The 115,343-nt window shown below is 65.0% G+C and carries 90 protein-coding genes and 1 pseudogene (1 of these 91 cut by a window edge); 66 read left to right on the forward strand and 25 right to left on the reverse strand.

Annotated elements, in window-relative coordinates:
• On the reverse strand, positions 1 to 1,155 hold the 5' portion of the coding sequence (locus DSM100688_RS00875) for an ROK family transcriptional regulator (protein ID WP_152357291.1). It extends 57 nt beyond the left edge of the window; 1,155 of the gene's 1,212 nt are visible here — the first part of the coding sequence; it begins with the start codon at positions 1,153 to 1,155; the stop codon falls past the left edge of the window.
• Between the two features lie 197 nt (positions 1,156 to 1,352).
• On the opposite strand from DSM100688_RS00875, the gene DSM100688_RS00880 reads away from it, so the two are divergent.
• From DSM100688_RS00880 to DSM100688_RS00905, 6 genes are all read left to right on the forward strand, one after another.
• Positions 1,353 to 2,084, forward strand: coding sequence for a copper homeostasis protein CutC (locus DSM100688_RS00880; RefSeq protein ID WP_152357292.1), 732 nt, complete (start codon positions 1,353 to 1,355; stop codon positions 2,082 to 2,084).
• Positions 2,085 to 2,348: 264 nt separating this feature from the next.
• Positions 2,349 to 3,668, forward strand: coding sequence for an ABC transporter substrate-binding protein (locus DSM100688_RS00885; protein WP_152357293.1), 1,320 nt, complete (start codon positions 2,349 to 2,351; stop codon positions 3,666 to 3,668).
• A gap of 133 nt (positions 3,669 to 3,801) precedes the next feature.
• Positions 3,802 to 4,773, forward strand: coding sequence for a carbohydrate ABC transporter permease (locus DSM100688_RS00890; RefSeq protein WP_152357294.1), 972 nt, complete (start codon positions 3,802 to 3,804; stop codon positions 4,771 to 4,773).
• Complete coding sequence (locus DSM100688_RS00895) at positions 4,770 to 5,720, forward strand: carbohydrate ABC transporter permease (protein WP_152357295.1); 951 nt, start codon at positions 4,770 to 4,772, stop codon at positions 5,718 to 5,720. Before DSM100688_RS00890 ends, DSM100688_RS00895 begins: the two co-directional genes overlap by 4 nt.
• 117 nt (positions 5,721 to 5,837) lie before the next feature.
• Positions 5,838 to 8,090 (forward strand): 1,3-beta-galactosyl-N-acetylhexosamine phosphorylase, encoded by a 2,253-nt coding sequence (gene gnpA, locus DSM100688_RS00900; protein ID WP_152357296.1) that lies wholly within the window; start codon positions 5,838 to 5,840, stop codon positions 8,088 to 8,090.
• Positions 8,091 to 8,229: 139 nt separating this feature from the next.
• Positions 8,230 to 9,162 carry an ROK family protein gene (locus DSM100688_RS00905; RefSeq protein WP_152357297.1) on the forward strand — a complete coding sequence of 311 codons (933 nt, stop codon included), beginning with the start codon at positions 8,230 to 8,232 and terminating at the stop codon, positions 9,160 to 9,162.
• Positions 9,163 to 9,345: 183 nt separating this feature from the next.
• On the opposite strand, the gene DSM100688_RS00910 is transcribed toward DSM100688_RS00905, so the two are convergent.
• Complete coding sequence (locus tag DSM100688_RS00910) at positions 9,346 to 10,491, reverse strand: ROK family transcriptional regulator (RefSeq protein WP_240811826.1); 1,146 nt, start codon at positions 10,489 to 10,491, stop codon at positions 9,346 to 9,348.
• A 301-nt stretch (positions 10,492 to 10,792) separates the two neighbouring features.
• Here DSM100688_RS00910 and nagB point away from each other — a divergent pair, with 301 nt between their 5' ends.
• Positions 10,793 to 11,605 (forward strand): glucosamine-6-phosphate deaminase, encoded by an 813-nt coding sequence (nagB, locus tag DSM100688_RS00915; protein ID WP_152357298.1) that lies wholly within the window; start codon positions 10,793 to 10,795, stop codon positions 11,603 to 11,605.
• Positions 11,606 to 11,759: 154 nt separating this feature from the next.
• Positions 11,760 to 13,019, forward strand: coding sequence for an N-acetylglucosamine-6-phosphate deacetylase (locus DSM100688_RS00920; protein WP_152357299.1), 1,260 nt, complete (start codon positions 11,760 to 11,762; stop codon positions 13,017 to 13,019).
• Positions 13,020 to 13,079: 60 nt separating this feature from the next.
• Here the strand turns inward: DSM100688_RS00920 and DSM100688_RS00925 are convergent, their stop codons facing one another.
• Positions 13,080 to 15,848, reverse strand: a complete 2,769-nt coding sequence (locus DSM100688_RS00925) for a transglutaminase domain-containing protein (protein WP_152357300.1) — start codon at positions 15,846 to 15,848, stop codon at positions 13,080 to 13,082.
• A gap of 212 nt (positions 15,849 to 16,060) precedes the next feature.
• On the opposite strand from DSM100688_RS00925, the gene DSM100688_RS00930 reads away from it, so the two are divergent.
• A complete protein-coding gene (locus DSM100688_RS00930; RefSeq protein WP_152357301.1) occupies positions 16,061 to 17,479 on the forward strand; it encodes an ATP-binding protein in 1,419 nt (472 codons plus the stop codon).
• 66 nt (positions 17,480 to 17,545) lie between these two features.
• On the opposite strand, the gene DSM100688_RS00935 is transcribed toward DSM100688_RS00930, so the two are convergent.
• Together DSM100688_RS00935 and DSM100688_RS00940 are read right to left on the reverse strand one after the other, a co-directional pair.
• A complete protein-coding gene (locus DSM100688_RS00935) occupies positions 17,546 to 18,478 on the reverse strand; it encodes a serine hydrolase domain-containing protein (protein ID WP_152357302.1) in 933 nt (310 codons plus the stop codon).
• Positions 18,479 to 18,568: 90 nt separating this feature from the next.
• The gene (locus DSM100688_RS00940; protein ID WP_163146758.1) at positions 18,569 to 20,203 is read right to left on the reverse strand and encodes a carboxylesterase/lipase family protein; all 1,635 of its coding nucleotides are present in this window, start codon (positions 20,201 to 20,203) and stop codon (positions 18,569 to 18,571) included.
• 300 nt (positions 20,204 to 20,503) lie between these two features.
• Between DSM100688_RS00940 and DSM100688_RS00945 the strand changes: the two genes are divergently transcribed.
• The 6 genes from DSM100688_RS00945 to DSM100688_RS00970 all read left to right on the forward strand — a co-directional run bounded on the left by DSM100688_RS00945 (position 20,504) and on the right by DSM100688_RS00970 (position 26,842).
• Positions 20,504 to 21,451, forward strand: a complete 948-nt coding sequence (locus DSM100688_RS00945) for an ABC transporter permease (RefSeq protein ID WP_033496598.1) — start codon at positions 20,504 to 20,506, stop codon at positions 21,449 to 21,451.
• A 12-nt stretch (positions 21,452 to 21,463) separates the two neighbouring features.
• Positions 21,464 to 22,366, forward strand: a complete 903-nt coding sequence (locus tag DSM100688_RS00950) for a carbohydrate ABC transporter permease (RefSeq protein WP_033496600.1) — start codon at positions 21,464 to 21,466, stop codon at positions 22,364 to 22,366.
• Between the two features lie 34 nt (positions 22,367 to 22,400).
• A complete protein-coding gene (locus DSM100688_RS00955) occupies positions 22,401 to 24,032 on the forward strand; it encodes a type 2 periplasmic-binding domain-containing protein (protein ID WP_152357304.1) in 1,632 nt (543 codons plus the stop codon).
• An 84-nt stretch (positions 24,033 to 24,116) separates the two neighbouring features.
• The gene (locus tag DSM100688_RS00960) at positions 24,117 to 25,463 is read left to right on the forward strand and encodes a glycoside hydrolase family 30 protein (protein WP_152357305.1); all 1,347 of its coding nucleotides are present in this window, start codon (positions 24,117 to 24,119) and stop codon (positions 25,461 to 25,463) included.
• Positions 25,460 to 26,077 carry a DUF624 domain-containing protein gene (locus DSM100688_RS00965; protein WP_152357306.1) on the forward strand — a complete coding sequence of 206 codons (618 nt, stop codon included), beginning with the start codon at positions 25,460 to 25,462 and terminating at the stop codon, positions 26,075 to 26,077. The genes DSM100688_RS00960 and DSM100688_RS00965 overlap by 4 nt, the downstream gene beginning before the upstream one ends.
• A gap of 57 nt (positions 26,078 to 26,134) precedes the next feature.
• Positions 26,135 to 26,842 (forward strand): TetR/AcrR family transcriptional regulator, encoded by a 708-nt coding sequence (locus DSM100688_RS00970; protein ID WP_152357307.1) that lies wholly within the window; start codon positions 26,135 to 26,137, stop codon positions 26,840 to 26,842.
• 91 nt (positions 26,843 to 26,933) lie between these two features.
• Here DSM100688_RS00970 and DSM100688_RS00975 read toward each other — a convergent pair whose 3' ends face one another.
• Complete coding sequence (locus DSM100688_RS00975; RefSeq protein ID WP_152357308.1) at positions 26,934 to 27,455, reverse strand: NUDIX hydrolase; 522 nt, start codon at positions 27,453 to 27,455, stop codon at positions 26,934 to 26,936.
• A 62-nt stretch (positions 27,456 to 27,517) separates the two neighbouring features.
• Positions 27,518 to 29,119, reverse strand: a complete 1,602-nt coding sequence (locus DSM100688_RS00980; protein ID WP_152357309.1) for an aminopeptidase P family protein — start codon at positions 29,117 to 29,119, stop codon at positions 27,518 to 27,520.
• 153 nt (positions 29,120 to 29,272) lie between these two features.
• Between DSM100688_RS00980 and DSM100688_RS00985 the strand changes: the two genes are divergently transcribed.
• Positions 29,273 to 30,922 (forward strand): bifunctional folylpolyglutamate synthase/dihydrofolate synthase, encoded by a 1,650-nt coding sequence (locus DSM100688_RS00985; protein WP_152357310.1) that lies wholly within the window; start codon positions 29,273 to 29,275, stop codon positions 30,920 to 30,922.
• Between the two features lie 39 nt (positions 30,923 to 30,961).
• Positions 30,962 to 34,669 (forward strand): chromosome segregation protein SMC, encoded by a 3,708-nt coding sequence (gene smc / locus DSM100688_RS00990; protein WP_152357311.1) that lies wholly within the window; start codon positions 30,962 to 30,964, stop codon positions 34,667 to 34,669.
• Between the two features lie 235 nt (positions 34,670 to 34,904).
• Here the strand turns inward: smc and DSM100688_RS00995 are convergent, their stop codons facing one another.
• The 3 genes from DSM100688_RS00995 to DSM100688_RS01005 form a co-directional block, all read right to left on the reverse strand.
• Positions 34,905 to 36,545 carry a peptide ABC transporter substrate-binding protein gene (locus DSM100688_RS00995; RefSeq protein WP_152357312.1) on the reverse strand — a complete coding sequence of 547 codons (1,641 nt, stop codon included), beginning with the start codon at positions 36,543 to 36,545 and terminating at the stop codon, positions 34,905 to 34,907.
• A gap of 175 nt (positions 36,546 to 36,720) precedes the next feature.
• Positions 36,721 to 37,719 carry a lipid II:glycine glycyltransferase FemX gene (locus tag DSM100688_RS01000; RefSeq protein ID WP_152357313.1) on the reverse strand — a complete coding sequence of 333 codons (999 nt, stop codon included), beginning with the start codon at positions 37,717 to 37,719 and terminating at the stop codon, positions 36,721 to 36,723.
• A 53-nt stretch (positions 37,720 to 37,772) separates the two neighbouring features.
• Entirely contained in the window at positions 37,773 to 39,359 is a 1,587-nt protein-coding gene (locus DSM100688_RS01005) for a UDP-N-acetylmuramoyl-L-alanyl-D-glutamate--2,6-diaminopimelate ligase (RefSeq protein ID WP_152357314.1), read from the reverse strand.
• A gap of 156 nt (positions 39,360 to 39,515) precedes the next feature.
• Here DSM100688_RS01005 and DSM100688_RS01010 point away from each other — a divergent pair, with 156 nt between their 5' ends.
• Both DSM100688_RS01010 and DSM100688_RS01015 read left to right on the forward strand, forming a co-directional pair.
• The gene (locus DSM100688_RS01010; protein WP_239519294.1) at positions 39,516 to 40,199 is read left to right on the forward strand and encodes a sigma-70 family RNA polymerase sigma factor; all 684 of its coding nucleotides are present in this window, start codon (positions 39,516 to 39,518) and stop codon (positions 40,197 to 40,199) included.
• Entirely contained in the window at positions 40,196 to 40,552 is a 357-nt protein-coding gene (locus DSM100688_RS01015) for a hypothetical protein (protein WP_152357315.1), read from the forward strand. Before DSM100688_RS01010 ends, DSM100688_RS01015 begins: the two co-directional genes overlap by 4 nt.
• Before the next feature lie 412 nt (positions 40,553 to 40,964).
• On the opposite strand, the gene DSM100688_RS12295 is transcribed toward DSM100688_RS01015, so the two are convergent.
• Together DSM100688_RS12295 and DSM100688_RS01020 are read right to left on the reverse strand one after the other, a co-directional pair.
• On the reverse strand, positions 40,965 to 41,039 hold the full coding sequence (locus tag DSM100688_RS12295; RefSeq protein ID WP_003817083.1) for a 50S ribosomal protein bL37: 75 nt from the start codon (positions 41,037 to 41,039) through the stop codon (positions 40,965 to 40,967).
• A gap of 98 nt (positions 41,040 to 41,137) precedes the next feature.
• Positions 41,138 to 42,088: an aldose 1-epimerase family protein gene (locus DSM100688_RS01020; RefSeq protein WP_152357316.1), complete on the reverse strand. Its 951-nt coding sequence runs from the start codon at positions 42,086 to 42,088 to the stop codon at positions 41,138 to 41,140.
• A 274-nt stretch (positions 42,089 to 42,362) separates the two neighbouring features.
• Here DSM100688_RS01020 and DSM100688_RS01025 point away from each other — a divergent pair, with 274 nt between their 5' ends.
• Entirely contained in the window at positions 42,363 to 43,388 is a 1,026-nt protein-coding gene (locus tag DSM100688_RS01025; RefSeq protein ID WP_275575898.1) for a 4-hydroxy-3-methylbut-2-enyl diphosphate reductase, read from the forward strand.
• Positions 43,389 to 43,611: 223 nt separating this feature from the next.
• Here the strand turns inward: DSM100688_RS01025 and ybaK are convergent, their stop codons facing one another.
• The 3 genes from ybaK to DSM100688_RS01040 form a co-directional block, all read right to left on the reverse strand.
• Entirely contained in the window at positions 43,612 to 44,121 is a 510-nt protein-coding gene (gene ybaK, locus DSM100688_RS01030) for a Cys-tRNA(Pro) deacylase (protein WP_152357318.1), read from the reverse strand.
• Between the two features lie 221 nt (positions 44,122 to 44,342).
• Positions 44,343 to 45,401, reverse strand: a complete 1,059-nt coding sequence (gap, locus tag DSM100688_RS01035) for a type I glyceraldehyde-3-phosphate dehydrogenase (protein WP_152357319.1) — start codon at positions 45,399 to 45,401, stop codon at positions 44,343 to 44,345.
• A gap of 146 nt (positions 45,402 to 45,547) precedes the next feature.
• Complete coding sequence (locus DSM100688_RS01040) at positions 45,548 to 46,288, reverse strand: thiamine diphosphokinase (RefSeq protein ID WP_152357320.1); 741 nt, start codon at positions 46,286 to 46,288, stop codon at positions 45,548 to 45,550.
• A gap of 204 nt (positions 46,289 to 46,492) precedes the next feature.
• Between DSM100688_RS01040 and DSM100688_RS01045 the strand changes: the two are divergent.
• The 21 genes and pseudogenes from DSM100688_RS01045 (at position 46,493) to DSM100688_RS01150 (ending at position 69,547) form a co-directional block, all read left to right on the forward strand.
• A pseudogene (locus DSM100688_RS01045) lies at positions 46,493 to 48,093 on the forward strand (spermidine synthase).
• Positions 48,094 to 48,401: 308 nt separating this feature from the next.
• On the forward strand, positions 48,402 to 49,103 hold the full coding sequence (infC, locus tag DSM100688_RS01050; protein WP_152357321.1) for a translation initiation factor IF-3: 702 nt from the start codon (positions 48,402 to 48,404) through the stop codon (positions 49,101 to 49,103).
• An 18-nt stretch (positions 49,104 to 49,121) separates the two neighbouring features.
• The gene (gene rpmI / locus DSM100688_RS01055; protein WP_152357322.1) at positions 49,122 to 49,316 is read left to right on the forward strand and encodes a 50S ribosomal protein L35; all 195 of its coding nucleotides are present in this window, start codon (positions 49,122 to 49,124) and stop codon (positions 49,314 to 49,316) included.
• 51 nt (positions 49,317 to 49,367) lie between these two features.
• The gene (gene rplT / locus DSM100688_RS01060) at positions 49,368 to 49,751 is read left to right on the forward strand and encodes a 50S ribosomal protein L20 (RefSeq protein WP_152357323.1); all 384 of its coding nucleotides are present in this window, start codon (positions 49,368 to 49,370) and stop codon (positions 49,749 to 49,751) included.
• A gap of 384 nt (positions 49,752 to 50,135) precedes the next feature.
• A complete protein-coding gene (gene xerD, locus DSM100688_RS01065) occupies positions 50,136 to 51,113 on the forward strand; it encodes a site-specific tyrosine recombinase XerD (protein WP_152357324.1) in 978 nt (325 codons plus the stop codon).
• A gap of 164 nt (positions 51,114 to 51,277) precedes the next feature.
• The gene (locus DSM100688_RS01070; protein ID WP_152357628.1) at positions 51,278 to 52,117 is read left to right on the forward strand and encodes a ParA family protein; all 840 of its coding nucleotides are present in this window, start codon (positions 51,278 to 51,280) and stop codon (positions 52,115 to 52,117) included.
• Between the two features lie 5 nt (positions 52,118 to 52,122).
• Complete coding sequence (locus DSM100688_RS01075) at positions 52,123 to 52,998, forward strand: segregation and condensation protein A (RefSeq protein WP_152357325.1); 876 nt, start codon at positions 52,123 to 52,125, stop codon at positions 52,996 to 52,998.
• Positions 52,999 to 53,012: 14 nt separating this feature from the next.
• The gene (scpB, locus tag DSM100688_RS01080) at positions 53,013 to 53,660 is read left to right on the forward strand and encodes an SMC-Scp complex subunit ScpB (protein ID WP_152357629.1); all 648 of its coding nucleotides are present in this window, start codon (positions 53,013 to 53,015) and stop codon (positions 53,658 to 53,660) included.
• Positions 53,661 to 53,959: 299 nt separating this feature from the next.
• Entirely contained in the window at positions 53,960 to 54,484 is a 525-nt protein-coding gene (locus tag DSM100688_RS11855; RefSeq protein ID WP_204316609.1) for a hypothetical protein, read from the forward strand.
• Between the two features lie 5 nt (positions 54,485 to 54,489).
• Positions 54,490 to 55,962, forward strand: coding sequence for a polysaccharide biosynthesis tyrosine autokinase (locus DSM100688_RS01090; RefSeq protein WP_152357326.1), 1,473 nt, complete (start codon positions 54,490 to 54,492; stop codon positions 55,960 to 55,962).
• Positions 55,959 to 57,155: a glycosyltransferase family 4 protein gene (locus DSM100688_RS01095; RefSeq protein WP_239519269.1), complete on the forward strand. Its 1,197-nt coding sequence runs from the start codon at positions 55,959 to 55,961 to the stop codon at positions 57,153 to 57,155. Before DSM100688_RS01090 ends, DSM100688_RS01095 begins: the two co-directional genes overlap by 4 nt.
• Entirely contained in the window at positions 57,152 to 58,924 is a 1,773-nt protein-coding gene (locus tag DSM100688_RS01105) for a glycosyltransferase (protein WP_239519270.1), read from the forward strand. Before DSM100688_RS01095 ends, DSM100688_RS01105 begins: the two co-directional genes overlap by 4 nt.
• Positions 58,917 to 60,167, forward strand: coding sequence for a hypothetical protein (locus DSM100688_RS01110; protein ID WP_152357327.1), 1,251 nt, complete (start codon positions 58,917 to 58,919; stop codon positions 60,165 to 60,167). Before DSM100688_RS01105 ends, DSM100688_RS01110 begins: the two co-directional genes overlap by 8 nt.
• A complete protein-coding gene (locus DSM100688_RS01115) occupies positions 60,164 to 61,384 on the forward strand; it encodes a glycosyltransferase family 4 protein (RefSeq protein ID WP_152357328.1) in 1,221 nt (406 codons plus the stop codon). The genes DSM100688_RS01110 and DSM100688_RS01115 overlap by 4 nt, the downstream gene beginning before the upstream one ends.
• Positions 61,381 to 62,427, forward strand: a complete 1,047-nt coding sequence (locus DSM100688_RS01120; protein WP_152357329.1) for a glycosyltransferase family 2 protein — start codon at positions 61,381 to 61,383, stop codon at positions 62,425 to 62,427. Before DSM100688_RS01115 ends, DSM100688_RS01120 begins: the two co-directional genes overlap by 4 nt.
• Positions 62,424 to 63,440 carry a glycosyltransferase family 2 protein gene (locus tag DSM100688_RS01125; RefSeq protein WP_152357330.1) on the forward strand — a complete coding sequence of 339 codons (1,017 nt, stop codon included), beginning with the start codon at positions 62,424 to 62,426 and terminating at the stop codon, positions 63,438 to 63,440. The genes DSM100688_RS01120 and DSM100688_RS01125 overlap by 4 nt, the downstream gene beginning before the upstream one ends.
• 92 nt (positions 63,441 to 63,532) lie before the next feature.
• On the forward strand, positions 63,533 to 64,540 hold the full coding sequence (locus DSM100688_RS01130; protein WP_152357331.1) for a DUF6625 family protein: 1,008 nt from the start codon (positions 63,533 to 63,535) through the stop codon (positions 64,538 to 64,540).
• A complete protein-coding gene (locus DSM100688_RS01135; RefSeq protein ID WP_163146759.1) occupies positions 64,530 to 65,681 on the forward strand; it encodes a glycosyltransferase in 1,152 nt (383 codons plus the stop codon). Before DSM100688_RS01130 ends, DSM100688_RS01135 begins: the two co-directional genes overlap by 11 nt.
• Positions 65,678 to 66,811 (forward strand): glycosyltransferase, encoded by a 1,134-nt coding sequence (locus DSM100688_RS01140; protein WP_152357333.1) that lies wholly within the window; start codon positions 65,678 to 65,680, stop codon positions 66,809 to 66,811. The genes DSM100688_RS01135 and DSM100688_RS01140 overlap by 4 nt, the downstream gene beginning before the upstream one ends.
• Positions 66,808 to 68,355: an oligosaccharide flippase family protein gene (locus DSM100688_RS01145; protein WP_152357334.1), complete on the forward strand. Its 1,548-nt coding sequence runs from the start codon at positions 66,808 to 66,810 to the stop codon at positions 68,353 to 68,355. Before DSM100688_RS01140 ends, DSM100688_RS01145 begins: the two co-directional genes overlap by 4 nt.
• Before the next feature lie 70 nt (positions 68,356 to 68,425).
• Positions 68,426 to 69,547 (forward strand): glycosyltransferase, encoded by a 1,122-nt coding sequence (locus tag DSM100688_RS01150; RefSeq protein WP_163146760.1) that lies wholly within the window; start codon positions 68,426 to 68,428, stop codon positions 69,545 to 69,547.
• 13 nt (positions 69,548 to 69,560) lie between these two features.
• Here DSM100688_RS01150 and DSM100688_RS01155 read toward each other — a convergent pair whose 3' ends face one another.
• Both DSM100688_RS01155 and DSM100688_RS01160 read right to left on the reverse strand, forming a co-directional pair.
• Entirely contained in the window at positions 69,561 to 70,607 is a 1,047-nt protein-coding gene (locus DSM100688_RS01155; RefSeq protein WP_163146761.1) for a glycosyltransferase family 2 protein, read from the reverse strand.
• A gap of 107 nt (positions 70,608 to 70,714) precedes the next feature.
• Complete coding sequence (locus DSM100688_RS01160) at positions 70,715 to 71,884, reverse strand: HipA domain-containing protein (protein ID WP_204316611.1); 1,170 nt, start codon at positions 71,882 to 71,884, stop codon at positions 70,715 to 70,717.
• Positions 71,885 to 72,025: 141 nt separating this feature from the next.
• On the opposite strand from DSM100688_RS01160, the gene DSM100688_RS01165 reads away from it, so the two are divergent.
• The 7 genes from DSM100688_RS01165 (at position 72,026) to DSM100688_RS01195 (ending at position 80,698) form a co-directional block, all read left to right on the forward strand.
• The gene (locus tag DSM100688_RS01165; protein WP_163146762.1) at positions 72,026 to 72,865 is read left to right on the forward strand and encodes an NUDIX hydrolase; all 840 of its coding nucleotides are present in this window, start codon (positions 72,026 to 72,028) and stop codon (positions 72,863 to 72,865) included.
• Between the two features lie 146 nt (positions 72,866 to 73,011).
• Complete coding sequence (locus DSM100688_RS01170) at positions 73,012 to 74,379, forward strand: MFS transporter (RefSeq protein WP_152357337.1); 1,368 nt, start codon at positions 73,012 to 73,014, stop codon at positions 74,377 to 74,379.
• A 401-nt stretch (positions 74,380 to 74,780) separates the two neighbouring features.
• The gene (gene typA, locus DSM100688_RS01175; RefSeq protein ID WP_152357338.1) at positions 74,781 to 76,709 is read left to right on the forward strand and encodes a translational GTPase TypA; all 1,929 of its coding nucleotides are present in this window, start codon (positions 74,781 to 74,783) and stop codon (positions 76,707 to 76,709) included.
• A gap of 5 nt (positions 76,710 to 76,714) precedes the next feature.
• On the forward strand, positions 76,715 to 77,899 hold the full coding sequence (locus DSM100688_RS01180; RefSeq protein ID WP_152357339.1) for an acyltransferase family protein: 1,185 nt from the start codon (positions 76,715 to 76,717) through the stop codon (positions 77,897 to 77,899).
• A 96-nt stretch (positions 77,900 to 77,995) separates the two neighbouring features.
• Positions 77,996 to 78,574: an alcohol dehydrogenase gene (locus DSM100688_RS01185; RefSeq protein WP_152357340.1), complete on the forward strand. Its 579-nt coding sequence runs from the start codon at positions 77,996 to 77,998 to the stop codon at positions 78,572 to 78,574.
• Between the two features lie 4 nt (positions 78,575 to 78,578).
• Positions 78,579 to 79,616: a prephenate dehydratase gene (locus DSM100688_RS01190; protein ID WP_152357341.1), complete on the forward strand. Its 1,038-nt coding sequence runs from the start codon at positions 78,579 to 78,581 to the stop codon at positions 79,614 to 79,616.
• The gene (locus DSM100688_RS01195) at positions 79,610 to 80,698 is read left to right on the forward strand and encodes a prephenate dehydrogenase (RefSeq protein WP_240811828.1); all 1,089 of its coding nucleotides are present in this window, start codon (positions 79,610 to 79,612) and stop codon (positions 80,696 to 80,698) included. The genes DSM100688_RS01190 and DSM100688_RS01195 overlap by 7 nt, the downstream gene beginning before the upstream one ends.
• A 49-nt stretch (positions 80,699 to 80,747) precedes the next feature.
• On the opposite strand, the gene DSM100688_RS01200 is transcribed toward DSM100688_RS01195, so the two are convergent.
• The 3 genes from DSM100688_RS01200 to DSM100688_RS01210 all read right to left on the reverse strand — a co-directional run bounded on the left by DSM100688_RS01200 (position 80,748) and on the right by DSM100688_RS01210 (position 85,074).
• Positions 80,748 to 80,999, reverse strand: coding sequence for a DUF6725 family protein (locus DSM100688_RS01200; RefSeq protein WP_152357343.1), 252 nt, complete (start codon positions 80,997 to 80,999; stop codon positions 80,748 to 80,750).
• Positions 81,000 to 81,310: 311 nt separating this feature from the next.
• The gene (locus DSM100688_RS01205; protein WP_152357344.1) at positions 81,311 to 84,253 is read right to left on the reverse strand and encodes an ABC transporter permease; all 2,943 of its coding nucleotides are present in this window, start codon (positions 84,251 to 84,253) and stop codon (positions 81,311 to 81,313) included.
• Positions 84,250 to 85,074, reverse strand: a complete 825-nt coding sequence (locus tag DSM100688_RS01210) for an ABC transporter ATP-binding protein (RefSeq protein ID WP_152357345.1) — start codon at positions 85,072 to 85,074, stop codon at positions 84,250 to 84,252. Before DSM100688_RS01210 ends, DSM100688_RS01205 begins: the two co-directional genes overlap by 4 nt.
• An 88-nt stretch (positions 85,075 to 85,162) precedes the next feature.
• On the opposite strand from DSM100688_RS01210, the gene DSM100688_RS01215 reads away from it, so the two are divergent.
• From DSM100688_RS01215 to DSM100688_RS01275, 13 genes are all read left to right on the forward strand, one after another.
• Positions 85,163 to 86,143 (forward strand): tyrosine recombinase XerC, encoded by a 981-nt coding sequence (locus DSM100688_RS01215; protein ID WP_152357632.1) that lies wholly within the window; start codon positions 85,163 to 85,165, stop codon positions 86,141 to 86,143.
• Between the two features lie 492 nt (positions 86,144 to 86,635).
• Positions 86,636 to 88,285, forward strand: a complete 1,650-nt coding sequence (locus DSM100688_RS01220; protein WP_152357346.1) for a peptide ABC transporter substrate-binding protein — start codon at positions 86,636 to 86,638, stop codon at positions 88,283 to 88,285.
• Positions 88,286 to 88,571: 286 nt separating this feature from the next.
• The gene (locus DSM100688_RS01225; RefSeq protein WP_152357347.1) at positions 88,572 to 89,498 is read left to right on the forward strand and encodes an ABC transporter permease; all 927 of its coding nucleotides are present in this window, start codon (positions 88,572 to 88,574) and stop codon (positions 89,496 to 89,498) included.
• A gap of 20 nt (positions 89,499 to 89,518) precedes the next feature.
• The gene (locus DSM100688_RS01230; protein WP_152357348.1) at positions 89,519 to 90,490 is read left to right on the forward strand and encodes an ABC transporter permease; all 972 of its coding nucleotides are present in this window, start codon (positions 89,519 to 89,521) and stop codon (positions 90,488 to 90,490) included.
• 18 nt (positions 90,491 to 90,508) lie between these two features.
• Positions 90,509 to 92,521, forward strand: coding sequence for a dipeptide ABC transporter ATP-binding protein (locus DSM100688_RS01235; protein WP_152357349.1), 2,013 nt, complete (start codon positions 90,509 to 90,511; stop codon positions 92,519 to 92,521).
• A gap of 77 nt (positions 92,522 to 92,598) precedes the next feature.
• Entirely contained in the window at positions 92,599 to 93,459 is an 861-nt protein-coding gene (locus tag DSM100688_RS01240) for an exodeoxyribonuclease III (RefSeq protein WP_152357350.1), read from the forward strand.
• A gap of 99 nt (positions 93,460 to 93,558) precedes the next feature.
• The gene (locus DSM100688_RS01245) at positions 93,559 to 94,395 is read left to right on the forward strand and encodes a DUF3710 domain-containing protein (protein ID WP_152357351.1); all 837 of its coding nucleotides are present in this window, start codon (positions 93,559 to 93,561) and stop codon (positions 94,393 to 94,395) included.
• 33 nt (positions 94,396 to 94,428) lie between these two features.
• Positions 94,429 to 95,133 carry a DUF3159 domain-containing protein gene (locus DSM100688_RS01250; RefSeq protein ID WP_152357352.1) on the forward strand — a complete coding sequence of 235 codons (705 nt, stop codon included), beginning with the start codon at positions 94,429 to 94,431 and terminating at the stop codon, positions 95,131 to 95,133.
• 77 nt (positions 95,134 to 95,210) lie between these two features.
• On the forward strand, positions 95,211 to 96,488 hold the full coding sequence (locus DSM100688_RS01255) for a class I SAM-dependent RNA methyltransferase (protein ID WP_152357353.1): 1,278 nt from the start codon (positions 95,211 to 95,213) through the stop codon (positions 96,486 to 96,488).
• Between the two features lie 30 nt (positions 96,489 to 96,518).
• Positions 96,519 to 97,172, forward strand: a complete 654-nt coding sequence (locus DSM100688_RS01260) for a type 1 periplasmic-binding domain-containing protein (RefSeq protein WP_152357354.1) — start codon at positions 96,519 to 96,521, stop codon at positions 97,170 to 97,172.
• 105 nt (positions 97,173 to 97,277) lie between these two features.
• Positions 97,278 to 99,758 (forward strand): cation-translocating P-type ATPase, encoded by a 2,481-nt coding sequence (locus DSM100688_RS01265; RefSeq protein WP_152357355.1) that lies wholly within the window; start codon positions 97,278 to 97,280, stop codon positions 99,756 to 99,758.
• A 74-nt stretch (positions 99,759 to 99,832) separates the two neighbouring features.
• On the forward strand, positions 99,833 to 102,538 hold the full coding sequence (gene acnA / locus DSM100688_RS01270; RefSeq protein ID WP_152357356.1) for an aconitate hydratase AcnA: 2,706 nt from the start codon (positions 99,833 to 99,835) through the stop codon (positions 102,536 to 102,538).
• 160 nt (positions 102,539 to 102,698) lie between these two features.
• Entirely contained in the window at positions 102,699 to 104,819 is a 2,121-nt protein-coding gene (locus DSM100688_RS01275) for a GmrSD restriction endonuclease domain-containing protein (RefSeq protein WP_152357357.1), read from the forward strand.
• 111 nt (positions 104,820 to 104,930) lie between these two features.
• Here the strand turns inward: DSM100688_RS01275 and DSM100688_RS01280 are convergent, their stop codons facing one another.
• From DSM100688_RS01280 to DSM100688_RS01290, 3 genes are all read right to left on the reverse strand, one after another.
• A complete protein-coding gene (locus DSM100688_RS01280) occupies positions 104,931 to 105,860 on the reverse strand; it encodes a DUF559 domain-containing protein (protein WP_152357358.1) in 930 nt (309 codons plus the stop codon).
• Positions 105,861 to 106,086: 226 nt separating this feature from the next.
• On the reverse strand, positions 106,087 to 106,800 hold the full coding sequence (locus DSM100688_RS01285; protein ID WP_420837469.1) for a response regulator transcription factor: 714 nt from the start codon (positions 106,798 to 106,800) through the stop codon (positions 106,087 to 106,089).
• A 58-nt stretch (positions 106,801 to 106,858) separates the two neighbouring features.
• Complete coding sequence (locus DSM100688_RS01290) at positions 106,859 to 108,181, reverse strand: sensor histidine kinase (protein ID WP_152357633.1); 1,323 nt, start codon at positions 108,179 to 108,181, stop codon at positions 106,859 to 106,861.
• Between the two features lie 258 nt (positions 108,182 to 108,439).
• Between DSM100688_RS01290 and DSM100688_RS01295 the strand changes: the two genes are divergently transcribed.
• From DSM100688_RS01295 to DSM100688_RS01305, 3 genes are all read left to right on the forward strand, one after another.
• Positions 108,440 to 108,991, forward strand: coding sequence for an Ltp family lipoprotein (locus DSM100688_RS01295; protein WP_152357360.1), 552 nt, complete (start codon positions 108,440 to 108,442; stop codon positions 108,989 to 108,991).
• A gap of 221 nt (positions 108,992 to 109,212) precedes the next feature.
• Complete coding sequence (locus DSM100688_RS01300; RefSeq protein ID WP_152357361.1) at positions 109,213 to 110,055, forward strand: Bax inhibitor-1/YccA family protein; 843 nt, start codon at positions 109,213 to 109,215, stop codon at positions 110,053 to 110,055.
• 130 nt (positions 110,056 to 110,185) lie between these two features.
• Positions 110,186 to 111,106, forward strand: coding sequence for a DMT family transporter (locus DSM100688_RS01305; protein ID WP_152357634.1), 921 nt, complete (start codon positions 110,186 to 110,188; stop codon positions 111,104 to 111,106).
• On the opposite strand, the gene DSM100688_RS01310 is transcribed toward DSM100688_RS01305, so the two are convergent.
• Positions 111,063 to 111,803: a GTP pyrophosphokinase gene (locus DSM100688_RS01310; protein ID WP_163146765.1), complete on the reverse strand. Its 741-nt coding sequence runs from the start codon at positions 111,801 to 111,803 to the stop codon at positions 111,063 to 111,065. The genes DSM100688_RS01305 and DSM100688_RS01310 overlap by 44 nt on opposite strands.
• A 97-nt stretch (positions 111,804 to 111,900) precedes the next feature.
• Here DSM100688_RS01310 and miaB point away from each other — a divergent pair, with 97 nt between their 5' ends.
• On the forward strand, positions 111,901 to 113,364 hold the full coding sequence (gene miaB, locus DSM100688_RS01315; protein ID WP_163146766.1) for a tRNA (N6-isopentenyl adenosine(37)-C2)-methylthiotransferase MiaB: 1,464 nt from the start codon (positions 111,901 to 111,903) through the stop codon (positions 113,362 to 113,364).
• 80 nt (positions 113,365 to 113,444) lie between these two features.
• Positions 113,445 to 114,428 carry a tRNA (adenosine(37)-N6)-dimethylallyltransferase MiaA gene (miaA, locus tag DSM100688_RS01320; RefSeq protein WP_152357363.1) on the forward strand — a complete coding sequence of 328 codons (984 nt, stop codon included), beginning with the start codon at positions 113,445 to 113,447 and terminating at the stop codon, positions 114,426 to 114,428.
• 69 nt (positions 114,429 to 114,497) lie between these two features.
• On the opposite strand, the gene DSM100688_RS01325 is transcribed toward miaA, so the two are convergent.
• Positions 114,498 to 115,286 carry a Fic family protein gene (locus tag DSM100688_RS01325; protein ID WP_152357364.1) on the reverse strand — a complete coding sequence of 263 codons (789 nt, stop codon included), beginning with the start codon at positions 115,284 to 115,286 and terminating at the stop codon, positions 114,498 to 114,500.
• Between the last annotated feature and the right edge of the window lie 57 nt (positions 115,287 to 115,343).

A 115,343-nucleotide genomic window follows, 5' to 3' on the forward strand; every position in this document is an offset into this window, starting at 1 on the left:
CGCCGCGCCGTTGAGCGCCGCGTCCGCGGGGAGTGATGACAGACTGATGGTCGTGGCCGTGTTGAGTTCGGGGATGGTGTGCGCGTCGACGACGTGGCGCACCTCCTCGAGAAGCATGGGGCCGGCTTCGGCGACGATGTCGCCGATGACGATATGCTGCGGGTTGAAGGCGTTGAATACGGTGACGCAGCCGAAGCCGACGGTGCGCGCGACCTGGCGCACGAGTCGTTCGGCGCGCGCGTTGCCGTCCTTGGCCATGGCGAACAGCCGGCGGCTGGCTTCGGTGTGGGACAGTTCGGTGGCGTCGGGGATGAGGTCACCCTCCTCGAGGATCATCTCGTGGATGGCGGGGGTGGAGCAGTACCGTTCGAGGCAGCCCACGTTGCCGCAGTCGCAGGGCTTGCCGTGGATGTCGATGCTGATGTGGCCGATTTCGGCGGCGGCGCCCTGCGCGCCGTTGATGAGCGCGCCGTGGTCGATCACGCCGAGGCCGACGCCTTCGCCGACGAGGTAGTAGGCGAGGCAGTCGGTGGTCACGTTGGGATCGAACAGGTACTGGGCCAGTGCTCCGGCGCGGGCGTCCTGTTCGACGAACAGCGGCAGAGGGGAGTCGTCGGCGAACTCGCGCAGGAAGTTGACCTTGCGCCAGCCCTGCATCGAGGAGACGACCGCGGTGCGGCCGACGTCGCGCAGGTACGGGCCGGGCACGGCCATGCCGACGGCGACGACGGCCGGGTCCTTGCGGCGCAGGTCGTCGATGATGCCGTGCAGCAGTGCGACGGATTCGTCGATGGTGTTCTCGGAGACCTTCGGCAGTTCCTGCACCGACAGCGGCTTGCCGGCGAGGTCAAACACGCCCACCTGCACGAGGCTGCGGGCGAATTTGACGCCGATGACGTGGAAGCGCGTGGTGTCGAGTTCGAGTCCGATGGAACGGCGGTTCTTGCTGCCTTCGAAATCGCCGGTTTCGGCGATGACGCCGGCCTCGAGCAGCCGTGCGGTGATCTTGGTGATGGCGGCCGGCGTGAGGCCGAGCGCCTGCGCGATCTGCGCGCGCGAGCTGATGCCGTTGTGGTAGAGATGCTGGAGGATGCGTGAACGGTTGGATTCCGATACCGACGCCTGTGATGCGGTTGCGTTGGTGGTCGTCGTCATGTTCATCGTATGCACCTCCTCGTGTTCATCTCCATCGAATCTGAACGTGATTCATATATTAACGACGTTAACTCACGTGGACAAGTCCGGCGTGTCGCCGGTTCGCCGTGGTCGCGGCCGCAATGATACGGTGATCATGATCGCTGACGGGCGGTGCGTGATGCCCGGCAGCACGGCATCGAGGAGGATGGTGGGAGATGACTGTGGAGATTGCGGTACAGGACGTCGAGGGCGCCCGCATCGCCCTGGAGGAGGGCGCTGACCGCATCGAACTGTGCGCGGCGCTCGGCGCGACGGGCGGCCTCACCGCCAGCTACGGCATGATCCAGTCGTGCGCCCACGTGGGGCTGCCGCAGGGCGTGCAGGTGCTCATCCGGCCGCGCGCCGGCTCGTTCGTGTTCGACGACGCCGACAAGCGCGTGCAGATCGTCGACGTGCGCTCCTCGATCCTCGCCGGCGCGTCCGGCGTGGTGGTCGGCGGATTGAACGCCGACGGCACGATCGACGTCGACTTCGCCCGCCAACTGGTTGATGAGGCGCACGCCGAGGCGCAGCGGTGCAATCGGCATGTGCAGATCACGTTCCACCGCGCGTTCGACATGGTGCCCGACCGCCACGCCGCCCTCGACACGCTTGTCGACCTCGGATTCACGCGCGTGCTTACCTCGGGCGGCGCGCCGAGCGTGCCTGAGGGGCTCGATGCCCTGCGCGATCTGGTGGGGTATGCGGCCGGACGCATCCAGATCGAGGCCGGCGGCGGCGTGCGCCCGGACAACATCGCCGCGGTGCGCGCCACCGGCGTCGACGCCGTGCACCTGTCGGCCAAGACGCTCGTCGCCTCGGCCGGCGGCCCCGGAGGCGGCGGCGATGCGCCGATTGAACGCACCGACCGCGGCATCGTGCGCGCCGCCGTCGCCGCCATGCGTTGACGCTGCGCGGCGATGGTGCGGCGATGGTGCGCACAAGGTGTCTGCGCCGTCGCCGTGGCAATATGGCAAAGATGATTGCCATAAAGATAATGAATGCACGGTAAGTAAGTGTGGTATTGCCGCTGGAATTCCCGTGATATCACGGGATTTCCGGTGACACGCTATTCATGTTAAGGAAGTTGACAAATAGTCCGCATACCTCTATGCTGACAGGTAGTTGCCGCAATGAGGCGGTGGCTCCCATCTCATAGAGGAGTAGGAACAATGGTCAACAAACGAATGATGGCGTCCCTGGCCGCGGTGGCCGCACTGTCCGTGGGGCTCGCGGGCTGTGGCTCGACCACCAACGACAACAACAACGCGTCCGGCGGAGACCCGTCCGACGGCGGCGTGGTGAACATCACCTACATGCACCGTCTGCCCGACAACGACGGCATGGTACTCGTCAACGACATCGTCGCCAAGTGGAACAAGGAGCATCCCGAGATCCAGGTCAAGGCCACCAAGTTCGACGGCAAGGCCTCCGAAATGATCAAGAAGCTCGAGACCGACGTCAAGAACGACAACGCGCCCGACCTTGCGCAGGTCGGCTACGCCGAGCTGCCGGAGGTCTTCACCAAGGACATGCTGCAGGACGTCACCGAGTACGCCGAACAGTACAAGGACCACTTCGCGTCCGGCCCGTACTCGCTCATGCAGGTCGGCGGCAAGTACTTCGGCCTGCCGCAGGACACCGGCCCGCTCGTTTACTTCTACAACAAGGCCGAATTCGACAAGCTCGGCATCACCGTGCCGAAGACAGCCGACGAGATGATCGCCTCCGCCAAGAAGGCCGCGGCCGCGGGCAAGTACATCATGTCCTACCAGCCCGATGAGGCCGGCAACATGATCTCCGGTCTGGCCGGTGCCTCCGGCGGTTGGTACAAGGTCGTGGACGACGCGTGGGTCGTCAACACCGAAACCGACGGTTCCAAGGCCGTCGCCGACCTCTACCAGCAGCTCATCGACGCGAAGGCCGCCACCACCAACGCCCGTTGGGACGCCTCCTTCGACGCCTCGCTGCAGGACGGCTCGCTGATCGGCACCGTGGCCGCCGCATGGGAGGCCCCGCTGTTCATGGCCTCCGCCGGCGAGACCGGCGCCGGCGACTGGCAGGTCGCCCAGCTCGGCGACTGGTTCGACAACGCCGGCAAGACCGGCCCCGACGGCGGCTCCGGCGTCGCGGTGCTCAAGACCTCCAAGCACCCGAAGGAGGCCATGGAGTTCCTCGACTGGTTCAACACGCAGATCTCCGACCTCGTCTCCCAGGGCCTCGTGCCGGCCGCCACCACCGCCGACGCCAAGACCCCCGAGAAGTGGGCCGAGTTCTTCGGCGGCCAGGACATCATGGCCGAGTTCAAGACCGCGAACAACAACATGGGCGACTTCACCTACATGCCGGGCTTCTCCGCCGTCGCCGCCGCGATGAACACGACCGCGGCCAAGGCCGTCGACGGTTCCGGCAAGGTCGAGGACATCTTCTCCACCGCGCAGACGACCTCCATCGACACGCTGAAGAACCTCAACCTGTCCGTCAAGGAGTGACGAACAGGTCGCTGACCGGGCCTTTTCCGGCAGATGACAGCCGTTCCCACACCATCTGAAGAAAGGCCGGAGTCCAACGCTCCGGCCTTTCCTTATGAATCGCATCGTATCTCCGAAAGCAAAGGTCGTTCCCATGACTGACACCACGCATGCGGCGAACGCGACCAAGGCCGGAACAACATCCAAGCCGAAGCGTTCCGACGCCGCCAAGCGCGAGAACCGCACCGGCTGGGCCTTCATGGCCCCGTTCGCCATCCTGTTCGCGCTCGTCTTCATCCTGCCCATCGTCTGGGCCATCTATTCCAGCTTCTTCCGTCAGGTCGCCGAAGGGGGCGGCGCATACGGCGGCGGCAAACTCGTCAACAAGTTCGTCGGCCTCCAGAACTTCCAGTACGTCGTCACCTCCAGCGCGTTCTGGTCCGGCATCGGCCGTGTGCTGCTCTACACGCTCATCCAGGTGCCGTTCATGATCATCGCCGCACTGGCGCTCGCCATGCTGCTCGACTCGTTCATCGTCAAGCGCGTCACCGTGTTCCGTCTCGGCTACTTCCTGCCGTACGCCATCCCCGGCGTCGTCGCGTCGATCATCTGGGTGTTCCTGTACAACGGCCAGATCTCGCCGATCGTCAAGGGACTCGCGGCCATCGGCATCAACGTCGACTTCTTCGCCAAGAACATCGTGATCGGCTCGATGGCCAACATCACCACGTGGACGTTCACCGGCTACAACATGCTGATCTTCCTCGCCGCGTTGCAGGCCATCCCGCACGATCTGTACGAGGCCGCTCGCATCGACGGCGCGAACGGCTTCCAGATCGCCATGCGCATCAAGCTGCCCAACGTGCGCGCCGCGGCCCTGCTCGCCATGCTGCTGTCGATCGTCGGCACCATCCAGCTGTTCAACGAGCCGGAGATCATGTCCGTGTCCGACCCGAGTATCTCCAAGTCGTTCACGCCGATGATGATGGCCCTCTACACCTCGCGCGGCACCCTTACCCCGAGCGGCGACGGCCCCGCATCCGCCATCGCCATCGTCATGGCGTTGATCGCCGGCATCCTCGCCGCGCTGTACGCCCTCGCCGAAAGGAAGGTGAACCAGGAATGAGCAGTATGACCCAGGAGGAGCGCGCCGCCCTGCGCGCGCGCAAGAAGGCCGATCGCATCCGCGACCTGCACGCCAACGACCTGCCGCGTTCCATGCAGCCGTCCGCGGCCGTCAAGACCGTCACCATCGTCGTGCTGGTGCTGACGCTCATCTACTTCCTGTTTCCGATCTACTGGGCGATCATCGCCTCCACCAAGACGCCGTCGCAGATGACCGGCAGCAACGGCCTGTGGTTCGCCGTCGGCATCGCGGACCTGCCGAACGCGATCGCCACCAACTACGGCAAGCTGCTGGGCTGGACGCGCGGCAACTTCTGGCGCTGGGTGCTCAACTCGCTGATCTACTCGGGCGTCTCGGCCGGCGTTGGCACGCTCGTCGCCGTCATGGCCGGCTACGCCACCGCCAAGTTCAACTTCCGCGGCAAGAACCTCGCCATCGGCGTCATCATGGGCTGCATGCTCATGCCGGCCGCGCTGCTGACCATCCCGCAGTACTCGATCTTCCATGCGATGCACCTGACCGACACGATGCTCGCCGTCATCATACCGTGCTGCGTCTCGCCGTTCGGCTTCTTCCTCGGCCGCGTGTACGCGCAGACCTCGGTGCCGAACGAACTGCTCGAGGCCGCCCGCATCGACGGCGCCAGCGAAGCAAGGATCTTCTTCACCATCGTGCTGCGTATCCTCGCGCCGGCGATGGTGACGATCTTCCTGTTCCTGTTCGTCGCGACGTGGAACAACTTCCTGCTGCCGTTGATGATGATCTCGGCGGATACGCTCAAGCCCGTCACGCTCGGCCTGTATGGCATGGTCTCGCTCGCCACGTTCAATGAGCGCGGCGCCCTCATGATGGGCGCGCTGCTCGGCGTGCTGCCCGTGATCATCCTCTTCCTCGGCCTCCAGCGCTATTGGCAGGCCGGACTGGCCGCTGGTGCGGTTAAAGGCTGAGCCGATAGGCGAGCGAAGGCAGCATTGAGCCTCGCACGTAGCGCGAGTCCTTGATTGCAGGGCCGAAGGCGAGCCGTTAAGCACGAGCCACAACAATTTGCAAAGGAGCAATACTTCATGACCACCACCGGACGTTTCACCCTTCCGAGCGAATCGAACTTCGCCGAGAAGACCAAGGAGCTCGCCGATCTGTGGGGTGCGGACGCGATCCGCAACTCGGATGGTACGCAGCTCGACGACGCCGTGCGCGCGCTCGGCAAGAAGATCTACAGCGCATACTTCCCGACCCGCGCCCACAACGAGTGGATCACCCTGCACATGGACGAGACCCCGCAGGTCTACCTGCTCACCCAGCGTGAGCTCGCCACCGGCGACACCGTCGTCATCGACCTCATGGCCACGTTCTACGCCGAGCAGCTCACCCCGAACTACGACGCCGACCCCGCCAAGTACTGGGAGGTCGTCGACCGCACCACCGGCGCCGTCGTCCCGCCGTCCGGCTGGACGGTCGACGCGGCCGCGCACACGGTGAGCGTCGCCGGTGCGACCCCGATGCACGAGTACACCGTCTCGTTCCTCGCCTACATCATCTGGGATCCGGTCGAGATGTACAACCATCTCACCAACGACTGGGGCGACAAGGAACACGAGATCCCGTTCGACATCTACCATCCGGCCACCCGCAAGTTCGTGTTCGACACGTTCGAGCAGTGGCTTGAAGCGAACCCGGACACCGACGTCGTGCGTTTCACCACGTTCTTCTACCAGTTCACGCTGATCTTCGACCCAAAGCACCGCGAGAAAATCGTCGACTGGTTCGGCTGCTCGTGCACCGTCTCGCCCGCCGCGCTCGACGACTTCGAACGGCAATACGGCTACCGTCTGCGTCCCGAGGACTTCGTGGACGAAGGCTGCTACAACTCCGCATGGCGCGTGCCGCGCAAGGCCCAGCGCGACTGGATCGACTTCCTCTCCGGCTTCGTGCGCGAGAACGTCAAGCGCCTCGCCGACATGTCGCACGCCGCCGGCAAGGAGGCCATGATGTTCCTCGGCGACCAGTGGATCGGCACCGAACCGTACAAGGACGGCTTCGGCGATCTCGGCCTCGACGCCGTGGTCGGCTCCATCGGCGACGGCACCACCACCCGCATGATCGCCGACATCAAGGGCGTCAAGTACACCGAAGGCCGCTTCCTGCCGTATTTCTTCCCCGACACGTTCTACGAGGGCAATGACCCGAGCATCGAGGCATGGGACAACTGGCGCAAGGCCCGCCGCGCCATCCTGCGCTCGCCGATCGCCCGCATGGGCTACGGTGGCTACCTGTCGCTCGCCGCGAAATTCCCCAAGTTCGTGGACGCGGTGACGCACATCGCCGACGAATTCCGCGACATCCACGATCGCACCGGAGGCGAGGCCGCCGAAGGCGAGCTCAACGTCGCGATCCTCAACTCGTGGGGACGCATGCGCTCGTGGATGGCGTATACCGTCGCGCACGCGCTGCCCAACAAGCAGACGTACTCGTACTACGGCATCCTCGAAGCGCTGTCCGGCATGCGCGTCAACGTGCGGTTCATCAGCTTCGACGACGTGATCGAACACGGCGTGGACGATGATCTCGACGTGATCATCACCGGTGGCCCGGTCGACACCGCGTACTCGGGCGGCGACGTGTGGACCCGCGAACCGAAGCTCGCCGAAACGCTGCGCGCCTGGGTATACGGCGGCGGCGCGCTCGTGGGCGTCGGCGAACCGAGCGCGCAATGGGCGCAGGGCCGGTTCTTCCAGCTCGCCGACGTGCTCGGCGTGGACGAGGAGCGCTTCCAGACCCTGTCGGTCGACAAGTACTTCCCGCCCGTCACGCCCGACCACTTCATCACCGCCGACGTGTCCGTCGACCCGGCCGCGCGCGAGGCGTGGGAGGCCGCGGGCTACCGCATCCCGCTGTCGGGTTGCGGCGGCGGTCAGGGCAAGGCGCCGTTCGGCGGCATCGACTTCGGCGAGGCCATCGCCAACACGTTCCCGATCAATGAGCACGTGACGCTGCTGCGCGCCGACGGCGGCGAGGTCCAGCTCGCGCTCAACGAGTATGGACAGGGTCGCGGCGTATACGTGTCCGGCCTGCCATACTCGGCCGCGAACGCGCGACTGCTCGAACGCATCCTGTTCTCCGCGAGCCGCCACGAGGACCGGTACGCCGCCTACAGCTCGACCAACCCCGAATGCGAGGTCGCGCGGTTCCCCAAGTCCGGCTGGTACTGCGTGATCAACAACACCGACCGCCCGCAGTCCACCGATGTGGCGCTGCCGAACGGCACGAGCGAGCATTTCGACCTCGACGCCAGCGCCATCGCCTGGCGACGGCTGTAACGGGCCGTGCGGGCGTGCGGTCGTCGGATCGCATGTCCTGATGGGATGATGTGTGCGGGCCGGCCGTCGGTCACGGCGATCGGCAGCCGGCCCGCACACGCATGAACGGCATCATTCTCAACAACAAAGGGGGATTGTCATGGACAATGTCAACACGGCGGCGCGTGACGCCGCCGACCTGCGTGTCGGCGTGGACATCGGCGGCACGAAGATCGAGGCCACGCTGGTCTCGCCGGACGGTGCGGTGATCGCCTCCCGACGCATCCCGGCGCGGCGCGGCGGCGAACAGGTCGTCGACGACGTCGCGGCGATCGTGCGCGACGTGGCAGGAGAGCGGATCGGCGACGTCGACCGGATCGGCGTGGGCATCCCTGGTCAGGTGGACTCCGCCACCGGCCGCATCGCCAACGTCGTCAACCTCGACATCGCCACGCTGGAACTCGGCGCGCTCGCCGGCGCACGGCTCGGCATGCCGGTGCACGTCGAGAACGACGTGAACGCGGCCGCCGTCGGTGCGGCGCGCGTACTGTGCGGCTCGGACGTCGCCGGCACCATCGCGTTCCTGAACTTCGGCACCGGGCTGGCGGCCGGCATCATGATCGACGGCGTGCTGCAGCACGGGTTCAGCGGCGCGGCCGGCGAGGTCGGGCACGTACCGGTCGACCCGAACCGGTTCCCCTGCCCGTGCGGGCAGACCGGATGCCTCGAAACCGTATGCTCCGGCGCGTCGGTGGCTCGGCTGTGGCCGACCGACGACGGCGTGCCGCCCATGCCCGACCTCATCGCGAAGGCTACGGCCGGCGATCCGGAGGCCGTGCGCGTGCTGGCGATGGTGAAGCACGCCATCGTCGACACCGTGCAGATCGTCGCCCAGTCGGTCGATCCGCGGCTCATCATTCTCGGCGGCGGTATGGCGAAGACCGGCGAACCGCTGCTCGGCGTCATCCTCGACGAACTGCACGTGCGCGAGGCCGCATGCCGGTTCCTTGCGGGGCTTGATCTCGGGGCGCGGCTGCGATTGGCGCCGGCCGACGCGCCGCTTGGCGCTATCGGCGCCGCGTTCGCCGCGTAGGCGGGTGCGGCTGTAGGCGAGTGCAGCTGGTCGGATTGCTCCCCTCAGTCGGCTGCGTCGACAGCTCCCCTCAGCGAGGGGAACCGCGCTATTCAACACCAACGGACATACAGCCGATTCCGGTGCCGGAATCGGCCGTATGTCCGTTAGAGGGGGGCAGAGGCCGAAGAACCCGGACGGACGTTAGTGGTGATCGATGTAGTTGCGGACCACGGCGATCGCGCCGCCGCGCAGCGTGATATCGGCGCCGCACTGGCAGCGGCGGATCACCGTATGCGCATGGAACGTCGAGGCGGTGGCCAGGTCGAGCCGCCGCTGCGCCGCCTCGAGGAACGTGTTGTTGATCACGTCCGGCGGGCCGTACACGCACACGTCCGCGATGTCGAGCAGTCCGATCGGCATCGCCAGCGCCGCCGCGAAATACGTGCCGGCGCCGGCGATCACGTCACGTCGCCCATCCTCGTCCAGACCGTGCATCCGCTCGCGCAGGACGTCCAGCGAGATCAGCTGCTCCATGCAGCCGCGCTTGCCGCACGGGCACAGCGGGCCGTGCTCCGGATCGATCGAGATGTGGCCGATCTCGCCGCTCGCGCTGTTTTCGCCGACCACGGTGGCGTCGTTGATCAGCGTGGCCGCGCCGATGCCGCGATCGAACTTCACGAACAGCAGATTCGGTCCGGCCTGACCGAAGAACCGTTCGGTCAGCATCGAGCTGTCCGCGTCGTTCGCGATGACGACCGGCACGTCGAACCGGCTGGACAGCATCGATCCCAGATCGACGTCATGCCAGCCGAGGCTCGTTGACTCGAGGATCACACCGGCGCGCGTCACGCCCGGCACCGAGATGCCGATGCCGATCACGGTCTCGAGCGTGTCCGCACCGAGCTGATCGGCCAGCTGGACGATGGCGTCGGCGCTGATGCGGTTGTCCGGGCCGAGCGCGATCTCCATGCGCTGCTGCGGCCGGCCGAGCAGGTCGGTGACCGCGCCTTGGATGAAACGCGGCTGCGACAGATCGATGCTGATGATGCGCAGCCGCATCGTGTCGATGCTTAGCAGCGTGCCGCGTTTGCCTTTGCCGGTGGTGTTGGTCTCGACGCCGCTTTCGCAGATCAGCCCTTCGGCGAGCATGTCGTTGACCACGTCGGAGACGGCCACGCGCGACAGGCCGGTACGGCGGCCGAGTTCGGCGCGCGAGCACTGGTCGTTCGGGAACAGGAGGCTGAAGATCAGGGACCGGTTGTTGCGACGGACATCCGAGGGACTGGCCTTGCTCGTCCGTCCCGCCGTGTGCAGGGGGAGGGAGCCGGGGGAGTCGTTGTCGATCACGGTGCCGCCTTTCCGAAACAAGTCAGTCGTTCGTCGTCACATGGGCGCGAAAGCCATCCGTATACCCGACGTTATGATACCCGCTTCATTGCAGGAAATATCAACTTTCTTTTCATTATAGAGAGTCATCCGATCGAGACATGCTGACAAACGCCGAAGAGTGGCGGTTTTTCATTTATGTAATTATCATTAACAAATAAGAGGCACCGATCTGATGTACGATGCCGAATACGGGGCCGCATCCACGGCAACCGGCATAACCGAACCGATCCATGCACGCATCTCCAAGGAAGGAATAGTCATGACGGAAGTGATCATCGTTCGCAACGAAGACGAGGCCGGCGAACTCTACGCCAACTGCGTCGCCGATCTCATCCGGCGCAAGCCGGACGCGGTGCTCGGCCTCGCTACGGGCTCCAGCCCGCTGGCCGCCTACAAGGCGCTCGCCGCGAAGGTCAAGGAAGAGCACATCGACGTCTCCCAGGTCCGCGGCTTCGCGCTCGACGAGTACCTCGGCCTGCCGCTGACCCATCCCGAGTCCTACCACTCCACCATCCACCGCACCGTCGTCGAACCGCTCGGTCTCGACCCGGCGAAGGTCCACGTGCCCGGCGACGTGCTCGACGGCGCGCCGCTCGAGGACGGCGAGAAGATCGAACACGCCGGCGCCGCCTACGATGCGGCGATCGAGGCTGCGGGCGGCATCGACGTGCAGATCCTCGGCATCGGCACCGACGGCCACATCGGCTTCAACGAGCCCGGCTCCTCGCTCGCGTCCGGCACGCGCGTCAAGACCCTGGCCGAGCAGACCCGCATCGACAACGCGCGCTTCTTCGACAACGACATCAACCAGGTGCCGACCCACTGCATTACGCAGGGCATCGGCACGGTGCTCAAGGCCCGTCATCTCGTGCTGCTCGCGTTCGGCTCGGGCAAGGCCGAGGCCATCGAGGAGACCGTTGAGGGCGGCGTGAGCGCGTTCTGCCCGGCCTCCGCGCTGCAGCTGCACCCGCATGCGACCGTGATCATCGACGAGGAGGCCGCGAGCCGTCTGCGTCACAAGGACTACTATCGTTACGCGTTCGAGCACAAGCCGGCCTGGCAGGGCATCTGACCGGTTCCGTGAACGCGGCGACACGCCGGCACGGTGATCACGACACGCTAGATGCGTTTGCGACATCCGCGGATTTCCAAGGACGCGAATTATGCATCGTGCGTGTCGTGATCAGCCTGCCGGCGTGTCGCGGTAGGTAAGGAGCATACAAACCATGACTGAACCACGCGAACAGACCGTCGCCCGCGTGACGGCCGCGCTCACCGGCGAGCCGACGCCCGTCGCCATTCACCGTGCGCGCAAGATCGACGCGCGCGGCGTGCAGGACCACTTCTGGGTCGTCGCCGATGCGCGCAGCGTGATCGTCGCCACCGGCACCGACGAGGAGGCGTTCGAATCCGCCTGCCGGTCGGTCGGCATCGACCCGGCCGACGAGACCGTGATCATCGATGCGGACGGACGACTGCTCACGCCGGGCTACGTCGACATCCACGCGCACGGCGCATGGGAGCACAGCTTCGACGACGGCGCGGACGGCATCGACGTCGCGCGCGCCGGCCACGCCGTGCACGGCACGACCCGACAGGTGCTCTCGCTCATCACCAATCCGGTCGACGTGATCGAACACAACGTGCGCACCGTACGGGCCAAGATGGACGAGCGGCCGGATATCCTCGGCGCGCATCTGGAAGGCCCGTTCCTTGCGCTCGCGCGCAAGGGTGCGCACGATCCCGAATGTCTGAAGGATCCGGTGCCCGAATTGGTCGACGAGCTGCTCGACGCGGCCGACGGCTGCATCCGGCAGATCACCATCGCCCCCGAACTGCCGCACGGCATCAGTGCGATCAGGCAGTTCGCCGCGGCCGGCGTCGTGCCGGCGGTCGGCCACTGCGACGCCGACTATGAGACCGCCAAGCGCGGCTTCGACGCGGGCGCGGGCATCATGACCCACATGTTCAACGCGATGAACGGGCTGCACCACCGCGAACCCGGTCCGATTCCGGCGGCCGTGGAGGATCCGCGCGTCACCATCGAGCTGATCAACGACGGGTTCCACGTGCAGAACCCGATGGTGCGGCTCGGCTTCGGCTTCGCGCCGCACCGGATCGCGTTCGTCACCGATGCGATGGCCGCCACCGACTGCCCGGACGGCGCGTACAAGCTCGGCGCGCTCGATGTGAACGTGGTGGACGGGCACGCGCGGCTCGTCTCCAACGGCGCGATCGCCGGATCGACGCTGCTGCTCGAGGTCGCCGTGCGGCGTGCGGTGCTCGAGCTCGGGTTCGATGCGCCGGCCGCGGTCGAAGCCGCGACGCTGACGCCGGCCCGCGCGTTCGGATTCGACAAGCCGAATCCGGTGACCGGTGCGCCGATCGGCTTGGTTGCGCCCGGATTCGCCGCCGACCTGCTGCTCACCGATCCGGCCACGTGGACGGTCGGTGACGTGTGGTGCGCCGGCCGCAAACTCAAGTAGCCGGTTCGTATGATGGTCGAGATGGCGTCGGACTGCACTGTCCGACGCCATCTCGTGTTGTTATTTCGCGGCAAGACGGAAGGCGAGGTCGACGGAGCCGACGTTGTAACCGGTGGAGGCGTAGGTGCCGATGATCCGGTCGCCTTCCTTGCGGGCGACGAGGATCATCGGCAGTTTGTCCGGGTCGACGTACATGCCGCGCGTCAGCCGCTCGTAGGTCGTCGCATCGCATCGCCACACGACGGGGGAGTCGCCGCCGAGCCGGTCGACCATCGAACGCAGCGTGGCGCTCAACGGCGCGTCGACCGGGCATGCGGCGAACACGACCGGAATATCACCGGTCTCAACCTCGCCGTCGGAATTGCCATCGTGCGCATCACGACGCAGCCGCGCGATCAACTCGTCAAGCACGTGGATGCTCGGCTCCGCACCGTGCGCGTCGAGGATCGCGACGATCGCACGATCGGGCAGCAGTTGCGACAGATGCCGCGTCGCATCATGCGTCGCCGTATGGAACGTCGCGTCATCGACGACGATATGCTCCAGCAACTCGTCCTCGCTCGGTGTGCGCATCGCCAGCGTCACCGTCCGCTCCTCGCCGGCATCCAGCCGGAACGTCGTCTCGTTGGTCTGCTGGCCGCCGTTCGGCAACCGCACCGTGGTGATCAGCCGGTACAGTCCCTCCTCGACCGTCAATGTCATGCGGTCGCCGTCCCACGGACGCTCCCACAGGTCGAGCGACGCGAAATCGGTGCCGTGCGCGCCGTCGATCAGTCGGCCGAGACTCCAATCCGTACCGTACGCGGGATATTCGCCGTTCGGCGCGACGACGGTAAGTGTCGCCGTCCGTTCGGCTGGCGCGGTCGCATCATTGGCGGAACGCGTTGACGGCAGGTGATGGAACGTGCCGCCTTGGCAATACTCGGGTTCGCCGGTCTGTGGATCGAACCGCGCCGGCACGCCCAGCGCACGGCAGACGACGACGAACGCGGTATCCAGAGAGCGCGGCGTTCCGATGCCGGCCGTCAGCATGCCGGTGGGGGAGATCGGTTCCGGCGTCTCCTCCACGGATTGCGCGGCGTCGATATGATCGAGCAGATACTGCTGGACGCGCTGCGGTTGGGCGCGCAACGCATCCGTATCGGCTGTGCGTTCGAGCATGGCTTGCAGCCGCGTACGGTCGCCGGCCAGCGGCTCATAGCCGACGCGCGGACCCAGCACGTAGCGCGCGTACAGGTCGTAGCGGTCGGCTTCCGCAATGCCGGACAGGGCGACGTCCAGCGCGTAATCGCGCGCGTTGGCGGCGGAGCGTACAGCGTCATCCAATGCGGCGGCGGACACGTCGCACAGATCCTTGACGCTGAGCGCCGACAGCAGTGCGAGACGGTCACGGTCGGTGACGTCGACGGCCGATTCGGCGGTGTCGTCGGTATCGTCGAGCAGGAACGACGTGATGACGGGAGCGTTCGCGCCTGCGGCGGCCAGCAGATTCGTGACGGTATCGGCGGCGTCGGTGGACACGTTCCGATATCGATCTGCCAATGTCTGACGGGTCGCTTGATCGACGAGATCGGCGAATCCGGCCACGCGCGCGGTGCGCATCGCCTCGGCCTGCGCACGGCGTTCGATCGTGCGCCGCTGCTGGTCGTCGGTCAACGGCAGACTGCGCGGCGTGCCGCTCGGGGGAGCGACGAGGTCGACCGATGTCCAGGATGGGATGACGGGCGCGGAAGCCGGCGGGAACGCTCCGTTCTCTGCACTCGGTCGAGGGGACAAGACGACGGTGACGGCATCGGTATTGGCGGTGTTGACGATGACGTCGGCGAACGTGCCGTTGCGGCTGACGTGCACGCGGATGCTGCCCTTGCCGAGCGTCATGCGGGCATGCCCCTGATCGTCGCTGACCGCGGTCGCGATCGGATAGTATTCGGCCATGTTCAGCAGTTCGAACGCCACGTTCGCGCCCGCAAACGGCCGTCCTTCGCCGTCCGTCACGGTCACCGCAAGATCGGTCGTCGGCGCATAATCCGAGGTCAGATTGCACAGCAGCATCGTGCCGTCGCCGCCCGCGCTCGCCGACGCGTCGACGTTGCCCTCGGAGAAATCGCAGAACACGCGCGCATGCACGAGCATCGCACGCGTCGACGCCTTGTCGAACCAGCCGCGATCCGGCACCTCCTCCGGCTCGCACGCGCCGAGGAAGCGCCAACGGCCATCCACATACGCCTCCACCCACGCATGGTTGTCGTCGCAATGCGCCCATCGCGGCGTATACACCTGCCGGGCCGGAATGCCGATCGCACGCAGCGCGGTGACCAGCAGCGTCGACTCCTCGCCGCACCGGCCGAGGCCGAGGTTCAGCGTGCCGATCGCGTTGAGCGTGCGGTTGTCGGACGGATGATAGGTGACGTGCTCGGCGCACCAGTAGTTCGTCTCGAGCATCGCATGCGTGGCGTCAAGACCCTGTACGCGGCCGATCAGCTCGCGGTGGCACCACGGGCGGCAGTCGGCCAGCGCCTCGTTGTTGATGCGCGGCCAGAACACGTAATGGACGAACAGGTCGACCGGCAGGTCACGCGTCCACGCCATCGTGCGACGCAGCATCAGCGCATGGTCGACGAACGAGAGCAGCACGGACGGATCGCAGTCGATGACATCGTTGGCCGGCGGCGTGCCATAGGTGAGCCGCGTCAGCGTCAGCCGGTCGCCGGTCAGCGTCTTCAGCAGCGACGATGCCGCGGGAAGCCGGTCGATCAGATCGGTACGTTCAGCGAAACGACGGTCGGCGTAGTCGCGCAGCTCGTCGTCGAGAAGGGAAGACATACTCATGAGCCACCATCATACGGGGAGCGGATGTCTCGGCGTTGCTGTGCCCGCATTCGGGAGTGGGAATAAGCCCAAGTGCGATGCATCGCAATGGTCCGTTAATCTGTCAGTAAGTATTGTGTTTCCTTGTTAACATTATTTAACTTTAATGTTGCTGTATATAATGTTAATGTATGAACATTATATAAGACACATTGCGAATAAGAAGGCAGCATATGGAATTCGTTGGCAGGGATGAGGAGCTTGACACGCTGGACTACCACTATTCGTTGGACAAGTTCCAGATGATCGTGGTGTACGGTCGGCGCCGTGTGGGCAAGACCGCGTTGCTGTCCAGGTTCTGCGAGGATCGTCCGACGCTGTGGTTCACGGCCAAGGAGCAAAGCGCGGCGATGAACCTGCGCGGCTTTTCCACGGAGGTCCGCCGGTTCTTCGGGGAGACCGAGGACAGCGGGCCGTTCAGGACATGGGAGGACGCGTTCTCGTATGTCGCTCGAAAGGCCGAGGGGGATGATCGGAGGTTCGTGTTCGTGTTCGACGAATTCCCATACGCGGCCGCCGTGGAACCGAGCCTGCCATCCGTATTGCAGGTAGCCATCGACCACCGGTTCAAGGCCACCCAGGTCATGATGGTGTTGTGCGGCAGCAACGAGGGTTTCATGGAAAGCAAGGTGCTCGGCTACCACAGTCCCCTGTACGGCAGGCGCAACGCGCAGATCCAGCTCAAGCCGTTCGGCCTGTTCGACGCGTGCCGCATGATGCCCGGTGACGCGGACTGGAAGGACCGCATCCAATACTATGCGGTGTTCGGCGGTACCCCTTATTATCTCGAGCAGATCGACCCGGCGAAGACATTTCAGGAGAACGTCATGGCGCAGTGCTTCAGCCAGTCGGGCCTGCTTTACCAGGAGCCCATGATGCTGTTGCGTCAGGAGTTGCGCGAGCCGGCCGCGTACAGTGCCGTGCTGGACGCTATCGGTTCGGGCCGGACAAGGCCGAAGGAGATAGCCGAATACGCCGGTATTGAGCAGAATGCGATCGGCGCGTACCTGCGCACGCTCGAACAGTTGAAGATCGTCGAACGGCAGGTCCCGTTCGGCGAGGATCCCGCACATTCCCGCAAGGGCCTGTGGAAACTGCGCGATCTGTTCTTCGCGTACTGGTATCGGTTCGTCGCGCCGGCCACGCAGATGATCGACATGCAAAGGGGACGTGCGGCAGGCCGAGTCGGCACCGAAGGGCCGGCGTTCGACACGTATGTCGGGCAGCAGTTCGAGACCATGTGCCAGCAGTGGCTGCTGAGGCATTACGACGACGACCAGGACGAGTTTGTGCCGACCAGCATGGGCAAGTGGTGGGGCAACGACCCGATGCGCCGAGAACAGGCCGACATCGACATCGTCATGACCGACTCGTTCAACCACAGAGTGCTGTTGGGCGAATGCAAATGGCGAGAGAGCGTGAACGAAACCGAAACCATCGACACGCTCAAAAGCAGATCGCCACTGATCAAGGAGCCTGGAGATCGGATCTACTACCTGTTCACCAAACACCCTGCAAGCGAAACCACCCGACGCAAGGCCGAACTGGAGGACAACCTGCACCTGATCGACGCCGAACACATGCTGCCATAGCACTCCTCCATTCGAACGAAAGAAAAGCGCGGTACATAAGCCGGATCTGAAGAAGGGGATGCAGGATTAGATCGCGAGAGCTTCGGCGGTACTGTCCAGCATGATGTCACGTATCTCGCCGTAATTGGGGTCCATCGACATGATGCTGACTACGGTTTCCTGGTTGGGGATGACGAGACAATATTGGCCGTATCTGCCGTCGCAGAGAAAGGCTCCCGGCCACGGCGCCATCCAGAACTGGTATCCGTATCCGTATGAGTGACTCGCTTTTTCCTTATGGTCTGGGTCGGTGTCGATGTGTTTGGTCGTCGCATCCCGCACATATCGTTCGTCGACGAGATGCAGACCGTTGAAGACACCGTTCTGGCAGAGCATCTGTCCGAAATTGCCGAGTTCGTCGATGGTGAGGTATAGGCCGTTGGCGGCGTGGACGTGACCCTGCGGGCAGAGTGTCCAGTCCGGATTGCCGATGCCTAGAGGCTCGAACAGACGGTTGCGCAGGTAGTTCAGTAGATTCTGTCCTGCCCGTCGTTCCACGATGCAGCTGGCGATGTAGGTGTTGAAATTGCTGTACAGGAACCGTGTACCCGGCTGGTTCACGAAATCGGCATGGAAGAAGTACGAGATCCAGTCATGAACCCGGTATCGGTTCTCGTCCTCCGAGAAGAACAGCGGATCGCGAAGCCCGGAGCTCATGGTGAGCAGGTCTCGCACGGTGACCGCTTGAAGATTGGTGCTGGGGTTGTCTGGAACGTATTCGGGAAGGGCGTCGCATATGTGTTCGTCGAGTTCGGTCAATCCTTCCTGAATGGCCAGTCCTACGCCGATGGATGTGACGCTTTTGCTGACGGAGTACATGTTCAATCGGGTTTTGCGTGGAAGTCGGTGCAAGTCGGCGGTGATTTTTCCGGCTCGTCGTGTTTGTATGTAGTACACGTTCAGGTGTCGTTCCTGTGTGCGGGTCGCGATGAGATCGGCGATGTGTGCTGTTTCGTCCATGATTGGTTTCCTTTCGTTGATGTGCTGATGTGTGATGGTGGCCGGAGCGGTGATGAAAGCTCCGCTGAATCGTCGGCTTTCGCTGTTGATTCAGCCCAGTTCGAATGCCTTGGTGGCGTATTCGTCGAGAAGCTGCTCCAGTCGTGAGGATTCCTTGACATGACCCTGTATGCCATCGCCCAGATCGATGTAGCCCAGCGAGTCGTCGGCTTTAGGCCATGCAGGCAATGGGATTCCCTCGGATTGACCATTGGGAACGCCGGTCCTGATGAAGTTGGACCAATAGGCGTTGACTTGCTTGGCCAGAATTCGGTCGTAGGCGGTCCATTGACGTGTCGGCGGCACGCCGGCGTCCAGCGAGTCGAAGGTGTACCACAGTTCGCTGGAATGCCATGCCCAGTTTGCTGCTCGGGACCGGACGGTGCCGATGTCACCAATGCTTTGCGGGGTGATGTGCGAAAACACATAGGCGTATGTGGCCTGTTTGCTGCCGATGCGTCTGTTCATCATCCTGCCGAAGGCACGGGCGACCATCAAATTCCTGCCGCCGTTGGTGCCGAGCCCGTATGTTTCCAATTCACGCGCAGTATACGCTGCGGTCTGGTCGGTGACGGTGACAAGGTTTCTGAAGTCATATTCGTCGTATAGGTCTCCAAGTAGTTGCCGATAGTGGGCGTAGAAATCCTGCGCCGTGATGATTCCGTGGTTGTCACCTTCGCCGTAGTTGGTGCCCGTGAGTATGTTGATCGAGTCGAGTGCCCCGGCGCGTATCGCATCGGCCGCCGATGCATGGACAATGTAATTGTCATCCTGCGTTATATGGCCCGTCCAGCCTGCACTGTCGGTATCCATGAGCTGTTCGGCGCTCATGGAGCGTAGCTTATCCAGCGGTATGTCTGGGGTGAGGCCGAGATCGTGGAGATAGATGGCTCCTCGTTGCTCGGCAGCTGATTGGGATTGATAGGTATCGGTCCATTTCAGCCCGCTTTCGAGAATCATGCCCCGTATTGGTGCGGACAGCTTGGGAGAGGTCGCCATCGCCATGCATTTGGTAGTGCCGCCCGATTGTCCGCCGATGGTGATGCTGGATGGATCTCCGCCAAAGGCCGCGATATTGTCGACTATCCATTGCATGGCCTTGATCTGATCCATCAGACCGTAGTTGCCGCTATGGCCCTGTTCATTTGATAATTGCTCTAGGGCGAGATAGCCGAAAGCTCCAAGTCGTTGCTCGACGCTGACGACGACTATTCCGTGGGCTGCAAAAGCCGCGGCGTTTGTTTCCTGCTCGTATGCATACGCCTTGTCGAGGCTTCCTCCGTGGAACCATACGTAAACCGGCCGTTTGGTCGTGTCGATCAACGCGGACTGTGTGGTGGTGATGTTGAGGTAGAGGCAGTCCTCGCTCGTCTGCGGAACGGTTCCGTAGTAAAAGTCGGAGCACCACGGTTCAATGTCGGATTCGAGATCCTGCATGGGCATGGATTGGTAGTGATAGGCTTCGCGCACGCCTTTCCAGGGTTTGAGATCCTGCGGTGGTCTCCAGCGCAACGCTCCTACCGGCGGTTCGGCATAGGGTATGCCTCGGTATTCGACGAGGTCCTCCGGCCCCTTGTTGTTGACCGTGCAAAGGCCTTTCAGCAGGCCGTATCGCGTGGATACAACGGTTGGGTCCTCAGAGGTTGTCGGCTTGTGGCGTGCCCGCCGTGCAGCTGCTGGGCGCATGGTTTCCTCCTTTGGTCTGCGATTGTTCCGCCCGTTGCCGTATGTGGGCATGGCAAGGAACAACTAATATTGAGTTACTGACAGTAAGTTTAACGTGTTTTTTGCGGCGTGGGTGTATATATGACTAAAAAGCTGAAATTTCAACGAAAGATAGTGACAATCTGCCGCGATTCATGGATTTGACTTCGATTACTCTGAGTAATATACTTCAGATGTCGAAGCGCAGTGGATTCCCTCAATGTAGAGAAAGCCAAGGTGGCACCGCTGTCGCGCATCCACGAGACAAGGAAAGGAACAGGCATGGCTGTTGCGGAGCAACGTGCGTCGTTGGGCGTGCGGTTCGCGCGCTGGTGGCAGGGCTTCTTCTACCAGTGGCAGTTACAGATCATGGTGCTGCCTGGCATCATCTTCATGATCATCTTCAACTACATCCCGATCTACGGATTGGTGCTGGCATTCAAGAATTACACCGTGGTGGACACGATCGGCGACGCCCCATGGATCGGACTCGACAATTTCAAGATCATCCTCGGTGACTCTTATTTCTGGGATTCCGTCGTCAACACGCTGGGCATCAGCGTCATCAAGCTCGTCCTCGGATTCATCCTGCCGATCATCCTCGCCGTGATGATCTACGAGGTGCCATGGAAACCGTTCAAGAAGATCGTGCAGACCATCACCTACCTGCCGCACTTCTTCTCTTGGATCATCCTCGGTGGCATGCTGATCAGCTGGCTGTCTTCCAACGGCCTGCTGAACTCGACGCTGCACGTCTTCGGCATCGATGCTGGCGCGAACTATCTGCTCGACGCCGACAAGTACTGGGGCATCGCGTCGCTGTCCGATGTGTGGAAGGAGGCCGGCTGGGGCACGATCCTCTACTTGGCCACCATGGCCGGCATCGACCAGAGCCTGTACGAGGCGGCAGAACTCGACGGCGCGTCGAAGATCAAGCGCATCTGGCACATCACCCTGCCTGGCATCAGCAACATGATCACGCTCAACCTGATCCTGTCGGTCTCCGGTATCCTCAACTCGAACCTCGACCAGACCCTCGTGCTCATGAACTCGCAGAACCAGTCCAAGGCCGAGGTCATCAACTCGTACGTCTACCGCATGGGCATGACGCAAGGCGACTTCTCCTACGCCACCGCGGTCGGACTTGGCATCTCGATCATCTCCGCGATCCTGCTGGTCGTCACCAATGCGGTCACCAAGAAAATCAACGACAACCAGTCGGTACTGTAAGGAAGCAGCATCATGGTACAAGACAAATCGCTCGCGCTCGATCCCAAGCGTCGCATCCGCCACTCCTCCCGTGCATTTGACGTGGTCAACTGCACACTACTGGTCATCTTCACGCTGCTGATTGCCGTGCCTGTGTGGAACATCGTCGTCGCATCGTTCTCCGCGTCTGGCTCGACCGGTGGACTCGCGCTGGTGCCTGACAAGTTCACGCTCGACAACTACAAGGCCGTGTTCACCGACGGCGGCATGTGGAACGCGCTGCTCATCTCCGTGGCAAAGACCGCGGTCGGTGTGGTCGCGCACACGCTGTTCTGCGCGCTGTTCGCCTACCCGATGAGCAAAGCGTACCTCAAGGGCCGCAAGCTGTATTCGGCAATGGGCATCATCACCATGTTCTTCGGCGGTGGCATGATCCCCACGTTCCTGCTCATCAAGTCGCTCGGCCTGCTTGACACGTTCTGGGTGTACATCATCCCCGCGCTGTTCAGCTACTACGACGTGATCATCCTGATGAACTTCTTCCGCCAGATCCCCGAATCGCTGATCGAATCCGCGAAGATCGACGGCGCGAGCGAATGGCGCGTCTTCTCCTCGATCATCTTGCCGCTATCGATGCCCGGACTGGCCACGATCGGCTTGTTCCACGGCGTCGCCCAGTGGAACGACTTCATGACCACGAAACTGTACGTTAACAATGAGCAGCTGTACCCGCTGCAGATGCGCCTATACAACATCATCATGCAGTCGCAGGCCGCGTCCGAGAACGGCAACATGGCCTCCGCCGTGCTAGACACCACCACGCGAGGCGTGCGCCTGTCGACCATCATCATCACGATCGTGCCGATCCTTGTGCTCTACCCGTTGGTGCAGCGATACTTCGTCGGCGGCACGATGCTCGGCGCGGTCAAGGGCTGAGACTGAGACGCTAACGGAAGCAAGGAGCACAGCAATGAAGAAGCGCAATCGCATCATCCGAACTCTCATCGCGGGTCTGGCCGCGATGGCAATGGTCGCCCCGCTGGCCGCCTGCGGCGTCGACAACGCCTACACCACGAACACGGTCGACGCCCTGCCTGACCCCGCGTACACGCTCTCTGCGGACAAGCCGGCCTGGCAGTCGGACACGTCCAAGGACAACACGCTCACCTGGTACGTGAACGCCGACTGGTGGAACAAGTCGTTCGGGCAAGACCTGATCACCAAGAAAATCAAGGAGGACCTTAACGTCGACATCAAGTTCGTCACGGGCGACGACACCAAGCTCAACACGTACTTCGCCGGTGGCGACCTGCCCGACGTAATCACCGTGTTCGATAGTACGTCGCGCGTTGCCAAGGCCGCGAAGAATTGGTCGTACCCGTTGCAGGACCTTGCTGCGAAATACGACCCGTACTTCATGAAGGTCGCCAAGAAGGAGACGCTTGACTGGTTCAAGCTCTCCGACGGCAAGACACACGGATACCCTTCGTACTCCAACACGTCCGAGGACTATAAGTCAGGCATGATCCACACCTCGCAGGCGTTCGTCATCCGCAAGGACGTGCTCGCGGCCATCGGCGACCAGGACTTCACCACGCCCGAAGGGTTCATCGCCGGCATGAAGGCCATCAAGGAGAGGTTCCCCGACCTCGTGCCGTTCGGATTCAACGACTTCAGCGGCGGCAACAGCTCGCTCGACACTGTGTTGCAGAACATGCTCGGCGTGCCCACCCTGAGCAAGGACGGCACGTTCTACGATCGGCAGATGGACGACGATTACCTGACTTGGCTCAAGACGCTACGGCAGGTGCACGAGGATGGCAACATCTCCGACGACAGCTTCGCCGACGACGGCGACACGTTCAAGGAGAAGGAGAGCACCGGCAAATACGCCACCATGCTGGTAACCGGCTTCGTCGGCCAGAGCGCGCCCCTGCAGCAGTGGGCTTCAACCGACCCGGACGGCCAGTACGTCGCCATCGACGGCATTCGCAGCACCAAGGGGCGCAAGCCCACGCTCAGTGAGACCGGTCTGAGCGGCTGGACCGTCAGCTACATCACCAAGCAGTGCAAGAACCCGGCCAAGGCCATCCAGATCTTCACCTACCTGCTGTCCGACTACGGCGAAATGCTCGTCAACTACGGCATCGAAGGCAAGACCTACACGACGAACGCCGACGGCACCGTCTCATGGACTCCCGAAGCCAACAAGATCCGCCTGAACGACTCCGAAAAATGGCAGAAGGAATACCGCATGGGCGAGTTTGTGCTCTTCGGCCACGACCGGTACAAGGCGCTCAACAAGGACTCCTTCGCCGACGCCATCAAGCAGTTCCAAGAGCACAACCAGCAGTATCTGACCCCGCAGTATGAGATCGAGAACATCGCGCCGGACGCCGGCACGCTGGAAGCCCGCTCGTACTCGGCCATCACGACCAAATGGTCGTCCACGCTGGTCTCGCTCATCCGAGCCGGTTCGGACAAGCAATTCGACAAGATCGTCGACCAATACAAAACGTTCCTGAAGAACAACGACATCGACGCCATCAACAAGGTGCGCAACGAGAAGATCAAGGCCAACGAGAAGCTGCTCGGTGAATAAGCCATCGTTTCGGGTCTGCCCCGTGACTGGACAGACCCGAAACGTCTCACACCCAACATGTATGACCATAAGGAAGCCAATCCCATGAACACCATATATATGACCGATGGACCGGAACGCATGTTCACGCCGATCGAAGAGGACGCAGCCGGCGCCGCCGACGTGACGATAACCGTCGATCCCGGACACCGACATCAGAGCATCGACGGATTCGGCGCATCGTTCACCGACTCGTCCGCCCACCTGATCGGTCAGGTGCTCGACGACGGGGATCGCACGTACGCGATGTCCAAACTGTTTGATCCCAAACTCGGCATTGGGCTGTCGTTGCTGCGCAACCCAATGGGGGCTTCGGACTACGCGCGTACGATCTACAGCTACGACGACATGCCCGACGGGCACGAGGACATGGAACTTGAGCACTTCTCCATCCATCACGATACGGGCAGCATCATCCCTTTGACCAAATGGGCCATGGAACTCAACCCGCAGCTCAAGCTCATCGCCTCGCCTTGGAGCGCGCCGGGATGGATGAAGACCAGCGGTTCCATGATCGGCGGAGAACTCAAGGAGGATCGCTACAAGGTCTATGCCCGGTACTTTGTGCGGTTCCTTCAGGCGTATGCCGAACAGGGCGTTCCGGTATTCGCCGTCACGCCGCAGAACGAGCCGCTGTTCGTGCCCGGCCACTATCCGGGCATGCTGATGCCGGCGGACCGGGAGGTGCGTTTCGTGCGTGACTTCCTGCGTCCCGCCCTGCACGATGCGGGGCTCGACACACGCGTGTTCGGCTACGACCACAACTGGGACCGCATCGATTATCCGCTGAATCTGCTCGACGAGGCGGCCGACGCGTTCGACGGCATCGCATGGCACTGGTACGGCGGCCGACCCGTCAGCCAGTCGCGCGTCGCGGCGATTTTCCCCGGCAAGGACGTGTACTTCACCGAAGGCTCCGGAGGCGAATGGATACCCGAATTCGAGCCGGCGTTCAGCAACCTCATGCGCACCGGCATCGACATCCTGCGCAACGGGTCGAAATCGTTCATCCTGTGGAACCTCGCACTTGACGAGCACAATGGGCCGGTCGTTCCCGGCTTCGGCCGCAGCACCTGTCGCGGTCTGCTGCGCGTCGACCAGACCGACCGGACCGTGGAATACACGCTGGACTATTACGGTCTGGCCCACTTCAGCAAGTTCATCCGCCCCGACGCGGTGCGTATCGACAGCAGTCAGACCGCCGGCGTGCGTTCGCTGGCCTGCCGCAACACGGACGGTTCGACGGTCGCGGTGTTGTTCAACGACGCGGATCATGCCGTGCGGGTCGTTGTGGAAGTGTGTGGCATGGACGGTTCGCCGTGCACGGCTACGATGCCGGCCAAGGCCGCGCTGACCGTGGTCTGGAACGACGAGAATAATGGCATGCGATGAAATTGTTTTCCATTGGCGGCAGGCTGTACCGCACGCTTGAACTGGTCTGGCAGGTGATGGAACTGAGCCTGCTGTTCCTGCTCGGCTCCGTGCCGATCGTTACGATCGGGGCGAGTGCGGCGGCGATGTTCCGCGTGCGGTTCGACATGATCGAAGAAGGGGCCGTGCCGATAGTGTCCCGTTTCCGGTCGGCCTACCTGCGTGCTTTGAGGCGTGCGGTACCGGCATGGCTGATCGTGGTTGTCGGATTCGTCTTGCTGCTTGCCGTATACTGGGGTGTCTCCATGCTGACGGGAGGCAACCAGTACGTGCTGATGCCGCTGATCGTGGTCGGAGCCGTGTGGATGCTGACATGCGTCAACGTGTTTCCTCTACTCGCGTCTCGGCCGGCATTGGACGTTCCGGTGGTGGTGTTGTTCCGTGAGGCCGTCCGTGCCGGCCTCGGACATGTGCTGCAATCCGCGTTGATGGTGTGTGTGCTGCTGGCAGCCGTGCTGTCGGTGGTGTTCGTGCCGTGGCTGCTGTTCGTGGCGCTGTTCTTCTTCCCCGGACTGGCATGCTATGCGAGGGTGTGGCTCGTCCGGTGGGCACGTGCGGGAACAGTGCAGCCATGACGACATGACTGGCAAACGCCGTATGGAAAATCCTGATCGTAGTAGGTAGGTCAATTTATGCAGGACAAAGCGCAGCACAATGAACGCGACCGCGGGGGCAAACCCCGCAAGCATCGCCCGGAAACCGAGCAGAAACGACGCGAGATCATCGCCGCCGCGTCGCAGGTATTCGCGGAAAAGGGATTCAACGATGGGACGCTGGAAGAGATCGCCGAACGAACCGGTCTCACGCGGGCCGGCGTGCTTCACCATTTCGGGTCCAAAAGCGCCCTGCTGATGGAGGTGGTGAAAAACCGAGACGTCTCCGGCGGCCAGCGGCGTGAACAGACGCACATCGACCACGGCGAGGACTGGTTTCGCCATCTCGCTGCCACGGCCGACGACAACGCCAAGCATCCGGGTATGGTGCGCCTGTTCACCATGATGTCCGGAGAATCGGTCGTCAAAAAGAACGCCAGCATGCCGTACTTCCGGGACCGCTACCGTGACCTGCGCAACGACCTGATGGCCTCGTTCGTCCAGATGGCCAAGGAGCGCAAAGCCACCATCAACATGGCCGAGGCTGAGATGGCGAGCTCGGCCATCATCGCGGTCATGGATGGTCTGCAATATCAGTGGCTGCTGCAACAGGGAGGCGAGAACGACGAGACCGAAACGTCCGAAGACGACAGTCCCGTCGATCTCGCGGAGTACACACGCTACGCCATCAACGTGATCGTCGCGGCCGTGCTCGAACACCATGACGATCCACCGCTGATCCAATAACCAGTGCCAGCCGGTAAGGGTTAGTCGAACCGATTTGTACGGGAGACCATGCGGACGCCCGTGTGAGATGTACGAAACGGCTTGAGCCCTGTCAGTGGAGCTGGCCTTCGGTGAGGAAGAAGGCGTGGGCGTCGCCGTGATGCTTGTTGTCGATGTAGCGGCGGAACAGGGCGAGCCGTTCGACGGTGCTCTTGGCGAGCGGCTGGGGGAGTGCGTCGAGGTCGAACCAGCCGACGTTGAGGCTCTCCTCGTCGCCGACGAACGGGTCGGCGTTGCCGCCCGGCTTCACCGAGCACAGGAACGAATGGTCCATGTACATCGTGTTGTCGCCGTTCGCGTAGGTGATGACCTTGTCGGAGGAGATCACGGCCACGAGATCGGTGACGACCGCGTCCACGCCGGTCTCCTCCTTGATCTCGCGGATCACCGTGTCCGCAGGCTGCTCGCCCGGCTCGTTGATGCCGTAGACCATCGCCCATTCGCCGGTGTCGGAGCGGCGGCCGAGCAGGATGCGGCCGGCATCGTCCAGCACGCAGCCGGTCACGCCCATGAGCCACAGGAGATCATGGCCGATCTTTTTGCGCAGTTCGAGTACGAAATCTGGAGTTGGCATAGATGGATCCTTTCGACGGATGGGTGGCTCCCCTCGATGACGAGGGGAGCCAAGAAGAGAGGTCAGACCAGTGCGGCGGTCGCGCGGTCGGCCATCCACTGTTCGACCTCGTCGATCTGCTTCGGGATGCCGGCGGAGAGCCATTCGGGGCCGTGCTCGGTCATGAGCACGTCGTCCTCGATGCGGATGCCGATGCCACGCATCTCCGGCGGCAGCAGCAGCAGATCGTTCTTCGCGAAGTACAGTCCCGGCTCGATGGTGAAGATCATGCCCGGCGTGATCTTCGCACCCTGGTACGACTCGTAGCGGGCCTGCGCGCAGTCGTGCACATCAAGGCCGAGGTGGTGCGCCACGCCGCAGGCGAGCCAACGGCGGTGCTGCTGGCCTCCGGGGGAGAGCGACTCCTCCACACCGACCGGCAGGATGCCCCACTCGTGCAGACGCTCCGCGATCACGCGCATGCACGCGTGGTGGATGTCCGAATAGGTCGCGCCCGGCTTGGCCGCCTCGAAACCGGCCTGCTGGGAGTCCAGCACCGCCTGATACAGACGCTTCTGCAGATCGGTGAACTTGCCGCCGACCGGGAACGTACGCGTGATGTCGGCCGTGTACAGGCTGTTGACCTCCACGCCGGCGTCGATAAGCAACATATCGCCCTGACGCACCACGCCCGTGTTGCGCATCCAGTGCAGGATCGGCGCATGCTCGCCCGACGCGATGATCGTGTCGTAGCCCAGGCCGTTGCCCTCCTCGCGGGCGTTCGAGTTGAACGCGCCCTCGAGCATGCGCTCCGAGTTCGGCTTGTCGATCACATGCGGCAGACGGGTCAGGATGCGGTCGAAACCATCCTTGGTCGCGGCGATCGCCTTGCGCATCTCGCCGATCTCATAGGAATCCTTGAGCATACGGGCCTCGGCGGCGAATTCGTGCAGCTTGTCGTCGTCCGCGGCGTTCCGGTCAGGATCGGCGAAGCCGTTCGCCTCACGCACGCCTTCGACCAGCGCGGTGACCTGCGGATCGGCGTCGGCGATCACGCGCACGCGCACCGCGCCCGCCTCCGCACCGACGTCCTTGCCGAGCGCATCGGCCAGCTGCGCGATGTCATGCGTCTCCAGACCGGTCATCGCGGCCAGCTCCTTGAGACCGGCGCGCGGGCCGACCCAGTACTCGCCGTAATGCGCGTCGCGATAGTAGTCGTCGGTCGAATTATCGGCGCGCGGCGCGACGAACAGCTCGGCCGTATGGGTCTTGCCGGCCTTCGCCTCCTCGGAGGACGGATCGACCGGGTTGAGCACGAGCACCGCACCCGCCTCGTAATCCTGGCCGAGGCCGGTGTAGTACGCGAACGACGTGTCCGGACGGAACATGTAGTCGCAGTCGTTGTTGCGCACCTTCGGCTGACCCGCCGGGATCACCAGACGCTCGCCCGGGAACGCCTTGCCGAGCTTGGCCAGACGCACCGGCGTGAACTTCGACGACTCGAGCGGCTCCACCTCGGGCTCCTGATTGTCCCAGCCGGTCTTCATGAACGCGCTGAACGCGTCGCTGTTCGGACGCAGCGACCGGTTGTTCACGCGGTCGGCGATCGGCTGGTTCGCGCCCGGCGCGCTCGCCTGCTCCTCGGCCTCGTATTCCCTGTCCTTCTCGGTGATGACCTCGCTCATCGACACTCCTCTCATTGGCGTAGTCACGGTGTTACCGCTCCCATCCTAGTTCGTCCGCGGCGTAAGCACGACGCCCGGCCCGCATGGTGCGCGCTCTCGTCTAGAATAGGGGAAGTTTGCGCATCAGCCAGTACAGAGGGGAGCCGCAAGGGCATGTCATACGAGCATCCGAACCGTAACAACGAGACCATCCGCGACGTGGAGCGCGATATCATGCGTCGTCCGCCGGAGCATAACACCACGAACATGGACCTCGACCGGATGAACCTCATCCTCGACCTGTTCGGCCACCCAGAACAGTCGTTCCGCGTCATTCACGTCACCGGCACGAACGGCAAGGGCTCGACCGCGCGCATGGCCGAGGCGATCTGCCGCGCGTACGGCATGCGCACCGGCCTGTACACGTCGCCGCACCTCGAACGCATCAACGAACGCATCGCCATCGACGGCCAGGAACTCTCCGACGACGACTTCATCGACATCTGGGATCAGGTCAAGGACCTCATCGACCTCGTGGACGCGAAGATGACCGAACAAGGCAAGCCGCGCATGAGCTTCTTCGAGGTGCTCACCGCGATGGCGATCTGGAAGTTCGCCGACGCGCCGGTCGACGTGGCCATCGTCGAGGTCGGCATGGGCGGCCTGCAGGACGCCACCAACGTGCTCGACGCGGACGCGGCGATCATCGGCCCCGTCGACATGGACCACATGATGTGGCTCGGCGACACCGTCGAGAAGATCGCCGAGCAGAAGGCCGGCATCATCAAGCCCGGCTGCACGGCGATCATCGGCCGCCAGCCGCACGAGGATGAGGTCATGCCGATCCTCGAGGAGGCCGCGCGCCGCAACGACGCCAAGCTCGAACGCGACGGCTACGAGATGGAGGTCGTCTCGCGCACTCCGGCCGTCGGCGGCCAGATGGCCACGCTGCGCACGCCGCTCGGCACCTACGCCGACGTGCCGATCTCCAAGTTCGGCGAGCATCAGGCGCACAACGCGCTCGCCGCGCTCGCCGCCGCCGAGGTCGTCATCCCCGTGTCCGGCGCGCTCGACGGCGACCTCGTGGGCGAGGCACTGAGCGGCGTGAAGGTGCCGGGACGCATCGAACAGGTGCGCACGTCGCCGACCATCATCATCGACGGCGGCCACAATGTGAACGCCGCGCAGGCGTTGCGCGACGCCATCGAGGAAAGCTACGACTTCCAGCAGCTCGTCGGCGTGGTCGCCATGATGGCCGACAAGCAGGTCGAGGAGTATCTCGGCGTGCTCGAACCGATCCTGAACAAGATCGTCGTCACCGAGAACTCGTGGCGCGACCGCGTCATGCCGGCCGAGGAGCTCGAGAAGATCGCCGTGCGCGTGTTCGGCCGCGACCGCGTGATCCGCGAGGATGCGTTGCCCGACGCGATCCAGACCGCCGTCAACATGGTCGACGTGGAGGATGAGATCGGCGTGGGCTACGGCCACGGTGTGCTCATTTGCGGCAGCTTCGTCACCGCCGGCGACGCACGCGTGCTGCTCAAGGAACGCATGAACCCGGACCTCGCCAAGCCGAAGCACGAGCGCGTCGAACCGAACCTCGGCACCGTCGCGGACGGTGCCGCCGACGGTGCGTCAGGCGCCGCCGACGCGACGGACGACGACGCGGCCGACCGCGACTTCGCGACCGACGCCAACCCGGACTTCGACAACGACGACTTCGGTGACTTCGGCCTGTCCAGGCTTGCGCAGGAGGCCGTGGAACACGACGTCGCGGACGATGCGGCCGACGCGGACGACGCCGGTTCGGTCGACGCCGAATAGTACCGGCCGTTCGACTGCGATACGGTCAGGCGGACCTGCATGTATCTCAAGGAACTGATGCTGCGCGGCTTCAAATCGTTCGCGTCGGCGACCACGTTGCGTTTCGAGCCCGGCATCACGGCCGTCGTGGGCCCCAACGGCTCCGGCAAATCGAACATCGTCGACGCGCTCACCTGGGTGATGGGCGAGCAGGGCGCGAAGAACCTGCGCGGCACCTCGATGGAGGACGTGATTTTCGCCGGCACGTCGTCGCGTCCGCCGCTCGGCCGCGCGCAGGTGTCGCTCACCATCGACAACACCGATCACGCGCTCGACATCGACTATACGGAAGTCACGATCTCACGCACGATCTTCCGCAACGGCGGCTCCGAATACGCGATCAACGGGTCGCCTTGCCGCCTGCTCGACATCCAGGAGCTCCTGAGCGACACCGGCCTCGGCCAGCAGATGCACGTGATTGTCGGGCAGGGCCGGCTCGACCAGATCCTCAAAGCCGACCCGAGCGGCCATCGTGCGTTCATCGAAGAGGCCGCCGGCATCCTCAAACACCGCAAACGTAAGGAACGCGCGCTGCGCAAGCTCGCGAACACCGAAACCAACCTGTCGCGCCTCGACGACCTGCTCGGCGAAATCCACCGCCAGCTTGGTCCGCTCGGCCGGCAGGCGCGCGTCTCCCGCCGTGCCGACGGCATCCAGGTGACCCTGCGCGACGCCATGTCGCGTCTGTACGCCGACGACGCGCAACGCGCGATGGCCCGACGCGACGCCGTGCGCGCCGACCTGACCCGGGTGCGCGGCGAACTGAACGCGATGCGCCATGATCTGGCGCGCGTCAAGATCCGCATCGAGCAGGTCGAGGCGATGGCGTCCGCCTCGTCGCCGGCCATCGCGCAGGCCAACCAGCAGTGGCACGAGCTGTCGCGCATCGAGGAACGGCTGCGCTCGCTCGCCTCCGTGGCCGAGGAACGCGCACGCTCGCTGGAAGGGCAGATGACGGCCGTGCCCGGCGAGGATCCGGACCTGCTCAACCGGCGCGCCGACGAACTCGCCGCGCAGACGGAACGGCAGCGGCAGACGGCGCAGGACGCGCGGCTCGCGTTCGACAAGGCCACCGAAACGCGTGCCGACCACGAACAGCGGCTCGCATCGGTGCGCCAGACCCTGATCGAACTGCGCCGCATGACGCAGCGGCGCGAGGCGAAGATCACGAACCTGCGCGAGATGATCGCACGCGAGGAGGCGGCCGTGCAACTCGCGGCCACCCGTTCCAAGGACTTCGCCGCGCAGCGTGACCAGCTCGAACGGCAGCATGGCGAGGCCGTCGCGCAACGCGATGCCTTGGAACGCGCGCGTGACACCGATGACGCGGACGACGGCACGGATGCTCTGGACGAGGCGCGTCGTGCGTTGGCGACCGCGCAGGACGCGCTCAACGACCTGCAGGACCGGCAGCGTGAACTCAACGGCCGGATCATCTCGCTCAAGGCCAAGGCCGACGCCCTGCACGACACGTTGGACAGCCGCACCGCGTCCGGTGCGCTTGAACGGGACCCCGACGTGCGCTCGCTCGGCCGACTCACCGACTTCATCCGTGTGGCCGATGGCTGGGAGGACGCCGTGGCCCATGCGCTCGACGCGTTCGCCGGGGCGATCGTGGTGCCGGACCGGGCGAATGTGCTGCGCGCGCTCGAGCTCGCCCGCGAAGGACGACTGGGCAGGGCCGTGGTGCTGACGCCGGTGACGGAGGACGATGGCATCGTTCGCGATATCCGATCCGGTGCAACGGATGACACGGCGGATGACACGATCGACGATGCGGCCGGCATATGCGCGGCGGCGCTGGTGACGGCGAACCCGGACGCCGAGGATGCCGCCCAGGCCATGGCCGTGGCGCGTGCGGTGCGGCTGCTACTGTCCGACACCGTCGCGGTGGAGACCCTGGACGATGCTGCGGCGGCCATGGCGGCGACGTCGCATCGGTTCACGCGGGCCGTCACCCGTGTCGGCGACCTTGTCAACACGGTGGGCGGCGTGGGCGGCTCGTCCTCGTCGCACAGCGACCTGTCCCTCGTCGCGCGCCGCGACAAGGCGCTCGCACAGGCCGCCGATCTGCAGGCGCAGGTCGATGCGTTGGACGTGCAGGTCGAACAGGCACGTGCCGAACGCGACCGTGCGCGGCTCGCCGTCGACCATGCGGCCGCCATGCGCACTGAGACGCGGCTCAAGGCGCAGCAGGCCGCCGCACAGCTTGCCGCCGTCACCGAACGCATCGCCCACCTCGAACGGCAGATGCGCGGGTTGAACGACAAGCGCGCCGCATCGGACGACACCCGCGCCGCGAAGCAGCTCACCGTCGACGATCTCAACCGTGCGCTCGCGGCCGCGCAATCCGGCGGTGACGGCGACGCCGACGGCGATGAACTGGCCGACCGCGAACGGTCGCTCGACATCGCGCTCAACACCGCCCGCGAACAGGAAATGACCGCGAAACTGGCATGGACCGAAGCCGACCGCAAGGCCGAATCCCTGGCCCGCCAGACCGGTCTGCTGCGCGATCAGGCCAACGAGGCCGCCGCACGTCGCGTCCGCATCGCCGAAACGAACGAACGCCGTCGCCAGCGGATCGACCGCATCCGTCGCATCGCCGCCGACGCACAGGCCGTCGCCGCACTGGCGAACCGCGCCGTCACCGAAGTGACCGCGCAACGCGACGCGCTGCAGCAGGCCGCCTCCGGTCACGACGAGGAACTGAAAACCCTGCGCACGCGCCGCGACGAACTCGAACCACAGGTCGCCGATCTGGCCGCCCGGGAACACGCGCTCGACGTGGACCGGGAACGGCTCGCCGCCGAATACGGGCAGATCACGCAGAAGATCGCCGACGGACTCGGCCGTGACGTGGACGAGCTCATCCGCGAATACGGGCCGGATCAGCCGGTGCCGGTGCTGGACGACGACGGGCGACCGGTGCCGCTGGACGAGGACGACGGTCGCGACGATGATGATCGTAGCGACGCCAGCGACGACGACAGTGACGGCACGGCGTCCGGTGACAGCGACACGGAGCCGCCACGCTACCGCACCGTGCCGTACGTGCGCAAGGAGCAGGAGCAGCGACTCGAGAAGGCCCGGCGTGACCTCGCGGCGCTCGGCAAGGTCAATCCGCTCGCGGCCGAGGAATACGACGCCCTGCAAGCGCGCAACCAGTACCTGCACGACCAGCGCGACGACGTCGCCAAATCCCGCGACGACCTCATGCAGCTCATCCGCGACCTCGACGCGACCATGGTCGATGTGTTCCGCGGCGCGTTCGACGACACGGCCGCGGCGTTCGAGCAGGTGTTCGCCACGCTGTTCCCGGGCGGTACCGGGCGGCTGCGGCTGGAGAACCCGGACGACCTGCTTACCACGGGCGTGATCGTCGAGGCGAGTCCGGCCGGCAAACGCGTCAAACAGCTCAGCCTGTTGTCCGGCGGCGAACGGTCGCTCACCGCGCTGGCACTGCTGTTCGCGATCTTCACCGCACGGCCGAGCCCGTTCTACGTGATGGATGAGGTGGAGGCGGCGCTTGACGACGTGAACCTCACGCGGCTCATCAACGCGCTCGAGCAGCTGCGCGAGCATGCGCAGCTCATCGTCATCACGCACCAGCAGCGTACGATGTCGATCGCCGACGCGTTGTACGGCGTGACGATGCGCGCCGACGGCGTGACCGCCGTGGTGTCCCAGCGGCTGGAACGGGGATAGGGGTTGGTAAGCGGAATAGTTGGCTGGCCGGATTGCTCCCCTCAGTCGCCTGCGGCGACAGCTCCCCTCACGGAGGGGAGCCGATGTGCGTGACGTGTGACTTGGCTCCCCTCTCCGAGGGGAGCTGTCAGCGAAGCTGACTGAGGGGAGCAGCCCGGCCAGCCCCACCACGCATACAACAATCCCCCTGCACCACATCGGCACAGGGGGATCGGGAACCGGACGCGTTACCGGGTCACTTGGTCATATCGCGGTAGATCGGGCTGTTCTGCCAGTTGAACTCGAAGTTCTTCAGGTCCTTGCTGGCGACGCCGTTCGCGTTGGTGTAGTACAGCGGCACGGACGGCAGGTCGTTGAGCAGGATCTCCTCGGCGGCCTGGTAGTCCTTGATGGCCGCGTCGGTCGACGACTCCGCGTTGCCCTTGGCCAGCAGCTGGTCGAACTCCGGGTTCTTGTAGTCGCCGGTGTTCGCGCCGTTGCCGTCGGCCGCGGAGGTCGCGTACAGCGAGGTCAGGTAGTTCTCGATCGACGGATAGTCCGGCGACCAGCCCATGCGGTGCGGCTTGTGCAGCGTACGGCCGTCGGTCACCTCGCTCAGCTCGGCGCTCGTGGCGAACACCTGCGTGGCCGCGTCGATGCCCAGCGTGTTCTTGATCGAGTTGATGACCGCGTCATACACGCTCTTCATGCCGCCGTCGGAGTTGTACGCGATCTCGAACGTGCCGCTCCACGGGGAGATCTTGTTGGCCTCGGCCCACAGTTCCTTCGCCTTGTCCGGGTTGTAGGCGAGGTTCTCGACACCCTTGAGCGAGTCGGAGTGGCCGTTGATGGCCGGCGCGGCGAAGTCGGTGGCCGGCGTGCACAGGCCGGACATGATCTTCTCGCAGATCTGCTCGCGGTTGATGGCCATGGAGATGGCCTGGCGGCGCAGCTGGCCCTCCTTGCCGGGCTCGAAGTGCTTATAGTCCTGCGTGATCACGAACATGGTGATCGACGAGCCGGCCTTGTTGTAGACCTGCACGTTCTTCGCGGTCTTCAGGCTGCCGGCCACGGTCGCGGGCACGGCGTCCATCACGTCGAGGTTGCCGGAGAGCACGTCGGCGTACGCGGACTGCGGGCTGGTGTACAGCATGAAGTTCACGCCGGCGTTCTTCGCGGGGAAGTTGCCCTGATAGTCGGGGTTCTTCACCACGTCGATCTCCTTGTTGTGCTCCCACTTGGTGAGCTTGTAGGCGCCGTTGCCGACCGGCTTCTCGCCGAACGCCTTCGGGTCCTTGTAGAACGATTCCGGCAGCGGGGCGAACGCAATGTAGCCGAGCTTGATCGGGAAGTTCGAGTTCGGGGCGTTGAGATCCACGGTGAACGTGTGCTCGTCGACGACCTTGAGACCCTCGAGCTGCGCGTCCGAGGCGACGCCCTTCTCCTGCAGCTTGTCGTAGCCCTTGATGTCGGAGAAGAAGTTCGCGTTGATCTGCGCGTTCGTCGCGTTCGCCGCGTAGCTCCACGCCTTGGTGAACGATTCGGCGGTGACCGGCGTGCCGTCGGTGAACTTCCAGCCGTCCTTGATGGTGATGGTGAACTGAGTCGCGTCGTCGTTCGACTTGATCTCCTTGGCGACCTCGTTGACCGGCTTGCCGTTCGCGTCGAAGGCGACGAGCTGCGAGAAGATCAGATCGAGGACCTTGCCGCCGGTGGTCGCGTTCGTGTTGCCGGGCAGCAGCGCCGTGGCCGGCTCCGAGTTCATCGCGGTGATGACGCCGCCATCGGCCGAGGCCGAGTCGTTCTTCGTGGTCTGCGATCCGCAGGCCGCCATCGAGAACGTCATCGCGATGGCGGCCGCCGCCGCGGCCAGCACCTTGGAGAGATTGCTGTGCATGGTGCTCCTTTCTCCTTCAGACCATGTCATGCTCAAGGCATACTCCCTTAACAATTCATGAATATTACGGAACAACAACGTGGGCGGCGGCCGATCGTCCACGACATGAGTCATGCATGATCGGCCGCCGCCCACATCAGCCGGCATGGCCGGCCCGGAAACGTCGCCCGCGAAGCTACTTGCGCAGCGAACGGCGCACCTGCTGCAGCGCGCACAGCGACGCGTAGAACGCCTTCTTGATCGGCACGTCGCGACCCGGCGCCACCGGCGTGACCTCCTCGGTGAACTTCGTCTTGAACTCGTTGAGCCCCTTGAGCGACGGCGCGAAATCGGAGCCGATGCCCATGAGATCGTATTCGGCGATGCCGCGCGCGCCCAGCATGCAACATTCCTGATACAGCAGCTTGTCGGTCACATGCAGGCGCATCACTTCGGAGCGCATGCCCGCGTAGTAGCGCACCGCATGCGCGCCGTTCACCGTCACGATCGACCACGCCACCACGCGGCCGTCGATGCGGGCGGCGAACACGCGGCAATGATCCTCGCCGAGCGCGCCGATCATGTCCTCGTAGTCGCTCATCGGCGCCGGCGTGAACCCGTCGCGTTCGCCCGTCTCGACCATCACGTCGTAGTATTCGGCGAAATCGGCCAGCGCCTGCGTCGTCTCGTCCGCGCACTCGGCCGGGCATTCGCGCAGCGCTTTGCGCACGTCGCGGCGTCCGCGGCGCTTCATGCGTGTCAGGATCGCGTCGTCGCCGCCGGTCACGTCGATCACCACGGTCTGGTCGTACGGCACCGTCGACAGCACCGGCTTCGTGCCGTCCGCGTACCACAGATCGATGCGCAGGAACGCGACTTTGCCGTCCTTCGCATGCACGGCCTTGGTCAGCGCCTCCACGGCCTCGCGCTCCTCGGCCTCGTCGGGCTTCGCGACCCACGTCGGACCGTGCAGCGAACGCAGGTAGTGGTAGCCGTGCGTCTCGAAGTCGATGAGCGAGATGAACGCCACGGTCTCGCCGTCGCGTTGGATCAGATACGCGCCCCACGGCGTGCGGCCGGGGATGTCGGCCTGGTACGTGGCCCAGATCGCGGTCTGTTCGATCGGCAGCGTGACGCCGCGCTCGGCGGCGGCCTGCTCGAGTTCCGCTGGGGTGACTGCTTGCAGCGTGATCAATGAAAACACTCCTAATCTGTCTGTTTCGATCTCTGTCTATCTGCGTTCGTAGATCACTTGGCGTCGGGGCGCGCGTCGCCCGTCGTGACGCCGAACATGCGCTCGACGATGCGGTCGTCGCCTTCGAACGGCACGTGCTTGTTATGCTCCTTGATCCAGCGTTCGTCGCCCTTGCCGATGATGAGGATGATATTGAACCGGTCGGCGTGAGCGCGCGCGTCGTAGATCGCGTTCGTGACCGCGGTCGGACGATCGGAGATCACCGTGGAGGCCATGCCCGGCACGGTGATATAGGACTGCATCTCCATGCAGATGTCGATGAACGGTTCGGTGTCGGTGTCCTCGGCCGTGAAGATGAAGTTGTGAATGCGGTGTTCGGCCGCCTCGACGATCTCCTTGCGCCGGTCGTACGCCTTGTTGCCGGCCGAGCCGGTGACCAGCGTGATGCGCGGGTTCTGCGCGCCGTAACGTTCGTCGACGAAGTCGAGCAGCGCGGTCACCGACGCGTAGTTGTGCGCGTAGTCGACGATCGCGATCGTGTTCGACTGCGGGTCGCGGAACTGCTCCATGCGGCCGGCGATGCGCACCGGCTCCATCGCGTGCAGGGCCTCGGCCGCGTCCGCCGGCACGCCGGCGGCATGCGCGATCGCGACGGCGGCCGCCGCGTTGAGATAGTTGAAGTCGCCGTCGAGCGCCAGCCGGTATTCGCCCAGATCGACGCCGTCGAGCGCGATGTGGTACGCGCTGTGCGCGGCATCGATCGGCCATGCGGCCGCCTCGGCGGGCGTGCCGGAGTCCTTGCCGTCGTTGTGCAGCGCGAACGCATGCGCGGCGATGCCGTGCGCGGCCGCGTCCTGCCGGACCAGATCGGCGTGGTCCATGTCCGCGCCGTACACGAGCGTGCGCGCGTTCGCGACGATCTGCCGCTTGCAGTACAGGTAGTCCTCGAACGACGGATGCTCGATCGGGCTGATGTGGTCGGGGGAGATGTTGAGGAACGCGCCCACGTCGAACGTCAGGCCGTACACGCGGTCGACCTTGTACGCCTGCGAGGACACCTCCATGACGAGATAGCGCATGCCGTTGTCGACCGCGGTGCGCATCATGCGGAACGCGTCGAGGTTCTCCGGCGTGGTCAGATCGGATTCGACGTACGTGTGGCCGTCGAGGCAGTTATCGACCGAGGAGAACAGCGCGCATCTGCCGTCGGAGTATGCGTTGAGCACGGCCTGCGTGAAGTACGACGTGGTGGTCTTGCCCTTCGTGCCGGTGATGCCGATCACGGTCAGCTCGTCCTGCGGGCGGCCGAAGAACTCGGCGGCCAGCAGGCTCATCGCCTTGCGCGCGTCGTTGACGATCAGGCCCGGCGCATGCGTCGCCGACGAGAAGTCGGCCTCCGCCACGTACGCGGCGAGTCCGCGTTCGTCGATGCCGTTCAGATACTCCGCCTTGAACCGGCCCTTGCAGCACAGCAGCGAGCCGGCGGCCACCGTACGCGTGTCGTACGTGATGTCGGCGAACGGACGGTCGGAACCGTCGACCTGCGTCGCGTCCAGCGTCCACAGGTCGCCCGCGATGATCTCGCGCAGCAGATGATGCTCGGTGAGCAGCCGGGCGGCCGATTGCAACGTCAAAGACATGTGATTCTCCCTTGTGTCGTATCAACTGGACATTCTACCGTGCGGCATGTGCACGTTCGGTGGCGGCCGACGGTGTGTCCGTGCGCGCCGTGCGGGGCCTCGACGCGCCCGCCGCTACAATGGGGAGACGTGACAGACGAGCAGCAGAACGAGACGATGGCGGCACGGCGCGAACGGTTCGAACGGCTCGCCATGCCCGCCGTCGACGCGTTGTACCGGCAGGCCATGAAGCTCACCAACAACGCCGACGACGCGCAGGACCTCGTGCAGGACACGTTCGAACGCGGGTTCAAGGCGTTCGACTCCTTCGAGGAAGGGTCGAACTTCGAGGCGTGGATGACCACCATCGAACGCAACGCCTACTTCAACCAGTACGCGAAGGCCAAGCGCCGCCCGCAACGCGCCAACGACTCCACCGGCGAATACGACGACTGGGACATCTACTCGGCGTCCGAGCATTCATCGGAAGGGCTTAAATCCGCCGAACAGGAATATCTCGATACGTTCGCCCCCGAGGAGATCGTCGCCGCGCTCGACCGGCTGTCGCCCGAACGGCGGCAGGTGTTCATCGATACGGTGATCGACGGCAAGACCTACCAGCAGGTGGCCGACGAGCAGGGCGTGAAGATCGGCACGGTGATGAGCCGACTCAACCGTGCGCGCACGCAGCTCAAGCGCGAGCTGGCGTCGTATGCGCGCGAACGCGGGTACGGTAAGGCGACGGCGGGCGCCGGCGTGTCCGGGCCGGCGAATGCGTCCGGTTCACTGTCCGCGAAGCACGGCGCGGGCGGCGATAATGGAGACGGGAAGACGATGACGGCGCGGAAGGAGCGGGCATGAACGGGCAGATCGAACGGCATATCTCGGTGACCCGCCAAACCGCCGACGGCACGGTGATCCGCGCGGACGTGCACGTGAGCGCCGTGCATCCCGATCCCGCCACGCGGCCCGGCGTGCAGCCGGATGCCTTGGCCGGTGTCGGTGCCGGATGTGCCGATGATGCCGTTGTCGGCGTTGATGGCGCGGCCGGCTCCGGCGACTGTTTCGACCCGGACACCTGCTGCGATGCGCGCGAGCGGGCGCTCATCATGGCGATGCGCGCCTACCTGCGGCCGGACGTGGCGCCGGAATGCCTGATGCGCCGGCTGCGCGAGACGCTCGATCACTGCTGCTGCGACGATGCCGACGAGTGAACCTCCGTTCGTGGGTGCGCTTCGTGATCTTCCGGCCTCCAATGTAATGCTCTGGGCTCTTTAGCTCTGTAACTCTTTATCTTTAACTCCTTACTCTTTGACGGACATACAGCCGATTGCGGCATGCAAATCGGCTGTATGTCCGTTAAAGATGGGACGAATAGGGAAGAAGAATGGGCAGAGAGGCAAGATATTCGGCGGAATGATGTTCGTCGGACGCTTCGCCGGATTCGGCATTCTGCACCCTTCTCAACGGACATACAGCCAATTTGCCTACCTAAATCGGCTGTATGTCCGTTGAGAAGTAAAGGAACGGAAACGACGACATCCGATCAATGCGAAAAGCCCCTGCGACCGGGTGTGGTGCAGGGGCTTCTCTGGCGTTGTTCACGCAGCCTGAATCAGGCTTGGATCAGGCGTTGGGGCGCTTGCCGTGGTTGGCGGCCTTCTTACGACGATCCTTACGCTTGCGTCCGCGCATGCCCATGATGGACTCCTTTACTGAACGATTTAATAAGCCTACGGGATTATCGCACATCCCGCAGACGTTCGCAACTCTCCGTATCGTTCGGCCGTATCGTCCGATCAGTGCTGCTCGGCCTTGATGAACAGCGTGGTCGTGCTCGTCTCGCCCGGCTTGATCACGATCAGCTCGTTGCCGGTGTTGAACGCGTTCGCGTACGCGGTCTGCGGCTCGACGGCAGCGCCGGCCGGATGCTGCCACGCCGGGAAACCGGTGCCGGTGCACACCTGGAACGAGGTGATCGTCTCGTCGCCGCCGACCTTGATCTGCAGGCCGTCGGGGCGGGTGAACGTCGCGGTCGTAGTGCCGTCGGCGTCGTGATGCACGTTCGTCCATGCGTCGTCGAACGGCTGGCCGGTCAGCAGCGGGTTGTCGCGCAGATCATACTTCGTGCCGTCCACCGGCTCGGTGCCGGTCGGGATGAGGTTCTCGTCCACGGTCACGTGCGTGTCGGCCGGCACCGTCAGATGGCACTGCGCGTTGTGGCCGTCGATCTCGTCGCCGTAGCCGTTGAAGCCGTTGTCGAGCCACGGGTGGATCGCCAGGGCCCACGGCGCGTCCTCGCCGCCGTTGTTGTACGCGCTCACGGTGATGTGCAGACCGTCGGCGTCCAGCTCGTGCTTGGCGGTGACGATCACGTCGAACGGGTAGCCGTTGAGGTGCGGCACGCGCCACGACTGCGTGACGGACGTCTCGGTCAGCTCTTCGAGCTTCCAGTAGGAGCGGTAGCCGTAGCCGTGGATGGCGGTGTTGCGGTCATGCTCGTCGATCGGCAGCGTGTACGTCTTGCCCTCGAACGTGTAGGTGCCGGCCTCGATGCGGTTCGGGAACGGGACGAGCAGCTGGCCGTGGCAGCAGGTGACCGGATCGTCCGGGCCGAGCGGGACGATCACGTTCTTACCCTGATAGGTCACCTTGCGCATCGTCGCGCCCAGCTCGGTGATCACGGCTGCGTAGTCGCCGTAGTGGATGGAATACTGCTGGCCGGTGCGCGGCGGGAATTGCTTCGTCATATGCATCACTCCATAGTGAGGATTCGTGTGTCCGGTAACGGATGTTACCGCTAACAATCCAGTTTACCGCGTATGTGGTACGACGTGACCGCAGCGCGGCACATGGAATCGTCACTCAGTGCGCGCAATCGGGAAGTCGGCGCGCGCTCAGTGACAATTCGGATGCGTCAAACATCACTCGGTGCGCGCATGTCTCGTGATCGCGCGCACCGAGTGATGGTTATGACAAGGGTCGCGCCGGGCGGACCGGATATCGACGGGGAACGGGTATGGTATGGACGGAATACGACGACGAAAGGCGAATGTGATGGCGAAACGAATCGTGTTGGCTGACCCGCGCGGTTTCTGCGCGGGCGTGGATCGCGCGATCCTGACCGTGCAGACGATCCTCAAGGCGGCCGGCGCGCCCCGCGAGGACGGACTGCCGCCCGTGTACGTGCGCCGTCAGATCGTGCACAACCGGCATGTCGTCGAGGATCTCGCCTCGGCCGGCGCGGTGTTCGTGCAGGAGCTTGCCGAGATTCCGGACGCGGCCGCGGCCGCCGGCATCCCGATCGTGTTCTCCGCGCACGGCGTGTCGCCGTCCGTCAAGGCCGAGGCCGCCGCGCGCGGCATGCACGTCGTCGACGCGACCTGCCCACTGGTGAGCAAGGTGCACCGCGAGGTGCTGCGTTTCGTCAAGGAAGGCTACGAGATCATCTACATCGGGCACAAGGGGCATGACGAGGCGGTCGGCGTGGTGGGGGAGAGTCCTGAGCACGTGCACCTGATCGAACACGCCGGCGACGTGGAAACGCTTGATTTCACGCCCGATACGAAACTGGTGCTGCTGAGCCAGACCACGCTCAGCATCGACGAGACGGCCGGCACCATTACCGCGCTCAAGGCGCGCTTCCCGTGGATCAAGGAACCGCCGAGCTCCGACATCTGCTACGCCACGTCGAACCGGCAGGCCGCCGTCAAGTTGGTTGCCGAGCAGTCGGACTGCGTGGTGATCGTCGGTTCGGCGAATTCGTCCAATTCGGTGCGGCTTATGGAAGTGGCGCAGGACGCGCTCGCCGGACGCGGCGTCGCGCATCGCGTCGACGATGCGGGGGAGATGGATCCGGCGTGGTTCGATGGCGTCGAGGCGGTCGGCATCTCGTCCGGCGCGTCCGTGCCCGACGAACTTGTGGCCGGGGTGATCGAGGCGCTGCGGTCGCGCGGGTTCACCGAGGTCACGTCCGTCGAAACCATCAAGGAGAACATGCACTTCGTGCTGCCGGCGGAAATCCGCCGGCAGCCTTCGCGTGCGCAATAGCGCGCACGCTCACTTCGCCTATGGGAAGCACACCGTGCTTCCCATTTGACGGCTCAGTCGGCCGAACTTCGTGGCCGGCAACCTGCGCGCGCATAGCGCTCATCATCCGTGGCGTGGCGGTTTTCGCTCGCCAAGCATGCGCTTGGCGAGCGAAAACCGCCACGCCACGGATCGAGGAGTGAGGCACCGACGTGCTCCTCGCGGTCGGCCGCCGCCACCGAGGTCACCACGTGCCGATGGGGGCGGCGGTGGCGTTGAGGACCTTGAGCAGGTCCTCGGGCGCGATGCCGATCGAGAAGCCGCGCTTGCCGCCCGACAGTAGGATGCGGTCGTACAGCAGCGCCGACTCGTCCAGCACGGTCTGGTGGTGCACCTTCTGGCCGAGCGGCGAGATGCCGCCGACCACATACCCCGATTCTCGCATGGCGACCTTCGGATCGGCCATCACGGCCTTCTTCGCGCCGACCGCCGCGGCCAGCGCCTTCAAGTCCATGTGCCCGCTCACTGGCACCACGCCCACCACGCGCTCCGAGCCGGTGTCGGCCATCAGCGTCTTGAACACCTGATGCTCGTCGAAGCCGAGCTTGGTGGCCGCCTCCACGCCGTAGCCGTCGTCCATATGGTCGTTGGAATGCTCGTATTCGTACGTTTCGAACGGCACGCCCGCCTGCTCCAGTTGCACGGTCGCAGGCGTTGAGCCCTTGCCCTTCTCGTTCTTGGATTTCTTGCTCATGCGCCCCATCATAGAGGTGTTGGGATACAGCGGATACGCGATGGTGGGTAGCGATCGTGTGGCTCCCCTCAGTCAGTTGCGCTGACAGCTCCCCTCGGAGAGGAAGCCATGAGAAGTTAGTCTATGAAACGCGAAGGCCCCTGTTCCGCATGCATCGGAACAGGGGCCTTCGCTCTACCAGATCGATTCGTTATGAATCAGCGGGGCGAACCCGCACGGATTCACTCGGAGATCTCGGCGAAGTACTCGAGGGTACGGACCATGTTGGAGGTGAAGCCGTACTCGTTGTCGTAGAAGGCAACGGTGCGGGCCATGGTCACGCCGTCAACGGTGTTGACATCGGTCTGGGTCGGATCGAAGACGCCGCCGTGGGTGTCGCCGATGATGTCGCCAGAGACGATGCCATCCTCGTTGTAGCCGTAGTACGGGGTGTTGGAGAAGGCTTCCTTGAACGCGGCGTTGATCTCGTCGACGGTGGTCTCCTTCTCAAGCACGGTGGTCAGCTCGGTGATGGAGCCGTCCGGGACCTGAACGCGCTGGGCGTGGCCCTGCAGCTTGCCGTTGACCTCCGGCACGACCTTGCCGATGGCCTTGGCGGCACCGGTGGAGTGCGGGATGGTGTTGATGGCGGCGGCGCGCAGAGCGCGGCCTTCCTTCTTGCCACGCGGGCCGTCCAGGATCATTTGGGTGCCGGTGTAGGCGTGGATGGTGGTCATGAAGCCGACCTTGATGCCGAACTTGTCGTTCAGCAGCTTGACCATCGCGGCCATGGAGTTGGTGGTGCAGGAGCCGGCGGAGACGATGTTGTCCTCCGGCTTCAGGATGGTGTGGTTCACGCCGAACACGACGGTCGGGGTGGTGGCGTCCTTGGCCGGGGCGGAGATCAGGACCTTCTTGGCGCCGGCGTTCAGGTGGGCCTGGGACTTCTCGGCGGAGGTGTAGAAGCCGGTGCACTCGAGGACGAACTCGACGCCGTTGTTCTTGACCCACGGGATGTTGTTCGCATCCGGCTCGGCGTACACCGGATACTCCTTGCCGTCCACGACGATGGCGGAGTCGGTGGCCTTGACGTCAACCGGGGTGCCGTCAGCGTGCTTGAAGGTGCCGTGGGTGCTGTCGTACTTCAGCAGGTAGGCGAGAGCGGACGGGGAAGTCAGATCGTTGATAGCGGTGACCTCGATATCAGCGGCCTCGCCACCCTTCTGCTGCAGATCGAAGATGCGGCGGAAGGCGAGACGACCGATACGACCGAAGCCGTTAATACCAATCTTAACTGTCATGTAATTCTCCCTTGTAGGGTGACCCTACGCGCGAACACACGTAGGACCATTGTTTACCAACATCACCCACTCTAATGCGTCGTCTGTACTATTGCCAACGTTTCGGGGCGTGTTTTCCGCTTATTGGGCAAACTTTCCGTGAACGCTCACATGCCATGATCGCCGGCCACGAGCAGCGGGGAGACGTCGGTGTCGAGCGCGCCGAGATCGCCACCGAATCCGTGGTAGCGCGTCACCCGCGGCATCGGGGCCTCGGCCGGGAACGTGACGATCAGCGTGCCGTCGTGCACGTTGATCTCGGCCGGCACGTCCGCGCGGAACTCGTTGCTCACGCCCTGCACCATGTCGCTGGTCAGCGTGCCGTCAACCAGTTCGTACTTGAGCCCCGGCTCGTTCACGCCGCGCGCGACGTCCGTGTGCGCGAACACCGACACCATGCGGCCGGGCGCCGCGTCGTGCGCCGCGAACGACAGCGCGCCGTCGCGGATCGCGGTGACGATCGTGCCGTCGCCGTGCAGGAACCCGATGCCGCCGTGATGCGCGAGCAGCGCCGTCAGCTGGATGGACGAGATCGTGTGGTCGATGCGTCCGCCCAGCGCACCATATATATGGAACGTGCGGCAGCCGCGCGACCACCCGACCTTCATCGCGCTCAGCAGATCGGGGTCGTCCTTCTCGCTGGGCAGCGTGATCGTACGGTCGGCGTCGGCCGGACGCGCGCCGTGCAGCGAGTCGAAGTCGCCGATCACCACGTCCGCGCGCACGCCGAGCGTGTGTGTGTGATCCAGTCCGCCGTCCGCCGCGATCACGAACGCGCCGTCCGGCACGTCGATCGGATCGTCGTAGTATTCGCCCGCCGCGAAAATCACGCAAGTCTGTTCGTTCATAGGCTCCACTGTACGCCTCGCTCGCGGCCGAACCGGGCAGTGCGCGACGACGGGCGGTGGTGTAGGCTCACGGTATACGCGCACTGCGGCGAACGAGCGAGCGGGAGGAACGACATGGCGAAGGCGGACGCGAAACGGGAACGGCCGATCCTCAGATCGAAGATCTTCCTGTACGTCACCGAATTCTTCTCCGGCATGGCCGTCATGGCCGCCGAACTCGGTGCATCGCGCCTGCTCGCGCCGTACTTCTCCAGCTCGCAGATCGTGTGGACCATCATCATCGGCACCATCATGATCGCCCTCGCGCTCGGTGCGGTCTTCGGCGGCCGTTGGGCCGACCGCGATCCGAACCCCGACAAACTGTACTTCCGCATCCTCGTCGCCGCCGTCTGGATCGCCTTGATCCCGCTCGTCGGCAAGTATCTCATCATCGCGGTCTCCGGCCTGCTCATCGTCACCGTCTCCACGAACTTCCTGGTCGTCGCCGCGTTCGTCAGCTGCATGATCATCTTCGTGCCGCCGCTGTTCCTGCTCGGCACCGTCACGCCCGGCCTCAACAAGTTCGCCACCGATTCGCTCGACGACAACGCGTCCGTCGTCGGCCGGCTGTCCGCCTGCAACACGGTCGGCTCGATCCTCGGCACGTTCCTGCCGACGTTCGTGACGATCCCCGCCGTCGGCACGTTCGTCACGTTCCTCATCTTCTCGGGGCTTCTGCTGTGTCTGCCGGTCGTCTATTTCCTCGCCGCGCGCGTGCGCCGCGTCGCGTGCGCCGTCGCGGCCGTGATCTTCGTCGCGTCCGGCGTGTTCTCGCCGATGACCGGCTTCGCGTTCTGGGAGAACCGGTCGACCATCGCGTATGAAGGCGAGTCGATCTACAACTACCTGCAAGTCAAGAACCTGTCCGATCGCACGATCCTGTCGACCAACGTGCTGTTCGGCGTGCAGTCCGTCACCATGAAGCGGCCGGGGCTCACCGGCATGTACTACGACACCGCGCTGGCCGCGCCCGCGCTCGCCGATAAGGCCGACTCCGCACTCATCCTCGGCATGGGAACCGGCACGTACGCGCGCCAGCTGCGCCAGTACTATCCGGACATGGCGATCACCGGCGTGGAGATCGACGGCAAGATCACGAGGCTGGCGGGGAGTACTTCGACGAGCCGAGCGACATCGACGTGTCGACGTACGACGGGCGCGCGTGGCTCGCCGCCAGCCACGACACGTACGACGTGATCATGGTCGACGCGTACCAGGACATCACCATCCCGTTCCAGATGAGCTCGACCGAGTTCTTCACGATGGTGCGTGCGCATCTGAACCCGGGCGGCGTGATGGTCGTCAACATGAACATGATTTCGGACGGGCGCGGCTCGATCAACGAGGCGCTCACCGACACGATCTCGACCGTGTTCGGTTCGGCCAACGTGCGCACGGCCGACGTGCCGGACACGACGAACCGCGAGCTGTTCGCGAAGAACGCGGACGCCGGCGATGCGGACGGCGCGATGCGGGACGGCGAGGACATGGCGTCGCTGTCCGATCCGGGGACGCTCGAGACGCGCGCGTACGACCGCACGCACAGTCACGAGCTCGCCGCAACGATGAACGCGGTGGCCGGGCGGATGACGGTGGTCGACGACCCGCGTGAGAGGACCGACGTGACGATTCTGACCGACGACAAGGCGCCGGTCGAGGTGCTCGGCATGCGCGCGATCGACAACATCATCACCGAACAGGCCGGCCCGTACCGCGAACTGCTGCGCAAGGAAGGCATCGCCGGACTGCTCAAGGCCGTGCAGTGACGGGCATGTGCCACACGGACGGCGTGCGGTCGACGTGCGACACGCGCAGGTCGCGGGGTATGGTATTATCTACAAGGCTTGAGAAATCAAGAAAGCGGGGCAACCCCACCTGGAAGCCTGTCATGGCCTCGGGTTCACGGCAACAGCCAGATCCAACGGACGACGTTGGACACGTATCGCCAACGATACGACATGCACATGATTGCGACTTTTGCAACGTGGTGATGATCGGCATGCACATGCTGGTCTTGGCTTGCCATGGACTCGTGCGATGACCGCTACCGGCAGGATTCTCCCGCTGAGGAACCATGAGGATTGGAGTCATCATCAGCGACGAACCACGCATTAACGACGAGATTCGCGTCTCCCAGGTGCGTCTGATCGGACCGAACGGCGAGCAGGTGGGAGTCATCGCGACTTCCGTCGCCCTGAACCTGGCCAAGGAAGCGAACCTCGATCTCGTCGAGGTGGCACCCAACGCGAAGCCTCCGGTCGCCAAGCTCATCGATTACGGCAAGTTCAAGTACAACGAGAAGATCAAGGCCCGTGAGGCCCGCCGCAATCAGAGCACCGCGGAGATCAAGGAGATCCGCTTCCGCCTGAAGATCGACGACCACGACTTCGAGGTCAAGAAGGGCCACGTCACCCGCTTCCTGAGCGGCGGCGACAAGGTCAAGGTCACGATCATGCTGCGCGGACGCGAGCAGTCCCGTCCGATCGGCGGTGTGGAGCTGCTGCAGCGCCTGGCCGACGACGTGCAGGAGTACGGCACCGTTGAGTCCGCTCCCAAGCAGGAGGGCCGCAACATCATCATGACGCTTGCGCCCAAGGGCAAGAAGGTGCACACCCAGTCCGAGCAGCGCCGACGCGGCGACCAGTCCCGTGCCGAGCGTCAGGCCCGTCAGGCCGCGCGTCTGGCCGCCAAGCAGGAGGCTCAGGCTCAGGCCGTGGCCGAAGCCAAGGCGGCGGTGAACGACACCGAAGACAAGAAGACTTCCGAAAAGAAGTAACCAACAAGGAGGGCAGCAATGCCGAAGATGAAAACAAATTCCGCCGCGTCCAAGCGCGTCCGCGTCACCGGCAAGGGCAAGCTGGTCCAGAACGGCAGCGCCATGCGCCACAACCTGGAGCACAAGTCCGCTCGCAAGCGTCGCGCCCTGAAGGCCGATGCCGTGCTGGCTCCGTCGCAGACCAAGGTCATGAAGAAGCTGCTGGGCCGCTGAGCGCCGGAAGCCGAATTCGCGAAGATATTTTAGAAAGCTGAGGAATAGATTATGGCACGTGTCAAGCGCGCAGTGAACGCCCACAAGAAGCGTCGCGTCGTTCTCGAGAGGGCTTCCGGCTACCGCGGCCAGCGCTCCCGCCTGTACCGCAAGGCCAAGGAGCAGCTGCTGCACTCCTTTACCTACAACTTCCGCGACCGCAAGGCCCGCAAGGGTGATTTCCGCAAGCTGTGGATCCAGCGCATTAACGCCGCCGTCCGCGCCGAAGGCATCACCTACAACCGCTTCATGCAGGGCCTGAAGCTGGCCGGCATCGAGCTGGACCGCCGCGCCCTCGCCGAGCTCGCCGTCTCCGATCCGGAGACCTTCAAGGCCATCGTCGCCGAGGCCAAGAACGCGCTGCCGGCCGACGTGAACGCTCCTGCCGAGGCGTGAAATCGACAGTCCGGTGGACTGTCGATAGCCGAGGTGAGCGGATGCAATACGGGCATCCGCGAAGGGCGTGCGGCAGCACGCCGGGCGTGAAATCGACAGTCCGGTAACGACTGATCATTCGCAACGAAACCCCGCCATCGTGCGGGGTTTCGTGTTTTCGCCGTGGCGCATCCCCGAGTGGCGGAAAACGCTCGCTGGGCGGACCGTTCGCGAGCGAAAACCGCCACGAACCGCACCGCGTGGCGGAAATGACTCGCTGGGCGCACTGCCAGCGAGCGAAAACCGCCAGACATGGTATCGCGTGGCGGAAATGACTCGCTGAGCAGGGCTCAGGCGAGCGTTTTCCGCCACGCGGGGATACGCGGGCGCATATGATGGGGGACCATGGGTGACTCGGACAACGAACTGACGCGGCTGCGGGAACGATTCCTCGCGCACCTCGACGTGGAACGCGGCCTGTCGAAGGCGACGATCACGGCGTACGAGTCCGATCTCGGCAAATACATCGACTGGCTGGGCGGCCGCGGCATCCACGACCCGCGCCATATCGGCAAACAGGACGTCGAGGACTACGTCGCCTGGTTGGACTCCTGCGGCGAAAGCGCGCGCAGCAAAGCACGCCGGCTTGCCAGCGTACACATGTTCCACCGGTTCGCCGTGGCCGAGCATGCGGCGATCGACGACGTGTCGGCCGCGATCAAGGCGCCGAAGGGCGCCAGCACCCTGCCGGACGTGCTCACCGTGGATGAGGTGGCGCGGCTGCTCGACGCGGTGCCGCAGCCGTCTCCGATGCCGACGGGCGGCACGGCATCACCAGTTGGCCAGGCGGCGGCCAACGCCGTGCTGCTACGCGACAAGGCGCTGCTCGAGTTCATGTATGCCACTGGATCGCGCGTGTCGGAGGCTGTCGGCGCGAATCTCGACGACATCGATCTGGACGAGCATGTGGCCCGGCTCATGGGCAAGGGCTCCAAACAGCGGTTGGTGCCACTCGGCACCTACGCCTGCGCGGCGATGCGCCGGTATCTCGACGAGGGCCGTCCCACGCTTGAGGCCGCCCGCAGACGCGGAGTCCCGGAACGCCGCGCGATCTTCCTCAACAAACGCGGGGCCAGACTGTCCCGCCAGTCGGTCTGGGAGATCATCAAGCTCGCCGGCGCGCGCGCCCACATCGACAAGCCACTGCACCCGCACACGTTGCGTCATTCGTTCGCCACGCATCTCATCCAGGGCGGCGCCGACGTGCGCACCGTGCAGGAACTGCTCGGCCACGCATCCGTCACCACCACGCAGATCTACACGCACGTCAGTCCGGAGAACCTCATCGAAACGTATCTGACCGCGCACCCGCGGGCGCGATGAGACACGCGGACACCGGCTCGGCCGACTTGACGCGCCGAAGTGCGATGATAAGGGATGTGAGATTTCAGCAAGATGCCCTCGACATGCCCGATCTGGAGGCGACCGCGCCGGTCCGGGCCGACGCGTCGAAGGACATCAGCGACGGTGATGATAAGGTAAACGGTATGCCTACGGATCTGCTTGGACGCGAATATGAGACTTTCCCCGCCCCCGAACCGCTGCGACAGCACGGTCCGGCGCGGGTCATCGCCATGTGCAACCAGAAGGGCGGCGTCGGCAAGACCACCAGTTCCATCAACATCGGCGGCGCGCTGAGCCAGTACGGCCGCCGTGTGCTCATCGTCGACTTCGACCCGCAGGGCGCGGCGAGCGTCGGCCTCGGCATCAACGCGAACACCATCGACAACACGATCTACACGGCCCTGTTCAACCCGCGCATGGACGTGCACGACGTTATCCAGCACACCGAATTCGAGAACCTCGACATCATCCCGGCGAACATCGACCTGTCCGCCGCCGAAGTGCAGCTCGTCACCGAGGTCGGCCGCGAGCAGATCCTCGCCAGCGTGCTGCGCCCGATCCGCAACGAATACGACGTGATCATCGTCGACTGCCAGCCGTCGCTCGGCCTGCTCACCGTCAACGCGCTCACCGCGGCGGACGGCGTGATCATCCCCGTCGCCGCCGAGTTCTTCGCGCTGCGCGGCGTGGCCCTGCTCATGCAGTCCATCGAAAAGGTGCAGTCGCGCATCAACCCGGGCCTCGAGATCTACGGCGTGCTCGTCACCATGTATACGCGCACGCTGCACTGCGAGGAAGTGCTGCAGCGCATCTACGAGGCGTTCCAGGACAAGGTGTTCCACACGGTCATCTCCCGGTCGATCAAGCTGCCCGACTCCACGGTCGCGGCCGCGCCGATCACCATCTACGCGCCCGGCCACAAGACCAGCAAGGAGTACCGCGAGGTGGCGCGCGAGCTGATCGCCCGCGGGGTGATCGCCTGAGCCGCATGGACGACGCCGATCGCGCGGCCGGCGACGAGGAGGCTGAGGCGGTCGCCGGATTCCACGTCAGTCTGGACGTGTACGCCGGTCCGTTCGACGCGCTGCTCGGCATGATCGCCAACAAACGGCTGGAACTGACCGAGGTGTCGCTGTCGGCGATCACCGAGGAGTTTCTCGCGTACGTGCGCGGCATGGACTTCGCGCGCAACATGGACGAGGCCAGTGCGTTCCTCGACGTCGCGTCCGTGCTGGTCGAGGCGAAAAGCGCGGCGCTGCTGCCCGGCGACGACGACGGCGCGCGCGACGAGGCGAGCATGGAGGCGCTGCGCGAACGCGACCTGCTGTTCGCCCGGCTGCTGCAGTACCGCGCGTTCAAACGCGCCGCCGGCGACTTCCGCGCGCGCATCGCCGCCAACGCCGGACGGTTCCCGCACCCCGCCGCGGTCGATGACGCGGTCGCCGCCATGTTGCCCGATCTCGTATGGACGCTGACTCCCGACGATCTGGCGCGCCTCGCCGCGCACGCGTTCGCCAACGCGCCCGCCGACGAGGTGTCCACGCATCAGCTGCACGTGCCGCTCGTGGACCTGCGCGCCCAATCGGCGCTGGTGCGCGACCGGTTGCGCGCGCTGCCGGCCGGAGGATCGATCACGTTCGCCGAACTGACGGCGGATGCGACGAGCCGCATCGAGATCGTGGCCCGGTTCCTGGCGATCCTCGCGTTCTTCAAGCAGGGTGCGGTGCAGTTCAAACAGGACGGTCCGTATGCGCCGCTGCATGTGCGCTGGGCGGCCGGTGTGTCCGGTACGGCTGGCTTGGATCGTGGAGACGGTGCGGCGGATGGTGCGGACATCGATATCAGTGAGAAGGATTTCGCATGACGGATGATGATGTGATGGATGACGGCACGACGCACGATGGAACCGATGCGGCGAATACTGCGGCGGTCGCGACGGCACCCGCGATCGTCGCCGTGGAGGACTATCCGGGCGGGCTGCGCGGCTGCCTCGAAGCGATCCTGATGGCCGCCGACCAGCCGCAGCGCGAAGAGGATTTCGCGCGCGTGCTCGGTATCGACGCGTCGCTGATCGGCGCGGCGCTGGAACGTATGCGCGACGCGTATGAGATCACGCAGCGGGGCTTCGAACTGCGGCATACGGCACGTGGATGGCAGTATGCCAGCCGTGCTGCGTACGAGCCGGTCGTCACCGCGTTCGTGACGGGCGGACAGGCCGCGCGACTGTCGCAGGCCGCGCTGGAGGCACTCGCGATCATCGCCTACCGTCAGCCGGTGACGCGTGCGCAGGTCGCGGCGATCCGCGGCGTCAACTCGGACGGCGTGATCCGTTCGCTCGCCGTGCGCGGTCTGATCCGCGAACAGGGCGTGGACCCCGAATCGCGGGCCGCGCTGCTCGTCACCGCACCGCTGTTCCTGGAATACCTGGGATTGGACTCGCTCGACGACCTGCCGTCGCTCGCCCCGTTCCTGCCGGACTCCGCCGGCGACGTGGCGCATGACGCCGCGTCCGGCTCGCGGCACTGACTGGTCGCCACGCAACGTAGTCCACCCGATACCCCCGATGTGACACGCCAGCGATTGCAAGGTCTGACGCCGCTCATACCCCCGTAACAAGTACGTACGGTGTATATTGCGAAAGCGATGACCCGAACGATCTTGAACTAGGGAATGGAACGTCATGGCTGTGCGATGCGAATTTTCCTGGGGGGGGGGTATCGTCGTCGCCCCTTGCCTCTGAGTCGACTACGGTGCGGTGAATCGGACGCGCATGCGTCGCGTAGCAGGACGCACCGTCCCGGCACGTGGTCGTGCGGAGGTACGCGGTGAGAAGCCGGGATCGGTTCAACGAGGAGGAACAAGCCTATCTGCGGTCCCTGGCCGCGGTGTCCAGGGTCACGGCGACCCGCATCACCTATACGACGGCGTTCCGCGAGGAATGCATGCGCCGGTATTGGCAGGGTGAATCCGGCGTCCAGATCTTCCGCGAATCCGGCCTCGGACCCGAGGTGATCGGCTACAAGCGCATCGAGCGGTGCATCGCCCGCTGGCGGGGCGACCGACCGCCGGTCGAATCCCACGCGCACATGCACCGCATCATGGTGCCGGACACGGCGTCCGAGGGCGCCGATGCCGTGAGCCTGCACCATCGCATCGTCGAGGACGAGCGCATCATCGTGCTGCAGGTGCGTCGCATCCAGGAGCTAGAGGACCAGATCGCACGCCTGCGCACCGAACTGCGCGATACGCCGAACGACGCCGCCGAAGCGCTCGGGACCGCCGGCCGCGCCGCCGAAGCCGCGGCCACGTCGGCCGTCCCCGCCGCCGCACAACCGCTTGCCGAGGCGTGAAGACCATGACGCTTCAGGACATCGCGGAAACGCTGCGACGCCGTTGGCGGTTCGAACTGGCCGTACTGGTGGCGACACTGATCGTCGTCGGCGGATACCTGTACCTGCAGACGCCGATGTACGACGCCTCGACCCGCGTCTACATCAGCTTCAGCGCGGACGGTGGGATGGATGACGACGGCGCCTCGGCCGGCGCGAACGCGTCGTCCGGCAACGGCTTCCAATACGCGCCGACCGACTATGTGAACCAGCAGCTGCAGCTGATCCCCGCGCTGGTCACCACCCCGGCGGTATTGGACGGCGTGGCCGACCAGCTGGGACTGTCGTCGTCGCAGGACCTGGCCGACCATCTGACGGCATCCGTATCCGACGGATACTTCGTGACGATCACCGCCACCGATCAGCAGTCGCAGCGGGCCGCGGACATCGCCAACGCCGCCGCATCCAGCCTCGCCAGACAACTGGCCTCGCCGGACCGCAGCGACGCGAACCGTTACATCCCCTCTCACCTGCGGCTGTCCATCGTGAACGAGGCCGTCGCCGCATCCTCGCCGTCGTCGCCCAATGTGAAGGCGATTCTGGGCGTCGGTACGCTGGCCGCCTGCGCGCTCGCATGCTTCTGCGGCATCGTGCTCGAACTGTGCGACAACCGCGTCCGCAGGTCGTCGGAGATCCAGCGGCTGCTGCATGCGCCGTTGCTGGGTGCGATACCGCGCGAGGCGACGTTCCAGGACGGGCCCGTCATCATCCGTCACGCCGAATCGCTGGAAGCGGAGACGATCCGCCGCGTCGCCTCCAACCTGACCTTCGTCGTACCCGATCGGGTGGAGCTGTCGAACGTGTTCGTGATCTCCTCGCACGGTTCCGGCGAAGGCAAGACGACGCTGTCGATCGAACTGGCGTCGGCGTTCGCCGAACAGGGGCGCAAGGTGCTGCTCATCGGCGCCGATCTGCGGCATCCCTCCATCGCGCAACGGCTTCACATGGAAGGCGGCGTGGGCCTGAGCCATCTGCTGACCGGTCAGGTCGACATGACGACCGCCGCGCGACAGTACTGGAAACCCGGATTCTTCGTGCTGCCGGCCGGCCGCCGCGTCGCCAACCCCGGCATCCTCATCAATTCGCGGTCCATGAGCGACCTGCTGCGCGACGTATCGCAGGAGTACGACTGGGTGGTGGTCGACGCCGAACCCATGACCGTGGCCAACGATGCAGCCATATTCGCCAAACAGGGCGCCCGGCTCGTGATCGTCGTCGGACAGGGACTCGCCGACCGGAACCAGCTGCGCGAGATGGACCACGAGTTCGACGCCATCGGCGTGCAGCCGGTCGGTGTGGTATGGAACTTCGCCGACCCGAACCGGTTCGTGTCGAAGACCTACGACGTGTATTACGCCGGGTCGAAGCGGCACGGCGGAATCCTGTCGTCTTCGGATGCGGACGCCGCCGACGGACGGAAGGCCGGTGATGCCCGATGAGCGGGAACCGGTACGGCCACGGGCCGGGCATGGATTCGGACCGGCGGCTGCGCGTCCTGATCGTGCAGGAGGCGATGGGCGGATGCGGCCGCCATGTGGCCGATCTGGTGACGGGACTCGACCCGTCGCGCTTCGCGGTGACGGTGCTGTACGGCACCAGCCGCATGGACGCGTACTACCGGTCGCGCATGCCGGAACTGCGCCGCCACGCGCGGATGATTCCCTGCGACGATCTGCGTCGGAACATCGATCCCAGGCACGACCTGTCGGCGCTGGCCGCGGCGGTGCGCACGATCCGTCATGTCCGCCCGGACATCGTCCACTGCCACAGCACCAAGGGCGGCGTGATCGGCCGTGCGGCGGCCTGGCTGTGCCGCGTGCCGGTGGTGCTGTACACGCCGCACGCCTACGCGTTCCAATCGCCGCAGGTGCGTCGGTGGAAGCGTCGGCTGTACACGGCCGCGGAACTGGTCATGGCCCGCGCCGCGACGACCTGCACGTTCAACGTGTCCGAAGGGGAGCGAGACATCGCGCTGGCCCGGCATCTGGCAGCCCCGGACCGATTGCGTGTGATCGTCAACGGGCTGGCGGACGTGCCGATGCCTTCGCGCCGGCAGGCCCGGCAACGGGCCGGACTGCCGCAGGACGTACCGATCGTGGGCGTGGTGGCACGGCTCGTGGACCAGAAGGATCCGATGACCGCGGCCCGCATCGCCCGGCTGCTGATTGCGCGTGATCCGCGCGTGCACGTCGCATTCGTCGGTTCCGGACCGTTGGAAGGCGACGTACGCGGGTTCTGCACCGCGTGCGGCATCGACGCCAACGTGCATTTCCTGGGGGACCGCAGCGACGCGGATACCTTGGTGGCCGCCTTCGACGTGTCGTTGCTGTGCTCCTTGTATGAGGGACTGCCGTATTCGCTTATCGAGTCGATCCGCGCCGGCGTGCCGGTCGCGGCGAGCGATGTGACCGGCAGCGAGGAGGTCGTGTGCGAGGGACGCAACGGTCTGCTGTTCCCGGTGGGCGATGAGATCGCCGGCGCGGCGGCCGTGGAGCGGCTGCTCGCGGATCCACTGCCGAGGGAGCGTGTCCGCGAACGGTTCCTGACGCGCTTCCGCGTCGAGGACATGCTGGAGAACATCGCCGCGCAGTATGTGGCGCGCGCCGGCGTCGCGGGACGGAACGCGGCATGAACGCGGTCAAGGCGTGGTACCGGTTCACGGGTCTGCTGACAAAGCTGCTGTACCGGATGTTGTACGGCCGCAAAATGCACTGGGGGCGGGCGTGGCACATGCGCCGCGGCTTCCAGGCCACCGTGGACGGTGACGGCGAGATCGTCATCGGCGACGACGTGTTCTTCAACAACGGCTGTGCGCTGCATGCCATGCGGTCTATCAGTATCGGCGACGGCACGGTGTTCGGCGAGAACGTGCGTGTCTACGACCACAACCATCGCTTCGCCGATCCGTCCGTGCCGTACCGTGACTCGGGATACGCCGTCGCCCCCGTGACGATCGGCCGGCACTGCTGGCTCGGCTCGAACGTAACCGTGCTCAAGGGCGCGTCGATCGGCGACGACTGCGTGATCGGCGCCGGCAGCGTGATCGACCGGCCGATACCGGCTGGGTCGCTCGTACGATCGAACGGCGGTCTATCCGTCGAACGCATCCGGTTCGCGGCAACGGGCGACATGGATGATGCGGACGACGCGAGCAATGCGGACGACGCGACGGGCACGGCCGGTCATGCCGTTACCCGTACGGTTGACTCATCGTGTGATGCCGTCGCCAGCGGTGACGGCCCGGTCCGCGTGCTCGTGCTCGACACGGTGATGGACCGCGGCGGCGCGGAGACCATGATGATGAACTACCTGCGGCACATGGACCGCACCAAGGTCGTCTACGATTTCCTCGTCAACCGCGACTGGCGTGGCGCCTACGAGGATGAGATCGAGGCGCTCGGCGGCTGCGTCCGGCGCATGTGCCCGATGTACCCGCAGTATTTCGGCCGGTATCGGCGTGAGTTCCGCGCGTTCCTGCGCAGCCATCCCGAATACCGCATCATCCATTCAAACCTCGAGGAACGTAGCTACTTCCCGCTGCGCATCGCCGCCGAGGAGGGCGTGCCGGTGCGCATCGCCCACGCGCACAACCGGCCGCGCGGCGTCGACGCGAAACTCGTCTTCCGTGAATACTTCCGGCTCCGGCTGCGGCTGGGAGGGTATGCCACCCACCGGTTCGCGTGCGGCCGGGAGGCCGGCGACTGGCTGTTCGGCCATGCGGCGCGCCCGCGGACGACCATCCTGCGCAACGCGATCGACACCGCGCGATACCGGTACGACGCCGACGTCGCGGCCACGGTCCGCCGTGAGCTCGGCGTCGTCGATCCCGCGACGCTCGTCGTGGGGCACGTCGGCCGGTTCTTCCCGCAGAAGAACCACACGTTCCTGCTCGACATGTTCGCCGTGCTGCGCCGCAGACGTCCGAACAGCGTGCTGTGGCTGGTCGGCGGCGGCGAACGGGATGACCGGCTCAAGCATGCGATGCAGGCCAAGGCCGCACGACTCGGCATCGCCGACGCGGTGCGATTCCTCGGCATACGCGACGATGTGGCCCGGCTCATGCAGGGCATGGACGTGTTCGTGCTGCCCAGCCTGTACGAGGGGCTGCCCGTCACGATGATCGAGGCGCAGTCGGCCGGCCTGCCGTGCGTGATCTCCGAACGGGTGCCCGTGGAATGCGACGTGACCGGCCGTGTGCGCGTCGCATCGCTCGCCGATGGTCCGGAGCGATGGGCCGAGTCGACGCTTGCGCAGGCCGGCATCAACGAAGGGGCGGCATGGCGGGCCGGGGGTGTCCGGATGGTCGCCGACGCCGGCTATGACATCGTCACGAACGCCAAACGGCTGCAGGACTGGTATCTGGATGCGCTGGCCGAGGCGGAAGGCGGCCGCCATGCGTGACCGCACCGTATGCAACGAGACCGCGACCGGACGTCGCGCCCGCAGGCTGCGCCGCATGACGGCGGACGCGCGCATGCGCAACCTGCTCATCGTCGGCGTGCCGCTGGCGATGGTCGCCGCGAAGCTGATGGTCGCGTTCGTGCTGCCGGCGAAATACTTCTACGACAACAACCGCATCCTCGCGATGGCGACCGGCCAGTCGAGCGTGCTGATCGCATGGGAGGGATCGTATCGCGTCGCCGCGAACCTGTTCGCGTCGGTCAACCTGCTCGGCCTGGACACGATGCTCGGCTGGTCCGTGTGCATGGGGCTGACGTTCACCGTCGTGACCATGTGGCTCATGCTGCGCGCCGATGCCCCCGACACGGCGCAGCTGCTGTTCCTGATGGCGACGGCCGGACTACTCAACATCTACGTGCTCACCATCGGCAAGGATCTCATCCAATTCGTGTTCTTCCTCGCCGTCTACGCCGTGCTGACGTTCCCTGCGGACCATCCGACGGCGAAGATCGCGCTCGCCGCGGCGGTGCTGTACGGCGAAAGCGTGTTCTTTCGCGCGTACTACATCCTCGTCGCCGCGCTGGCGTTGGCCGTGTACGCGGTGCTGTCGGCCTTCCGCCGACGCCGGCGTCGGCTGGGCGCGGTCGACGTCGCGGCGATCGTCGCGCTGCTCTTCGCCGGCGTATGGGCGATGATTGCCGTCGCAAGCCGGCTCATGCCCGCCGAATACGCGCAGGTGATGTCGCTGCGCGCTGGCTACGATCAGGCGATGCTCGGCAGCGTCGACTCGGTCACCTATATCCGCAACCTCATACCGGGGGAGGGCCTGCCGGTGTTCATGGCCAACTATGCGGTCAACGCGCTGCGCATGATGGTGCCGGTCGAGCTGGCGTTGCGCGGCGTCTACTATCTGCCGTTCTTCGCGTTCCAGCTCATGGTGACCGGATACCTGATCAACCTGCTGCGGCAGATCAACACGATCCGCGATCCCGCGCTGTTCCTCGCCCTGTGCGTGTTCCTCGGCTACGCGCTCGCCTCGTTCGTCTTCGAACCCGACTTCGGCTCGTGGACACGCCACGAAGCCGCCACGTTCCCCGTGCTGCACCTGCTGGTCGTCAATCGGTACCAGCGGATCGCGGACGGCGAGATGCGGATACTGTCCGCGCTCCCGGCAGGCCGACGATCGCCGCACCGCACATCGCCGGGTCCCACGCACCGCATCATGGACGGAGGCCTCGCATGAACACCGCGCCACGCACCAGCCGTCACATCGCGTTCTTCTCCGGCGATATCACCCGCTCCGGCGGCACCGAACGCGTCGCCACGACCATCGCGAACGCGCTCGTCGCACGGTACGTCGATACCGATGTCAACGTCGCCGGCACCAACGCCACCAACACCGCCGACGTTACGACGATCGCCGGCGAACCGCCCGTCCGCATCTCGTTCGTCAGCCTGTTCGAGGAGCATGACGACCCGTGCTTCCCGATCGACGAACGCATACGCCGCTTCGCACTCTACCCGTTCGCCGTGCACGGTGTCTGGCGATACGCCGCCACCGTCGCGAAGCTGTTCTCGTTCGTCCGACGGCAGCAGGTCGACGTGCTCGTCGACATCGACGGCATCCTCGACCTGTACGCGCTGCCGGTCAAACGGCTGACCGGCGTCAGCGTCGTCTCCTGGGAGCATTTCAACTGCCTGACGAACCCTGACGTGCCGTACCGCGAACTCACCCGCCGCTGGGCCGCCCGCCGCGCCGACCGCATCGTCACGCTCACCGACACCGACCGGGCGCTCTACGAACGCCGGTTCGCGACGCGCCGCCAGGTCGTCGCTATCCCTAACCCGATGCCCGCCGTCACGCCGGCGCCGACCTACGATGCCGGCTCCCGGCTCATCCTCAGCGCCGGTCGGTTGACCCGGCAGAAGGGCTTCGACCTGCTCGTGGACGTGGCCGCACGCGTGCTGCCGGACCGGCCCGACTGGCGATGGGTGATCCTCGGCGACGGCGAGGACCGGCCGATGCTCGAACGGCGCATCGCGGACGCCGGACTGGACGGCCGGCTGACCCTGGCCGGCCAGACGGATGACATGGACGGCTGGATGCGCCGCGCCGCCATGTTCGTGCTCACCTCACGCTACGAGGGACTGCCGATGGTGCTGCTCGAAGCCAAGGCCCACCGGCTGCCGATCGCTGCGTTCGACTGCCCGACCGGCCCGGCGGACATCGTCACGGATGGCCTGAACGGCTGGCTGGTCGACGAACTGTCGGTGACGGACATGGCCCGCTGCGTCGCGTCGCTCATGGACGACGAGGAGCTGCGGCGACGGTTCGCACGGCATGCGCTGGACGACGCGCGCCGGTTCGACCGTGACGCGATCGTTACGCAATGGGCCGCGTTGCTGGACGGTCTGCCGGTACTAACCCGCAGCGCCCGCAGAAGGAGGCACGCACGATGAATCAGCCGATGCATGAACGGCCGCTGGTCAGCGTCATCGTACCGGTGTATAACGTCGAGCGATATCTGGACCAGTGCATGGCCAGCATCACAAGCCAAACGCACGGCCGTCTGGAGATCATCCTCGTCGACGACGGGTCCACGGACGACAGCCCGCGCATGTGCGACGCATGGCGCACGAAGGATGCGCGGGTGCGGGTCATCCACCAAGGCAACGGCGGCGTGGCCTCCGCCCGCAATGCTGGACTGGACGCGGCGACGGGCGACTACATCGCCTTCGCGGATCCGGACGACATCGCCGAACCCGACATGATCGAGACCATGCTGGGAACGGCGATGTCGCGGCACTGCCAGATCGTGGCAGGCGGCAACCGCAACATGCGGTATGCCGGGGGAGCCTATCGGGAAACCGGACGGCATGCGATGACCATGCCCGCGACGACGGCGCACGGCCAGATCGAACCGTATCTTTTCGAGATGATGCGGCAGTACTCCCTGAACCCGGTGTGGAACAAGCTGTACGAGCGGTCGTTCATCGAACGCAGCCATGTGCGGTTTGACGAGTCGTTGCATGTCGGCAGCGATCAGGTATTCAATGCGGCGTTGATCGCCATGGCAGATCGCATGGCATGCATCCCCGACCTGCTGTACCGCTACGTATCGCGTGAACAGAGCCTCTGCAACAGCCTGAGCCGGGATCGGTTCCGTAATCGCCGAATGGTGCATGAGGAGATGCTTCGTCTGACGGCCGGATGGGATGACCGTCGGTGCGTCACCGCGCTTGACGGCTCGTTCGTGCATCAGACAGGCGTCATCGTGGGGCGGCTGTTCGAGCCCGCGAACGTGCGGCTGCGTCGCGGGATGATCGCGGAGATCGCACGGGACGGGACCGTGCATGCCGCCGCGCGACGGTGCCGAAACGCCACGGATCCGGCAACCGCGTTGGCGGCATGGACGCTGTCGTTCCGCAGCCCTGTCGTGCTGGGGTTATATGGATGGTGCCGATGGACGGCACGACATATGATCGCGTGGGTGAGATCATGAACGGGAAACCCATGGTCAGCGTGATCATCCCCGTCTATCGTGTTGCGGACTATCTCGACGCATGCGTCGCCAGCGTCGTGGAACAGACCTACCGTGAGCTGGAGATCATTCTCGTGGACGACGGATCGGACGACGCCTGCCCTGCGCTCTGCGACGCATGGGCGGCGAAGGACGCTCGTATCCGTGTCATCCATCAGACCAATCAAGGACTGTCCGCCGCACGTAACGCGGGACTGTCCGTATCGCATGGGCAATACGTCGCATTCGTGGACAGCGACGACATCATCGAACCAACGATGATCGACGTGCTGATGGACGATATGCGTCGGCATCGGGCGGATGTCGCAGTATGCGGTCTACGTGTGGTTTCGGATGACGGAACGACGACGCTGGACGCGCCCCGATACGAGACGTGTCGGTACACCGGTCTGCAGGCCCTGCTCGATCTGCTGTACATCGGCCGACGCATCCCCGACGCGGCATGGGGGCGGCTGTATCGCCGTGACGTATTGGACCGGGGAACGACCTTGCGTTTCCCGGAAGGGCTGACCAGCGAGGACTACTACGTCAACGCCATCGCCTACTACCGGGCGCATGTGGTCTCTATGAACGAGCGGCCGCTCTACCGGTATCGCAGACGCGAACGGTCGATCTGCTCCAGCTTCGTCGGAACGATCGAGAACAAGATCACCATCGCCGAACTCACCGGCGAACGGCTGGCCGCGGAAGGGTACAAGGACGCCACGGCGCTCGCTGTGTATCGCACGATGCGCTGCTACGACGTGCTGTTCACCTACCTGATGGGAGGCGCGTATCCGCGGGAAGTGCGGCGATACTCACAAGCCATCCGCGCGTATTCGCGTGCGGCATATGCCGACGGCCAGGTCTCCCTGTCGCGCAAGGCGAAGATCTGGATGATCGGGCACATGCCGTACTGCTTCAGATGGTGCGTGCGGGCATGGCGTTGCGTGGGGAGACTGATGAATATGCGGGAGGTTTCCGATGGACGATAGACCAATGCGCATGGTGCGGTGGGGGATACGCGATCCCATGGGCGGCATAGGGCAGTTGCCGTATGGCAGGGGTCGGGAAGGAGTCAGTGGCCGTGAATAAGTGTGTCATCATATTGCCGTACTACGGTCGTTTTCCGAACTACTTCCAGCTGTTCCTGAACTCGTGCGGCATGAACGCGGACTACGACTGGCTGATCTTCACCGATGACCGGACCCCGTACGTGTACCCCGCCAACGTGACGGTGCATTATGAGTCGTTTGCCGATATGCAGGCCCGGGTGCGCGGCACGTTCGACTTCGCGCCGGAACTGCCCAATCCGTATAAGCTATGCGATCTGAGACCGATGTACGGCTATCTGTTCCGTGACTATGTGCATGGATATGAGTTCTGGGGGCATTGCGATTGCGATCTTATCTTCGGCAAACTAGACCATTTCATCACCCGGGATATGCTTGATCGCTACGACAAGCTTTTCCCGGTCGGCCACCTGGCGCTGTACCGCAACACCGAAGAGAACAACCGTCGGTTCATGCTGCCGTTGGATGGTCGGAACCTGTATCGCGAGGTGCTGGAATCGTCCGACGGCTTCACCTTCGACGAAAGCTATCTGTCCACCAACATCAACCGCATCTACCAAACGTACGGTTTCCCGATCTATATGCGGGACCGCTCCGGTAACGTGTCGTCGCGGAGCACGTCGATACGGCTGACACGATATGACGACGAACTCGACATGTTCCTGACGGAACCGTACTTGCGTGCCGTATACGAGTGGGACAATGGCACGTTGCGCCGCAGCTTCGTCAGACTGGGCACGTTCGAACGGCAGGAGCTGATGTATCTGCATTTTCAGCGGCGCAGGATGCGCGTCGATTGCGACATGAACGCGAGCCGGTTCCAGATACTGCCGAACTCGTTCGAACCGATGCCCGTGGAACGGGTGACCGCGGACAATGTCCGCACCGTGCGATGGCGGCGTAGGTCCGATGAGGTACGTCACCATATCGCAATGGTCGCGGGAGACGCGCGGTTCTGGTGGAACCGTCTGCGAACGGCGGCTGGTCGTTCATGTCGGGGAAGGAGGCACGATGACTGCTGACAGGCCGATTCGCATCATGCAGTGGGGTATGTTCGGTTCCATCGGCGGCATTGAGCGATTCATGATGGATCTTTACCGCAACATGGACCGCGACCTGGTGCAATTCGATTTTCTCGCGGCTCATGATGCGCCGAAACTGGCCTTCGAAGAGGAGATTGCCGACTATGGGGGTCGGATCTTCCGGGTGCAGTACTCGCAGTCGGAATCGGCGTATCAGGCAAGGCATTCATTGCTGAGGGTGTATCACGAGCATCCGGACATCATCGGAGTGCATGTGCATGCCTGTTTCCCCTATGCCTATCCGCTGGTGGTCGCTCGGGCGTGCGGTATTCGGCTGCGGATACTGCATGCGCACGGTGCCTTCGCCGCACAGTCCGGGCAGGATATGCGCAGCAGGGTCGCCGCCATGGTGCGTGATCGTTTGGTCCGTGGGCAGATCGATCGGTATCCTTCGCGGTATTGCGCCTGCTCCGATACGGCTGCGGCGTTCATGTTTCCGGACAAGCCATATGTTTGGGTGAAGAACGGCATCGATACCGCGCGTTTTCGATTCGACAACGCCGTTCGTCAATCCGTTCGGCACCGGTATGCGATCGATGAGGATACGGATGTTCTGGGTTTCTGCGGGTACCTGACCGATGCGAAGCGACCGTTGTTCGCCTTGGAAGCGTTTGCGCGGTACCGGTCCATGAGACCGAAGAGCAGGATGATGGTGATCGGGAACGGTTCCGTGTCGGGAATGAAAAGTCGTATGGCCGCTTTGGGATTACCCGATGACGCCGTGCTGTTCATGGGCGGTGACCGATCGGACGTCAACCAGTTGTATCAGGCGATGGACGGGTTCATAGTGCCGTCCAAGCATGAGGCGTTTCCCACGGTGTTGGTGGAGGCGCAGTGTGCCGGCTTGCCGTGTGTGGCGTCGCGTGAGGCGGTGACGGGTCAGGCGACGGTCACCGATCTGTTGCGGTTCTGTTCGCTGTCCGATGACGCGCGGACGTGGGCGCGCGTGTTGCGTGAGGGTGTCGCCCGGCGGGTGGATCGTGCGTCGTATGCGTCGCGTGTGGCCGCGGCGGGGTTCGACATGCGTGCCACCGCGGCGATGCTGCAGCGCATCTACCTGACCGAAGGAGGCAGATCATGAACGGTGACGGACGGATGCATATCCTCCAGCAGGGGATGACATGGGTGCGCGGCGGCGTCGAACGGTTCATCATGAACCTGTATCGGCAGATCGACCGCGATCTGGTGCAATTCGACTTTCTGATCCCCTACGACATGCCGCCCATGGCGTACGAGGAGGAAGCGCGCGATCTGGGAGGGCGGGTATTCCGCTCCATCTACCCGTTTCGTCGCTCTCCATGGCGTGCCGAGACGGAGCTGCGGCGGCTGTTCGCCGAGCATCCGGAGATCGGCGGCGTGCATATGAACGTCTGCTTCCCCTACGTGTATCCGCTGGCGGCAGCCGCAAGGAGCGGCGTGAACCTGCGCATCCTGCATTCGCATGAGGGCGACGGTCTCCTTGTGGATCAGCATCAAGGATGGCGTGCCCGATTAATCGATCGACAGGTGCACCGGTATCCGACCAGATACTTCGTCTGTTCGGACAATGCGGCGTACCTGTTCCCGGACGAACCGTATACGTGGGTGAAGAACGGCATCGACACCGGTCTCTTCCGCTTCGACGATGCGACGCGGCATATGGTCCGTGCACGGCTCGGCATACCGGACAACGCGCATGTCATCGGGTTCTGCGGGCATCTGAACAGCCGCAAGAACCCGCTCTTCGCCCTGGACGTGTTCGCCGCTTACCGCCGTATGGAACCGGGAAGCGTGTTCATCGTCACCGGGCAGGGAGATCTGGAAGACGAGCTGCGTCGTGGCATAGCGGCGCGGGGACTGCCCGATGGCGCTGTGCTGATGCTCGGCGGAGGGCGGGCCGACATGCATGAGCTGTATCAGGCGATGGACGGGTTCGTGTTGCCGTCCACGCTCGAGGGCCTGCCGTTCGTGTTGGTGGAGGCGCAGTGTGCCGGCTTGCCGTGTGTGGCGTCGCGTGAGGCGGTGACGGGTCAGGCGACGGTCACCGATCTGTTGCGGTTCTGTTCGCTGTCCGATGACGCGCGGACGTGGGCGCGCGTGTTGCGTGAGGGTGTCGCCCGGCGGGTGGATCGTGCGTCGTATGCGTCGCGTGTGGCCGCGGCGGGGTTCGACATGCGTGCCACCGCGGCGATGCTGCAGCGCATCTACCTGACCGAAGGAGGCAGATCATGAACGAACGGGGTGACGAACGCCGTCGCCTGGTGGTCAGCATGACGGCGACGATCATCGCGTTCCTTGTGCAGCTCGGCGTGAATTTCCTGCTCACGCCATATATCATCGCCACACTCGGTGCGGAGGCCTACGGCTTCATTCCATTGGTGAACAACCTCATCGGCTACGCCGGCATCCTCACCAGCGCGTTGAACGCGATGGCCGGACGGTTCATCGGCGTCGCCTACAACCGCGGCGACTATGCGAAGGCCAACGAGTACTTCAGTTCGGTGATGATCGCCGACATGGTGCTTGCCGTCGCATTCGCCGTGCCGTATGCGCTGGTCGTCATGTTCCCGCAGGCCGTGATGAACATTCCGACGAACCTGGTGGAGGACGTGCGCATGACGTTCCTGTTCTGCGCCATCGGCACGGAATTCTCACTGGTCACATCCGTGTACGGCGGCGTGTACTACGTCAGCGACCGGCTCGACCGCAACGCGGTGCGCAACATCGAAGGCAACGTGCTGCGCGTCGGCGTGCTGTTGCTGCTGTTCTGCCTGTGGAGGCCGATGCTCTGCTTCGTCGCCGCGTCCATGCTGGCGCTCAACCTGTATCGGTGCGCGGCCGATATGTACTATACGCGCAAACTGACGCCGCAGCTGGCGGCCCGACGGTCGTCGTTCCGCATGCGCGCGGTCCGTGAACTGGTGAGCTCCGGCATATGGAATTCGGTCGACTCGGCGAGCTACACGCTGCTGATCGCGTTGGATATCTTTCTGGCCAACCGTTTTCTGGGCGCGCTGGTGGCCGGTCAGTACTCCATCGCCAAGACCATGCCGCAGTTCCTGACGAATGTGGCCTCGATGCTCTCGTCGGTGTTCGCACCGCGCGTGCTTCGTCTGTATGCCCAGGACCGGCAGGACGACATGAGCCGTTCGCTGGGCCGTGCCATTCGGTTCATGGGATTGGTGCTGTCGCTGCCCTGCGGGTTCCTCATCGTGTATGGCACGGACTTCTTTCGCCTCTGGGCCCCCGGCGAGGATGCCGGATGGCTGCAGTCGATGGGCGTGGTCTCCCTGCTTGCCATGCTGCTTGGCAGCTGCGGCCGCCCTATCAGCAACGTGTATACGGCGATGAACAAGGTGAAGGTGCCGTCGCTGATGTTCCTGGTGTGCGGCGTGCTCAACATCGTGTTGGTGATCCCGATGCTGATGTGGACCGATTGGGGTGTCTGGCCGATCATCGTCGTGGCCGCCGTGCTCGATACGGCCAAGAACCTGGTGGCGTTGCCGCTGTATGCGTCGTGGTGCATGGGCATACCGGCGGGGAGCGTGTTCTCCGCCGAGGCGCGGGGACTGGCCGCATTGCCCGTCATGCTGGCGGTGACGGCGCTGTGCCATGTCCTCGTTCCCGCGCGCAGTTGGACCGTGCTGACGGCGACGGCGTTGGGCTGTGCGGCGATGGCATGCGTGCCGTGCGCGTTCGTGGTGCTGCATCGCGAGGAACGTATGGAGATGTGGGATGTGGTGCGCGGGTTCGTACGACCCGTGGCGAGACGATGATGGGCGGTGAACGACAATGAGAAAACGTATTGCGGTATGTGGCTGTCACCATATGCGAGGCGGCACCGAAATGGCGATGTTCAGAATGATGTCGTTATTATGCCGGCAAGGATGCGATGTGGTGTTCGTGACACGGGCGAACATCAAGGTGATGAGGGATCTGCTACCCAAAGGCGTGACGGTGGCATATGTCAGCGCCGACAGCGTATTGAGCCGTTTCCTTGGCACATTGCCGATGGAGGGGGATCATCCGGAATGGTGGATGCGTTTGGTCCGCAAGACGCTGTATCTGCTCAGCGGCAAACGGAACCATCTGGCGTTCGCATACGCCGGCCGGCATCTGACCGGGCTTCCCGCGGGTTCGTTTGATGCCGTGCTGGATTTCGAAGGATATAACCATATCAACACCGTTATCGGCGGACGTATCGGTGCACCGGTTCATGCCACATGGGTGCACAATGAGGATGTGGATCTGAAGGACACGTATCGGTGTCTGGCAAGATGCTATGACCGTATTTTCTGTGTGTCGGATACGGCATTGGAAGCATTTGTCCGACAGTATCCCCGACTTGCCGACCGGGCCCGCGTGCTGCACAATCCCGTTGACGTTGATCGGGTCCGACGTAAGGCGATGCTTGCCGTGACGCCGCCGTCAACGCAGATGAGCGCCGCGGCATTGCGAATCGTGACCGTCTGCAGGCTGGCGTCGGAGAAAAATCTTGCGTTGAGCGTGCGCATCGCCGCCATGTTGCGTGATCGCGGGCTGCCGTTCCTGTGGGAGGTGTATGGCGAAGGGGCGAGTCGTGACGAACTGCAGACCTTGATTGACGAACTTGGACTCAACGAACGATTCCTATTGCGCGGGGAGGTGAGCAACCCGTATCCATATATGAAACAAGCCGACGTGTACGTGCAGACTTCGCGGCATGAAGGATTCGGCTTGACGGTGCAGGAGGCCAAGATCCTGGGAATTCCTGCGGTCGTCACCGATATTCCGGCATTCCGCGAACAGATCGTCGATGGGCAGACGGGATTCATTCGCGCCGCCGATGCGGAGTCGTTTGCCGATGCGATCATCCGTCTGGCCGATCATCCCGAGGAGCGGCAACGCATAACGAACAATCTCGCGGCATTGGACTGGACGGACGCGCAGGATGAATCGCCGCTGTTCGAATTGCTGGGATTGCGTTGAACCATGACTTGTCCTAGCGGCGGACCATGCGCTCGATGAATGCGACCATCGGCGACAGTCCCCGACGTATCAGCTGCCAGCGTAGACGTGTGCCCGGAGGCAGTCGGGACGGATCGATATGTTCGGCGCATGACTGCGCCAGTGAGGCGACGTATCGGGCTTGCGTCATGCAGTCGTCATCGTGGCGGCATAGACGGTGGTCTTTCAACAGGGTGTAGTGGCATGCGATGAGGATCTCAAAGTAATGGCATCGGATATCCATGACATCGTTGTCCGGCAGACCGAGATCATCGACCGTTCTGAGTATTCTTGCGCAATTCAGGATGGAGCCCTGTGTGATGGCCGGATTGCTGCCGTTCATGGTGGAACCGGGCCGTATGCGGTATTCGTAGACGGGAGCGGGCAGGTATACCAGCCGCGAGCCGTTGGCCATGGCCCGATAGGTGGTGGCGGAGTCTTCCATGACCTGACCTTCGGGAAACCGTATGCGCTTCGGGCCGTTATACAGTGCGCTTCGGACCGCGTACGCCCATGGAAACGACTCCAGCTGGTTGGTGAGTATCAGGGCAAGGGCCTGCTCCCTGGTCAGCGTGACGATGGTGTCGTACCGGTTGTGCGGCGCGTGCCGGACGATCGGATGACCGTTCTCGTCGATATGGCTGAACCGAATCGTGGCCATGTCGGCGCCGTGGTCATCCATGCCGTGCACCAATGTCGCTACGTACCTGCGGTCTGGGACGTCGTCCGCGTCCACGAAACAGATGTACTCGCCCTGCGCGTGGTCGAGACCCACGTTGCGTGCCGCGCCCTGCCCATGGTTGGCTTGATGGATCACCTGTATACGGTCGTCTTGTGCGGCGTATGCGTCGCAGATCGCCGCCGATCCGTCCGTCGATCCGTCGTCGATCAGGATGATCTCCAACGTCCGGTAGGTCTGATCGATCAAGGCGTCCAGGCACTCCGACAGATACGGTCTGACGTTATACACCGGCACGATCACGCTGACGAGAACGGGTTGTTCGGGTTGCGTTGATGCTGCGTCCGGCGTGATATGTTCCATGTCACGGAATCTATGACGATACAGGTATTTCGTAGGGTGCCCCCCGAACCGGCGGTATCCGGATCCAATCATGGACCATGCGGACTGCGGTCGTGCGTGGCGTGCCGTCACTTGCGCCCGTCCCGTGCTTTCACCGTGTCGGCGACCCGTTGCGCGAGCGCATCCCGAATCAGGTCGATGCGTGCCGGCGCCATCATGTTCGTCAGGGCCAGACGATGTGCCGTGTCGTCCGGCCAATCGCGCAGCGTGCCCAGATCGTACCGATCCCATGAGCGGACCAGTCCGAGCTGTCGACGCGCGGTCGGTGTGGTGCACGTGCTGTAGAACGGCTTCGTCCGATAGTCGCGATTGTCCACGCGCAGTTCGCCGCACCAGAGCGATGCGCCGGTGTCGAACAGCGGCGCCGGACGCACCGCCAGCGTCTCCACGTCGCGAATCAGCCCGAAATTATTGTAATGACGATCGATGTTGCGCATCAGATAGTCGACGAGCAGCCAATCGTCGGTCGCGTCGGCGATGGCTCGAGCATCGCAGCCGAATCGTGTCGCCGTACGCTCCCACTGGTCGCGCATGCTCAGACGATTGTCCCGTTTGACCGATCCGAGCAACTGCCATGCGGATACCAGTTCCTCGCGGTCGTCCAGCATGTCGTCGCAGGAGCATACCAGTCGATTGTCGTACTCGCCCAGCGAATATCGTACCTCCGCAATATCCAGCCGTTCCGCCAACCGGGAGGCGATGACCTCGTTGACCGGCTCCTGTCCGGTGCGACCGCCCTTGATCAGCGCCCGCACGCCATCCTGCGGCCGTATTGTCCAACGCTTCGGCAGGTCGCCGCCGGTGGAGGCGTCCGGCGCGTTGAAGCTCAGCTCGTGCGACGAGGAATACGTGGTGAGCAGCAGCTTGCCTAGATCCTCATCGAACTTGTTCGTGAAGAAGTTCACGTCATGCCAATGCAGATCGGCGTCGGCCGGCCTGACCCAGTACTGGTCGGACAGACTCAGACCGAGCGAACGATTAAGCAGCTCGACCGTGGAGCGGATGCCCATCGTATCCAATGCACGGTGGATGCCGTCACGTGTCGAAGGAATCGCGCGATGCCTCCACCATGCGTCGATGCGCTTCGCATAGACCGCGTCCTTACCGTGCGTGACCAGTTCCAACGGCAGCCGGTCGTGATCCAGGATCGTGCCCGTGCCCGCCGCATGGCCGGTCCGGCTGTCATAGTCGAACAGCAGCACCTCGTGGGTGCGGCACATGATCACGCGACGGTCCATGACTACCTCCTTGCCTATGAGAGTACGCCATGCCGTCCGATTTCGGTACGGCTCATGCCGGGGCCGTGCACCGGGCAACGGTACGATGGGTGGCGTGAGTCCGGCCGATGGACGGTCGGCGGGTTGCGTTCGAGGAGCGACATGGGATACGGCAATGTGAGCGAGCGGCGGATGCAGCCGCCGCAGGTGGGCGTGTCGGTGGTGATCCTGGCGTTGGGGCCGGGCGCGCCGTCGTCGGGCGGCGCCGGGCGCAGCCGGCTGTGGCTGCCGCTGGTGCGGCGTGTACGGCAGCCGTATCTGGGCGGTTGGGCGCTGCCGGGCGGCGGTCTGCGCGCCGATCTGTCGCTGGAGCGGTCGGCGTATCTGGCGCTCGAATCGACCACCGACCTGCACCCGAAGTATCTCGAGCAGCTGCACACGTTCGGTGGTCCCGACCGGTCGCGCGGCGGGCTGCCGATGGTGTCGGTCGTCTACTGGGCGCTGGTCGGGCGGGCGGAGACGCGCGACTTCGCCGAGGCTGACAACGTGCGCTGGTTCCCGGAGGACGATCTGCCGGCGATGGCGTTCGACCATCGCGAGATCGTGGGTCATGCGCTGCGCCGGCTGCGCGAACGCATCGAATACCCCGATCTGGTGACGCGGCTCGTCGGCCCCGAGTTCACGTTGCGGCAGTTGCATGATGTGGTCGAGGCGGTGACGGGTGAGCCGGTCGATCTGGCGAACTTCCGGCGGCGCATGCTGGCGAGCGGCGAGCTTGAGGAGACGGGCGAGAAGATCCGCGAGGGACGGCAGCGGCCGGCCGCCGTGTACCGGTATGCGCCGGCGGCGGGGGAGCGGGGCACCCGTCCGTGGGGCGGCGTGATGCTGCCGGATGACGCCGGGGCGTCCGGGAACGCGACGGATGCGCCGGCGTCGTCGACGTTCGGCATGTCGGACGATGGTGCGATGGACGATGCGCTCGGTCCGCTGACGACGATCTGACCGTTCGTCGGTGCCGGCGACGTGTCGGGACATGTCGGTTCCGATCGTTATGCGGAATACTTATAGTCAGTTTGACTATAAGTGATGGTAGGGTAGCTCCTCGTGTGCGGAAACGTAACGTTTCCGCCAGTCAGAGAGGAAATCCCATGGCACAGGCCACGCAGGCGCCCGCCGCATCGCCGGCGAACGCGCAACCACTCACCCGCAACGAACGGCTCGACCGACTGCCGTTCAACAAGGCGCACCGCAAACTCCTCGTCGCGTCCGGCATCGGCTGGGCGTTCGACGCGATGGACGTCGGCCTCGTCTCCTTCGTCGTCGCCGCCATCGCGGCCGACCCGCACTTCAATCTCACCCCGACCGAGAAATCGTGGGTGCTGTCCATCGGCTTCGTAGGCATGGCCGTCGGCGCGGCACTCGGCGGCTTCATCGCCGACCGTGTCGGCCGCAAGACCGTCTTCACCGCCACGCTGATCATCTTCGGCATCGCCAACGGCTTCATGGCGCTGTCGTGGTCGCTCGGCATGCTGCTTGGCGCGCGCCTCGTGATCGGCCTTGGCCTCGGCGCGGAACTGCCCGTCGCCTCCACGCTGGTGTCGGAGTTCTCGCCGACCAAACAGCGCGGCCGCATGACCGTCCTGCTCGAATCGTTCTGGGCCGTCGGCTGGATCGTCGCCGCGATGATCGGCTACTTCGTGATCCCGAACACCGGTGACTGGGGCTGGCGCTGGGCGCTGGCGATCGGCGCGCTGCCGCTGCTTTACGCGATCGTCACGCGCATCCACATCCCCGAATCCGTGCGTTTCCTCGAAGCCAAGGGCCGCGAGGACGAGGCCGAGCAGGCCGTGCGCTACTTCGAGGACGCCGGCGGCGTCGCACCCGTCGCCTCGCCGAAGGGCCGGCCGCTGCCGAAGATCAGGACCCGCGAACTGTTCGGCTCCAAGTACATCGCACGCACCGCGGCGATCTGGGCCACCTGGTTCTTCGTCAACTTCTCGTACTACGGCGCGTTCACGTGGATGCCGTCGCTGCTCGCCGACCAGTTCGGCTCGCTCACCAAGTCGTTCGGCTACACGCTGGCGATCTCCATCGCGCAGCTGCCCGGTTACTTCCTCGCCGCATGGCTCGTCGAGATCTGGGGACGCCGCAAGACGCTGAGCATCTTCCTCGCCGTGTCCGCCGTGGCCGCATTCGCCTTCTCGCAGGCCGGTTCCGTCGCGCTCGTGCTCGTGTTCGGCATGCTGCTGTCCGCGTCCAACCTCGGTGCGTGGGGTGTGTTGTACGCGGTGACGCCGGAGATCTACCCGACCCGTCTGCGCGGTGCGGCCGCCGGTGCGGCCGCCGCATGCGGACGCGTCGCCGCGATCATCGCGCCGCTGCTTATGCCGTGGTTCCTCGCGCTGTCCGGCGGCAACAAGGCGGTCGCGTTCATCATCTTCGCGGTCGCGTTCGTCGTCGCCTGCGCCGCCGCGCTGTGCCTGCCCGAACGCAAGGGCCTCGACCTCGAGGATTGACCCCGTGCGGCCCGTCTCGGTGCCGCATGCTTCGCGTTCAACGGGCATGATCCTGATTCCTTCAACGGACATACAGCCGAAACCCCATGTGGAATCGGCCGTATGTCCGTTGAAGGTTGTGGAGTCTGCGGGATGGTACGGGATCGGTGCCGATTCTCTTTCCAACGGACATACAGCCGTAACCGGTACCCGAATCGGCTGGTTGTCCGTTCCGTTGGGGAGGGGTTGTGGGGTCGTGGGGTCGTGGCGTCGCGAGCGTCGTGCCCGTTGGGGGGAATGCTGCCGTCGCAGCGTATGGGTATGCTTATGCCGGTTTGTGTGTGAATGCAGGTAGAACCAACTAACTGAACGTACCGAAGAATTACGCAAGCAACGACAATCGATATTAAGAGAGGTTTTCGATGGCGGTTCGTGGTGATATTCGAAATGTGGCGATCGTGGCGCACGTCGATCACGGCAAGACCACGCTGGTGAACGCGATGCTCCAGCAGTCCCACGTGTTCAACGAGCGCGAGGAAGTGCCGGATCGCGTGATGGACTCCAACGATCTTGAGCGCGAGAAGGGCATCACCATCCTCGCCAAGAACACGGCCGTGGAATACACCGGCCCGCTGGCCGCCAAGTACGGCTACCCGGACGGCATCACCCTCAACATCATCGACACCCCCGGCCACGCCGACTTCGGCGGCGAGGTCGAGCGCGGCATCTCCATGGTCGACGGCGTCGTCCTGCTCGTGGACGCCTCCGAAGGCCCGCTGCCGCAGACCCGTTTCGTGCTGCGCAAGGCCCTCGAGGCCAAGCTGCCGGTCATCCTGTGCGTGAACAAGGTCGACCGTCCGGACGCTCGTATCGACGAGGTCGTCTCCGAGTCCACCGACCTGCTGCTCGGCCTCGCGCAGGACGTCGTCGAGGAGGGCGTCGACCTCGACCTCGACCACCTGCTCGACCTGCCGGTCGTCTACTGCGCGGCCAAGGCCGGCTATGCGTCCGCCAACCAGCCGGAGAACGGCGCCCTGCCGGACAACGACAACCTCGAGCCGCTCTTCGAGGACATCATCAAGTACATCCCAGCCCCGGAGTACGAGGAAGGCGCGCCGCTGCAGGCCCACGTCGCCAACATCGACTCCTCCGACTTCCTCGGCCGTCTCGGCCTTGTCCGTATCTACAACGGCACCCTCGAGAAGGGTAAGACCTACGGCCTGTCCCGCGTCGACGGCTCCATTGAGAACTTCCGCGTCGTCGAACTGCTGCGCACGCAGGGCCTCGAACGTCAGCCCGTCGAATCCGCCGGCCCGGGCGACATCGTCGCCGTCGCCGGCGTCAACGACATCATGATCGGCGAGACCATCGTCGATCCCAACGATCCGCGTCCGCTGCCGCTCATCCACGTCGACGACCCGGCCATCTCCATGACCTTCGGCGTCAACGACTCCCCGCTCGCCGGCCGCGAAGGTAAGGACCACAAGCTCACCGCCCGCATGATCAAGGACCGCCTTGACCGCGAGCTCATCGGCAACGTGTCCATCAAGGTGCTGCCGACCGATCGCCCGGATGCGTGGGAGGTGCAGGGCCGTGGCGAACTCGCGCTGGCCGTGCTCGCCGAGCAGATGCGCCGCGAAGGCTACGAGCTGACCGTCGGCCGCCCGCAGGTCGTCACCAAGACCATCGACGGCAAGATCAACGAGCCGATGGAGAACACCACCATCGACGTGCCGGAGGAGTACATGGGCACCGTCACGCAGCTCATGGCCGACCGCAAGGGCCGCATGGACTCCATGTCCAACCACGGCTCCGGCTGGGTGCGCCTGCAGTTCACCGTGCCGTCCCGTGGCCTGATCGGCTTCCGCACCGCGCTGCTGAGCGCCACCCGCGGCACCGGCATCGCCTCCTCGCTGTCCGCCGGCTACGCGCCGTGGGCCGGCCAGATCGTCACCCGCCAGAACGGCTCCATGGTCTCCGACCGCGCCGGTGTGGCCACCCCGTACGCCATGCAGCGCCTGCAGGCCCGCGGCATCTTCTTCGTCGAACCGCAGTCGCAGGTCTACGAGGGCCAGGTCGTCGGCATGAATAACAAGCCCGACGAGCTCGATGTGAACATCACGCTCGCCAAGCACATGACCAACATGCGTTCCTCCACCGCCGACGTGCTCGAGACTCTGACCCCGCCGGTCAAGATGAGCCTCGAGGAGTCGCTCGACTTCGCGAACGAGGACGAGTGCGTCGAGGTCACGCCGGAATCCATCCGCGTGCGCAAGATCATCCTCGGCCGTGAGGACTGGTACAAGTGGCGCGCCAAGCAGCGTCGTCAGAACAACCAGGCCAACAAGTAGGCTCAATGAGCTCTTGCGGAGCTACTCACGCTGCTGATCATCATGCAACGGCCGGTGCTGCCCATTCTGGCGGCACCGGCCGTGTGCCCGCGCTGGACGGCCTGCGTGGCATAGCCTGCCTGGTGGTGTTGTGCTACCACCTGGCCATGATGTTCACCCTGTGGGGCGCCGACGCCCCGTATGGCCTCATCCCCGGCCCCGCGTCGGTCATGGTGTTCTTCGCCCTGTCCGGCGTGGTGCTGTCGCTCGCCCCGTTCGCCAAGTTGCGTGCCGGGCAGGCGTATGACTGGCTGCGCTATTATCCGCGCCGCGTCGTGCGCCTTGCCGTTCCCACGTTCGTGGCGATCGCAATGGGCATCGGCAGCGGATTCGTGGCATGGCGTCTCGGCTCGCAGTCGCGTTCCGCGCAATCCGTCGATTTCAGCGGCGGACCGGCGCGCATCCTGCATGACGTGCTCATGCAGTTCGATCTGATCTTCAACATCTCGGACGGCGTGTCCACACTGTCGGGTGGTCCGCTGCTGCGCGCGGATTCGCCGGTCTGGTCGATGACCTGGGAGATGTTCTTCAGCCTCACCCTGCCGTTGGCCGTCTATTGCGTGGCGCGCACACGCAGGGATCTAGGGCTGGCGGTGGCGTTGGTCGCGGCGATCTGGTGCTCGCACGTATCCGGCTACTTCCCGCTGCGCCTGTGCCTCATGTTCTGGCTGGGCGTGCTGCTGGCGAAGCGGGCGGATCGCATCGCCGCGGTCAGGGTGTCCACGCCCGTCGAAGTCGTCGCGTTCGTCGCTGCCGTCGGATGCATCGAACTGCCGGAGTTCTGGCGCACGTTCGTCGACTCGCAGGCTCCGGTATTGCTGACGGCGACATGGTCGACGCTGATGAACGTCGCCTGCGCGGCGCTCGTCGCGCTGACGATGGCCGACGGCCTGCTGCGCCGTCTGCTCAGCACTCGGCCGATGCGGTTCCTCGGCCGCATCTCGTTCAGCCTGTATCTGACCCATGCGATCCTCTTTGGTGGATTCGCCGTAGTGCTGCCGCGGATCGGCCTCGGCAACGTCTGGGCGCAATCGTTGATCGCGCTCGTGGTGGCATTCGCGTTCGCCTGGCTGTTCTATGTCGCAGTGGAGCGGCCGAGCATGCGGTGGTCGCACGACATCGGCCACGCCGAACTGCATCTCGAACCGTGACGTCCGCCGATCGCCGACCATCGTCGGCATCGGCACGCGATCCCGTATTCGGTCGATCGCCGCGCGAACGGCTCCCCGGCACCTATACTAAGGCGCATGACTTCACGAAGCCCGCATAACGTACGCAGCGACAACGAACTGCTGCCATGGTCGCATCGGCAAGGCTATCCGATGCGTGTGCTCGTCACCCTGCTCGCCGGCGTCGGCGCGGCGGTCATTGGCACGTTCGCGCATCGCATGGGCGCGTCGATGAACATCCCGTACGGGCTGGTGTTGGCGTTCGTGATCGTCGGACTGTCGACGTGGTGCGCGCGATCGCGGTGCGGCGTGACCGGCGTCGCGTTTCATCTCATCGCCTCCGGGGCGACCGCGTGGATGATCGCCGCGGCCAGCACCGGCGACGCGCTCGCCCCGATCGGATTCAGCGGCGACCTGCCGTATTTCAGCCAGAAGGCTGGCTATCTGTGGCTGCTCGGTATGATCGTCGTGCAGATGGCGTTCCTGTTCATGCCGCCGTCATGGTTCGTGATCGATACCCGTACGTCACATGCCGCCGCCGATATGCCGTCTGCGGACGATGCGCCGGCTGCGGACGATGTCTCGGTTTCCGGCGAGCCGGTGACTGACGACTCGGCGACCGACAACTTGATCGGCGATCCGCAACAGGCACGGTGATCGCATGCGAATCCTGCATTATCTCGGACCCGAAGGCACTTTCACCCATCAGGCGGCGATGAACGCCGCCGACGCGCTGCGTGCGCTTGCGACGGACGGCGTCACGCTCGCCGCCGAACCGGATGTGACCGCGATCCTCGACGCCGTGCAGACCGACGGCGACTGGGGTGTCATCGCATGGGAGAACAACATCGAAGGCTACGTCGTGCCGAATCTCGACGCGCTTATCGACGCGCGCAACGTGGCCGCGTTCGCCCGCGTCGGCGTGGACGTGTCGTTCGATGCGTTCGTGAAGACCGGCGATGCGACCGGCCGCGCCGCCGACGACCGTATTGCCGACGATCGTGCCGCCGACGAACTGATCGAGGACTGCACGACGATCACCGCACATCCCCACGGACTCGCGCAATGCAAACGATTCGCCGCCGCCCATCATCTCAAAGCCGTGCCGGCAGCGTCGAACGGCGCCGGCTGCCGCGACCTCACACCCGGACAGGTCGCGCTTGGCCCGTCCATCTGCGGCGAACTGTACGGGCTGACCCGCGTCGCCACGTCGGTCGAGGACTATCCGGGCGCGCACACCGAATTTCTGGTGCTCGCGCCACGCGACGACGTCGCTGGACTGCTGGCGCAGCTGTGTGACGCCGACACGGCCGAATTCGAATCCGTCGTCGCGTTCATCCCGCTGTACACCGGGCCGGGCGTGCTCGCGAACCTGCTCGACGTGCTGCGCGACGCGGGCCTGAACATGACTAGCTTCATCTCCCGCCCGATCAAGGGCCGCGACGGCACGTACAGCTTCATCGCGACGATGGATGCCGCGCCTTGGCAGGAGCATTTCCGCTCTGTGCTCACCGAGGTCGCCGAACATGGTGACTGGGTGAAAACGTTGGCCGTCTACCCGCGCCGTGAACGGCCCAGCCCGCCCGTCTACGCATGGTCGCTGCCCAACGGGGGCGTGCGGTTGGATTCCGGCAATGTGACCGGAACGGACAATGCGTGGCAGGACGACGATGCGACACGAAAGGAGCTGCTGTGGTAGCCGGGAACGACAACGTACGCAACGGTGATGTTCGTGCAGACGCTAGGAATAGGCATGACGGCACTGATCCGGCTGACCTGAACGGCATGATCGTCGGCATCGTCGGGCTGGGATTGATCGGCGGATCGCTTGCACGCCGGCTGGTGGCGCGCGGCGTACGCACGATCGCATGGAACCATCGTGACCATCCGTACGCGCAGGCCGAAGCCGATGGCATCCGCTGCGTGCCGACGTTGGCTGATCTGGCCGCCGCCAAGCCGCGCGTCATCGTCCTGTGCAACCCGCTCAAGGCCATGCCGTCGATCCTCGCCGGCCTGAAGCCGGTGCTCGACCCGGCCGCGACCACGCTCACCGACGTGGGCAGCGTCAAGGGCATGGTCCGCGAGCAGGTCAATGCGGCCGGACTGGGGGAGTGTTACGTCGGCGCGCATCCGATGGCCGGCAACGAACTGTCCGGATGGCAGGCCGCCGACCCGGCGCTGTACGACGACGCACTGTGGGCGGTCACCGTGCGCGACGACACGGCGTACGATCGATTCCTCACGGTAATGCGGCTGATCGTCGACGGCGTCGGCAATCGCGTCATCGTCCTGAATGACACGGTGCACGATCAGGCCGCCGCGCTGATCTCGCACATGCCGCACGTCGTCGCCACGGCACTGATCAACCAGCTCACCGCCGACGTCAATCGGAATGTCGCCGCCGCACTGGCCGCCGGATCATGGCGTGACATGACGCGCGTCGCCCTGACCGACCCCGACCGCACGCGGGCGATGGTCGATGAGGACGCCGCGAACGTGGAAGCGTTGCTGCGGTCGATGGCCGGGACACTCACGGCCGTGGCCGATGCGCTGCACGACGGGGACGACGGCGCGCTCGCCCGCTTCTTCGCGGACGGTCAGCCGTTCCGGAACTACAAGGAGGCGCAGCGGACGGCAATCGCCGACTACGCCGAACACAACGTGCCGTTCGACCCGGCGCATTGGCAGGCCGACCTGCTGGCGTCGGCACGGCGTGGCGAGCACATCGTCGGATTCGCCGGCGACCACGCCGTGCGCGTGCAGGTGCGCTCCGCGATATAGGCACCGCGCGGCCCCCGCCGCCCGCTCACGCCTTGCTTGCCGCCGTTGACTACGGACGAGTGAAGTGGCGTTCGGGAACGGGCTTCAACGTGATGATCGACTCGGCGTCGATGCTCACCCGCTGCGCCGGCCGTGAGCCATTGGCCGCCGCGTCTCGTGACAGCTCCAGCAGATGCCCGTCCCACGAAAGCACGTGGCCCACGTAATCGCGGTATTTCATGCGATGATCGACCGGATCGACGCCTTCCGACACGCGCACGACAATGCGGGCGTGCGCGGGAATCTCATTGGGAATCGGCATGACGGCCTCCTTCGGCGATAGCGTATCCCTTCATCGTAGCGCGTGACGCGGTTCCGTGGGTCGTGACGGGTGCGTCCGCACGGTTCGGACACACGCCCGAGCGACCGTAACTCAACATCATCCGCACCTTCCTGTTGAGTTACGGTCGTTCAGCAGGCCCGAAACGACCGTAACTCAACAGGAAAAGCGCCATCGCATTGAGCTACGGTCGTTTCGGAGGTCCAAAAAGGCCGTAACTCAACAACAACGGACGGTTCCTGTTGAGTTACGGCCTCTTGCGTTTGCTGGAGGGGGCTGACGGTCGGTACTGCTCAGTCGGTGGCGACGGCGTCGAGCACCGGCACCTTGAGCGCGCGGCGGGCCGGCGGCAGCGCGGCGACCACGCCGATCACGATCGACGCCAGCAGGAACACGCCCAACTGCCCCCACGGCACGCTGAGCTTCTCCAGACCGTTCGACTGGTACACCTGCTGGATCACCGCGCCTGCGCCCGTGCCGACCACCACGCCCAGCAACGTGCCCAGCACGGCGATCATCGCCGCCTCGATCGCCAGCATGCCGCGCACCTGCATGCGCGACGTGCCGATCGCCCGCAGCAGGCCGATCTCGCGCGTGCGCTCCGATACGCTCAGCGCCAGCGTGTTCACGATGCCGAACACGGCGATCACGATCGACAATGCCAGCAGCGCATACAGGATGATGAGGATCTGGTCGACCATCGTGCTCATCGTCGACTTGAACTCCTCGCGATCCTGCACGGTCACCACGTAATACGATTTCACCGCGTCGACCAGCCGCGTCTTCAATGTGGCCGTATTCACGCCGGATTTCGCGTTGATGAACAGCATGATCGTGAACATCGTGTACTCGTTAGCGATTGTGCCGGCCAGCGTGTCGTTCATAAGCACCATCGAGCGGTACACCGAATTTTCGATGATCGCGCCGATTCTGGCCTTCACATGCGTTTCGACGGTCTTCGTCTTCACCAAGGTCGCCGGATCCACGTGCTGTGCGTCCTCGGCCGCCTGCTGCGCTTCCGCGGCTTTCGCCTGTGCGCCGGCCGTGTCGCCGGCCGCCAGCAGCGATTGCGCCTGGGCCTGCAAAGCGGCGATCTTCTGCTGCACCTGCGCCTGATAGTCGGCCTGCGCCTTCGCGGTCGCCTTCTTGTCGACCACGACCTGCCGCCCGTTGACGGTGACCGTATCGCCGACCTTCCAGCCGTTGTCCTTGGCGATGGTGACGCCGACGACCAGTTCGCCGTCGCGTAGCGCGCGATCCGCGTCGCCCGCATTCGTGACCGGAGCGAACACCTCGGTGAACAGGGACGGCTGCTCCGCGAACGTCATCGCGGACGACTTGTCGTCGCCGGAGCCGTACGTCACGCCGAGCAACATGCGCGACTGCGAGACGGAGCCGACGCCGTCCGTCTTCTTGATCGCGTCGATCGCCGCGTCGGGGATGCGTCCGCTCGATGCGGACATGGCCGAGAAATCGGATTTGAGCCCGCTGTCGACGATGCCGGCGACCGACGCCTTCGCCGACGAGGCGACCACGCCCAGACAGCTCACGATCGCCACGCCCACGAACAGGGCGGCCGCCGTATTCGCCGTACGCCGCTTGCCTCGCGCCAGATTGCGCGTCGCGAGCCGGCCCGTCACCGTGAACACATGTGCCGGAATCCAACCGAGCACGACGCTCGTCGGTCCGACCAGCGCCGGGGCGAGCACGATCACGCCCAATACCACGAGCCCTGCACCCACGCCAAGCGGCCACCCGGTGCCCAGCGACGAACCCCAGTCGTTCAGCCAGCCCCACGGCGAGATCGCCACCGCGTCGTCCGCCTTCGCCAGCGCGATCCGCCAGCAGAACAGCCACGACACCGCGCCGCACGCGATCATCAATGAGCCAAGCACGCCGCGCGGCCACACCGGCTTCTCCGGATTCACCGTCTCGTTCATCGCCTGGATCGGCGGGGCCGTCGCCGCGCGCCGCGCCGGCAGCGCCGCGCCGAGCAATGTCACCACCACGCCGACGACCAACCCGACCAGCATGTCCGACACGCTCGGATCGACCGCGCCGGACATCGGCATGCCCATCCGGTCCATGCCGGCCACGATCAGCCGCACCATGCCCCAACCGAGTCCGATGCCGCACACCGAACCGGTCAGGCCGAGCACGATCGCCTGCACGATCACCGTCGAGAACACCTGCGCGGGGGAGGCGCCCACCGAACGCAGCAGCGCGTAGCCGCGCATCGATTCGCGCACGATCATCGAGAACGTGTTCGCGATGATGAACGAGCCGACGAACAGGGCGATGATCGCGAAGATCAGGATCAGCGGCTGGATGAAGCCGAGCGCCTTCTTGGTGGCCGCCGCGCTGTCGTCGCGCACCTGCTGGCCGGTGACCGCGCGGGCCTTCGACCCGGCCGGCAGCGCCTTGTTGATGCGGTCGGCGAGCGTGCGTTGCTGTGCGGCGGTCAGTGGTCTGCCGTCGTTGGCGGAACCGTAGACGCCGATGTTGCGCACCATGTTGATCTGACCGGTCTCCTGCTGGAAGTAGTCCTTCGCGACGCCGGGCGCCAGCCCGACGATGATCGCGCCGGCCTGGCTGGCATCGGTGGAGAACAGGCCGACGACCTTCACGTCGGTCGCGCCGTCCGGGTAGACGAGCTTCGTCGTATCGCCGACCCTGAGCCCCGCGGTTTCGGCGGCGAACGTATGCAACGCGACCTCGTCCTTGGCCTGCGCCCAACGTCCGGCGGTGAGCGTGGCCGACCGCCACGTGCCCTTGCTCAGGCCGAGCGCGACCGTGGGCGTGCCGGTGGTCGATACGGCGTTGCCGTCCTTGCCGACGAGCACGATGCCGGAGACAGAATAGGTGATCGACGCGGTCCGCACGCCGTCGACCTTGGCGATGTCGTCGGCCAGCGATGCGTCGATGCGGTTGTAGGTCTTGGACGCGTCGGATGAGGACGACGCTGACGATGAGGACGACGTGCCCGACGATGAGGACGATGACGACGAGCCGGACGACATCGCCATGCCGTCGTCGGCGGTCTTGTCCTCCGTATTGCCGCGCACATACACGTCCGCGTCGGAGTTCGAAGCCATCATCTGGTCGACCTGGTTGCTCATCATCTCGCGGAAGCAGAACGAGCCGACCACGAACGACACGCCGAGCGCGATCGCGATGATCGACATGACGAACCGGCCGAAATGGGCGCGCGCGTCGCGCAAACCGATGCGGATCATCGGGCGGACTCCTCGACCTCGTCGCCCTCGCCGGCGAACACCTCGAGGATCTCGTCATAGGTCGGATGCCGCAGATCCTGCGTGATACGCCCGTCCGCGAGCACGAGCACACGATCCGCGTACGACGCGGCGCGCGGATCGTGCGTCACCATCACGATCGTCTGGCCGTATTCGCGCACCGAATTCTTCAGGAACCCCAGCACCTCGCGGCTCGAATGCGAATCGAGGTTGCCGGTCGGCTCATCGGCGAAGATCACGCTCGGCCGCGCCATGATCGCCCGTGCGCAGGCCACGCGCTGCTGCTGGCCGCCCGACAGCTGGCTCGGCCGGTGCGTGAGCCGCGAACGCAGGCCGACCACGTCGACCACCTTGTCGAACCAAGCGCGGTCGATCGGCCGCTTCGCGATCTGCAGCGGCAGCAGGATGTTCTCCTCGGCCGAAAGCGTCGGCACGAGATTGAACGACTGGAAGATGAAGCCGATCTGATCGCGGCGCAGCTTCGTCAGCTGCCGCTGGTTCATCGCGGACACCTCGAGCCCCTCGACGATCACCTTGCCGCTCGTCGGCTGGTCGAGTCCGGCCATGCAATGCATGAGCGTGGACTTGCCCGAACCGGACGGGCCCATGATCGCGGTCATCTGGCCTCGCATGAACTCGACGTTGACATGGTCGAGCGCGACGACCTGCGCGTCCTTGTCGCCGTAGGTCTTGGTCAGGTCGATCGCGCGGGCGACGGCCTCCTCGGCTGGCTGCTGCGCGTTACGTGCGGATGCTGTGGATGCTGTGGATGTCGTGATTGCCGCGGCCGAATGTCGTCCCATACGTTCCCCGTTTCCCGTCGATGATGCTATGGATAGTGTATAAGGAGTCGGGTATTCCTCCCGGCGTGCGATGGACGGGAGATTCGTGATGTTCGACGATGCGCTGGATGATTTTCTCGCCTATCTCAAGGCGAACCGCGGATTGAGCGAGAATACGCTGAAGGCGTACCGCATCGACGTGGGCGAATGCCTGCACATGCTGCGGCTGCGCGGCGCGGCGGCGCTGGCGGAGATCACGACCGACGACCTGCGGCTGTGGATGGCCCGCGAGTCGCGTACACACGCACGCTCCAGCATGGCGCGCAAGGTCGTGGCCGTACGCGGGTTCTTCGCATGGGCGCATGCGCATGGTCGCATCCCCGCCGATCCGGCGGCCGTTCTGCTCACGCCGAAGATCCCCGACACATTGCCCGCCGTGCTCACCGAGGCGCAGGCCAGGCAGCTCATGGACGACACGGACGAGTGCGCGGCGGAGGCCGTGACGCAGGCGAAGGACGCGGCACGGACCGATGCGTATGCGACGGCGACGCAGGCCGACCGGACGGCCGAGGCGGTCGGCCTGCGCGACGCGGCGATCATGGAGATGCTGTACGCCACCGGCATGCGCGTGGCCGAACTCGTGGGACTGGACGACCTCGACGTGGATTGGTCGAATCGTACGGTGAAGGTGACCGGCAAGGGCAGCAAGCAGCGGGTGGTGCCGTTCGGCGAGCCGGCGATGCGCGCGCTGCGCTCGTGGCTGGACGACGGGCGGCCGACGCTGGCGGCGAACCGGCGGGGCCGGGGTGGCGGCGACCGGGCGCTGTTCCTCGGCGTACGAGGCCGGCGCATCGACCAGCGCGTGGTGCGCGGCGTGGTGCACGAGCGGGCGCAGGAGGCCGGCGTGCCCGACATCGGACCGCACGCCCTGCGGCACAGCGCGGCGACGCATCTGCTCGACGGGGGAGCGGACCTGCGCGAGGTGCAGGAGATGCTTGGCCACTCCTCGTTGAAGACCACGCAGCGGTACACGCACGTGTCGATCGAGCAGCTCAAGTCGCGGTACGCGCAGGCGTTCCCGCGGGCGTAGGGACCGGAATGCTCCCCTCAGTCACCTGCGGTGACAGCTCCCCTCAGGGAGGGGAGCCAGTAGTGGAAAGGCTCCCCTCCCTGAGGGGAGCTGTCGGCGAAGCTGACTGAGGGGAGCAATGCGCCCAGCGTCATATGACAAGAAAAAGCGTCTCTTTTGGCCAAAAGTTAACGCGGGCGTAACACGAACGTCGCCGATCGGGGGAGACCCCGTATCTCACGAGCCGCATATGATAGGCGGGCAAACTGGGGAAAACCTTGGAATTGCTATGGTAGTTAGCGGTAACGCAAGCCGTGGGATCCGTAAGATCGGCGTGATTCCACGTTACGGACGGTTAACTGGCCGTTGTCGGAAAAATACGCAACAATGGGAACCGATCAGCAAGGGAGTTGGACGCATTCCGGTGTGTCGTACAAGAGACAACGGAATGAAGGTCGGCTCCTTTTGCATACGCCGCCTCACACGGCGGACTTTATGAATAGGAGAAATCATATGAAGAAGAAAGCTCTTGCTTTCGCGGCTGCCGCCTGCTCGCTGGCCATGCTGCTGAGCGGCTGCGGCTCTTCCAACAACGCCAGCAACACCGCCGCCAACGGTGGCAAGATGATCATCACCGCCGGTGATTCCGAACCGCAGAACCCGCTCGTCCCGACCAACACCAACGAGACCGGCGGCGGCGTGGTCATCGACCTGCTGTTCTCCCGTCTGGTGTCCTTCGACGCCAAGGGCAACGCGCAGAACGAGGTCGCCGAGTCCATCACCCCGAACGACGACGCCTCCCAGTACACCATCAAGCTGAAGTCCGGCTGGAAGTTCACCGACGGCACCGACGTCACCGCCGAGTCCTTCACCAAGGCCTGGTCCTACGGCGCCAACGCCAAGAACGCGCAGAAGTCCTCCTCCTTCTTCTCGACCATCAAGGGCTTCGACGAGCTGCAGGACGCCGACAAGCTCAAGGGCGACGAGCAGCTGTCCGGCCTGACCGTCAAGGACGACACCACCTTCGTCGTCGACCTGAACCAGCCCGACGCGACCTTCCCGATCAAGGTCGGCTATTCCGCGTTCGCCCCGCTGCCGGAATCCTTCTACAAGGATCCGAAGGCGTTCGGCGAGAAGCCGGTCGGCAACGGCCCGTACAAGTTCGAGTCCTGGGACCACAACAAGGAAATCAAGATCGTCAAGAACGACGACTACAAGGGTAACGACGCCGCCAAGAACGACGGCATCACCTTCAAGATCTACACCGACGACGACGCGCAGTACGCCGACGTCCAGTCCGGCAACCTGAACGTGATGCAGTCCGTCCCGGCCTCCGCCACCAAGACCTTCCAGACCAACAAGAAGCTGCAGGCCTACAACAAGGCCGGCTCCGTCTCCCAGACCTTCACCATCCCGTCCAACCTCGAGCACTTCGACGTGACCACCGAGGAAGGCCAGCTGCGTCGTCAGGCCATCTCCAAGGCCATCAACCGCGAGCAGCTGACGGACAAGGTCCTCAACGGCATCGGCACCCCGGCCGTCGACTTCACCTCCCCGCTGATCCCGGGCTACTCCGACTCCCTCAAGGGCGTCGACAACCTGAAGTTCGACGCGGCCGCCGCCAAGGAACTGTGGGCCAAGGCCGACAAGATCTCCAAGTACACCGGCCAGCTCACCTTCGCGTACAACGCGGACGGCGGCGCCAAGCCGATCTACGACGCCATCGTCAACCAGCTGAAGAACAACCTGGGCATCGACGTCGCCACCAACCCGATGCCGACCTTCCAGGAGTTCCGTAACGCCGTCACCGATCGTCAGATCAAGGGCGCGTTCCGCACCGGCTGGCAGCCGGACTACCCGTCCGCCGAGAACTTCCTGTACCAGCTGTACGATTCCGCCGCTGCCGACGGCAAGGGCTCGAACGACGGCGACTACAAGAACAAGGCGTTCGACGCCCTGATGACCAAGGCGTACGCCGCCACCTCCACCGAGGATGCGAACAAGATCTACCAGCAGGCCCAGGAGATCCTGCTCAACGATCTGCCGTCCATCCCGCTGTACTACTCCAACGCCGTCGCGGTCGCCTCGCTGAACGTCGAGGGCCTGGAGCTCAACTGGCAGAACGTGCCGATGTACGAGAACATCACCCTCAAGTCCGAGTGATCCCGCTGATCGGACGATTGGTCTGACCACGTAGTGAGACGGGGAACGGAACATCATCCGTTCCCCGTCTTTTCGTATATTCCATATATATCCAGCGACCCCGTCCCCACGGCCGGAAGCGGCGATGGCCGGATGCGTTTTTAAGATTCACGTCATCCTCACGAAACATTCAGGTCATTGTGTGGGGTAAACTTACGGGGTACTTAGCGACCGGCCGTATAATCAGCCGCGCCCACGAGGTGCAAGGCCAATGGATGACCGGTCCGTAAGAATCAAGGAGAAACCGATGGGCAAATATCTTCTGCGTCGTATTCTGCAGATGATCCCCGTGGTTCTTGGCGCGACGCTGCTGGTTTACGCGCTCGTCTTCGCACTGCCGGGTGACCCGGTCAAGGCGATGTTCGGCGACAAACCGGTCAACGAAGCCGTCGCCGCCCAGATCCGCGCCGAATACAACCTCGACAAGCCGTTCATCATCCAGTACCTGCTGTTCCTCAAGAACGCCCTCACGCTGGACTTCGGCAACACCTTCGCCGGCCAGCCGGTCATCGACGAGATCGCACGCGCGTTCCCCGTGACGATCAAGCTCGGCATCATGGCGTTCTGCTTCGAAGCCATCTTCGGCATCGTCTTCGGCATCATCTCCGGTCTGAACAAGGGCAAGTGGTATGACACCGTCATCCTGCTCATCTCCCTGCTGCTCATCTCCGTGCCGACCTTCGTGACCGGCTTCGCCGGCCAGTACTTCCTCGGCGTCGAGTGGAGCCTCATCCCCGTCACCGCCGGTTCCGACCCGGGCTTCTTCGACCTGCTGTTCCCCGCCATGGTCCTGGGCTCCGTGTCGATGGCGTACATCATCCGTCTCGCCCGCTCCGAGATCTCCTCGAACATCGCCGAGGACTACGTGCGCACCGCGCGCGCCAAGGGCATGAGCAACGGCTCCGTCATGCTGCGCCACGTGCTGCGCAACTCGCTCATCCCGGTCGTCACCTACCTCGGCCAGGACCTCGGCGCGCTCATGGGCGGCGCGATGATCTCCGAGCAGATCTTCAACATCCACGGCGTCGGCTTCCTCACCTACCAGAGCATCCTCAAGGGCGAAGGCAACCTCGTGGTCTCCATCGTCACCCTGCTGCTGCTCATCTTCGTGATCTGCAACCTGCTCGTCGACCTGCTGTACGCGGCGCTTGACCCGCGTATCCGTTACGCCTGATCGTGGGGGAGGAGAAACTCATGACTGACACGACCAACACTGTCCCCGCGACCGAGATCCTGCCCGGCCAGGAGCGTTACGTCGCCCCGCTCGACGAGACGCCGCTGCAGGACGTCGACAAGGTCGACGAATCCGCCCCCGCCACCAGCATGTGGGCCGACGCGTGGCGCACGCTGCGCAAGAACCCGCTGTTCATCGTCTCGGGCATCCTCATCGTCTTCATCATCTTCGTCGCCCTGTTCCCGGGCGTGTTCACGAAGATCGACCCGAACTACTGCAACCTCGACAACTCGCTCGGCGACCCGGAGGCCGGCCACCCGTTCGGCTACGACTTCCAAGGCTGCGACGTGTTCGCACGCACCGTGTACGGCACCCGCACCTCGCTGTCCGTAGGTATCCTGTCCACGCTGATCGTCGTGCTCGTCGGCACGCTCATCGGCGCGGTCGCCGGCTTCTTCGGCGGCTGGGTCGACGCGCTGCTGAGCCGCATCATCGACATCTTCTACTCGATCCCGTTCCTGCTCGGCGCCATCGTCGTGCTGCAGATGTTCCGCACCTCCAGCTCCATCTGGAAGGTCGTGCTCGTGCTCGCCCTCTTCGGCTGGGTGTCCACCGCGCGTATCGCCCGCGGCTCGGTCATGGAGGCCAAGAACCTCGAGTTCAACACCGCCTCCACCGCGCTCGGCTCCACGCCGATGCGCAACCTGTTCAGCCACATCATCCCCAACGCGATGGCACCGATCATCGTGATCGGCACCACCTCCCTCGGCTCCTACATCGTGTCCGAGGCGACGCTGAGCTTCCTCGGCATCGGCCTGCCGACCACCACCGTCAGCTGGGGCGGCGACATCTCCCAGGCCCAGACCAACCTGATGACCAACCCGATGGTGCTGTTCTACCCGTCCGTGGCGCTGGCCATCACCGTGCTGAGCTTCATCATGATGGGCGACGCCGTCAAGGACGCGCTCGATCCGAAGAGCCGTACGGCCTGAGCGTGAAGGATAAACGACATGGAAACCAATAACGTCAACGAAAAGCTCGTCGCCATGCAGAAGGCCCAGGGCCCACTGCTCGAGGTCAAGGACCTCAAGGTCGACTTCACCACCGACGACAAGCGCGCCGTGCACGCCGTGCGCGACGCCTCGTTCAGCGTCTATCCGGGCCAGTGGGTGGCCATCGTGGGCGAGTCCGGCTCCGGCAAGTCCACGTCCGCCATGGCCGTGCTCGGCCTGCTGCCGGGCACCGGCAAGGTCGTCGGCGGCTCCATCAAGCTCGACGGCCAGGAGATCGCCGGCTTGAAGCCCAAGGAGTACGACAAGCTGCGCGGCACCAAGATGGGCCTCGTCCCGCAGGACCCGATGAGCAACCTCAACCCGGTGTACCGCATCGGCACACAGGTCAAGGAGGCGCTCAAGGCCAACGGCATGGACGTGGCGCACGAGAAGCGCTCCGCGTTGGCGAAAGCCCTCGCGGGCGATGAGGTCGCCGTCAAGTCCAACGACGACGAAACCTTCATCGGCTCCGCCGAACTGCCAGCCCTGCTCGACGCGGCCAAGGACGCGCTGACCAAGGCCGGCGTGACCGGCGAACGCGCCGACGCGTTCATGAAGGCGTTCAAGGACGCGTGGGTGCCGGGCTCCGAGACCCGCTGGCGCGTAGCTGACGACCTCATCAAGGCCGGCGTGAAGGACGACGACGCATGGGTCGTCGCCAAGAAGCACGTCACCGGCTCCACGCTCAACGACCGCATCGCCGGCCTGCTGTCCGAGGCCGGCCTGCCCGACGCGGCCACTCGTGCGCGTCAGTACCCGCACGAGTTCTCCGGCGGCATGCGCCAGCGCGCGCTCATCGCCATCGGCCTCGCCTGCCGCCCGGAGCTGCTCATCGCCGACGAGCCGACTTCCGCGCTCGACGTGACCGTGCAGAAGAAGATCCTCGACCATCTGCACTATCTGACTGATTCGCTGGGCACCGCCGTGCTGTTCATCACCCACGACCTGGGTCTGGCCGCCGAACGCGCCCAGCACATCGTCGTGATGTACAAGGGTCAGGTCGTTGAATCCGGCCCGTCGCTCGAGGTGCTCCAGCACCCGCAGCACCCGTACACCAAACGCCTCGTGGCCGCGGCCCCGTCGCTCGCCTCGCAGCGCATCATCTCCGCGCACGAGCGCGGCGAGAACGCGGACGCGCTGCTCGAGCACCACGTGGTCGGCGAGTCCACGCTCGAGAAGAGCGAGGACATCATCGTGGTCGACCACCTGACCAAGGAGTTCAAGCTCCCGCGCAAGAAGGAGATGTTCAAGGCCGTCGATGACGTCTCGTTCTCCGTCAAGCGCGGCACCACGCTGGCCATCGTGGGCGAGTCCGGTTCGGGCAAGTCCACCGTGGCGAACATGGTGTTGAAGCTCCTCGAGCCGACTGCCGGCACCGTGACCTACGAAGGTAAGGACATCGCCGGCTTCAAAGGCAAGGAGCTGCTCGACTTCCGCCGCCACGTGCAGCCGGTGTTCCAGAACCCGTACGGCTCGCTCGACCCGATGTACTCGATCTACCGTTCGATCGAGGAGCCGCTGCGCATCCACAAGATCGGCGACGCGAAGAGCCGCCAGAAGCGCGTGCGCGAACTGCTCGACATGGTCGAGATGCCGGAATCCGTGATGACCCGCTACCCGAACGAGCTGTCCGGCGGCCAGCGCCAGCGCATCGCCATCGCACGAGCCATGGCCCTGAACCCGGACGTGATCGTGTGTGACGAGGCCGTGTCCGCCCTCGACGTGCTTGTGCAGGATCAGGTGCTGCACCTGCTCAACGACCTGCAGGCCGAGCAGGGCCTGAGCTACCTGTTCATCACCCATGATCTGGCCGTCGTCCGCCAGATCGCCGACGAGGTCGTGGTGATGCAGCACGGCAAGCTCGTGGAGCATGCCACCACCGACGAGGTGTTCGCGCATCCGAAGATGCAGTACACCAAGGATCTGCTCGACGCCATCCCGGGCGGCAAGCTCAAGCTCGGCCTCGACTGATCCGCGATAGGCCATCGACAGGCGTCTCTTCTCGTGAAGGGGCGCCTTTTTGTTGCGCGACGTGTATCATGAGCCGCATGACCATCACCATCACCACGTCGAACGTCAACGGCATCCGCGCCGCCGAACGCAAGGGCATAGCCGACTGGGCCGCGCGCAACACGCCGAACGTCTGGTGCATGCAGGAGGTGCGTGCGCCGCAGCCCGACATCGACCGCATCGTCGGCCGGTTCGCGGACGCCTACGCCGAGGCCGGGGCGATCGGCGACGCCGCCGACCTTGACGCGACCAACGAGATCTGCCGCGTCAAAGGCCGCGCCGGCGTCGCGCTGCTGTCCGACCTGCCGGTCGTCGCACGACGATACGGCCTGCCCGGACTCGACGAGGACGTCGACTCAGGACGCTGGATCGAAACCGACATCCGCACGCCGCAAGGATACGAGATCACCGTCGTCTGCGTGTACGTGCACGCCGGCAACGCCGACGATCCGGTGAAGATGAGCCAGAAGTTCCGTTTCCTCGATCAGATGCTCGTCCGGCTCGGCCAGTTGCGCGACGAGGCGGCGCATGGTGGACGGCAGGCCGTGCTGTGCGGCGACTTCAACATCGCGCACACGCCGCTCGACATCAAGAACGCCAAGGCCAACGAGACGCACGCCGGCTTCCTGCCCGCCGAGCGTGTATACGTCGACCGGTGGCTGGGGGAGTGCGAGTTCGTGGACGTGATGCGCGACCTCGCCGGCGACATTCAGGGGCCGTACACGTGGTGGAGCCAGCGCGGCCGCGCGTTCGACAACAATGTCGGCTGGCGGCTCGACTACCAATTCGCCACGCCCGAACTCGCCGAAACCGCGCGCGGGTTCGTCATCGACAAGGCGCCCACCTACGACCTGCGCTGGTCCGACCACGCGCCGCTGACGATCACGTACGACGTGTGAACCGCCGCCGCGTGGGACATCGCGCCGTGTTTCCAGCCAATCACAAGGCATGGTGATACGCTAGTCGAGGTCAACCGTATAGGGAAATGAGGAACACCAATGGGACTGTTTGGATTCGGCAAGAAGAAGCATCAGGACGAGGACGCCGCTGAGCAGGCCGCCGAAGCCGCCAAGGACGAGACCGCGGACGTCGCCGACGAGCAGGCGGAGCCGGCCTACCCGACCGAGGCCGTGAGCGAATACGAGGGCCGTGGCGAGACCTACGGTCCGTGGGACTCCAACGACGAGGACGTGCCCGACTACGACGACTACCTCGATCTGGGCGCGTACTTCCTGCCGTTCCTGCAGGGCATCCAGCTGCGCATCAAGGCGAACCGCGCCACCCAGCAGATCCTCGGCTCTACCATCACCTACGGCTCGTCCAGCCTCGAGATCGAGGCGTTCGCCGCGCCGAAGACCCTCGGCCTGTGGGACGACGTGCGCGCCGACCTGCTCGACGCCAACAAGGCCGCCGTCGAACAGCCCGGCGTGTTCGGCACCGAGCTCAAGCTGCCGGTCAGCCTCAAGGGCGGCAAGGTGCTCGACACGCGCATCGTCGGCGTGGACGGTCCGCGCTGGATGCTGCGCGGCATCTTCTCTGGCAAGGCCGCCACCGATCCGACCGATCCGGAGACCCTCGCGCTCAACAAGTTCTTCGCCGACATCGTCGTGGAACGCGGCGAGGAACCGCTCGCCCCTCGTGACCTCATCCCCATGCACCCGCCGGTCGCCCCGGCCGAGCGCCGCGCCCGCGCCGCCGCCGAAGCGGAAGCCACGGACGGCAAGGAGCATTTCAAGGACATCCCGAACAAGCCCGACGGCCCGTTCGACTCCGACCAGCAGGTCGAGGTCAAGACCACGCTGTCGCGCGGTCCGATGTTCTCCGAAGTCCGCTGACGGCGGCGCTGCGGGAACGTGGTCGGCACGCCGATGAGCGAAGACAAGAAGCAATCACGCACCGGCATGGCGTCGCTCGCCGCCGCGGGCGACGACGGTGACTTTTCCGTCATCGAGGCGATCGGCGGGCCGCGCGGCATCGTCGAATCGATGTTGCCCGGCGTCGTGTTCGTCGTGCTGTTTGTCGCGACCAGCAACCTCAACCTCACCATCGCCGTGTCCGCGGCGCTGGCCGTGGTGCAGGTGGTGGCGCGACTGGTGCAACGGCAGTCCGCGATGGGCGCGTTGAGCGGGCTCATCGCCGTCGGCATCTGCCTGGTCTGGGCGTGGAAAAGCCACGAGGCGCGCAACTACTACATGTTCGGATTCATCTCGAACGCCGTGTATCTCGTGCTGCTGTCGATCTCGCTGCTCGTGCGCGTGCCCGGACTCGGTCTGGTGGTCGAGTTCATCCGATCCCTGCCCACCGAGCATTTCAAGGCATGGCTGGACGACTGGATGGGCGACCGCGACCTCAAGCGCGCGTACATGACCGTCACCGCACTGTGGATCGGCGTGTTCGCGCTGCGTCTGCTCGTGCAGGTGCCGTTGTACCTGACCGACAGTGTCGCGCTGCTGGGCACCGCGCGCCTGCTCATGGGCATCCCGTTCTGGGCGTTGGCCATCTGGGTCTCGTATCTGGTCATCGCCACGCCGCTGCACCGCCATCAGGCCGCGGCGCACGGCAACGAAGCCTGACGCCGATCATCGGCGGAACACAACAATCTTCACCGGCTTCCCATCGGGGGAGGGAAGCAACCCAAGGAAAGGACACCATGGACGTTCAGGTGCGCATCGAACGATACGCCGATCAGGGACGCTGCGTCGGCCATATCGACGGACGCGTCGTGTTTGTCAGGTTCGCCCTGCCCGGCGAACTCGTGCGCGTCACCCTCGACGAGCCGCACGACCGCGACGACCGCTTCTGGACCGGCGAAGTGGCCGAGGTCCTCGAGGCAAGCGAGGACCGTGTGCCCCCGGCATGGCTGCTCGCCGGTCCGCTCGCCATGGGCGGCGGGGTCGGCGGCGCGGACCTCGTGCACGTCAGCCTGCCCGGCCAGCTGCGGTGGAAGGCCGTCACCGTGTCCGAGCAGCTCAGCCGGCTTGGCCACGTCGAGGTCGCGGTGCCTATCGAACGCATCGACGGCGACGAGGCGCTCGGCGGCTTCCACTGGCGCACGCGCATCGAGATGATCGCCGACGACGACGGCCGTCCGTCCATGCGCCGCCGTGGATCGCACGCCCGCGTCGCGCTCGACACCATGCCGCTCGCCACGAAGTCCCTGCTCGCCGTGGCCGACGCCGACCACGTGTGGGACGGCGGCTTCGAACCCGGCGCGCAGATCCGCCTGTCCGTGCCCGAGCCGCGCGGCGACCGGCGCGATGCCGATGCGATCGCGGCCGTCGGCGACAACTACGCCGTGCTCGTCGACGGCGAACTGCGTTCCGGCAGCGCGTCGCTCGCTGAACAGGTCACCGTCGGCGATACCACGTTCGAATACACGGTCGACGCGAACGGTTTCTGGCAGATCCACCGGCAGGCGCCGATCGCATTGGCCAACCACGTCATCGATCTGGCCAAGCAGGAGATCGGCGACCGTCCGTCAGCCTGCATCTGGGACCTGTATTCCGGCTCCGGCCTGTTCACGCTGCCACTCGCCACGCTCGTCACGCCGCGCACCCGCATGCTCAGCGTCGAAGGCGCGCGCGTCGCGGTGAAGAACGCGCAACGCAACCTGCGCCATCTCGATCTGGCCGACGTGGACGCGCGCTGTGGCGACGTCGAGAAGACTCTCATGCGCGTGCCCGCACACCTGAGCCGGCCCGACCTGATCGTACTCGACCCGCCGCGCGCCGGCGCCCGCGCCAAGGTGTGCCGTCAGATGGCCGCCTCCGGCGCGAAGTCGATCATCTACATCGCGTGCGATCCGACCAGTCTCGGCCGCGACGCCGGCACGCTGCGCGGCCTCGGCTACCGGCTTGCCGACGTGCGCGCGTTCGACATCTACCCGATGACCCACCACGTCGAGACGGTCGCGCTGTTCCGGCGCTGATCCACCGCGCGTTTCGGTACAATCGGGCGTATGAGCAGCAACCGTCCCCCTCGTCACCTCGTCCGCAGGGCCGTCGCCGTACTGGCCTGCGCGGCCACATGCCTGTCGCTCGCCGCATGCGAACCGGTCGGCCGGGCCGTCGGCGACACGCAGGACGTCGATCCCGAGGTCGCGCATATCGGCGAGATCAAACAGGACATGCTGATCGGCCTCGTCGGCGCGTCCGGCACTGCCGATATGGACCGGATGGTATTGGACGCGTTGCAGCGCGCCGATGTGCACGCCGTGTATGCGGCCGTCGGCGATGTCTCCGGCGACAATGGCAACGGCGACGATGATGCGCACGCTGCTACCGCTGCCGCCATGAGGCAAAGCGTCGAGGACTTCATCGACCGCCGCGCCAGCGTCATCGTCATCGACGCGTTGGACGCCTCTGGCACGCACACCGACTCCTGGACCGCGGTCCTGAACGAATCGCGCGCCGCCGGCATCCCCGTCGCCCTGCTCAACCCCGTCAACCTGCCGGCCGACGACACGCTGTATGCCGCCTCGCTCACCGTGAACGACCGTGCCGCCGACGCCACGCCGGTCGCCGCCGCGCTGGCCGACATCATCGACGATGTGCCGCACGACCGCGACATCATGGTCTCCACCGTCGCCGACGATCCGCTTATCCGACCGTAACCGACCGCTTTCGCACCGGCTGATCCGACCGTCGGCGACCCCGCGGGTCGACATCCGTCCACGGAACGATGTCGGCCGGCCGCCACACGCGGTAGGCTGGTGGGCATGAACGCGAACGCGAGCCCCACCATGCCGCACACCACCGAACTCGGACTGACCGAACAGCAGGTCGCGGAACGCGTCGCCGGCGGCCTCGCCAACACGGTGAAGACCACCACGTCGCGATCGGTGGCCGACATCGTGCGCGCCAACGTGTTCACCCTGTTCAACGGCATCATCCTCGCCGCGATGGTCATGGTGCTCGCCACCGGTTCGTGGAAGGACGCGGTCTTCGGCTTCGTGATCCTCATCAACACCGGCATCGGCATCGTCACCGAACTCAAGGCCAAACGCACGCTCGACAAACTGTCCATCCTCGTCGCCGCGGACTATGTCGTCCATCGTGAAGGACGGGACAAGACCGTGCCGCACGACGGCATCGTGCTCGACGACCTGCTGTGGCTGCGCGCCGGCGACCAGGTGCCCGCCGACGCCGCGGTCGTGGACACGTACGGGCTCGAACTCGACGAATCGATGCTCACCGGCGAATCGCGCACCGTGCGCAAACGAGCCGGCGACCCGGTGTACTCCGGCTCGACCGTCGTCTCCGGCATGGCCCTGACCCGCGTCACCGCGGTCGGCGAGCACGGCTACGCGGCGGGGCTCACCGCGCAGGCCAAGGTGTACAAGAAGACCGTGTCCGACCTCAACAAGGGCATCAACACGATCCTCAAGTTCATGACATTCCTCGTCGTGCCGCTGTGCGCGCTGCTCATCTGGTCGCAGATGCAGACCGTCGGCGGATGGTCGGTCGCGATCTCGACCGGCGCGTGGCGGCAGGCGGTCGTCTCGGCCGTGGCCGGCGTGGTCGGCATGATTCCGGAAGGACTCGTGCTGCTCACGTCGCTGAACTTCGCGATCGCCGCCATGCGACTGGCCCGGCACGACACGCTCGTGCAGGAGCTCGAGTCGGTGGAGACATTGGCTCGCGTGGACTGTCTGAACCTCGACAAGACCGGCACCGTGACCGACGGCGGGATCGCGTTCGACCGTGTGGTGATGCTGGATAGCACAGGTTGCAACGATGATTCCGGCAACGGCGAACATGTGGCCACGCAGGCCCTGTATGACCTTGCGAACGAGGAACAGCCGAACGGCACCGGACAGGCGGTGCTCGCCGGACTGCGCGGGAAGGGATTCACGGCCGGGACGGTTGCGGCGCGCGTGCCGTTCTCGAGCGCACGCAAGTGGAGCGCGGTGCGGTACGACGACGGGGCGACGTGGTACATGGGCGCGCCGGAAGTGCTGCTGAGTGCGCTCGACGGGGACCATGCGAGCATGCTTGCGCAGGTGAACGCGCTCGCCGCGGACGGCAACCGCGTGCTCATGATCGCCCGCGCCGCGACGCTGATCGATCCCGAGGAACCGGCGCTCGATCCGCAGGCGAGGCCGATGGCGCTGGTACTGTGCGCGGAACGGATCCGCACGGACGCCGCGGCCACGCTCGCATGGTTCCGCGAGCAGGGTGTGCGCTGCCGCATCATCTCCGGCGACAATCCGGTCACGGTCGGTGCGATCGCGGCCAAGGTGCGTCTGACCGGCGACCGCGCGCCCGTCGCGATGGACGCGCGACAGCTGCCGAGCGACATCGACGAACTCGCCCGCACGCTCGAGACCGTCGACGTGCTCGGCCGTGTCCTGCCGGACCAGAAAAAGGCCATCGTCCAGGCGCTGCATGTGGACGGCCATGTCGTCGCGATGACCGGCGACGGCGTCAACGACGCGCTCGCCATCAAGGAGGCCGACCTCGGTATCGCCATGGGCAACGCGGCGCCCGCCACCAAGGCCGTCGCCCAGGTCGTGCTCGTGGACTCGAAATTCAGTCATCTGCCCGATGTGGTCGCCCGCGGCCGACAGGTCATGGCCAACATGGAACGCGTCGCCAGCCTGTTCCTCGTCAAGACCGTGTATTCGGCGCTCATCTCGCTCGGCGTGGTGCTCACCGCCATCCCGTTCCCGTATCTGCCCCGGCACATCACGTACATCGGCGCGCTCACGATCGGCATGCCGGCGTTCATCCTCGCGCTCGCACCGAACACACGCCGCTACCTGCCCGGATTCCTGCGGCGCGTCGTCCGTTTCGCCCTGCCCGGCGGCACGGCGGTCGCGCTTGCGGTGCTCTGCGCGTCGTGGGTGCTGCCGCACGTCATGGGCTGGAACGTCGAGAACGCCGCCGATCTGACCAGCCTGCGCGCCACGAACGCGATCATCGTGTTCGTGCTCGGCGTGCTGGTCCTCGCCCGCGTCGCGCAGCCGCTCAACTCGTGGCGTGGCATCCTCGTCGCCGTCTTCGCGGCGGCCGGCGTCATCGGCATGTTCATTCCGTTCGTTGCGAACTTCTTCGCGCTTGAGGTGCCCGGCGGCCGCGAGATCAGCGCCACCGCCGTCGCGTTGCTGCTGTCGGCCGCCGTGTTCGCCCTGTGCCACGTGATCGTCGCCGTGGCGGCGGGGATTATCTCACATGGCAAGCCGACACGCCAGAGGTGAGGTAACATGCCGGTATTCTGGGCGTCAGATAATCGGCGACGTTACCGATTACAGTCCTAGAAGCCGGAGGGAATATGTCCGTACGCGACGACCAGCTGTCCACGCTCAGCGTGAACGGCACGGACTATGACTACTATTCGATTGCCGACCTGCCCGGCATCGACCATCTGCCGTACTCGCTCAAGGTGCTGGTCGAGAACCTCGTACGCAACATCGACGGTGCGAACATCACCGACGATCACGTCAAGGCGCTGCTCGACTGGGATCCGAACGCCGAGCCCAGCCACGAGATCCAGTTCACGCCGAGCCGTGTCGTCATGCAGGACTTCACCGGCGTGCCGTGCATCGTCGACCTCGCCACCATGCGCGACGCCGTCAAGCAGCTCGGCGGAGACCCCGAGGTCATCAACCCGCAGGTCCAGTCCGACATGGTCATCGACCACTCCGTGCAGATCGACAAGTACGGCGTCGCCGACGCGGTCGAACAGAACATGGACATCGAATACCGGCGCAACGGCGAACGCTACCAGTTCCTGCGCTGGGGCCAGCAGGCGTTCCGCAATTTCCGTGTCGTGCCGCCGGGAACCGGCATCATCCATCAGGTCAACATCGAGTATCTCGCCAAGGTCATCATGACCAAGGCCTCCGGTCTGGACGACGGCCGCCAGCTCGCCTATCTCGACTCGTGCGTCGGCACCGACTCGCACACCACCACCGAAAACGGCCTCGGCGTGCTCGGCTGGGGCGTCGGCGGCATCGAGGCCGAGGCCGCCATGCTCGGCCAGCCGATCTCCATGCTCGTGCCGCGCGTCGTCGGCTTCAAGCTCACCGGCACCATCCCCGAAGGCGTCACCGCCACCGACGTGGTGCTCACCATCACCGACATGCTGCGTAAGCACGGCGTCGTCGGCAAGTTCGTCGAATTCTACGGCGACGGCATCTCGTCCGTGCCGCTCGCCAACCGCGCCACCATCGGCAACATGAGCCCTGAATTCGGCTCGACCTGCGGCATCTTCCCGATCGACCAGGTCACGCTCGACTACCTGCGCCTGACCGGCCGTTCCGACGAGCAGGTCGCGCTCGTCGAAGCGTATGCGAAGGCCAATCATCTCTGGGGCGACGCGTCCGACCCGGACTACGTCGAACCGCAGTACTCCGAATACGAGGAGCTCGACCTGTCGACCGTCGTGCCGTCGATCGCCGGACCGAAGCGCCCGCAGGACCGCATCGTGCTGTCCGAATCCAAGCGGACGTTCGAGGATACGCTGCCCGCCTATGAAACGTCGAAGACCGTGAAGGAGCCGGTCGCCGTGTCCACCGACTTCCGCGGCGACTTCGAGCTCACCAACGGCGATGTGGCGATCGCGTCCATCACGTCGTGCACCAACACGTCCAACCCGTCCGTCATGATCGCCGCCGGCCTGATCGCCCGCAACGCGGTCGCCCGCGGACTGAGCCCCAAGCCGTGGGTCAAGACCTCACTCGCCCCCGGTTCGCAGGTCGTCGCCGACTACCTCAAAGCGGCCGGCCTGCAAGACGATCTCGACCGGCTCGGCTACCAGCTCGTCGGCTTCGGCTGCGCCACCTGCATCGGCAACTCCGGTCCGCTGCTGCCGGAGATCAGCGAGGCGATCAACGCGAACGACCTGACCGTCACCGCGGTGCTCTCCGGCAACCGTAACTTCGAAGGCCGCATCAGCCCGGACGTCAAGATGAACTACCTCGCCTCGCCGCCGCTCGTCATCGCGTACGCGCTCGCCGGCACGATGGACTTCGACTTCGCGACCCAGCCGCTCGGCAAGGACCCCGACGGCAATGACGTGTATCTGAAGGACATTTGGCCGACCAACGAGGAGGTCGCCGCCGTGGTCAACGGCACCGTGAGCCGTGAGATGTTCCTCAAGGACTACGCCTCCGTGTTCGAAGGCGACCATCGTTGGAAGGGCCTCGACGTGCCCGAAGGCGAGCTGTTCGCATGGGATCCGAAGTCCACGTATGTGCGCCGCCAGACGTTCTTCGACGGCATGAAGGCCGTGCCGGACCCGATCGCCGACATCCACGGTGCCCGTGTGCTCGCCCTGCTTGGCGACTCGGTGACCACCGACCACATCTCCCCGGCGGGCGCGTTCAAGGCGTCCAGCCCGGCCGGCAAGTACCTGACCGAACGCGGCGTGCAGCCGCGCGACTTCAACTCGTACGGTTCGCGCCGCGGCAACCACGAGGTCATGGTGCGCGGTACGTTCGGCAACATCCGCCTGCGCAACCTCCTGCTCGCCTCCACCGGCAACGAGGTCACGCCCGGTGGCTTCACCTACGACTTCACCACCGGCAAGCCGTCCACGATCTTCGACGCGTCGCTCAACTACAAGGCCGCCGGTGTTCCGTTGGTCGTGCTCGCCGGCAAGGAGTACGGCACCGGATCGTCGCGCGACTGGGCGGCCAAGGGCACGCTCATGCTCGGCGTGAAGGCAGTGATCACCGAAAGTTTCGAGCGCATCCACCGCAGCAATCTCATCGGCATGGGCGTGCTGCCGTTGCAGTTCCCGGCCGGCGAAAGCTACACGTCGCTCGGCCTTGACGGCACGGAAACGTACGACATCGACGGCATCGAGGCGCTCAACAACGGTGCGACACCAAAGACCGTGCACGTCACCGCCACGCACGCCGACGGATCCACGACCGAGTTTGATGCGGTCGTGCGCATCGACACGCCCGGCGAGGCGGACTACTACCGCAACGGCGGCATCCTGCAGTATGTGCTGAGAAACCTGATGCGGTGACCGACGGTACCGGCGACACGCCGAGGGCCTGATCACGACACGCACGATGCATTCCATACAACGGCGGAATCCCGCCGAACCGGAAAATGCATCACGCGTGTCGTGATCAGGCCCTCGGCGTGTCTAAGCTGGTAGTGGACACGAATCGAAGGGGGCAATCATGGCGATCAACGCAACGGAACAACCACTGGGCAAGGTGTTCACCGCGGATTATCGGTTCCGCATCCCCTCGTTCCAACGCGCCTACATCTGGAAACCCGAGCAGATCCTCCAACTCGTCTCCGACCTCGACGAGGCCTGCAAATCTCCCGCCGTTCCGTACTTCCTCGGCTCGCTCATCCTCGTACGCGAATCCGACGCCGGCGAATACGCGGTCATCGACGGCCAGCAGCGTCTCGTATCCCTGTCGATCATCATCGCCGCCCTGCGCGACCTCGAACAGGATCCCGAGTGGATGCGTCTGCTCGACGCGCTCATCGTGGAACCTGGCGACAAACTGCGCGGCATCCGCAACGAGCCGCGGCTCGTTCTGCGCGACCGCGACGCCGCGTTCTTCCGCGAATACGTGCAGGAAGGCAACCTCGAGGCGCTGTTCGATCTGTCCGACGACGACCTGTCATCCGCCGCGCAACACAACATCATGGTGAACACGCGGCAGACCTACGACGCGCTCGCGCGGTTCACCGACGACGAACGCCGCCGCTTCGCCTCCTACCTCGTCAACGGCGTCACGCTCGTCATCGTCACCACCGACGACCTCGACGGCGCGCACCGCATCTTCGACGTGATGAACATGCGCGGTCTGCCGCTCACCCCGTCCGACGTGTTCAAGGCGCGCGCCATGTCGGGGCTGCGTCCGGTCGAGCTCGACGCGTACGCGACGCGCTGGGACGACATCATGGATCCGCTCGGCGACGATGCGCGCGCCACTGAGGAGTTCTTCGCCGCACTGCACATGATCCTCACCCACAAACCGGCCACCGGCAAACTCATCGAGGACTTCCTGACCGACGTGCTGCAGGCGCATGTGGCGGGCGGCACGGTACCGGCGTTCATCGACCGCGTGCTCGCGCCGTACGCGACGGCGTGGCGCATCCTCGACAAGCCCGGCGACACCGTGCTGGCGGAGGGGCTGCGTGACCGCATCGAGCTGCTGAACGACTACCGCAACCGGGAATGGAAACCGGTCGCCATGTGGGCGCTCGTCCATTCGTTCCGCAACCTCGGCCAGCCCGGGCTGTCGCCGTTCGTGCAGCGCGGCTCGCATACGCGGCGTGATGCGGTCGACGAATCGGCGCTCGGTCTGCATGATCGGCAGCGGCTGGACGAACTGTTCGCCGCACTCGAACGGCTGACCGGCATCGACACGCTGAACCGTACCGGGGCATTGGAGCGACGCGGCCATGCGGCGGCCGCGATCCGCGATCTCGACAAGGGCTATCCGGTCCGGCTGGTGCGTGGGTTGTCCGTCAAACCCGACGATCGCACCGGCGCACTGATCCGTCTGCACGGCGAGATGCAGGGCGACGACGATCTTGTACGGTTGCTGCTCGTCCGTGCCAATGAACAGGCGGCCTCCGGACGGATCGCCCGGCCACGGCGGCTCAGCGCACTGCCGATCGTGCCGCTGGACATCGCCGACGAGACGTCGTTCGCGCAGTGGACGCAGGACGAACACGACTACTGGATGTATCGGCTGGGCAACATGGCGCTCGTGCAGGGGAGCGCGGACCAGCTGGACCGGATCGGCGACTACCGGCAGCGTCGTGAACGCATGCTGTTGCGTCCGGACTCGAAACGGTTCCCGCTGACCCAGCAGCTGGCCGACTTCACCGCGTGCACGCCGGCGATGATCCGGCACCGGCAGGAGGAGACGATCCGGCTGCTCGCCGACTACTGGGACATCCGGTACGACGAACGGCACGTCGACCTGACCGCGCAGGACATCGAGGGACTGGCCGCCGGCGAGGGCGGTGGTGCGGCTGCGACGCGGGCGGGACGCGGATCGCGGCGCGTCACCATCGCGCAGGTGGTGAAGGCCGGACTGCTGATTCCCGGCGAGACGCTGGTCTGGGAGCGCCCGCGCAAGGGCGAACGCTGGGTGGCGACCGTGACCGACAACGGACGGTTCCGGCTCGAGGATGGGTCGGAGTACGCGTCGCCGACCGCGGCCGCACGGGCCGCCGGCGGGCGCAGCGGCGGGGGACTGGACGTGTGGAAGCGCGTCTCCGACGGCCGCAAGCTCAGCGACATCTGGCAGGAGTACCGGCTGCGGCGGTGAGGCGGGATGGTTGGGCGCCGACACGCCGGCGGGGTGATCACGACACGCACGATGTGTTGCGGGTGATGGCGGCGCGAGGCCGATCCCGGAAACGCATCGTGCGTGTCGTGATCAGACGTTCGGCGTGTCGCGAGACGACAGCACGTCAAGATGCAGTCTCCGGTCGCCGAGTTCCCATAATCCCATGCGTGGCCTCATGAATCCCGAGGCTCCCGCACCCTCCAATCCGCGCTTGACATCGTCGCAGTACTCATCCAACGCCCGCTCGTCCGCAAGCGTCGAACCCCACGCCTGGAAGATCCGCCAGTTCCGGGCACCCAACGCATTCAACCTGGTCGAGTCGCGCTCCGCCTGCACGGCATGATGCCGCCCATTGAACTCCATCGCCACGCCGAACCGCGGATACGCCATGTCGAGGAACCGGCTGGTCTCGAATCCGACGGCGACCTCGTGGTTGACGACCGGCATGGGCAACCCCCGTTGCAGCGCCGCGTTGCGCAGCCGGGTCTCTGCCGGCGAGTCGGTGCCGTCCCGTGACAGGTGCAACGCCCGGATCGCCGTGTCCCGCGCGGCCAGGCCGCCATGCCGTTGCAGGAACGCTGCCAGCTCCCGCCCGGTGGCGCGCCGCAGCAGCGGATCCCGGCAGGAGAGCCGGTCGGCGAGCATGATCAGGGATTCGAACATCGCATATCGCGCGATATGGGCGAAGGTCGCCGCCGGCGTGGTGCAGCGGATGCCGAACACCCGCGTGACGGCGCCCGGCGAGGTCACGGCCCGCCACTGATGCTGCCGCAGCCCCAGCGGCACGCGCCGCCGGGGCATGTTCGGCCCGCGACACATGTGCAGCGGGCCGTCGTCCAGCATGATGCCCGGGGGAGCGGGCACGCCGAACAGCCCCAATGCGGTGGTCAGGGCGAAGACCGGCTCATAGCCGAGCCGGCGCTGGGCGTCGAGGCACCGGTCCACGGTGCGCTGCTGCGTCCGCCATGCCTCGTGGCGGTTGATCTGTCGTTCGTGCGGCTCCTGCCATATTTCGTACATGATCGCACCGTATCGCGTTCGCCGATGCGACCGGGCGGTTTTCGGACCATGTGGTCGAAAGGTATCCGATCGGCGTGTCGCGGCGGAATCTCGGGCGACACGCCGATCGGTTGATCACGACACGCACGATGCGTTGTGGACAATGGCGGCACAAGGCCGATCCCGGAAACGCATCACGCGTGTCGTGATCACCCCGTCGGCGTGTCGCCTCCGCCCAGCCCGCCGGTCACTGCATCATCGGCAGATCCGCCCGCTCCACCAGACGTGCCAGCTGCACGCGGCCCATGCTCAGCCTGTTCGCCGCGCTCGACAGATGCGCCTTCGCGGTCCGTTCCGAAATGAACATGCGCGCGGCGATCTGCGCGTTCGTATATCCCTCCGCGGCCAGCAGCACGGTCTCGCGTTCGCGCGTGGGCAGCGAATCCAGCAGGCGTCTCGCCTCGTCGCGTCGGGCGGTCGGCCGCTGCGCACCCAGATCGGCGATCAGCTGCCGCTGGCTCGCGGTATTGAACTGCGGGACGCCGTCGCATACGTCGAACACACGGCGGATGATCTCCTGCGGCGCATCGGTCTTCGACACGAAGCCTTCGGCACCGGCCTCCACCGCACGCTCCACCGTGTTCGACGGATTCAGCGACGTCAGCATGAGCACATGCGGCGGCCTCGGCAGTGCCCGCAGCCGGCGAGTCGTCTCGATGCCGTCCGCACCGGGCATCGCGATGTCCATCAGCACCACGTCGGGATGCTCCCGCGAGGCCTGTTCCACCGCCTCCGAGCCGTTGGTCGACGTGGAGACGACGTGGATGCCGCCGCTCGAATAATCCGTCAATATCAGTCGCATCGCCTGGCAGACCATCGGATCGTCGTCGACGATGCTCACCGTGACGACGGGGCGTGCGCCGGCGACGCCGGACGATGACCGGGGATCATGATCGCGTATGTTCACGGCTTCATTGTATCCGGACATGAACGGACGACGTCGTCGACCGCGGGAACGGTCACGACCGGGCGCCGGATGCCGTCGCCGTCCACGGCAATGCCACATCGACATGGAACATGCCGCGCCCGTCGACGCCGTACCGGCATGAGCCGCCCACGGCGTGCACCCGTGCCGTGAGCCCGGGCAGTCCGGAACCGATTCTCGTTTCCGGTGCCGCCGGGTCGCCGGCGTGCAGGTCGGCATCAGCGGATGATGTGATCGCGGTGGGTGGCGACGTCGGCGCCACCGGATTGCTCGCGTGGACGTGCACGCCGGTCTGCGGGCTGACGGTCACCTCCAGCGATATCGGCATGCCCGCCGCATGGCGCAGCGCGTTCGTCAGACTCTCCTGAATGGCCCGGTAGGCGACCTTGCCGATCGACTCATCCAGATCGCCCAGCTGACGGATATCGATCCACGTGTTGACCCGTGCGCCGGCCTGCCGCGCATCCGTGATCAGCGCATCCAACGATTCACGGGTCAACGCGGTGTCGTCGGTAGGCGCGAGCTGCTCCCACGCCTGCTGCGGATGACGCAGCATGTCGATGATCGCATGCGCCTCGTCCAGCGCGCCGGCGGCCTGCCGCCGGATTTCGTCCGCCTTAGCCGCCACGGACGCGATGTCCGCGCCGATCGCCGCATCGTCATCGGGCGATGATGCGGCCAGTCTGTTCGCCTCGGCCTGCAGGGCGCTCGCATTCAGGGCGATCAGCGACAGCGAATGTGCGAGCGTGTCGTGCGCCTCGGCGGCGATCGCGTCCGCGAGCTTCTGATCGTCGAGATCGTGCTGCAGATGCCGCACATGATGCTGCGCCGCCTGCGTCTGCGCGTCGGCCTGCGTGAGCCGTGCCCGCGAACGGATGTGCAGACCGATCAGCGTGGCGACGGCGACGCCGATCAGGCCGGTCGCCACGGCCGTGAGCACGATGGCTGTCTCGTTGGTCGTCACACGCGCCGCATCGCTGGATCGTGCAGAGAAGAGCTCATGCCAGAACGAGGTGCCCGCCGGGCGCATCGCGTCGCGCACCTGCGCCCAGACGGCCACAGGCACGGCCACGGCGACCGCGCGCACGATGCGCACGGTCGCCGAACGCCGGGCGACCAGTGCGGTCAACGCCATCAACATGAGCAGCGGGTCATAGGGGAAGACAAGTACCACCGCCAGACAGATCCAGAACACCGGTTCGGGATACACACCCCGTTTCAGCAGGACGAACGGCCACGCCAACGTCATCAAGGTGCTCACCATCAACCACGGGTACAGAAGACCGAGACTCGGATCCAGTCGTTCCGCCGTAAACGACACCTGGGTCAGGCACATGAACGCCGACGTGGGAATCATCAGCGCCGTGCACCAACGACGGGTGCGTACGGGTACCTCGTCATCATCGGACGGTCGGGGCGGCCATGCGATTCGTGGAAAGCTCATGGTCCCACTGTATTGCGCCGCCCGCTCGCCGACCATTGGACATGCGGGCGGCGATGGCATCCGTCCGATGCCCGAACGGGCAGCGAACCATGACCGTTCGTCCACTGACGTCCCGACGCCGTCTTCTGTAGCGTCGAATACGTCACCTACAAACGAGAAAGAAGGAACATCATGTCCGCTCCCAACGTGCAGCAGCCGTCGGCCCGACCCGCGCGGAGGTCAGGCGGCAAGCCGATCTGGAAACGCTGGTGGTTCTGGATCGCGGCCGTCGTCATCGTCATCGCGGTCGCCGCGAACATGAACGGCAACGACAGCCGGTCGGCATCCGATACGCAGCGGCCGTCATCCAGCCAAAGCCAGCGGTCCGATACGACGGACCGGTCGAACGACACGGCGAAGCAGGAGGAACCCAAGGTTCCCGCGGAATACCGGTCCGCACTCATCCAGGCCGACACCTACGCCAACGTCATGCATATGTCCAAGCAGGGCGTCTACGACCAGCTGGTCAGCGAATACGGCGGCAAATTCTCCGCCGAGGCCGCGCAGTACGCCATCGACAACGTGCACGCCGACTGGAACGCGAACGCGCTGGCCAAGGCGAAGACCTATCAGAACGACATGGCGATGTCGCCCGAGGCGATACGGGACCAGCTGGTCAGCGAGCACGGCGAGAGGTTCACCGCCGATGAGGCCGATTACGCCATCGAACATCTGAATGACTGAGCGGGAGTCTGCGGCGACACGCCGGGCGGTTGATCACGACACGCACGATGCGTTGCGGGCGATGGCGGCGTAAGGCCGATCCCGGAAACGCATCACGCGTGTCGTGATCACCCCGTCGGCGTGTCGCCCTCGTCCCGACCGCCAAGCTCCCGGCTGAAACTCATGGAATTCCAAGGTGACCTCCCGTAGGATAGGAGACGGAAACAAACCAAGGAGTCATCATGACATTCGGCCAGCAGCCGCAAGGCAACAACAACCAGTACGGCAACGTCAATGGCCAACCGCAGTATGGCCAGCCGCAATACGCGTACGCGCAGGGCCAGTCGCAGTACGCGTACGGCCCGAACGGCGCCGCCGCGATGAACGCGCAGGCGGCCTATTCCTACGAGCAGGTGCAGCAGGCGGAGCGCGCGTCCGTCACCCGCGCCTACGGCGAGATGACGATCGGCCTGATCATCACGGCCGTCGTCGCCGTCGTCGCGCAGATGACCGGCGCCTACATCGGATTCCTGCAGGCCACCGGCCTGATGGGCATCCTGCTGTTCGTCATCATCCAGGTCGGCATGGCCATGTATCTCGGCGCGCGCATCATGACCATCAAGGCGTCCACCGCCCGCGTCATGTTCTACGTGTACGCCGCGCTCATGGGCTTCACCCTGAGCTCGATCTTCATGGTCTACGATCTCGGCTCGATCGGCCTCGCGCTCGGCATGACCGCCCTGTTCTTCTTCGTGCTCACCATGTTCGGCCTGACCACGAAGATGGATATGCTCAAGGCCGGTCCGATCCTCATGGTCGCGCTGATCGTGCTCATCGTCTCGCAGCTCATCCTCGCGTTCCTGCCGGTCAGCGGCATGACGCAGATCGTGTGCGCGCTCGGTCTGATCATCTTCGCCGGCATGACGATGTACGACGCGCAGCAGACGCGCGCCCTGTTCGCCGCGTATGAGGCGCAGGGCCCGGAGATGATCAGGAAGATCTCCGTCGTGTGCGCGCTCAACCTGTATCTCGATTTCGTGAACATGTTCATGTATCTGCTGCAGCTGTTCGGCAACAGGGACTGACGACGCGGCGTCCCGTCGCGTTCGTCTCGCGCCCGACGACAGGCTCGGTCACCATGTGGCCGGGCCTTTTGCGTGGCGTCGGCGCGCGCCGCTACGGTGGTGCCTCATGAAGAGACAGGAACTGATCGGGCTGCTGTGCCTGCTGCTGACCGCGCTGATCTGGGGGTTCGCGTTCGTCTCCCAGGTGCAGGGCATGGATTCGATGACCCCGCTATTCTTCAACGCGACGCGGTTCACGCTCGGTGCGGTTTCGCTGGTGCCGCTGCTGCTCTGGCGACGGGCGCGACACGTCGCCGCGGACGAGCGGCCGCAGCAGTCGTCGCCGGCCGCACGCCTGCTCGCCAACCCCGCGGTCGTCGGCGCGATCTGCGGCGTGTTCCTGTTCACCGCAAGCACCCTGCAGCAATACGGCATCCTGTATGGCCGCTCGGCCGGCCGCGCCGGGTTCATCACCGCGCTGTACATCGTGATGGTGCCGTTGCTTGCGTTCGTGTTCCTGCATCGGCGCGTGCATCTCATGACGATCGCTGCCGTCGTGGTCGCGGTCGTCGGATTCTATTTCCTGTGCGTCACCGACGGGTTCGGCTCGCTCACACTGGCCGACCTGCTGCTGCTGTTCACCGCAGTGCTGTTCGCCGCGCATATTCTCGTGATCGACACGCTCGGCTCGCAGATCGACGCGCTGATGCTCTCGTTCGGCCAGTTCGTGACGACGGCCGCGCTCAGTTGGATCGGTTCGCTGATCGAGGGATCGGTCGACTGGGCCGGCGCGATGCAGTCGTGGGAGGCCGTGCTGTACGCCGGCATCGGTTCGGTGGGCATCGCCTACACGTTGCAGGTAGTCGGCCAGCAGTGGGTGCCGCCGACGCAGGCCAGCCTCGTCATGTCGCTCGAATCGTTCTTCTCGGTGGTCGGCGGTGCACTGCTGCTCGGCGAGGTCATGACCCCGCGCGGCTATCTCGGCTGTGCGCTCATCTTCGCCGGCACGATGCTCGCCCAGTTGCCCGCTAATCCGCTTTCGGCGCTTCGCCGACCTGGGGAGCCCCGTTGATGTCGCGGTGGATGTTCTGCATCTGCGTCTCGATGTTCTGCAATGACCGCGCGCAGTCGAGCAGCGTCTGCGAATGCTCGCTGAGCTTCGCATCCGGCAGGTCGGTCTTGTAGCGCAGCGCGTGTTCGAGACTCGCCCAGTAGTCCATCGCGATGGTGCGGAACTGCACTTCGACCGGCGTGTAGTGCGCGCCGGACGACAGGAACACCGGCACCGCGTAGATCACGTGCAGCGAACGGTAGCCGTTCTGCTTCGGATTCTTGATGTAGTCCTTGACACGCAGCACGGAGATGTCGTTCTGCGCGGACAGATAGTTCGATACGGAGTACACGTCGTCGCGGTAGTTGCAGATCACGCGAATGCCGGCGACGTCGAACAGGTTGTCCTTGATCGACGTGACGTTGAGCGGCAGCCCCTTGCGTTCCAACTTGCCGAGGATCGAATTGACCGACTTGAGGCGACGCTCCATGTGATGGATCGGATCGTGCGCGAACCGCACCTGGAATTCGGAGTCGAGGATCTCGAGTTTGGTGCTGATCTCATACATCGCGCCCTCGTAGACCTGCATGAGGTCGACGAATTCGGTGATCTGTTCGGTGGGGAACTGATCGTCGGCATGTCCCAGCGCCTTCAGCCTGGCTTTGAGATCGTTCGTGTTGATGCGGCTCTGTCGGTCAAGTATCACGGTCAATATCATAGCCGCCGGTGTGCGGAGGAACTGAAAAATTCCTGTGTCGGGGGACCTGCTGCCCGTCGCGTCGCGCTGGCGGGGGCAATCGTTACGATGGTGGGTTATGAATGAAGACATGATGACCGAGGCGGAGCGTGCCTCGAAACTGGCCGAACCGGCGGGCGACGGCGTTGCCGAGACCTCCAACCGCGGCAAGGGCGTGTACTACGTGCATACGCTCGGCTGCCAGATGAACGTGCACGATTCCGAACGCATCGCCGGCGTGCTCGAATCCGACGGCTATGTACCGGCCACCGAAGAGCAGGTGATCGACAAGGACATCGACCTGATCGTCATGAACACGTGCGCGGTGCGTGAGAACGCGGCCGAACGCATGTACGGCACGATCGGCCTGTGGGCGCAGATGAAGCGCGAACGGCCAAACCTGCAGATCGCGGTCGGCGGCTGCATGGCCCAGCTCGACCGGCAGAAGATCGCGAAGAAGGCCCCGTGGGTGGATGCGGTGTTCGGCACGAAGAACATCGGATCCCTGCCGCGGCTGCTCGACCAGGCGCGCATGATCGGCGAACCGCAGGTTGATGTGGTCGACAAGCTCGACTATTTCCCGAGCCAGCTGCCGACCGCGCGTGCCTCGCGCGTCTCGAGCTGGGTGTCGATCTCGATCGGCTGCAACAACACGTGTACGTTCTGCATCGTGCCGACCACGCGCGGCAAGGAGCACGACCGTCGCCCCGGCGACATCCTCGCCGAGATCCGCCAATGCGTCGACAACGGCGCGAAGGAGGTCACGCTGCTCGGCCAGAACGTGAACTCGTTCGGCTACGGCATCGGCGACCGGTACGCGTTCAGCAAGCTGCTGCGTGCGTGCGGTGAGATCGACGGTCTGGAGCGTGTGCGCTTCACGTCGCCGCATCCGGCCGCGTTCACCGACGACGTGATCGCCGCGATGGCCGAGACGCCGAACATCATGCACCAGCTGCACTTCCCGCTGCAGTCCGGCTCCGACCGCATCCTGCGTGCGATGCGCCGCTCGTACCGTTCCGCGAAGTTCCTCGACATCCTCGGCAGGATCCGCGAGGCCATGCCGGACGCGCAGATCTCCACCGACATCATCGTCGGCTTCCCCGGCGAGACCGACGAGGATTTCGAGGAGACGATGCGCGTGGTGCGCGAGGCCCGGTTCTCGTCCGCGTTCACGTTCGAATACTCGCCGCGCCCCGGCACGCCGGCCGCCGCGATGGAGCAGGTGCCGCACGAAGTGGTGCAGGAGCGGTTCGAGCGGCTTGTGGCGCTGCAGGAGCAGATCACGGCCGAGGAGCTCGCGAAGTTCGAAGGACGCGATATCGAGGTGATGATCACCGGCGCGGCGGGCAAGAAGGATTCCGCCACGCATCGCGTGACCGGCCGCGAGAGGACCGGCGTGCTCGTGCATATCGGCGTGCCCGACGGCGAGCCGATGCCCGAGGTCGGTGATTTCGTGACCGCGACCGTCACCCACGCCGGACGGCACAACCTCATCGCCGATCCCGATCCGGCCAAGGGCCAGACGTATTCGGTGCGTCACTGAGATCATGGGCATGGCTCCCCTCAGCGAGGGGAGCCATCATCATGCGTGGAGCCACATACAGCAGTAAGGGGAAAGATCACATGACACCACGGGTCGTCTCGATCGTCGGACCCACCGCATCGGGCAAGACCGGCCTCGGCATCGCCATCGCCAAGGCGCTGGAGACGCGCGGCGAGCACGCCGAGATCGTCAACGCCGACGCCTACCAAATGTACCGCGGCATGGACATCGGCACCGCCAAGGCCACGCCCGAGGAGCAGGCCGAGGTCCGGCATCATCTCATCGACGTCATCGAACCGGACGACGCGATGTCGGTCGCACGGTTCCAGCAGCTCGCGCGCGACTGCATCCGCGACCTGCAGTCGCAGGGCATCCGACCGATCATGGTCGGCGGCTCCGGCCTGTACGCACGCGCCGCGATCGACGACATCTCATTCCCCGGCACCGACCCCGACGTACGCAGGCGGCTTGAGGAGCGCGAGAAGACCGAAGGCGCCGGCGCACTGTTCGCCGAGCTTAAGGTCAAGGACCCGCAAGCGGCCGCCCGCATGGACCCGCACAACCCACGGCGCACCATCCGCGCGCTCGAGGTCATCGCAGTGACCGGCAAACCGTATTCGGCGAGCCTGCCACGCTACCGGTATGTGATTCCCACCGTGCAGATCGGCCTCGACCTGCCACGCGAGGAACTCGACCGACGTATCGACATTCGTACCAAGCGGATGCTCACCGGCGGGTTCATCGAAGAGGTCGAACGGCTGCGTCCGCGACTCGGCATGACGGCCAGCCGCGCGCTCGGCTACCAGCAGGTCATCGACTATCTCGACGGCCTCGCCGACCTCGACGACACGTACATGGACATCGCGCAGAAGACCAAGCGACTCGCCCGCAAGCAGATGGGCTGGTTCGGCCGCGACCCGCGCATCCACTGGCTGCAGGCGCTCAACCCGAGCCTTACCGACAACGCGATGGCGATCATCGCGCATGCGGACGCGGGGGACTACGATCCGATCGACGCGCACGCCGACGAGTACGTGCAGCATCATCTCGGCGACATCGGCTGAGTATCATGCCCGCGGCGCGGCCGGTATGGTTTCAGCCAGCCATGCCGGCGACGGACAGGGGAGAAGCCGTCAGTGGGCGGGACCCTGCTCCCAGCCGGCGATCAGAAACGTGCGTGTCGGATTCGCCGGGCGCACGATTCCACTGAACAGCCGCTCGAAGCCGCCGATATCCCCGCGATACGCCGCATGCTTCGCGGCCTTGTATCCGTCGCGGCTCACCGGCCCCCAGTCGAGATCCCAGCCGGCGTCATGCGCGAGCCGCGACGCGAAGATGCGCAGCGTCATCGCATTGCCGCCCTTGAACGGATGCAGATAGCCGAGCTCGTCATAGACATGGGCCAATTCGCGCACGAACACGTCGCGGTCCAACGCCACCAGATTGCGCTTGTCGGACAGTTCGGTCGCGATGTTCAACGCGCCCGTCTCGATGAGCGCCGCCGGAAAGAACGTCTCCGGGTTCTTGGCGAGTGCCCGGTCGCTGGTCACCTCGCGCGTCGTGTTCGCCGTGCGCAGATGGCCCGCATCGGAGAACACGCCCTCGAACAGTCCGGTATGGATCGCCGTCAGCTCATCCAGATTCCCGCTCGGCGACCACCCACGTTCCACCAGCAGCACGGTGCGCGCCACGATGCTGCTCGCATGATCCGCGGCATGATCGTCGAGACTGCCATCGGCCAACCGGCCTCCCACGATGCCGGATGTTTCGGCGTCCGCCGCATCGATCAGCGCGGACACGTCGATGTCGCCGCGCTCGTACCGTCCCAAGGCGTGCATCGTCGCATCGCCGGGCCGCATCGCTTCCAACGCGCAGTTCTTCAGTGCAAATGCGACTGCGCTCGCACGTTCAGCTGGAGTCATAGGCCCATCCTAGCCGATGCGCGGCGTAACGACGAACCGCGGCGACGAGCCGCGGCG

Source organism: Bifidobacterium ramosum (genome assembly GCF_009299505.1).
GTDB lineage: Bacteria > Actinomycetota > Actinomycetes > Actinomycetales > Bifidobacteriaceae > Bifidobacterium > Bifidobacterium ramosum.

Bases quoted from the DNA above. Each gene is read 5' to 3' on its own strand.
- DSM100688_RS00880 (WP_152357292.1), top strand. From the start codon at position 1,353: ATGACTGTGGAGATTGCGGTACAGGACGTCGAGGGCGCCCGCATCGCC.
- DSM100688_RS00885 (WP_152357293.1), top strand. From the start codon at position 2,349: ATGGTCAACAAACGAATGATGGCGTCCCTGGCCGCGGTGGCCGCACTG.
- DSM100688_RS00890 (WP_152357294.1), top strand. From the start codon at position 3,802: ATGACTGACACCACGCATGCGGCGAACGCGACCAAGGCCGGAACAACA.
- DSM100688_RS00895 (WP_152357295.1), top strand. From the start codon at position 4,770: ATGAGCAGTATGACCCAGGAGGAGCGCGCCGCCCTGCGCGCGCGCAAG.
- gnpA (WP_152357296.1), top strand. From the start codon at position 5,838: ATGACCACCACCGGACGTTTCACCCTTCCGAGCGAATCGAACTTCGCC.
- DSM100688_RS00905 (WP_152357297.1), top strand. From the start codon at position 8,230: ATGGACAATGTCAACACGGCGGCGCGTGACGCCGCCGACCTGCGTGTC.
- nagB (WP_152357298.1), top strand. From the start codon at position 10,793: ATGACGGAAGTGATCATCGTTCGCAACGAAGACGAGGCCGGCGAACTC.
- DSM100688_RS00920 (WP_152357299.1), top strand. From the start codon at position 11,760: ATGACTGAACCACGCGAACAGACCGTCGCCCGCGTGACGGCCGCGCTC.
- DSM100688_RS00925 (WP_152357300.1), bottom strand. From the start codon at position 15,848: ATGAGTATGTCTTCCCTTCTCGACGACGAGCTGCGCGACTACGCCGAC.
- DSM100688_RS00930 (WP_152357301.1), top strand. From the start codon at position 16,061: ATGGAATTCGTTGGCAGGGATGAGGAGCTTGACACGCTGGACTACCAC.
- DSM100688_RS00935 (WP_152357302.1), bottom strand. From the start codon at position 18,478: ATGGACGAAACAGCACACATCGCCGATCTCATCGCGACCCGCACACAG.
- DSM100688_RS00940 (WP_163146758.1), bottom strand. From the start codon at position 20,203: ATGCGCCCAGCAGCTGCACGGCGGGCACGCCACAAGCCGACAACCTCT.
- DSM100688_RS00945 (WP_033496598.1), top strand. From the start codon at position 20,504: ATGGCTGTTGCGGAGCAACGTGCGTCGTTGGGCGTGCGGTTCGCGCGC.
- DSM100688_RS00950 (WP_033496600.1), top strand. From the start codon at position 21,464: ATGGTACAAGACAAATCGCTCGCGCTCGATCCCAAGCGTCGCATCCGC.
- DSM100688_RS00955 (WP_152357304.1), top strand. From the start codon at position 22,401: ATGAAGAAGCGCAATCGCATCATCCGAACTCTCATCGCGGGTCTGGCC.
- DSM100688_RS00960 (WP_152357305.1), top strand. From the start codon at position 24,117: ATGAACACCATATATATGACCGATGGACCGGAACGCATGTTCACGCCG.
- DSM100688_RS00965 (WP_152357306.1), top strand. From the start codon at position 25,460: ATGAAATTGTTTTCCATTGGCGGCAGGCTGTACCGCACGCTTGAACTG.
- DSM100688_RS00970 (WP_152357307.1), top strand. From the start codon at position 26,135: ATGCAGGACAAAGCGCAGCACAATGAACGCGACCGCGGGGGCAAACCC.
- DSM100688_RS00975 (WP_152357308.1), bottom strand. From the start codon at position 27,455: ATGCCAACTCCAGATTTCGTACTCGAACTGCGCAAAAAGATCGGCCAT.
- DSM100688_RS00980 (WP_152357309.1), bottom strand. From the start codon at position 29,119: ATGAGCGAGGTCATCACCGAGAAGGACAGGGAATACGAGGCCGAGGAG.
- DSM100688_RS00985 (WP_152357310.1), top strand. From the start codon at position 29,273: ATGTCATACGAGCATCCGAACCGTAACAACGAGACCATCCGCGACGTG.
- smc (WP_152357311.1), top strand. From the start codon at position 30,962: ATGTATCTCAAGGAACTGATGCTGCGCGGCTTCAAATCGTTCGCGTCG.
- DSM100688_RS00995 (WP_152357312.1), bottom strand. From the start codon at position 36,545: ATGCACAGCAATCTCTCCAAGGTGCTGGCCGCGGCGGCGGCCGCCATC.
- DSM100688_RS01005 (WP_152357314.1), bottom strand. From the start codon at position 39,359: ATGTCTTTGACGTTGCAATCGGCCGCCCGGCTGCTCACCGAGCATCAT.
- DSM100688_RS01010 (WP_239519294.1), top strand. From the start codon at position 39,516: ATGGCGGCACGGCGCGAACGGTTCGAACGGCTCGCCATGCCCGCCGTC.
- DSM100688_RS01015 (WP_152357315.1), top strand. From the start codon at position 40,196: ATGAACGGGCAGATCGAACGGCATATCTCGGTGACCCGCCAAACCGCC.
- DSM100688_RS01020 (WP_152357316.1), bottom strand. From the start codon at position 42,088: ATGACGAAGCAATTCCCGCCGCGCACCGGCCAGCAGTATTCCATCCAC.
- DSM100688_RS01025 (WP_275575898.1), top strand. From the start codon at position 42,363: ATGGACGGAATACGACGACGAAAGGCGAATGTGATGGCGAAACGAATC.
- ybaK (WP_152357318.1), bottom strand. From the start codon at position 44,121: ATGAGCAAGAAATCCAAGAACGAGAAGGGCAAGGGCTCAACGCCTGCG.
- gap (WP_152357319.1), bottom strand. From the start codon at position 45,401: ATGACAGTTAAGATTGGTATTAACGGCTTCGGTCGTATCGGTCGTCTC.
- DSM100688_RS01040 (WP_152357320.1), bottom strand. From the start codon at position 46,288: ATGAACGAACAGACTTGCGTGATTTTCGCGGCGGGCGAATACTACGAC.
- infC (WP_152357321.1), top strand. From the start codon at position 48,402: ATGAGGATTGGAGTCATCATCAGCGACGAACCACGCATTAACGACGAG.
- rpmI (WP_152357322.1), top strand. From the start codon at position 49,122: ATGCCGAAGATGAAAACAAATTCCGCCGCGTCCAAGCGCGTCCGCGTC.
- rplT (WP_152357323.1), top strand. From the start codon at position 49,368: ATGGCACGTGTCAAGCGCGCAGTGAACGCCCACAAGAAGCGTCGCGTC.
- xerD (WP_152357324.1), top strand. From the start codon at position 50,136: ATGGGTGACTCGGACAACGAACTGACGCGGCTGCGGGAACGATTCCTC.
- DSM100688_RS01070 (WP_152357628.1), top strand. From the start codon at position 51,278: ATGCCTACGGATCTGCTTGGACGCGAATATGAGACTTTCCCCGCCCCC.
- DSM100688_RS01075 (WP_152357325.1), top strand. From the start codon at position 52,123: ATGGACGACGCCGATCGCGCGGCCGGCGACGAGGAGGCTGAGGCGGTC.
- scpB (WP_152357629.1), top strand. From the start codon at position 53,013: ATGGATGACGGCACGACGCACGATGGAACCGATGCGGCGAATACTGCG.
- DSM100688_RS01090 (WP_152357326.1), top strand. From the start codon at position 54,490: ATGACGCTTCAGGACATCGCGGAAACGCTGCGACGCCGTTGGCGGTTC.
- DSM100688_RS01095 (WP_239519269.1), top strand. From the start codon at position 55,959: ATGAGCGGGAACCGGTACGGCCACGGGCCGGGCATGGATTCGGACCGG.
- DSM100688_RS01105 (WP_239519270.1), top strand. From the start codon at position 57,152: ATGAACGCGGTCAAGGCGTGGTACCGGTTCACGGGTCTGCTGACAAAG.
- DSM100688_RS01110 (WP_152357327.1), top strand. From the start codon at position 58,917: ATGCGTGACCGCACCGTATGCAACGAGACCGCGACCGGACGTCGCGCC.
- DSM100688_RS01115 (WP_152357328.1), top strand. From the start codon at position 60,164: ATGAACACCGCGCCACGCACCAGCCGTCACATCGCGTTCTTCTCCGGC.
- DSM100688_RS01120 (WP_152357329.1), top strand. From the start codon at position 61,381: ATGAATCAGCCGATGCATGAACGGCCGCTGGTCAGCGTCATCGTACCG.
- DSM100688_RS01125 (WP_152357330.1), top strand. From the start codon at position 62,424: ATGAACGGGAAACCCATGGTCAGCGTGATCATCCCCGTCTATCGTGTT.
- DSM100688_RS01135 (WP_163146759.1), top strand. From the start codon at position 64,530: ATGACTGCTGACAGGCCGATTCGCATCATGCAGTGGGGTATGTTCGGT.
- DSM100688_RS01140 (WP_152357333.1), top strand. From the start codon at position 65,678: ATGAACGGTGACGGACGGATGCATATCCTCCAGCAGGGGATGACATGG.
- DSM100688_RS01145 (WP_152357334.1), top strand. From the start codon at position 66,808: ATGAACGAACGGGGTGACGAACGCCGTCGCCTGGTGGTCAGCATGACG.
- DSM100688_RS01150 (WP_163146760.1), top strand. From the start codon at position 68,426: ATGGCGATGTTCAGAATGATGTCGTTATTATGCCGGCAAGGATGCGAT.
- DSM100688_RS01155 (WP_163146761.1), bottom strand. From the start codon at position 70,607: ATGGAACATATCACGCCGGACGCAGCATCAACGCAACCCGAACAACCC.
- DSM100688_RS01160 (WP_204316611.1), bottom strand. From the start codon at position 71,884: ATGGACCGTCGCGTGATCATGTGCCGCACCCACGAGGTGCTGCTGTTC.
- DSM100688_RS01165 (WP_163146762.1), top strand. From the start codon at position 72,026: ATGGGATACGGCAATGTGAGCGAGCGGCGGATGCAGCCGCCGCAGGTG.
- DSM100688_RS01170 (WP_152357337.1), top strand. From the start codon at position 73,012: ATGGCACAGGCCACGCAGGCGCCCGCCGCATCGCCGGCGAACGCGCAA.
- typA (WP_152357338.1), top strand. From the start codon at position 74,781: ATGGCGGTTCGTGGTGATATTCGAAATGTGGCGATCGTGGCGCACGTC.
- DSM100688_RS01180 (WP_152357339.1), top strand. From the start codon at position 76,715: ATGAGCTCTTGCGGAGCTACTCACGCTGCTGATCATCATGCAACGGCC.
- DSM100688_RS01185 (WP_152357340.1), top strand. From the start codon at position 77,996: ATGACTTCACGAAGCCCGCATAACGTACGCAGCGACAACGAACTGCTG.
- DSM100688_RS01190 (WP_152357341.1), top strand. From the start codon at position 78,579: ATGCGAATCCTGCATTATCTCGGACCCGAAGGCACTTTCACCCATCAG.
- DSM100688_RS01200 (WP_152357343.1), bottom strand. From the start codon at position 80,999: ATGCCGATTCCCAATGAGATTCCCGCGCACGCCCGCATTGTCGTGCGC.
- DSM100688_RS01205 (WP_152357344.1), bottom strand. From the start codon at position 84,253: ATGATCCGCATCGGTTTGCGCGACGCGCGCGCCCATTTCGGCCGGTTC.
- DSM100688_RS01210 (WP_152357345.1), bottom strand. From the start codon at position 85,074: ATGGGACGACATTCGGCCGCGGCAATCACGACATCCACAGCATCCACA.
- DSM100688_RS01215 (WP_152357632.1), top strand. From the start codon at position 85,163: ATGTTCGACGATGCGCTGGATGATTTTCTCGCCTATCTCAAGGCGAAC.
- DSM100688_RS01220 (WP_152357346.1), top strand. From the start codon at position 86,636: ATGAAGAAGAAAGCTCTTGCTTTCGCGGCTGCCGCCTGCTCGCTGGCC.
- DSM100688_RS01225 (WP_152357347.1), top strand. From the start codon at position 88,572: ATGGGCAAATATCTTCTGCGTCGTATTCTGCAGATGATCCCCGTGGTT.
- DSM100688_RS01230 (WP_152357348.1), top strand. From the start codon at position 89,519: ATGACTGACACGACCAACACTGTCCCCGCGACCGAGATCCTGCCCGGC.
- DSM100688_RS01235 (WP_152357349.1), top strand. From the start codon at position 90,509: ATGGAAACCAATAACGTCAACGAAAAGCTCGTCGCCATGCAGAAGGCC.
- DSM100688_RS01240 (WP_152357350.1), top strand. From the start codon at position 92,599: ATGACCATCACCATCACCACGTCGAACGTCAACGGCATCCGCGCCGCC.
- DSM100688_RS01245 (WP_152357351.1), top strand. From the start codon at position 93,559: ATGGGACTGTTTGGATTCGGCAAGAAGAAGCATCAGGACGAGGACGCC.
- DSM100688_RS01250 (WP_152357352.1), top strand. From the start codon at position 94,429: ATGAGCGAAGACAAGAAGCAATCACGCACCGGCATGGCGTCGCTCGCC.
- DSM100688_RS01255 (WP_152357353.1), top strand. From the start codon at position 95,211: ATGGACGTTCAGGTGCGCATCGAACGATACGCCGATCAGGGACGCTGC.
- DSM100688_RS01260 (WP_152357354.1), top strand. From the start codon at position 96,519: ATGAGCAGCAACCGTCCCCCTCGTCACCTCGTCCGCAGGGCCGTCGCC.
- DSM100688_RS01265 (WP_152357355.1), top strand. From the start codon at position 97,278: ATGAACGCGAACGCGAGCCCCACCATGCCGCACACCACCGAACTCGGA.
- acnA (WP_152357356.1), top strand. From the start codon at position 99,833: ATGTCCGTACGCGACGACCAGCTGTCCACGCTCAGCGTGAACGGCACG.
- DSM100688_RS01275 (WP_152357357.1), top strand. From the start codon at position 102,699: ATGGCGATCAACGCAACGGAACAACCACTGGGCAAGGTGTTCACCGCG.
- DSM100688_RS01280 (WP_152357358.1), bottom strand. From the start codon at position 105,860: ATGTACGAAATATGGCAGGAGCCGCACGAACGACAGATCAACCGCCAC.
- DSM100688_RS01290 (WP_152357633.1), bottom strand. From the start codon at position 108,181: ATGATTCCCACGTCGGCGTTCATGTGCCTGACCCAGGTGTCGTTTACG.
- DSM100688_RS01295 (WP_152357360.1), top strand. From the start codon at position 108,440: ATGTCCGCTCCCAACGTGCAGCAGCCGTCGGCCCGACCCGCGCGGAGG.
- DSM100688_RS01300 (WP_152357361.1), top strand. From the start codon at position 109,213: ATGACATTCGGCCAGCAGCCGCAAGGCAACAACAACCAGTACGGCAAC.
- DSM100688_RS01310 (WP_163146765.1), bottom strand. From the start codon at position 111,803: ATGATATTGACCGTGATACTTGACCGACAGAGCCGCATCAACACGAAC.
- miaB (WP_163146766.1), top strand. From the start codon at position 111,901: ATGAATGAAGACATGATGACCGAGGCGGAGCGTGCCTCGAAACTGGCC.
- miaA (WP_152357363.1), top strand. From the start codon at position 113,445: ATGACACCACGGGTCGTCTCGATCGTCGGACCCACCGCATCGGGCAAG.
- DSM100688_RS01325 (WP_152357364.1), bottom strand. From the start codon at position 115,286: ATGACTCCAGCTGAACGTGCGAGCGCAGTCGCATTTGCACTGAAGAAC.